Annotated in this window: 101 protein-coding genes and 1 tRNA gene; 34 read left to right on the forward strand and 68 right to left on the reverse strand. The window is 72.2% G+C overall.

The features are described from left to right. Positions 1-177: 177 nt before the first annotated feature. The 5 genes from FS641_RS14995 to FS641_RS15015 are packed head-to-tail and all read right to left on the reverse strand — an operon-like array spanning position 178 to position 3,425. Complete coding sequence (locus FS641_RS14995) at positions 178-1,140, reverse strand: bifunctional riboflavin kinase/FAD synthetase (protein ID WP_144765254.1); 963 nt, start codon at positions 1,138-1,140, stop codon at positions 178-180. A gap of 12 nt (positions 1,141-1,152) precedes the next feature. Beyond that, positions 1,153-1,593 (reverse strand): hypothetical protein, encoded by a 441-nt coding sequence (locus FS641_RS15000; RefSeq protein WP_144765256.1) that lies wholly within the window; start codon positions 1,591-1,593, stop codon positions 1,153-1,155. A gap of 59 nt (positions 1,594-1,652) precedes the next feature. Further along, complete coding sequence (locus FS641_RS15005; RefSeq protein WP_144765258.1) at positions 1,653-2,018, reverse strand: hypothetical protein; 366 nt, start codon at positions 2,016-2,018, stop codon at positions 1,653-1,655. Then, the gene (gene truB, locus FS641_RS15010) at positions 2,015-2,956 is read right to left on the reverse strand and encodes a tRNA pseudouridine(55) synthase TruB (RefSeq protein WP_144765261.1); all 942 of its coding nucleotides are present in this window, start codon (positions 2,954-2,956) and stop codon (positions 2,015-2,017) included. The genes FS641_RS15005 and truB overlap by 4 nt, the downstream gene beginning before the upstream one ends. 22 nt (positions 2,957-2,978) lie before the next feature. Next, on the reverse strand, positions 2,979-3,425 hold the full coding sequence (locus tag FS641_RS15015; RefSeq protein ID WP_186317789.1) for a hypothetical protein: 447 nt from the start codon (positions 3,423-3,425) through the stop codon (positions 2,979-2,981). A gap of 22 nt (positions 3,426-3,447) precedes the next feature. Here FS641_RS15015 and FS641_RS15020 point away from each other — a divergent pair, with 22 nt between their 5' ends. Further along, entirely contained in the window at positions 3,448-4,377 is a 930-nt protein-coding gene (locus FS641_RS15020; protein ID WP_395879650.1) for an A/G-specific adenine glycosylase, read from the forward strand. Here the strand turns inward: FS641_RS15020 and rbfA are convergent. The 12 genes from rbfA to FS641_RS15080 all read right to left on the reverse strand — a co-directional run bounded on the left by rbfA (position 4,374) and on the right by FS641_RS15080 (position 18,611). After that, entirely contained in the window at positions 4,374-4,829 is a 456-nt protein-coding gene (gene rbfA / locus FS641_RS15025) for a 30S ribosome-binding factor RbfA (protein ID WP_144765265.1), read from the reverse strand. The genes FS641_RS15020 and rbfA overlap by 4 nt on opposite strands. A gap of 93 nt (positions 4,830-4,922) precedes the next feature. Beyond that, a complete protein-coding gene (infB, locus tag FS641_RS15030; RefSeq protein WP_144765267.1) occupies positions 4,923-7,742 on the reverse strand; it encodes a translation initiation factor IF-2 in 2,820 nt (939 codons plus the stop codon). Positions 7,743-7,816: 74 nt separating this feature from the next. Next, positions 7,817-8,191: a YlxR family protein gene (locus tag FS641_RS15035; RefSeq protein WP_313957804.1), complete on the reverse strand. Its 375-nt coding sequence runs from the start codon at positions 8,189-8,191 to the stop codon at positions 7,817-7,819. Between the two features lie 60 nt (positions 8,192-8,251). Beyond that, the gene (gene nusA, locus FS641_RS15040) at positions 8,252-9,250 is read right to left on the reverse strand and encodes a transcription termination factor NusA (protein WP_144765269.1); all 999 of its coding nucleotides are present in this window, start codon (positions 9,248-9,250) and stop codon (positions 8,252-8,254) included. A gap of 173 nt (positions 9,251-9,423) precedes the next feature. Then, complete coding sequence (locus FS641_RS15045) at positions 9,424-11,178, reverse strand: proline--tRNA ligase (protein ID WP_144765271.1); 1,755 nt, start codon at positions 11,176-11,178, stop codon at positions 9,424-9,426. 101 nt (positions 11,179-11,279) lie between these two features. Further along, entirely contained in the window at positions 11,280-12,410 is a 1,131-nt protein-coding gene (gene ispG / locus FS641_RS15050; protein WP_144765623.1) for a flavodoxin-dependent (E)-4-hydroxy-3-methylbut-2-enyl-diphosphate synthase, read from the reverse strand. Between the two features lie 55 nt (positions 12,411-12,465). After that, entirely contained in the window at positions 12,466-13,026 is a 561-nt protein-coding gene (locus FS641_RS15055; protein ID WP_222122118.1) for an isochorismatase family protein, read from the reverse strand. Between the two features lie 44 nt (positions 13,027-13,070). Further along, on the reverse strand, positions 13,071-14,564 hold the full coding sequence (locus tag FS641_RS15060; RefSeq protein ID WP_144765274.1) for a cytosine permease: 1,494 nt from the start codon (positions 14,562-14,564) through the stop codon (positions 13,071-13,073). 24 nt (positions 14,565-14,588) lie between these two features. Next, on the reverse strand, positions 14,589-15,917 hold the full coding sequence (locus tag FS641_RS15065) for an RIP metalloprotease (RefSeq protein ID WP_144765275.1): 1,329 nt from the start codon (positions 15,915-15,917) through the stop codon (positions 14,589-14,591). Positions 15,918-15,993: 76 nt separating this feature from the next. Further along, on the reverse strand, positions 15,994-17,091 hold the full coding sequence (gene dxr / locus FS641_RS15070; protein WP_144765277.1) for a 1-deoxy-D-xylulose-5-phosphate reductoisomerase: 1,098 nt from the start codon (positions 17,089-17,091) through the stop codon (positions 15,994-15,996). Positions 17,092-17,096: 5 nt separating this feature from the next. Then, entirely contained in the window at positions 17,097-18,059 is a 963-nt protein-coding gene (locus FS641_RS15075; protein ID WP_186317790.1) for an FKBP-type peptidyl-prolyl cis-trans isomerase, read from the reverse strand. Positions 18,060-18,065: 6 nt separating this feature from the next. Continuing rightward, the gene (locus FS641_RS15080) at positions 18,066-18,611 is read right to left on the reverse strand and encodes an OsmC family protein (RefSeq protein WP_144765281.1); all 546 of its coding nucleotides are present in this window, start codon (positions 18,609-18,611) and stop codon (positions 18,066-18,068) included. 52 nt (positions 18,612-18,663) lie between these two features. Here FS641_RS15080 and FS641_RS15085 point away from each other — a divergent pair, with 52 nt between their 5' ends. Beyond that, positions 18,664-19,656 (forward strand): asparaginase, encoded by a 993-nt coding sequence (locus FS641_RS15085; protein WP_144765283.1) that lies wholly within the window; start codon positions 18,664-18,666, stop codon positions 19,654-19,656. A gap of 53 nt (positions 19,657-19,709) precedes the next feature. On the opposite strand, the gene FS641_RS15090 is transcribed toward FS641_RS15085, so the two are convergent. From FS641_RS15090 to FS641_RS15195, 22 genes are all read right to left on the reverse strand, one after another. Then, positions 19,710-20,819, reverse strand: a complete 1,110-nt coding sequence (locus tag FS641_RS15090; protein WP_144765285.1) for a hypothetical protein — start codon at positions 20,817-20,819, stop codon at positions 19,710-19,712. 92 nt (positions 20,820-20,911) lie between these two features. After that, complete coding sequence (locus FS641_RS15095) at positions 20,912-22,828, reverse strand: hypothetical protein (protein WP_144765287.1); 1,917 nt, start codon at positions 22,826-22,828, stop codon at positions 20,912-20,914. Between the two features lie 23 nt (positions 22,829-22,851). Next, on the reverse strand, positions 22,852-25,347 hold the full coding sequence (locus tag FS641_RS15100; protein WP_144765289.1) for a transglutaminase domain-containing protein: 2,496 nt from the start codon (positions 25,345-25,347) through the stop codon (positions 22,852-22,854). Then, on the reverse strand, positions 25,344-26,753 hold the full coding sequence (locus tag FS641_RS15105) for a DUF58 domain-containing protein (RefSeq protein WP_144765291.1): 1,410 nt from the start codon (positions 26,751-26,753) through the stop codon (positions 25,344-25,346). Before FS641_RS15105 ends, FS641_RS15100 begins: the two co-directional genes overlap by 4 nt. Further along, complete coding sequence (locus FS641_RS15110; RefSeq protein WP_144765293.1) at positions 26,750-27,721, reverse strand: MoxR family ATPase; 972 nt, start codon at positions 27,719-27,721, stop codon at positions 26,750-26,752. The genes FS641_RS15105 and FS641_RS15110 overlap by 4 nt, the downstream gene beginning before the upstream one ends. 52 nt (positions 27,722-27,773) lie before the next feature. Next, positions 27,774-33,644, reverse strand: a complete 5,871-nt coding sequence (locus tag FS641_RS15115; RefSeq protein ID WP_144765295.1) for an Ig-like domain-containing protein — start codon at positions 33,642-33,644, stop codon at positions 27,774-27,776. After that, entirely contained in the window at positions 33,641-35,053 is a 1,413-nt protein-coding gene (locus FS641_RS15120; RefSeq protein WP_144765297.1) for a serine/threonine-protein kinase, read from the reverse strand. Before FS641_RS15120 ends, FS641_RS15115 begins: the two co-directional genes overlap by 4 nt. Positions 35,054-35,181: 128 nt before the next feature. Continuing rightward, entirely contained in the window at positions 35,182-36,003 is an 822-nt protein-coding gene (locus tag FS641_RS15125; protein WP_260855860.1) for a PP2C family serine/threonine-protein phosphatase, read from the reverse strand. Positions 36,004-36,006: 3 nt separating this feature from the next. Then, the gene (locus tag FS641_RS15130) at positions 36,007-36,804 is read right to left on the reverse strand and encodes an FHA domain-containing protein (RefSeq protein ID WP_144765299.1); all 798 of its coding nucleotides are present in this window, start codon (positions 36,802-36,804) and stop codon (positions 36,007-36,009) included. A 64-nt stretch (positions 36,805-36,868) separates the two neighbouring features. Then, positions 36,869-37,423, reverse strand: coding sequence for a hypothetical protein (locus tag FS641_RS15135; RefSeq protein ID WP_144765301.1), 555 nt, complete (start codon positions 37,421-37,423; stop codon positions 36,869-36,871). Between the two features lie 97 nt (positions 37,424-37,520). After that, a complete protein-coding gene (locus tag FS641_RS15140; protein WP_313957806.1) occupies positions 37,521-38,291 on the reverse strand; it encodes a peroxide stress protein YaaA in 771 nt (256 codons plus the stop codon). Beyond that, on the reverse strand, positions 38,288-38,551 hold the full coding sequence (locus tag FS641_RS15145; RefSeq protein ID WP_110902146.1) for a F0F1 ATP synthase subunit epsilon: 264 nt from the start codon (positions 38,549-38,551) through the stop codon (positions 38,288-38,290). The genes FS641_RS15140 and FS641_RS15145 overlap by 4 nt, the downstream gene beginning before the upstream one ends. 1 nt (position 38,552) lies before the next feature. Continuing rightward, the gene (gene atpD / locus FS641_RS15150) at positions 38,553-40,007 is read right to left on the reverse strand and encodes a F0F1 ATP synthase subunit beta (protein ID WP_144765305.1); all 1,455 of its coding nucleotides are present in this window, start codon (positions 40,005-40,007) and stop codon (positions 38,553-38,555) included. Positions 40,008-40,054: 47 nt separating this feature from the next. Then, positions 40,055-40,957 (reverse strand): F0F1 ATP synthase subunit gamma, encoded by a 903-nt coding sequence (locus FS641_RS15155; protein ID WP_144765307.1) that lies wholly within the window; start codon positions 40,955-40,957, stop codon positions 40,055-40,057. Beyond that, positions 40,958-42,586, reverse strand: a complete 1,629-nt coding sequence (atpA, locus tag FS641_RS15160; RefSeq protein ID WP_144765309.1) for a F0F1 ATP synthase subunit alpha — start codon at positions 42,584-42,586, stop codon at positions 40,958-40,960. Between the two features lie 107 nt (positions 42,587-42,693). Continuing rightward, positions 42,694-43,488: a F0F1 ATP synthase subunit delta gene (locus FS641_RS15165; protein WP_144765311.1), complete on the reverse strand. Its 795-nt coding sequence runs from the start codon at positions 43,486-43,488 to the stop codon at positions 42,694-42,696. 2 nt (positions 43,489-43,490) lie between these two features. After that, the gene (locus FS641_RS15170) at positions 43,491-44,057 is read right to left on the reverse strand and encodes a F0F1 ATP synthase subunit B (RefSeq protein WP_144765313.1); all 567 of its coding nucleotides are present in this window, start codon (positions 44,055-44,057) and stop codon (positions 43,491-43,493) included. 9 nt (positions 44,058-44,066) lie between these two features. Beyond that, positions 44,067-44,300, reverse strand: a complete 234-nt coding sequence (gene atpE / locus FS641_RS15175; RefSeq protein ID WP_092096151.1) for an ATP synthase F0 subunit C — start codon at positions 44,298-44,300, stop codon at positions 44,067-44,069. A 61-nt stretch (positions 44,301-44,361) separates the two neighbouring features. Beyond that, positions 44,362-45,222 (reverse strand): F0F1 ATP synthase subunit A, encoded by an 861-nt coding sequence (gene atpB, locus FS641_RS15180; RefSeq protein WP_144765315.1) that lies wholly within the window; start codon positions 45,220-45,222, stop codon positions 44,362-44,364. A 108-nt stretch (positions 45,223-45,330) separates the two neighbouring features. Next, the gene (locus FS641_RS15185; RefSeq protein WP_186317791.1) at positions 45,331-45,807 is read right to left on the reverse strand and encodes a hypothetical protein; all 477 of its coding nucleotides are present in this window, start codon (positions 45,805-45,807) and stop codon (positions 45,331-45,333) included. Next, positions 45,804-47,090: an MraY family glycosyltransferase gene (locus FS641_RS15190; RefSeq protein ID WP_144765319.1), complete on the reverse strand. Its 1,287-nt coding sequence runs from the start codon at positions 47,088-47,090 to the stop codon at positions 45,804-45,806. Before FS641_RS15190 ends, FS641_RS15185 begins: the two co-directional genes overlap by 4 nt. Next, positions 47,087-47,761: an L-threonylcarbamoyladenylate synthase gene (locus tag FS641_RS15195; protein ID WP_144765321.1), complete on the reverse strand. Its 675-nt coding sequence runs from the start codon at positions 47,759-47,761 to the stop codon at positions 47,087-47,089. Before FS641_RS15195 ends, FS641_RS15190 begins: the two co-directional genes overlap by 4 nt. A 37-nt stretch (positions 47,762-47,798) precedes the next feature. Between FS641_RS15195 and FS641_RS15200 the strand changes: the two genes are divergently transcribed. After that, positions 47,799-48,491 (forward strand): HAD family phosphatase, encoded by a 693-nt coding sequence (locus FS641_RS15200; RefSeq protein WP_260855861.1) that lies wholly within the window; start codon positions 47,799-47,801, stop codon positions 48,489-48,491. 28 nt (positions 48,492-48,519) lie between these two features. Here FS641_RS15200 and prmC read toward each other — a convergent pair whose 3' ends face one another. The 9 genes from prmC to argS form a co-directional block, all read right to left on the reverse strand. Then, positions 48,520-49,398, reverse strand: coding sequence for a peptide chain release factor N(5)-glutamine methyltransferase (gene prmC / locus FS641_RS15205; protein WP_144765326.1), 879 nt, complete (start codon positions 49,396-49,398; stop codon positions 48,520-48,522). A gap of 19 nt (positions 49,399-49,417) precedes the next feature. Then, positions 49,418-50,503, reverse strand: coding sequence for a peptide chain release factor 1 (gene prfA, locus FS641_RS15210; RefSeq protein WP_144765328.1), 1,086 nt, complete (start codon positions 50,501-50,503; stop codon positions 49,418-49,420). Positions 50,504-50,506: 3 nt separating this feature from the next. After that, a complete protein-coding gene (gene rho / locus FS641_RS15215) occupies positions 50,507-52,735 on the reverse strand; it encodes a transcription termination factor Rho (protein ID WP_144765330.1) in 2,229 nt (742 codons plus the stop codon). A gap of 194 nt (positions 52,736-52,929) precedes the next feature. Beyond that, on the reverse strand, positions 52,930-53,874 hold the full coding sequence (gene thrB, locus FS641_RS15220) for a homoserine kinase (RefSeq protein ID WP_144765629.1): 945 nt from the start codon (positions 53,872-53,874) through the stop codon (positions 52,930-52,932). A gap of 44 nt (positions 53,875-53,918) precedes the next feature. Continuing rightward, complete coding sequence (gene thrC, locus FS641_RS15225; RefSeq protein WP_144765332.1) at positions 53,919-54,998, reverse strand: threonine synthase; 1,080 nt, start codon at positions 54,996-54,998, stop codon at positions 53,919-53,921. Positions 54,999-55,068: 70 nt separating this feature from the next. Continuing rightward, positions 55,069-56,376, reverse strand: coding sequence for a homoserine dehydrogenase (locus tag FS641_RS15230; protein ID WP_144765334.1), 1,308 nt, complete (start codon positions 56,374-56,376; stop codon positions 55,069-55,071). A gap of 29 nt (positions 56,377-56,405) precedes the next feature. Then, a complete protein-coding gene (gene lysA / locus FS641_RS15235; protein ID WP_144765336.1) occupies positions 56,406-57,824 on the reverse strand; it encodes a diaminopimelate decarboxylase in 1,419 nt (472 codons plus the stop codon). A gap of 49 nt (positions 57,825-57,873) precedes the next feature. Continuing rightward, complete coding sequence (locus FS641_RS15240; RefSeq protein WP_144765338.1) at positions 57,874-58,635, reverse strand: LmeA family phospholipid-binding protein; 762 nt, start codon at positions 58,633-58,635, stop codon at positions 57,874-57,876. 185 nt (positions 58,636-58,820) lie between these two features. Further along, positions 58,821-60,485 (reverse strand): arginine--tRNA ligase, encoded by a 1,665-nt coding sequence (gene argS, locus FS641_RS15245; RefSeq protein ID WP_144765340.1) that lies wholly within the window; start codon positions 60,483-60,485, stop codon positions 58,821-58,823. 68 nt (positions 60,486-60,553) lie between these two features. On the opposite strand from argS, the gene FS641_RS15250 reads away from it, so the two are divergent. The 5 genes from FS641_RS15250 to FS641_RS15270 all read left to right on the forward strand — a co-directional run bounded on the left by FS641_RS15250 (position 60,554) and on the right by FS641_RS15270 (position 67,927). After that, positions 60,554-61,174: a hypothetical protein gene (locus FS641_RS15250; RefSeq protein ID WP_144765342.1), complete on the forward strand. Its 621-nt coding sequence runs from the start codon at positions 60,554-60,556 to the stop codon at positions 61,172-61,174. Between the two features lie 254 nt (positions 61,175-61,428). Next, positions 61,429-61,500: transfer RNA gene (locus FS641_RS15255), tRNA-Arg, on the forward strand. Positions 61,501-61,618: 118 nt separating this feature from the next. After that, the gene (locus FS641_RS15260) at positions 61,619-62,674 is read left to right on the forward strand and encodes a Gfo/Idh/MocA family protein (protein ID WP_144765344.1); all 1,056 of its coding nucleotides are present in this window, start codon (positions 61,619-61,621) and stop codon (positions 62,672-62,674) included. A 44-nt stretch (positions 62,675-62,718) separates the two neighbouring features. Next, positions 62,719-66,606, forward strand: a complete 3,888-nt coding sequence (locus tag FS641_RS15265; protein WP_144765346.1) for a Pls/PosA family non-ribosomal peptide synthetase — start codon at positions 62,719-62,721, stop codon at positions 66,604-66,606. A gap of 7 nt (positions 66,607-66,613) precedes the next feature. After that, positions 66,614-67,927, forward strand: coding sequence for a M1 family metallopeptidase (locus FS641_RS15270; RefSeq protein ID WP_144765348.1), 1,314 nt, complete (start codon positions 66,614-66,616; stop codon positions 67,925-67,927). On the opposite strand, the gene FS641_RS15275 is transcribed toward FS641_RS15270, so the two are convergent. Both FS641_RS15275 and FS641_RS15280 read right to left on the reverse strand, forming a co-directional pair. Then, positions 67,924-68,544, reverse strand: a complete 621-nt coding sequence (locus FS641_RS15275) for a 4'-phosphopantetheinyl transferase superfamily protein (protein WP_144765350.1) — start codon at positions 68,542-68,544, stop codon at positions 67,924-67,926. The two genes, FS641_RS15270 and FS641_RS15275, sit on opposite strands and share 4 nt — an antisense overlap. A 43-nt stretch (positions 68,545-68,587) precedes the next feature. Beyond that, positions 68,588-68,791, reverse strand: a complete 204-nt coding sequence (locus tag FS641_RS15280) for a hypothetical protein (protein ID WP_144765352.1) — start codon at positions 68,789-68,791, stop codon at positions 68,588-68,590. Between the two features lie 240 nt (positions 68,792-69,031). Between FS641_RS15280 and FS641_RS18485 the strand changes: the two genes are divergently transcribed. Genes FS641_RS18485 through FS641_RS15305 form a run of 5 tightly spaced genes read left to right on the forward strand, consistent with a single transcriptional unit; the run spans position 69,032 to position 74,486 of the window. Further along, positions 69,032-71,011, forward strand: coding sequence for a YgcG family protein (locus tag FS641_RS18485; RefSeq protein ID WP_144765354.1), 1,980 nt, complete (start codon positions 69,032-69,034; stop codon positions 71,009-71,011). Positions 71,012-71,064: 53 nt separating this feature from the next. Next, a complete protein-coding gene (locus FS641_RS15290; RefSeq protein WP_144765356.1) occupies positions 71,065-71,790 on the forward strand; it encodes a PspA/IM30 family protein in 726 nt (241 codons plus the stop codon). 55 nt (positions 71,791-71,845) lie between these two features. After that, positions 71,846-72,667, forward strand: a complete 822-nt coding sequence (locus tag FS641_RS15295; RefSeq protein ID WP_144765358.1) for an arginase family protein — start codon at positions 71,846-71,848, stop codon at positions 72,665-72,667. 58 nt (positions 72,668-72,725) lie between these two features. Next, positions 72,726-74,126 carry an NAD(P)/FAD-dependent oxidoreductase gene (locus tag FS641_RS15300; protein ID WP_144765360.1) on the forward strand — a complete coding sequence of 467 codons (1,401 nt, stop codon included), beginning with the start codon at positions 72,726-72,728 and terminating at the stop codon, positions 74,124-74,126. A gap of 3 nt (positions 74,127-74,129) precedes the next feature. Further along, complete coding sequence (locus FS641_RS15305) at positions 74,130-74,486, forward strand: Fe-S oxidoreductase (RefSeq protein ID WP_144765362.1); 357 nt, start codon at positions 74,130-74,132, stop codon at positions 74,484-74,486. A gap of 327 nt (positions 74,487-74,813) precedes the next feature. On the opposite strand, the gene FS641_RS15310 is transcribed toward FS641_RS15305, so the two are convergent. Beyond that, on the reverse strand, positions 74,814-75,656 hold the full coding sequence (locus FS641_RS15310) for an ABC transporter ATP-binding protein (protein ID WP_186317802.1): 843 nt from the start codon (positions 75,654-75,656) through the stop codon (positions 74,814-74,816). Then, entirely contained in the window at positions 75,653-76,546 is an 894-nt protein-coding gene (locus FS641_RS15315) for a siderophore-interacting protein (protein WP_260855862.1), read from the reverse strand. The genes FS641_RS15310 and FS641_RS15315 overlap by 4 nt, the downstream gene beginning before the upstream one ends. 66 nt (positions 76,547-76,612) lie before the next feature. Between FS641_RS15315 and FS641_RS15320 the strand changes: the two genes are divergently transcribed. From FS641_RS15320 to FS641_RS15345, 6 genes are read left to right on the forward strand one after another with little or no spacing between them, the layout of a single operon-like run. After that, positions 76,613-77,554, forward strand: coding sequence for an alpha/beta hydrolase (locus tag FS641_RS15320; protein WP_186317792.1), 942 nt, complete (start codon positions 76,613-76,615; stop codon positions 77,552-77,554). A 57-nt stretch (positions 77,555-77,611) separates the two neighbouring features. Further along, positions 77,612-79,120: an ABC transporter substrate-binding protein gene (locus FS641_RS15325; RefSeq protein ID WP_144765370.1), complete on the forward strand. Its 1,509-nt coding sequence runs from the start codon at positions 77,612-77,614 to the stop codon at positions 79,118-79,120. A gap of 20 nt (positions 79,121-79,140) precedes the next feature. Continuing rightward, positions 79,141-80,091, forward strand: a complete 951-nt coding sequence (locus tag FS641_RS15330) for an ABC transporter permease (RefSeq protein ID WP_144765372.1) — start codon at positions 79,141-79,143, stop codon at positions 80,089-80,091. Continuing rightward, positions 80,088-81,008: an ABC transporter permease gene (locus tag FS641_RS15335; RefSeq protein ID WP_260855863.1), complete on the forward strand. Its 921-nt coding sequence runs from the start codon at positions 80,088-80,090 to the stop codon at positions 81,006-81,008. Before FS641_RS15330 ends, FS641_RS15335 begins: the two co-directional genes overlap by 4 nt. Next, on the forward strand, positions 81,005-81,802 hold the full coding sequence (locus tag FS641_RS15340) for an ABC transporter ATP-binding protein (protein ID WP_144765374.1): 798 nt from the start codon (positions 81,005-81,007) through the stop codon (positions 81,800-81,802). Before FS641_RS15335 ends, FS641_RS15340 begins: the two co-directional genes overlap by 4 nt. Further along, positions 81,799-82,578, forward strand: a complete 780-nt coding sequence (locus FS641_RS15345; protein ID WP_144765376.1) for an ABC transporter ATP-binding protein — start codon at positions 81,799-81,801, stop codon at positions 82,576-82,578. The genes FS641_RS15340 and FS641_RS15345 overlap by 4 nt, the downstream gene beginning before the upstream one ends. A gap of 392 nt (positions 82,579-82,970) precedes the next feature. Here the strand turns inward: FS641_RS15345 and FS641_RS15350 are convergent, their stop codons facing one another. Then, positions 82,971-84,410, reverse strand: coding sequence for an amidase (locus FS641_RS15350; protein ID WP_144765378.1), 1,440 nt, complete (start codon positions 84,408-84,410; stop codon positions 82,971-82,973). Between the two features lie 112 nt (positions 84,411-84,522). On the opposite strand from FS641_RS15350, the gene FS641_RS15355 reads away from it, so the two are divergent. After that, positions 84,523-85,173, forward strand: a complete 651-nt coding sequence (locus tag FS641_RS15355) for a YigZ family protein (RefSeq protein WP_260855864.1) — start codon at positions 84,523-84,525, stop codon at positions 85,171-85,173. Between the two features lie 12 nt (positions 85,174-85,185). Here FS641_RS15355 and FS641_RS15360 read toward each other — a convergent pair whose 3' ends face one another. Beyond that, entirely contained in the window at positions 85,186-85,923 is a 738-nt protein-coding gene (locus FS641_RS15360; protein WP_144765382.1) for a sulfite exporter TauE/SafE family protein, read from the reverse strand. A 76-nt stretch (positions 85,924-85,999) separates the two neighbouring features. Then, positions 86,000-86,887, reverse strand: coding sequence for an oxidoreductase (locus tag FS641_RS15365; RefSeq protein ID WP_260855865.1), 888 nt, complete (start codon positions 86,885-86,887; stop codon positions 86,000-86,002). 103 nt (positions 86,888-86,990) lie between these two features. Here FS641_RS15365 and FS641_RS15370 point away from each other — a divergent pair, with 103 nt between their 5' ends. Together FS641_RS15370 and FS641_RS15375 are read left to right on the forward strand one after the other, a co-directional pair. After that, positions 86,991-88,634 (forward strand): ABC-F family ATP-binding cassette domain-containing protein, encoded by a 1,644-nt coding sequence (locus FS641_RS15370; RefSeq protein ID WP_144765386.1) that lies wholly within the window; start codon positions 86,991-86,993, stop codon positions 88,632-88,634. 50 nt (positions 88,635-88,684) lie between these two features. Further along, positions 88,685-89,560, forward strand: coding sequence for a L,D-transpeptidase (locus FS641_RS15375; protein WP_144765389.1), 876 nt, complete (start codon positions 88,685-88,687; stop codon positions 89,558-89,560). On the opposite strand, the gene FS641_RS15380 is transcribed toward FS641_RS15375, so the two are convergent. Then, positions 89,553-90,098 (reverse strand): gluconokinase, encoded by a 546-nt coding sequence (locus FS641_RS15380; protein WP_144765391.1) that lies wholly within the window; start codon positions 90,096-90,098, stop codon positions 89,553-89,555. The genes FS641_RS15375 and FS641_RS15380 overlap by 8 nt on opposite strands. Continuing rightward, complete coding sequence (locus FS641_RS15385; RefSeq protein ID WP_144765393.1) at positions 90,095-91,597, reverse strand: GntP family permease; 1,503 nt, start codon at positions 91,595-91,597, stop codon at positions 90,095-90,097. The genes FS641_RS15380 and FS641_RS15385 overlap by 4 nt, the downstream gene beginning before the upstream one ends. A gap of 220 nt (positions 91,598-91,817) precedes the next feature. Here FS641_RS15385 and FS641_RS15390 point away from each other — a divergent pair, with 220 nt between their 5' ends. Next, positions 91,818-92,525, forward strand: coding sequence for a FadR/GntR family transcriptional regulator (locus FS641_RS15390; protein WP_186317793.1), 708 nt, complete (start codon positions 91,818-91,820; stop codon positions 92,523-92,525). Between the two features lie 61 nt (positions 92,526-92,586). Here the strand turns inward: FS641_RS15390 and FS641_RS15395 are convergent, their stop codons facing one another. The 5 genes from FS641_RS15395 to FS641_RS15415 form a co-directional block, all read right to left on the reverse strand. Next, complete coding sequence (locus FS641_RS15395) at positions 92,587-93,198, reverse strand: GNAT family N-acetyltransferase (RefSeq protein ID WP_144765397.1); 612 nt, start codon at positions 93,196-93,198, stop codon at positions 92,587-92,589. Positions 93,199-93,255: 57 nt separating this feature from the next. Next, positions 93,256-93,942 carry a uracil-DNA glycosylase gene (locus FS641_RS15400; RefSeq protein ID WP_144765399.1) on the reverse strand — a complete coding sequence of 229 codons (687 nt, stop codon included), beginning with the start codon at positions 93,940-93,942 and terminating at the stop codon, positions 93,256-93,258. An 8-nt stretch (positions 93,943-93,950) separates the two neighbouring features. Continuing rightward, entirely contained in the window at positions 93,951-94,670 is a 720-nt protein-coding gene (locus FS641_RS15405; RefSeq protein ID WP_144765403.1) for a Type 1 glutamine amidotransferase-like domain-containing protein, read from the reverse strand. Next, the gene (locus tag FS641_RS15410; protein WP_186317794.1) at positions 94,667-95,197 is read right to left on the reverse strand and encodes a phosphoribosyltransferase; all 531 of its coding nucleotides are present in this window, start codon (positions 95,195-95,197) and stop codon (positions 94,667-94,669) included. Before FS641_RS15410 ends, FS641_RS15405 begins: the two co-directional genes overlap by 4 nt. Before the next feature lie 82 nt (positions 95,198-95,279). After that, positions 95,280-96,074, reverse strand: coding sequence for an SDR family oxidoreductase (locus FS641_RS15415; protein WP_144765404.1), 795 nt, complete (start codon positions 96,072-96,074; stop codon positions 95,280-95,282). 105 nt (positions 96,075-96,179) lie between these two features. Between FS641_RS15415 and FS641_RS15420 the strand changes: the two genes are divergently transcribed. The 6 genes from FS641_RS15420 to FS641_RS15445 all read left to right on the forward strand — a co-directional run bounded on the left by FS641_RS15420 (position 96,180) and on the right by FS641_RS15445 (position 104,349). After that, positions 96,180-97,271 (forward strand): acyltransferase family protein, encoded by a 1,092-nt coding sequence (locus tag FS641_RS15420; RefSeq protein ID WP_144765406.1) that lies wholly within the window; start codon positions 96,180-96,182, stop codon positions 97,269-97,271. 720 nt (positions 97,272-97,991) lie between these two features. Continuing rightward, positions 97,992-99,323: a bifunctional o-acetylhomoserine/o-acetylserine sulfhydrylase gene (locus FS641_RS15425; RefSeq protein ID WP_144765408.1), complete on the forward strand. Its 1,332-nt coding sequence runs from the start codon at positions 97,992-97,994 to the stop codon at positions 99,321-99,323. A gap of 432 nt (positions 99,324-99,755) precedes the next feature. Beyond that, positions 99,756-100,955: a homoserine O-acetyltransferase gene (locus tag FS641_RS15430; protein ID WP_144765410.1), complete on the forward strand. Its 1,200-nt coding sequence runs from the start codon at positions 99,756-99,758 to the stop codon at positions 100,953-100,955. Positions 100,956-101,112: 157 nt separating this feature from the next. After that, positions 101,113-102,270, forward strand: a complete 1,158-nt coding sequence (locus FS641_RS15435; protein ID WP_144765412.1) for a sensor histidine kinase — start codon at positions 101,113-101,115, stop codon at positions 102,268-102,270. Further along, positions 102,267-103,589, forward strand: coding sequence for a hypothetical protein (locus tag FS641_RS15440; protein ID WP_144765414.1), 1,323 nt, complete (start codon positions 102,267-102,269; stop codon positions 103,587-103,589). The genes FS641_RS15435 and FS641_RS15440 overlap by 4 nt, the downstream gene beginning before the upstream one ends. An 88-nt stretch (positions 103,590-103,677) precedes the next feature. Continuing rightward, on the forward strand, positions 103,678-104,349 hold the full coding sequence (locus FS641_RS15445) for a response regulator transcription factor (protein ID WP_144765416.1): 672 nt from the start codon (positions 103,678-103,680) through the stop codon (positions 104,347-104,349). Positions 104,350-104,539: 190 nt separating this feature from the next. On the opposite strand, the gene FS641_RS15450 is transcribed toward FS641_RS15445, so the two are convergent. The 4 genes from FS641_RS15450 to FS641_RS15465 all read right to left on the reverse strand — a co-directional run bounded on the left by FS641_RS15450 (position 104,540) and on the right by FS641_RS15465 (position 108,132). Then, complete coding sequence (locus tag FS641_RS15450; RefSeq protein ID WP_144765418.1) at positions 104,540-105,805, reverse strand: MFS transporter; 1,266 nt, start codon at positions 105,803-105,805, stop codon at positions 104,540-104,542. Between the two features lie 384 nt (positions 105,806-106,189). Next, a complete protein-coding gene (locus FS641_RS15455; protein WP_144765420.1) occupies positions 106,190-106,417 on the reverse strand; it encodes a hypothetical protein in 228 nt (75 codons plus the stop codon). 51 nt (positions 106,418-106,468) lie between these two features. Then, on the reverse strand, positions 106,469-106,777 hold the full coding sequence (locus FS641_RS15460; RefSeq protein ID WP_144765422.1) for a thiamine-binding protein: 309 nt from the start codon (positions 106,775-106,777) through the stop codon (positions 106,469-106,471). Then, positions 106,774-108,132 carry a glycosyltransferase 87 family protein gene (locus tag FS641_RS15465; protein ID WP_144765424.1) on the reverse strand — a complete coding sequence of 453 codons (1,359 nt, stop codon included), beginning with the start codon at positions 108,130-108,132 and terminating at the stop codon, positions 106,774-106,776. Before FS641_RS15465 ends, FS641_RS15460 begins: the two co-directional genes overlap by 4 nt. A gap of 83 nt (positions 108,133-108,215) precedes the next feature. On the opposite strand from FS641_RS15465, the gene FS641_RS15470 reads away from it, so the two are divergent. Then, positions 108,216-108,917 carry a YceI family protein gene (locus FS641_RS15470; RefSeq protein ID WP_144765426.1) on the forward strand — a complete coding sequence of 234 codons (702 nt, stop codon included), beginning with the start codon at positions 108,216-108,218 and terminating at the stop codon, positions 108,915-108,917. 74 nt (positions 108,918-108,991) lie between these two features. On the opposite strand, the gene FS641_RS15475 is transcribed toward FS641_RS15470, so the two are convergent. Both FS641_RS15475 and FS641_RS15480 read right to left on the reverse strand, forming a co-directional pair. Further along, entirely contained in the window at positions 108,992-109,804 is an 813-nt protein-coding gene (locus FS641_RS15475) for a glycoside hydrolase family 16 protein (protein WP_144765428.1), read from the reverse strand. A 368-nt stretch (positions 109,805-110,172) separates the two neighbouring features. Continuing rightward, on the reverse strand, positions 110,173-111,018 hold the full coding sequence (locus FS641_RS15480; protein ID WP_144765430.1) for an ADP/ATP-dependent (S)-NAD(P)H-hydrate dehydratase: 846 nt from the start codon (positions 111,016-111,018) through the stop codon (positions 110,173-110,175). A 24-nt stretch (positions 111,019-111,042) separates the two neighbouring features. Here FS641_RS15480 and FS641_RS15485 point away from each other — a divergent pair, with 24 nt between their 5' ends. The 4 genes from FS641_RS15485 to FS641_RS15500 all read left to right on the forward strand — a co-directional run bounded on the left by FS641_RS15485 (position 111,043) and on the right by FS641_RS15500 (position 115,334). After that, positions 111,043-111,678, forward strand: a complete 636-nt coding sequence (locus tag FS641_RS15485; RefSeq protein ID WP_144765432.1) for an HAD family phosphatase — start codon at positions 111,043-111,045, stop codon at positions 111,676-111,678. Continuing rightward, positions 111,675-112,757 (forward strand): NADH:flavin oxidoreductase/NADH oxidase, encoded by a 1,083-nt coding sequence (locus FS641_RS15490; RefSeq protein ID WP_144765434.1) that lies wholly within the window; start codon positions 111,675-111,677, stop codon positions 112,755-112,757. Before FS641_RS15485 ends, FS641_RS15490 begins: the two co-directional genes overlap by 4 nt. A gap of 178 nt (positions 112,758-112,935) precedes the next feature. Continuing rightward, positions 112,936-114,297 (forward strand): hemolysin family protein, encoded by a 1,362-nt coding sequence (locus tag FS641_RS15495; protein ID WP_260855877.1) that lies wholly within the window; start codon positions 112,936-112,938, stop codon positions 114,295-114,297. Next, positions 114,294-115,334, forward strand: a complete 1,041-nt coding sequence (locus FS641_RS15500; RefSeq protein WP_144765436.1) for a hemolysin family protein — start codon at positions 114,294-114,296, stop codon at positions 115,332-115,334. Before FS641_RS15495 ends, FS641_RS15500 begins: the two co-directional genes overlap by 4 nt. Positions 115,335-115,343 lie beyond the last annotated feature (9 nt).

Here is a 115,343-nt window from a genome sequence, read left to right on the forward strand (position 1 = left end):
ACCTGCCCGCACCCCCCCGCCAGCCGACACCACCGCACGACGACGGGCCCCGGCAGCCGCCGGGGCCCGTCGTCGTGCTGGCCGGACGAGCGCATCACCACGACGAGTGCGCACGCGCCCGACCGAGCACGCGTCGTCAGCACGAGCACCGGCGTTCGACAGTGAGGAGGGGCTGCGTCAGACGGGTGCCGGCAGCCCGAGCAGCAGCCGGATGTCGAGGTCGTCCTGCCGCATCTGGGTCGCGAGTTCGTCCATCGACGAGAACTTCACCATCCCGCGGACGAACGACACGAAGAGCACCGAGATCGTCGCCCCGTAGAGATCGATGTCGACGTCGAGCAGGTGCGCCTCGATCTGCTTCGCGGGCACGCCCTCGAACGTCGGGTTGTTGCCGACCGAGACGGCCGCCGGGTACACCGTGCCCTCGTGGAGGACCCGCGCCGCGTACACCCCGTCGGCCGGGACGAACCCCTCGCACGCCGGGTGCAGGTTCGCCGTCGGGTACCCCATCGCGCGGCCGCGCTGGTTGCCGTGCACGACGACGCTCCGGACGGCGTGCTCCCGTCCGAGCAGTCGTGCCGCCTCGGCGACGCGTCCATCGGCGAGGAGCTCGCGGATCCACGTCGACGAGACGCGCCGCTCCCCCGCCGGACGGACGTCGTCGACGAGGTCCACGTCGTCGATGAGCTCCACCGTGAAGCCGTGCTGCTCCCCGAGCACGCGGAGCAGGGCGACGTCGCCGGCACCACGGGCGCCGAACCGGAAGTCGCTCCCGACGAAGACGAGTTTCGCGTGCAGGGTGTCGACGAGGATCCGGGACACGAACGCCTCGGGTGACCAGGACTGCAGCTCCTCGTCGAACCGCAGGAGCAGGGTCGCGTCGACCCCGACCTCGTCGAGGAGCTCCCGGCGCTGCGCGATGCTCGTGAGGGCTGGCGGGACCTTCACGGGGTCGATGACGCTGAGCGGGTGCCGGTCGAACGTGACGACGGTGGCGACGAGCCCCTGCCGTTCCGCGGCACGCTCCAGGTGGGCGATGACCGCGCGGTGTCCGACGTGCACCCCGTCGAACTTGCCGATCGTCACGGCGCTCGGGCCGAAGCCCTCGGCGACGTCCGCGGCGTCCTCGTAGTACTGCATGCTGCGCCCCGCCTACTCGCCGGCCGTCACGACGGGATCGGGCGTGGTGCGCCCGGCCGTGCGGTGGTGCTTGCGGAGCCACCAGAGTCCGGCGACGGGCAGGACGAGGGGTGCGAAGGCGTAGCCCATCCCGTAGTTCGACCAGATCGTGTCGTCGGGGAAGAGCTGGTGGTCGAACACCGACAGCGTGCCGATGACCAGCACGCCGGTCATCTCGAACACGATCGTGACGCAGGCCACGCGGTACCAGAACCGCCCGGGGACGATGAGCGCGATCATCGCGACGATGTACACGACCGCCGCGACGGCGCTCAGCGTGTACGAGAACGGGGCGAACGAGAACTTCTCGGCGATCTGGACCACGCTGCGTCCGGTCGCCGCGAGCGCGAGGATGCCGTACACGGCGATGAGGACGCGACCGATGCCGGTCGCGAGTGAGTTCTTGGTCGCCACACCGTCGATCCTACCGACGACCGAGGACGGCCCCGTGCAGGTGCCGGTCACCCGCAGCGTCAGTTCAGCGCGAACCAGATCTCGTACATCCGGTACAGCATCACCGCGACCGTGAACGCCCCGGCACCGAGGACGACCGTGCTCCACCGGGTGCGGTCGATGAGCGCCCAGACGATCGTCGCCGGTGGGACGAGCAGCACCGAGACGCCGTACACCCAGAACTCCAGGACGTTGCCCCGCGGCGGGTTGCCCACGGCGGGTGCGACGAGCGAGACGACGAGCTGGGCGATGAGCAGCAGCTCGACCAGGACGAGGGAACCCACGGTGTAGTCGTTCGGCTTCCACCCGACGAACCCGACCACGACGGCGAACAGCCCGATGACGACGGCGAGCACGAGCTGCACCCACATGAACCACTCGATCACGCGTTCGCTCCTGCCGCCGTCGGGAAGTTGGTGATGACCCGGAGCAGCCCCCGCCGAACCGAGACGAGTCCGACCAGGCGGTCGCCGCGCGCGGTGACGGCGGCGACCGGTCCGTCGGTGTCCGGGTGGTCGGCCGCGATCCGCTTGCCGTCCGCGAGGTCCTTCGCACGCGCCGCGTCGAGCGTCACCACGGGGAACAGCCGGCGGGCGACGTCAGCGGGGCGCTCGAGTGCCGCCCGGACGTCGACGTCTTCGTCCTCCAGGTCGACGGCGTCGTCGACCGAGAACGGTCCGACGTGCGTCCGGCGGAGCGCGGTCAGGTGCGCGCCGGTGCCGAGCGCCGCTCCGACGTCCCGTGCGAGCGCCCGGACGTAGGTGCCGGACGAACAGGCGACCACGACGTCGAGGTCGACGACGGGCACGGACTCGTCGAGTGCCGTGACGACCCGGTCGTTCCGACCCACCACGTCGAAGCGGGTGATCGTCACCGACCGCGCCTTCAGGACGACGTCCTCGCCCTTCCGGGCGAGGTCGTACGCGCGGCGCCCGTCGACCTTGATCGCGCTCACGGTCGAGGGGACCTGCGAGATCGGACCGCGCTGCGCGGCGACGGCCCGCTCCACCGCGGCGTCGGAGACGTCGGCCGTGCGCACCCCCACCGCGGCGACCGGCGTGCCGTCGGCGTCGTCGGAGTCGGTCGACACCCCGAGCCGGATCGTCGCCGTGTAGGTCTTGTCGAGGCCGACCAGGTGCGTCAGCAGCCGCGTCGACGGTCCGGCGCCGAGGAGCAGCAGCCCGGTGGCCATGGGGTCGAGCGTGCCGGCGTGACCGATCTTCTTGAGACCAAGGCGGCGACGGGCGATGGACACCGCCCGGTGACTGGAGATCCCCTGCGGCTTGTCGACGAGGAGGATGCCGTCCGGCGGGGTTTCGAGCACCAGAGGAGGGTACCAGCGCCGATCAGCAGGCGTCGTTCCACTCACGACGCGGGTGCTCCGGGTCGGTGACGTCGAGCACCGCGGAGGCGGCGATCTTGACGTCCGCGCGCCGTTCGAGCCGCCCGGACTCCTGCTCGACCCACATCGACCAGCGCCACAGGCCGCGCGCGCCGCTGGCGAGCACCCCGTGCCCGTGCACGACGAGGACACCGGGGCCGGCGCCGGTCGTGCGGAACGGCGTGACGAGTCCGGTGCGCAGCGCGTCGACGTCCGCCGACGGCGCCACCGCGGCCATCGCCGAGACGCCGTGTGCCGCGAAGCCGGTGACGAGTGCGGCGGCGACCCGCTCGAGGTCCACGCCGTCCTGCCCGTCGATGCCGACCACGGTGCGGTTCGTGCCGACCTGGGCGATCACCTCGCCGGCGATCGCGCTCATCGTGTCGGTTGCCTCGGGTGCCCAGCGTGCCATGCACCCACCGTAGGCTGTCCTGGTGAAGACGGGCCGAGCCTCCGATACGGGTCCCGAGCAGGACGCAACGCCCCCGGACCTCGCGACCCCGCTGATCGCCTGGTTCCGCGCCGAGGCTCGCGACCTGCCATGGCGGCGCCCCGGGTTCCCGGCATGGGGGACGCTGGTCAGCGAGATCATGCTGCAGCAGACGCAGGTCGCGCGCGTGGTCCCCCGCCTGGAGGCATGGCTCACCCGGTGGCCGACGCCCCGGGACCTCGCGGACGCGCCCCCGGCGGACGCGGTGCGTGCCTGGGACCGGCTCGGCTACCCGAGACGGGCGCTCGCGCTGCACGCCGCCGCGACGGTGATCGCCGATCAGCACGACAACGTGGTGCCGCGTGACGTCGAGGCGCTGCTGGCGCTCCCCGGGATCGGGGACTACACGGCGCGCGCCGTCGCGGTCTTCGCGTACGGGGACCGCCACCCGGTGGTGGACGTCAACGTTCGACGGGTGCTCGCGCGCGCACTCCTCGGGCAGGGACACCCGGGCCCCGCCAACGCCAAGCGAGACCTGCCGCTGATGGCGTCCGTCCTGCCCGAGGACCGTGCAGACGCCGCGGCGACGAACGCCGCCGTGATGGAGCTCGGCGCCCTCGTCTGCGTGGCGCGCACCCCCGCGTGCGACGCGTGCCCGATCGCCGACCGCTGCGCCTGGCGTGCGGCCGGGTACCCGGACCACGACGGACAGCGCGCGCCGAAGCAGGCGAAGTTCGCCGGCAGCGACCGACAGGTGCGGGGCCTCGTCATGGCGGAGCTCCGCGCCAGCGACGTCCCGGTCACGACCGCGGAGATCGCGATGGTGTGGCCGGACACCGCGCAGCGCGACCGGGCGCTCGCGTCACTGGTCAGGGACGGCCTGGCCGTCGGCGACGACGCGACCGGCTACCGGCTGCCGGACGGGTCGGACTAGGCGCGCTCCTCGGCGGCGTCGTCCTCGTCGTCCTCGTCGTCGTGCTTGTACGGGTCGGCGTCGCCGGCGTACGTTGCTCCGGCCGAGGCGCTGCGGACCTGCTCGTCGCGCATCTTGGCCTGCGCGAGCAGGTCCTCCAGGTGCGCGGAGGTGTCCGGCAGCGCGTCGGCGATGAACTCGAGCGACGGCGTGAGCCGGGCGGTGATGTTCTTGCCGACCTCGGAACGGAGCATCCCGGTCGCGGCCTTGAGGGCAGCGGCGGAGTCGGCGCGCTCCTCGTCCGTGCCGTACACCGTGTAGAAGACCGACGCGTGCTGCAGGTCGCCGGTGACCCGGACGTCCGTGATGGTCACGAAGCCGAGCCGCGGGTCACGCAGGCCCTTGTCGATGCGACGGGCAACGACTTCCTTGATCCGGTCCGCCATCTTGCGGGCGCGCTGCGGATCTGCCATGGGGTGCCTCCTTGAGGACGGGGTGGTTCCGGTGGAACGGGGTGGGCCCCGGCCTCCCACGCGGGGAGGCCGGGGCCCGAGGTGGTCACACGATCAGTCGCGCGGCTTCTCGACGAGCTCGGTGGTCTCGATCTCGTCACCGATCTGGATGTCGTTGAACTTGCCCAGACCGATACCCGCCTCGAAGTCCGTACGGACCTCGGTGACGTCGTCCTTGAAGCGGCGGAGCGACTCGATGGCCAGTCCGTCCGCGAGGACCACGCCGTCACGGATGACGCGCGCCTTGGCGTTGCGCGTGATCGTGCCGGAGCGGACGATGACACCCGCGATGTTGCCGAACTTCGAGGACCGGAAGACCTCGCGGATCTCGGCGACACCGGACTGCACCTCTTCGTACTCGGGCTTGAGCATGCCCTTGAGGGACTGCTCGATGTCCTCGAGTGCGTTGTAGATGACCGAGTAGAACCGGACGTCGATCCCCTCACGGGCAGCGCGCTCGCGGGCCTTGACGTCCGGACGGACGTTGAAGCCGACGACGATCGCGTTGTCGATCGTGGCGAGGTCGATGTCCGACTCGGTGATCGCACCCACACCGCGGTGCAGGATGCGCAGCTGGACGCTGTCGTCCACCTCGATGTCGAGGAGCGACTGCTCGAGTGCCTCGACGGCACCGGAGACGTCACCCTTGATGATGAGGTTGAGCGAGTCGACCTTGCCCTCTTCGAGCGCACGGGTGAAGTCCTCGAGCGAGATGCGCTTGCGGGCCTTGGCCAGCTGGGCGTTGCGCTCGGCGGCTTCACGCTTCTCGGCGATCTGACGGGCCGTGCGGTCCTCCTCGGTGACGAGGAACGTGTCACCGGCGCGGGGCACCGAGGACAGACCCTGCACCTGGACCGGGCGGCTCGGCGTCGCGGCAGCGACCGCGTTGCCGTCCTCGTCGGTCATCGCACGGACGCGGCCGTAGGCCGTGCCCGCCACGATGGCGTCACCGACGTGGAGCGTCCCGGACTGGATGAGCACGGTCGCGACGGCACCGCGGCCCTTGTCGAGGCGCGCTTCGATCGCGACACCGCGGGCGTCCTTGTCGGGGTTCGCACGCAGGTCGAGCCCGGCGTCAGCGGTGAGCAGCACGGCGTCCAGGAGGTCCTGGATGCCGATGTTCTGCCGCGCGGAGACGTCGACGAACATGACGTCGCCGCCGTACTCCTCGGCCACCAGGTTGTACTCGGTGAGCTGCTGTCGCACCTTGGCGGGGTTCGCACCCTCCTTGTCGATCTTGTTCACCGCGACCACGATCGGCACGTTCGCCGACTGCGCGTGGTTCAGTGCCTCGATCGTCTGGGGCATGATGCCGTCGTCCGCCGCGACCACGAGGATCGCGATGTCCGTCACCTGGGCACCACGGGCACGCATGGCGGTGAACGCCTCGTGACCCGGGGTGTCGATGAAGGTGATCGGGCGCTCGACGCCCTCGTGCTCGGTGGTGATCTGGTACGCACCGATGTGCTGGGTGATGCCGCCGGCCTCGCCCTCGACCACCTTGGAGTTGCGGATGGCGTCGAGCAGGCGGGTCTTGCCGTGGTCGACGTGACCCATGACGGTGACCACCGGGGGACGCTGCTGCAGGACGGAGTCGTCCTCGTCGGCGTACTCAGCGTCGATGTCGATGTCGAAGCCCTCGAGGAGCTCGCGGTCCTCGTCCTCGGGCGAGACGATCTGGATCTTGTACCCGAGCTCCTCGCCGAGGACCTCGAAGGTCGCCTCGTCGAGGGACTCCGTGGCTGTTGCCATCTCACCGAGGTGGAACAGCACCGTCACGAGGTTGCCGGGGCTCGCGTCGATCTTGTCCGCGAAGTCCGAGATGCTCGCACCACGGCGCAGTCGCACGACCGTGTTGCCGTCGCCGCGGGGAACCTGCACACCGCCGAGCGACGGCGCCTGCCGCATCTCGTACTCGGCGCGCTTCGTCCGCTTCGACTTGCGGGCACGGCTCTTGCCGCCGCCGCGACCGAACGCACCTGCGGTACCACCACCGGGGCCACGACCACGGCCGCCGCCACCGGCGGGACGCGGGCCGCTGAACGCCGGACGCGGGAAGCCGCCACCGGCGCCACCACCGGCACCCGGACGACCGCCGGGGCCGCCACGGCCGCCACCCTGGCCCGGGCGCTGCCCGAAGCCGTTCGGGCGGTTGCCCTGACCGGGACCACCCGGACGCGGAGCACCCGGACGGGGCGCGCCGGGACGCGGGGGCTGCGGGCGCGGGATGCCACTGCCGCCGGCACCGCCGGCTGCGGGGCGCTGACCCATGCCCTGGTTCGACGAGTAGGGGTTGTTGCCGGGGCGCGGCGGGCGCGAGCCCATGCCCTGGCTGGACGCGTAGGGGTTGTTGCCCGGACGCGCGCCGGGCTTCGGGCCACCGGGCTTCGGACCGGCTGCTGCCGGCTTCGGGCCACCGGGCTTGACCGCGTCGGTCTTCGGGGCGCCGTCAGCGGAGCCGGAGCTCTTCGACTCGGCCGCCGCCTTGCGCGCCGCCTCGGCCTCGGCCTGTCGCTGCGCGACCGACTTCGGGGCCGGCGTGGCGGGCACGTCGGGGTTCTCGGCCGCCGGGGCCGCGGCGGCGGGTGCCGCCTCGGGCTCGGGGGTCGGTGCCGGACGCTTGGGCCCGGGCTTGGGACCGCCGGGCTTCGGCGCTGCGGACGTCGCCGCCGGCGCGGGGGTCGCGGCTGCGGGCTTGGCGGACGCCGAGGCACCCTCTGCCTGCAGGGCGGCACGGAGCTTCCGTGCCACGGGGGGCTCGACACTCGAGCTCGGTCCCTTGACGAACTCGCCCAGCTCCTTGAGCTTCTCGAGTGCGGTCTTGCTGTCGACGCCGAGCTCGCTTGCGATCTCGTGTACGCGTGGTTTCGCCACTGTTCTCCTTCACGGGTCCCACCCCGTCAAGGGGCAGGACTCACTGGATGATGGGTCTCATTTCGAGCCGCTCATCAGTTGTCCATAAGCCGTTCAGCCTGTTCTGTCGTGTCCGGGTGCTCGTCCCGCGTCGATGTGTCCGTGTGGTGGGGTTCCACCTCGGGCAGACTCCGCAGGTACTCGAGCACCGCAGACGTGTCCGGTTCGCGATCCAGCCGCAGCGCCCGGCGGAAAGCCCTGCGCTTGACGGCCAGCTCGTAGGCCTCGACCGTCGGGGTGAGCCACGCTCCCCGGCCCGGCATGACTGCCTTCGGATCCGCCACCACACGGCCGTCACCGAGGGCGACGAGACGGAGGAGGGAGGATCGGGTTGCGCGACGACGACTGCCGATGCACGTTCTGACGGCGTCCACTCTACTCCCTGCCTGGCGTCGACCGCGATCCGGCACGCCCGGACGACGCTCGCTCAGCGCGAAACGCCGTCGGGACGCGGCCTGGTTCGGGGAGTTCTACGCCTCGTCGTCGTCCATGATGGAGTCCGGCTGGATGTCGATCCGCGCACCGGTGAGCTTGGCGGCGAGGCGGGCGTTCTGCCCCTCCTTGCCGATCGCGAGCGACAGCTGGTAGTCCGGCACGAGCGCCCGGACGGCCTTCGTCGACGCATCGAGCACGAACGCACTCGTCACCTTCGCCGGCGACAGCGCGCTCGCCACGAAGCTCGCGAGGTCGGGCGACCAGTCCACGATGTCGATCTTCTCGGCGCCGAGCTCGGTGGTCACGGCACGCACGCGGGCGCCGAGTTCGCCGATGCACGCGCCCTTGGCGTTGACGCCGGGCTCGTTCGCCTTGACGGCGATCTTCGTGCGGTGTCCGGCCTCGCGGGCGAGCGAGGTGATCTCGACGACGCCCGAGGCGATCTCCGGGACCTCGAGCGCGAAGAGCTTCCGGACGAGCCCGGGGTGGGTGCGCGAGACGGTGATCTGCGGGCCCTTGTTGCCGCGGCCGACGCTCGTCACGTAGACGCGGATGCGGGAGCCGTGCGCGTAGGTCTCCCCCGGCACCTGCTCCTCGGGCGGCAGGATCGCCTCGACCGTGCCGAGGTCGACGTGCACCATCTTCGGGTTCGGCCCCTGCTGCACGACGCCGGCGACGATGTCGCCCTCTTTCCCGCGGAACTCGCCGAGGATCTTGTCGTCGCCGATGTCGCGGAGCCGCTGGTTGATGACCTGCTTCGCCGCGAACGCGGCGATGCGGCCGAAGTCACTCGGCTGGTCGACGGCCTCGCCGATCACCGTGCCCTCGTCGTCACGCTCCGGCACGAAGACGCTGACCTCACCGCTCTTGCGGTCGAGCTCCACGCGCGACTGCGCGTCGGCCGGCTCGCCGTTCTCGGCGGTGTGCTTGTGGTAGGCGGTCAGGATGGCCGACTCGATGATCTGGACGAGTTCTTCGAACGGGATCTCCCGTTCACGCTCCATGAGTCGCAGGACTGCGAGATCGATCTTCACCGAGGGCCTCCGTATTCAGCTGAGTCGCTCCCGCGCACTGGAACCGCGCAGAAGTCGGCGTCCAGACTACCGCACCGCAGGTGGCGACCCGCGCCCGAGACGGACGGGAGGCCCGGTGCCAGCTGGCACCGGGCCTCCCGTCCAGTGGGTGGCCGCGTCGTCGACGCGAGCCGCTAGACCGCGCGGACCGCCTGCAGCAGCTCGGCGACCGGCACCTCGGCGCGCTCACCGCTCGCGCGGTTCCACAGCTCGACGACGCCGTCGGCCGCCCCGCGGCCGGCGACGACCACGATGGGCATGCCGAGCAGCTCGGCGTCGCGGAGCTTCACGCCGGGCGACACCTTCGGACGGTCGTCGTAGAGCACCTCGTAGCGCTCCGACTCGAGCGACTCGACGATCGCGGTCGCGAGGTCGTAGGCGGTGTCGTCCTTGCCGGTCGCGACGACGTGCACGTCGAACGGCGCGACGTGCTTCGGCCAGACCAGGCCCTTGTCGTCGTTGTGCGCCTCGGCGAGGATCGCGAGGATGCGCGTGACGCCGATGCCGTAGGAGCCCATGGTGACGGTCGCGAGCTTCCCGAACTCGTCCTGCACCTTGAGCCCGAGCGCCTCGGCGTACTTGCGGCCCAGCTGGAAGACGTGGCCGATCTCCATGCCGCGGGCGGTCTCGAGCGGGCCGGAGCCGTCGGGTGCCGGGTCGCCGGCACGGACGTCGGAGACCTCGGCGACACCGTCGGCGGTGAAGTCGCGCCCCATCACGAGACCGCTCACGTGCGCACCGCGCTCGTTGGCGCCGGTGATCCACGCGGTGCCGTCGACGACGCGCGGGTCGACGAAGTACCGCAGCCCGGTCGCACTGTCCGCGCCGAGCACCTGCGGGCCGATGTAGCCCTTCACCAGGCCCCGGTGCTTCCGGAAGTCGTCGTCGCCGGCGGCCGCGACCTCGGCCGGCGCGAAGGCCACCTCGGCACGCTTCATGTCGACGTCGCGGTCGCCGGGGAGGCCGACGACGACGACCTCGCGCGTGCCGTCGAGGTGCGTCAGCGCGAGCACGACGTTCTTCAGCGTGTCCGCGGCTGTCCACGGCGCACCCTCGCGCGGGGCGACGGCGTTCGCGTGGGCGACCAGCGTGTCGATCGTCGGGGTGTCCGACGGCGGCAGGAGCACCGGCTCGGGCTGCCCTGCGATCGGCAGCGCGTCGGGCACGGGCGTGACGTAGGCCTCGACGTTGGCGGCGTAGTCGCTGCCGGCGCTGCGGACGAAGGTGTCCTCGCCGACCGCGATCGGGTGCAGGAACTCCTCGGACTTCGAGCCGCCCATGGCGCCGGCGTCGGCCTTGACGATCACGTACTCGAGCCCGAGTCGGGCGAAGATCCGCTCGTAGGCGTCCCGCATCACCTGGTAGCTGCGCTCGAGGCCGGCGTCGTCGAGGTCGAAGGAGTAGGCGTCCTTCATCGTGAACTCGCGGCCGCGCAGCAGACCGGCGCGCGGGCGGGCCTCGTCGCGGTACTTGTCCTGGATCTGGAACAGCGTGACCGGCAGGTCCTTGTACGACGAGTAGAGGTCCTTCACCAGGAGCGCGAACATCTCCTCGTGCGTCGGGGCGAGCAGGTAGTCGGCGCCCTTGCGGTCCTGCAGGCGGAACATGCCCTCGCCGTACTCGGTCCAGCGGTTCGTCGCCTCGTACGGCTCGCGCGGGAGCAGCGCCGGCAGGAGGACCTCCTGTGCACCGGCCGCGACCATCTCCTCGCGGATGATGCCCTCGATCTTCGCGCGCACGCGCAGCCCGAGCGGCAGCCACGCGAAGATCCCCGGGGACTGGCGGCGGACGTAGCCGGCGCGGACGAGCAGCTTCGCGCTCGTCACCTCCGCGTCGGAGGGGTCGTCGCGGAGCGTACGGAGGAACAGATGCGAGAGCCGTGTGACCACGGACGCAAGCCTAGCGGCGGCCGGACGGTGCCGACGTGACCCGACCCGCCCGCTCGCTGCTGGGACCCGCCCACTCGCTGCTGGGACCCGCCCGCTCGCTGCTAGGAGGTGACGACGAGCGGCTTGCCGGTGCCGGCCGCCGGCCCCATCTCCTCGGCGATGCGGTTCGCCTCCGCGATCAGGGTGGCGACGATCTCGGACTCCGGCACGGTCTTGACGACCTCGCCCTTGACGAAGATCTGGCCCTTGCCGTTGCCGGACGCGACACCGAGGTCGGCCTCGCGGGCCTCGCCGGGGCCGTTCACGACGCAGCCCATGACGGCGACGCGCAGGGGCACGGTCATGCCCTCGAGCCCCGAGGTCACGTCGTTGGCGAGCTGGTAGACGTCCACCTGGGCGCGACCGCAGCTCGGGCAGGAGACGATCTCGAGCTTGCGCTCGCGGAGGTTCAGCGACTGCAGGATCTGCAGACCGACCTTCACCTCCTGCGCGGGGGGCGCGGAGAGCGACACGCGGATGGTGTCGCCGATGCCCTCGCCGAGCAGGATGCCGAACGCGGTGGCGCTCTTGATGGTGCCCTGGAACTCCGGGCCGGCCTCGGTCACACCGAGGTGCAGCGGCCAGTCGCCGCGCTCGGCGAGCTGCCGGTAGGCCTTCACCATGACGATCGGGTCGTTGTGCTTGACCGAGATCTTGAAGTCGTGGAAGTCGTGCTCCTCGAACAGGCTCGCCTCCCACACGGCGGACTCCACCAGGGCCTCCGGCGTGGCCTTGCCGTACTTCTGCAGCAGGCTCGGCTCGAGGGAGCCCGCGTTCACCCCGATGCGCAGGCTGACGCCGGCGTCCTTCGCCGCCTTGGCGATGGCTCCGACCTGGTCGTCGAACTTCCGGATGTTGCCCGGGTTCACGCGGACCGCTGCGCACCCGGCGTCGATCGCCTGGAACACGTACTTCGGCTGGAAGTGGATGTCGGCGATGACCGGGATCTGCGACTTCTTCGCGATGATCGGCAGCGCGTCGGCGTCGTCCTGGCTCGGCACGGCCACGCGGACGATGTCGCACCCGGACGCGGTGAGCTCCGCGATCTGCTGCAGCGTCGCGTTGATGTTCGTCGTCGGCGTCGTGGTCATCGACTGCACGGACACCGGGGCGTCACCGCCCACGAGGACCTTGCCGACCCGGATCTGCCGGGACTTGCGACGGGGGGCGAGGGTTTCCGGGGCCTTGGGCATACCGAGATTCACTGCGGGCACACCCGAATGCTACGCGCTCCGGCAGCGCCGGACCTCAGAGCGCGTCGACCACCGTGACGAGCGGGCCGTACAGCCGCATCGCGTCGAGCGCACGCGCGTGGTCGGCGTCGCTGGCGCCGGCGCAGGCCGACGCGACGACCGTCACGCGGGCGCCGGCGTCCGCCGCCGCGAGGGCCGTGGAGAGCACACAGCAGTCCGTCGAGACGCCCGTCAGGACCAGGTGCGGCTGGTCACCGACCACCGCTGGGCCCCGCGCGCCGGTTCCGGCGCGCCGCGGAGCTTGCGGAGCGGCGTGACGGCCGAGCGCGTGGGAGAGGCTCGTCCCCCACTTGCCGAAGGTCGGTGCGGTCACGACGGGGGCGGAGAGGGCCGCGAACGGTTCCGTCAGGTCGTAGAGCGGGTCGGCGTCGGGCACGAGCGCGAACGGCCAGTCGCGGTAGTAGTCGACCCAGGCGCCCTGCGGGTGCTCCGGCGCGACGAAGCGGGTGAGCACCGTGCGCCCGGCGAAGCGTGGGAGCAGCCGTGCCGTCGCCTCGGCTGCTTCGGCGTACCGCGGTGCCGCCCAGGGGCTGTCGCCCGTGAAGATCCGCTGCATGTCGACGACCACGAGCCAGGCGTCGTCGTCGATCGGCAGGGCCGTCACGCGCGCAGCTCCGCGTCCGGGACGCTGCCGATGGGTTCCGTGACCGGCAGCGACTCCTGCCGGCGGACCGAGCGTCGCGCGGACAGGAGCGTGCCGAGGAACCCGACGACGAGGGCGACGAGCACGCCGAGGTTCGCGTACGCCCACGCCCCGGTCCGTCCGCCGAGCCCGAGCGGTCCGAGCAGGTACCCCTGCCAGTTGAGCCAGGACGGTACGCCGTACGTGTTCGTGACGAGCCCCCAGCCGAGTGCGGTCCCGACGACGACGAGCACGATCGCTCCCCACCGGACGTCCCCGTACCGCCCACGCCGGTCGTGCAGCTCCCCCTCGGCGTACGCCCGCCGGCGCAGCAGCACGTCGGCGACGAACACCCCCGCCCAGGCGGCGACCGGGACCCCGAGGGTGACGAGGAACGCCTGGAACGGCGAGATGAAGTCGGTCGCGAAGAAGACGACGTAGATCGCGCCGGCGACCATGAACACGCCGTCCACGCCGGCTGCGAGGGGGCGCGGGATGCGGACACCGGCGCTCAGCAGCGCCAGGCCGGACGAGTAGATGTCGAGCACGGCACCGCCGACCAGGCCGAGGATCGCGACGATCGCGAACGGCACGAGGAACCAGACCGGCAGCAGGGTGGTGAGCGCGCCGATCGGGTCGGCGGCGATGTCGGTGTTCAGCTGCTTCGACGACCCGGCGAGCAGGACCCCGATGACGACCAGGATCGCCGGGGCGAGCGCGCCACCGAAGGTCGTCCAGCCGACGACCCCGCGGGTGGAGGCCGTTCGCGGAAGGTAGCGGGAGTAGTCGGCCGCCGCGTTGACCCACCCGAGGCCGAAACCCGTCATGACGAGCACGAGCGCGCCGATGACGTTCTGCGCGCTGCCGGACGGCAGCGCGGCCAGGGCGCCGAGGTCGATCGACGGGGCGACGAGCACGATGTAGACCACCGTCAAGACGGCCGTCACCACGGTGATCCAGGTCTGGAGCCGCATGATCACGTCGAACCCGGCGACTCCGGCCCCGATGACGAGCGCAGCGACGACGACGAGCGCCACGAGCTTCGTGACGACACCGTCGTCCCAGCCGAGCTCACGGAACACCGTGCTCGTGGCGAGCACCGCCAGGGCGGCCAACGCCGTCTCCCACCCCACGGTGAGGATCCAGCTCAGGAACGACGGGAGCCGGTTGCCCCGCACGCCGAACGCCGCGCGGCTCAGCACCATCGTCGGTGCCGATCCGCGCTTGCCGGCGATCGCGACGACGCCGCACAGCAGGAACGAGAACACCACGCCGACGACCGTGACGATCGTCGCCTGCAGCAGCGAGATGCCGAACCCGAGCACGAACGAGCCGTAGCTCAGCCCGAGGACGGAGATGTTCGCGGCGAACCACGGCCAGAACAGGCCACGGGGGCGCCCCTTGCGTTCGGACTCGGCGATGACGTCGATGCCCTGGCGCTCGACGGCGCGGACTTCGGGCGCTGTGCTCATGCGCCGAGCGTAGTGCCGGGGCGGCTACCCGAACAGGTTGACCGGGCGGACGATGTCGGCGTAGATCAGCAGCGCGCTCATGCCGGCGAGGAGCACCACGACGACCATCGTCAGCGGCATCGTCTTCGCGAGGTCGATCGGACCGGGATCGGCCTTCCCGACGAGCCGGAACGCACGACGCTTGATCGCCTCCCACAGCGCACCGGCGATGTGTCCGCCGTCGAGCGGCAGCAGCGGGACCATGTTCAGCACGAACAGCCCGATGTTGAGCGAGGCGAGCAGCCCGAGGATCGTGTAGGCCTTGTCGACCACCGGCACACCGCTCATCGACGAGACCGTCCCGATCGCCCGTCCGACGCCCACCACCGAGACGGGGCTGTCCGCGGACCGCTGCTGGGTGCCGAACGCCGCGTTCCACACGGCGACGAGGCGCTGCGGCAGGTCGATGATCAGGTGCGCCGACGCCGCGATCTGCGCGCCCGTCGCCGGGAGCACGGCCGCCGGGGACTGGCGCACCAGGGTCTGGCCGATCGACACGCCGACGACGCCGACCTGCTGGGTCTTCGGCGTGCCGTCGGCGCGCTCCACGACCTTGCCCTGGGCGTCGTACACGTCGCGGGTGGCCAGGGCCGGCGTGACCTCGAGCGTCTTCCTCGCGCCGTCCCGCTCCACCACGACGGTCACCGACTTGCCCGCCGACCGCTGGAAGGTGTCGGAGACCTCGGTGATCGTGGGGTCCTGCTTCCCGCCGACGGCCACGACGACGTCACCGGAGCGGAGACCGGCCTCCTTCGCCGGGGAGACGGCGTCACCGGGAGCACAGGTCGTCGTGGCCGTCGTGGGGAGCACGCAGTCGACACTCGAGGTGAACGTCGTCGTCGGGGCGCCGAACCCGACGAGCAGCACCCCGAAGAGCACGATGCCGATGACCAGGTTCATCGCGGGGCCGGCGACCATGACGATGATGCGCTTCCAGGGCGTCAGGCGGTAGAACGCCCGGGAGTCGTCGCCGCCGGACTCGGCGATCTGCTCGGCACTGGCGTGGCGGGCGTCCTGGACGAACGCGCTGTACATCCCGGTGTTCGTGATCGCCCGCTTGGAAGCGCGCGGCTTCAGCATGCCGACCATCGAGATGTACCCGCCGAGCAGGATCGGTCGGATGCCGTACTCGGTCTCCCCGCGGCGGAAGGACCAGATCGCCTTGCCGAAGCCGAGCGAGTACTGCGTCACCTTCACACCGAACAGCTTCGCGAACGCGAGGTGACCGAGCTCGTGGAGCCCGATCGAGACCAGCAGGCCGACGATGAAGACGACGACGCCGAGGACGAAGAGCAGGACGGTTCCGACGGTCACCGGACGAGCGTACGGGACGGATCCGAAGAACCAGCCGAGCGTGCCCTGCCAGCCGACCTGGGCCTCCTGTCCGGACTCAGCGCGACAGGGCGCGGTCCGCGGCGTCGCGTGCCCACCGCTCCGCGGCGAGGACGCCGTCCAGGGACGGCTCCCCCGGTTCGTGGGCGTCGACGACGCGCTCGACCGTGTCCACGATGTCGAGGAACCCGATCGCGCCGGCGTGGAAGGCGGCGACGGCCTGCTCGTTCGCCGCGTTGAAGACCGCCGGGTACGTCCCTCCGAGCGTGCCGACACGCTTGGCCAGGGCGACGGCACCGAAGGCGTCCTCGTCGAGCGGCTCGAACGTCCAGGTGCTGGCCGTCGTCCAGTCGAGCGGGACGCCGACGCCGGGGACACGGTCCGGCCACGCCAACCCGAGCGCGATCGGCAGCCGCATGTCCGGCGGCGAGGCCTGTGCGATGGTCGAGCCGTCGGTGAACTCGACCATCGAGTGCACGATCGACTGCGCGTGCACCGTGACGTCGATGCGGTCGTAGGGGACGCCGAAGAGCAGGTGCGCCTCGATGACCTCGAGTCCCTTGTTGACCAGGGTGGCCGAGTTCGTCGTGACGACGAGGCCCATGTCCCACGTGGGGTGGGCCAGCGCCTCGCGCGGCGTCACGTCCCGCAGGCTCGCACGGGACCGACCGCGGAACGGGCCGCCGCTGGCGGTGAGGACGAGGCGGCGGACCTCGGAGTCCGCTCCTGCCCGGAGTGCCTGTGCGATGGCGGAGTGCTCGCTGTCGACGGGGACGATCTGCCCGGGTGCCGCGGCGGCCTGCACGAGGGGGCCGCCGACGATCAGGCTCTCCTTGTTCGCGAGGGCCAGCGTCGCCGACGTCTCGAGCGCCGCGAGGGTGGGCCCGAGGCCGACGGAGCCGGTGATCCCGTTGAGGACGACGTCGGCCTCGACCGCGCGCACGAGCCGTTCCGCGTCGGCCGCCCCGAGCGCGGTGTCCCGCACGTCGAACGCGGCGGCCTGGGCGGCGACGACGTCGGCGTTCGTCCCCGCGGTGAGGCCGACGACCTCGAACCGGTCGGGGTTCCGCGCGACGACGTCGAGCGCCTGGGTGCCGATCGAACCGGTGCTGCCGAGGACGATGATGCGGCGACGTCCGCCCGCCGACGCCGACACGTCGGTCAGCCCTTCGCGAGGACGTCGACGACGAACACCAGGGTCGCGTTCGCGGGGATGTTCGAGCCCTCCGGCGGGGTCGCGCCGTAGCCGTCTCCCGGGGTGACGACGATCATCACCTGCGAGCCGACCTTCTGGCCGACGAGTCCGGTCACGAACCCCTTGATGAGCGACCCCTCGGCGATGGTGAAGGTCGTCGGCTGGCCCTTCGACCACGAGGAGTCGAACTCCTTGCCGCCGTCGTAGAGGACACCCTTGTACTGCACGAGCGCGGTGTCGCCCTCGGCGATGGTGTCACCGTCGCCCTGCTTGATGACCTCGGCGGTGGTCGTCGTCGGTGCCGGCTTGTCCGGGATCGTGATCTCCGGCTCGCCGTTCGCCTTGTCCTTGACCGTCGGCAGGTCCGGGTTCTGCGACTGCGGCGTGCCCTCGGACTTCACCGGAGTCTGCGCGAGGAGGTCGGCGACGACGACGATGTCGCCACCGGTGTTGAAGCCGAGGGCCGAGGAGGCCCCGACGGCGGCGACCCGGTCGCCCACGTGCGAGCAGGCGAGGAGCGCGCCGAAGCCGCTGCCGCCGACCGACAGCACCTGCGCGTTGCCCTGGTCGAAGCCGACCGTGCCGAGCTTCTTCGCCGACGAGGCCTTGTACACGCTGTAGGCGACCTGCGCGTAGTCGCCCTTCTTCAGCGCCGCACCGGAGCCCTTCGTGACGACGGTCGCCTGGGGCGGCGATGCCTTCAGCCCCTTGTCGAACTGCACCGTCGGCGCGGTCTTCCCGCCGAAGTCGCCCGAGACGTCGATCGCCGCCGAGGCCTTGCCGGGCTTCGGGCAGCTGGTGATCGCCGATGCGGTGGACGACGCTGACGCGGACGCCGACGGATCACCCGCGCCGGAACCGGCGCAGGCGGCGAGTCCGAGGACGACGGCGGGGACGAGGGCGATCGGGAGCAGGCGGAGACGCTTCACGGGCACCTATCCTGCCGCACTCGCCGATGAGTCTGCTCCGAGTCCGGTGGCGGGGGCGCTCCGCTCGCCGGTGACCGTCGTCGGCTCGCCGATGACGGTCGTCGGCTCGTGGTGCACCGGGAAGGCGACGGAGCGGGCGATGAAGCAGAGGGCGTTCGCCGTGGTGTGGGCTGCCTCGGCGTCGTCGACGCGGTCGGCCTCGGCGATCGTCACGACCGGGTGCAGCGTGACCTCGGTCACCTCCCCCGAGCCGTCGCGGTTGAGGTTCAGTGAGGCGGTCGCGCGGTCCTCGTAGGCCAGCACCGTGAACCCCTGCGTCACCGCCACGTGCAGGTAGCTCAGCATGTGACACTGCGCGAGGGCCGCCGTGAGCATCTCCTCCGGGTTCCAGCGGTCGTGGTCGCCGCGGAACGTCGGGTCGGCGGAACCGTGGACATCGTGCTTCCCAGCAGCGGTGACGACGTGGTCACGGCCGTACGCGCGGTACCCGCTCGTGCCGGTCCCGCGGTCGCCCGTCCAGCGGACCCGGACCTCGTAGGTGTGGTCGTGCATGCCGTGCCTCCTGTCGGACGTGCGGTGCCGGACCGCTCGGTACGATCTCGGTATGACGGCAACCACCGGAGTCCGCACCGATCGCCATCCTCTCACCGCGGCGGGGTCCGTCGAACTGGCGGTGCTCGACCGGTCCGGTTTCGACGAGAGCCGGCACCTCGGCGCCGGGGTCGTGGTCGACGCGTCCGGAGCGGTCGTCGATGCGGTCGGCGACGTCGATGCGAGCATCTACCCGCGCTCCACCATGAAGCCGTTCCAGGCACTGGCGGTGCGCCGCGCCGGTGCGGTGTTCTCCGACGCCGAGCTCGTGATGACGACCGCGAGCCACGCCGGCACGCCGTCGCACCAGGCACTCGCAGAGCACATGCTCGCGGCGTTCGACCACGTCGAGGCCGATCTCGGCTGCCCGCCGGACATGCCCTACGACCGGGCGACCGCGCGCACGATGACCGCACCACGACGGCTCGCGATGAACTGCTCCGGCAAGCACGCCGGGATGCTCGCGGCCTGCCGGGTCAACGGGTGGGACGCCGCGACGTACCTGGACATCGACCACCCGATGCAGCGTGCCGTCCGGTCGACCGTCGAGGAGGCCACTGGTGAGGTCGTCGACGTGGTCGGCATCGACGGGTGCGGTGCACCGGTGTTCCCGTTGACGTTCACCGGCATGGCCAGGGGCATCGCCGGCGTGGTGCAGCGGGACGACGCGGACACCGCCGCGCTCACCGATGCGATCCTGGCGAACCCGTGGGCGATCGACGGTGTCGGGCGCGCGAACACCGTGACGATCGAGCGGCTCGGCCTGGTCGCGAAGCTCGGTGCCGAGGGCGTCATGGTGATGGCGGTCCCCGGCGGCGCGGCGGTCGTCGTGAAGGTGCTGGACGGGGCGCTGCGCGCCGGGACCCTCGCGGCGCTGACGCTCCTCGAACGCAACGGCATCGTGTCCGCGGACGGGGTGGCCGACGTGCTCGAGGCCACGGGTGAGCGGGTGCTCGGCGGGGGCGTGCCCGTCGGGTCGATCCGCGTCGGTGCCGGACTGCGCTGACCGACTCCGCCGCGGTGCCACCGCGTCCGGCGTGCCCGGCGCGCTCGGCTCGGTCACGGTCGCGCCGATCCTGACCGACCGGTCGTCGGTCGCCGTGTCGACCGTGCTCCGGTTCCGCCGGGTCCGGCGCGGCGGGCGGACCCGCCGGATGACGCAGACATGCCCACCCGCGTGGCGTGGCCGAGCGTGGCCCGGTCGAGCGGGGCGTGGCCGAGCGTGGCCTGATCGAGCTGGGGCGGGTCGAGATCGGGCGGGTCGAGAGCGGGCAGCGCCGGGACGAGTTCGACGCTCTCCCACCAGCCCGGGTCTCGGTCGTTGCCCCGGTCCGGGTCTCGGTGGAAACGACAGCCGTACCGCGTGACCGTGATCGTCGGACACCGGGCACGGGGGCTCCAGCGTAGGTCGGGCACGAGGACGACGGACCCCACGCGATCGCCCCGGCCGTCCACGAGCACCGCGACCGCGACGCCGCCGGCCTCGATCCGGGCCGGACCCGCACGCGGCGCAGGTCGTCGTGGCGGATCCCCGTCGGGATCGACAGTGCGATCGCCGCCGGGATCGGCTCCGTCGTCGTTCCCGTTCGTTCCGGCGGCCCGGAGTCCGCGCGGCAGCTCGACGTCGTCCGCGGCGGCGAGGCGGAGCTCGTGCGGTGCGCCCCCGCCGGTGTCCACGCGCCCGTCACCGCTCGTCCCGAGAGCGGCGGCGACCCCGGCGAAGACCCCGGTCGCCAGCGCACCCCGACCCACCACGAGGACGCCGTCGCCCCGGTCGACGGTCACCGACAGCCCGTCGAGTGTCTGACCGACCCGCAACGCCCCTGCATCCGCCCCGGGTCCGCCCTGACCGTCGCGCGGCCCCGGTACGTCGACCCCGTCGCGCGGCCCCGGTACGTCGACCCCGTCGCGCGGCCCCGGTACGTCGGGCCCGGCGCCGGTGCGGTCGAGGCTGTCGGAACCCTGCGGTTCCCGGACCTCGAGCCCGAGGCGTCGGACGTCGTCCGTGCCACCGCCGCCGTCGGGACGGACGAGCATGCCGACCGCGCCCAGCGCGACAGCGGCGCAGATCCCGACCAGCCGCCACAGGGGCGCGCTCGAGGTGGCCGCGGCGCCGAACACGAGCACCGCGACCGCGACGATGCCCCACCGGACGGTCCACGCTGTCATGGTCCCCACTCCAGCATCGCCGGCACGCAGCACGCCCGCGGGCGCCGGGACCTGTGGACGGTCCCGGCGCCCGCGGCGTCTGTGCAGGAGCGCTACTGCACGAGGAAGAACTGCTCGCCGATGTCGACCCGCGCACCGCGTTCGACGCGGTACCGCCGACCGGGCTCACACCGTCGGACGGACCCGTCGATGTGTCGGATGACCGAGCCGTTCCCGGAGAAGCGGTCCGAGACCCAGAGGTCCTGCCCCTCGCGCCCGAACTCCAGGTGCGTCTTCGACACCGACTTGCCCGGGTCGGTGATCGTCAGCAGCTCGTCGAAGCGCTCCCCCGGCTCGGGGCGCGGGAAGCGGCCGAGGAGCCCCGTCCCGTGCACCCCCACACGCTCGCCCGTGCTGAAGTGCAACACGAACGAGACCGACGTCGGCGTCTTCGTCACGATGCGGGTCTCGTCGACGTCCTCGTCCAGCTGAGCGGCCTCGTCGGCGTCCGCGCTCGACGGGACGACCTCGGCGGGAGCGGGGGGCCGGACCTCGTCCGCAACGGGGATCGGCGGCAACGGTGCCGCGGTCGGGACCGCGACGTCGAGGTCGTCCTCCGGCAGCGGAGCCGAGGAGGGCGCGTCCGTCCCGGACGGGACGACGGCGACGTGCATCGTGTCGAGGTCGTCGCTCTCGTCCGGCGCAGGACCCCCGAGGGCGTCCTGGCTCAGTGGCCCGTCGACGACGGGTGCGTCCGCTCCGCCGGAGGGAGCATGCGCGTAGTCGTCGTCGTCCTCCGACGTGGCGGGGAGCTCGTCGTCCGGCGCCGGGGACGCGTCGGTCGCTGCCCAGTCCGGACGGGCGATGGGCAGCGGCATGACCGGCCCGGTGAAGGCAGCGGTCACGGCGGGGCGGACCGCGCCGCATTCGCCGCAGAAGATGTCGTCCGGCTCGAGCTGGTGCCCGCAGACGTGACAGGTCGTGGGCTGGACCCCGGGTTGGACGAGCGGGGTCGGACGGACCGAACGGCGGTCGACCAGGGGCTCCACCACCGCGGTGTCACCGGGTCTGGCGACGTCGTCGAGCTGCGGTCGAGGCGGGGTCGACCGCGCCTCGGAGGCGGCGTCGTCGATCGCCGTGTGCTCGGGAGCCGGCCCGCTCCCGTGCGTCGGCGCGCCCTCGGCAGCCGTCGACGACGAGGCAGCTGTCGACGACGAGGCATCCGTCGACGACAAGGCATCCGTCGACGACGAGGCGGCCGTCGACGGGGAGGCAGCCGACGAGGTCGACGGCGCGTCGGCGGTCGACGACGTCCCAGGCGACGAGGCCTCGGTCGACGACGACGTCTCGGCCGGCTCGACGACCGGAGCAGCGGCAGCGGACTGGTCGTCGACGGCACGACCCACCCACCAGGACGGCGCGCTCGGGGCCGGCGCCGGCTCCTGCTGCGGCGCCCAGAACGGCGTCCCGGACGTGGCCGGACCGGCGGTCGCCGACGACGGACCCCACCGTGGTGACGGCGCGTCGGGGACGGCGGGCTCGTCCGGGGTCTGCGACCGCGGAGCGAGCCGGGTCACCTCGGGGTCGTCCTCCGTCGACGTCGTCCCGTCCGGGAACGCATCCGGGTCGAGCGTCGGCTCGGGCGGCACCGCACGGGGCGGCTCCCCCGGCCGGACCGCACCGCGTTCGTCACCCGTCCAGGCTCCGAGGCCGCTGCCGGCCCCGTGCACGTGGGTGGGCGCGGTGCGCGGGGCGTACGCGTCGGGTGTCTGCACCGGCACCGGAGCGGTCGGTTCCGGTGCACGTCGGCGGTCGGCTCCGGTGAGCCACGCCCTCGTCGCGGGGTCGAGCGTCGATTCGGGCAGCCAGGCCTCTGCGGCCGGGTCCGGGCGTCGTCCGTGCGGGTCGGGCTGGTGGAGCGGCGGCGGCGTCGCCCGGTCGACGGGCTCCGGCGCGGCGGTCCGGCGGCCGGAGGCCACGTTCACCGCGCGTCCGCACTCACCGCAGAAGATCGCTCCGTCCGGGAGCACCGATCCGCAGTGTTCGCATCTGATCACAGGTTGCCTCTGTCCTCGTCCGGCCCGCCGTGTCGCTCGTCGGGCCTCCGGACATCGTAGTCACCGGCGGCTCCGCGTCCTCGGCGGCCCACGCCGCCGTGACGACCGGCGGTGCCGGCGAAGCGCACCGCTGCTGCCGTCGACCCGGGTCTGGAGGTCCGCCGCACGCCGGCTCGGAGCGAGCGTGTCGACACGGCGGTGCGGATCCGTTGTCGGCGGGTGCGACCGGTGCGGAGCGTCCCGAGCGCTGTCTCGGTCGCCTCCCACATGCGGTCCGCCGTCCGGTCGTCGGCCTCGCTCGGCCCGAAGACGGCACGGTCGGCGAGGGCGGCGATGCCGGTGGCCCCGTCACCCGGGGCGTGCGCGGCGACCTCGCGACGGGTCGACGCCGCTGACACGTCGTGCCCACGGTCGAGCAGGGCGTCGCGGTACTCGTCCCAGGCACCGACGATGCGGCCCCTCGCCGTCGAGGCACGGCGACGCCGACGCCGTCGGACCCGCTTGGCCACGACGATCACCGCGAACGGGAGCAGCACGAGTGCGATGCAGGCGAGGGTGCCGATGATCCACGGCAGTGCGGCGAGCAGGATCTGCAGCCACAGCGGCGGCTGGTCGGGGGTGTCGCGGTCGCTCTGCGGCGGTGTCTGCTGGTCCTGGTCCTGCTGGGCGACCGGGGGCGGCGGCACCACGGTCTCCGGGCGCGTGACCGGCTTGGGGGTCTGCTCCTGCTCCTCCGGGATCTGCCGCACGACCGGGTTGGGGTTCAGCGTGACCCACCCCCACTGGGCGGTGTCCACCTCGATGCGCGCCGTCACGTCCGAACCACGGAACGTCGTCGTGCCCGAAGCCGATGCAGTCGACGCCGTCGCCCCGGAGTCCCCGCCGGGGGCGAACCCGAGGACGACCCGCGTCGGGAAGCCGATCTGGTCGGCCATCAGGGCCGCCGCCACCGCGTACTGTTCCTGGTCGCCGAGCATGAGCGGCGCCGTGAGCAGTTCCTGGATGCGGTCGGCCCCGTGCCCGGAGCGACTGACCCGGTCGTCGCCGACGCCGTGGCTGACGTAGCCCTCCTGACGCAGGGCCCGCAGGATCGCGGTGAGCTTGGCACCGTCGGTCTGCTGATCCGACGTCGTCGCCTGGACGGTGTCGCGGACGGCGTCGGGGACGTCGCGCGGCGCGGGGACGCGAGCGTTCCCGGGCCGGGCCGATGCGAGCTGCTCCTCCGTCGGCTCTGCCGGCACCACGGCGGTCAGGTCGTACGTCGTCCCGTTCCGGACCCCGCCGAGGACGGCGCCGGTCCCGGTGGCGGCGTTGTAGAAGAACGCACCGCGCTCGCGCTCCGCGGCGGCACCGCGGAAGTCGACGCGTTCGAGGTCGCCGACGGTCGGCAGCCAGACCCCGGAGTAGCCCTCGACCGTCACACCGACCTGCACGGTCGAGCCGCGGACGCCCCGGACGTCGACGGAGGTCGGGACGCGCTGGAAGGTCCCGGACGAGGACGCCCCGTCCGTCCCGCCGACACGGTAGGCGACACCGTCGTACGTGTCGAGCGTCGCGATGCGGACGAACCCGTCCGCCGGGAGCCCGGTGACCCGGAGCTGCGGCGCGTCGGCCGCGTCCGACTCCTCGTACGCCCGGAAACCACTGAGCGGACTGACGTAGTCGCGCGGGTCGAACGGCTTGACGACGTCGGTCCTCGCCACGGTGCGCGCCGTCGACGGTGGCGCGACGAGACCGAGCCCGGTCGCCACGACCGCAGCCGCCAAGATGGTCCCGGTCCCGACCAGCGCCGGACGGACCACCGACCGCCCCACCGTCACACGGGCGCCGATCGTGTCCGCGACCGCGACCGCGCGCCGCGCGTGTCGCACGGTCACCGCCCACACGAGGGCGATGCCGGTGAGCAGCACGGCGGTCCAGACGGCCGTGTCGAGCCGGGTGGGGCCGAACACGACACCGGCGGCGAACAGGACCAGTGCCGGGATGCTCGCCAGTTCCTGCCGGGAGGCTCGGGTCGCCGTGCTCACGGCCGTCACCGTGGCGACGAGGAGCGTCACGAAGAACGGCACGAGCAGTGCCTCGTACGTCCCGACCGGCAGGCTGATCGTCACGAGCCGCTTCCAGCCGAGGGCGACACCGGAGAAGAGGTCGAGCAGGCCCTGGCCGGTCGGGAGGACGCCGTTCGCCTCCCCCGGGACCGCTGCCGGCACACCCGTGAGGGCGAACCCGACGATCGTCGCCACCGCGACGACCGCGGCCGGCAGGCGGAGGGCGGCGCCGAGGAGCGCGACGATGCTGCCGACGACCACGGCGGTGACGGCGGCGACGACCATGCCGTCGTCGCGGTACACCGGCCACCACGCCGTGCAGGCGACCGCGAGGAGCAACCACACCACGAGGGACCCACCCACGAGCCGGACCGCGGGGGTCCGGCGTGCGCGGCGTCGTGTGTCGCGTCGGGCGGGCGCCGAGGGTGCGACCGGGGCGCTCATGCCGCGGCCGATCGGTGCAGGGCGTGCCGGAGGTCGTCGAGGTAGCCGATCGTCATCACGGTCAGGCCGGCGACCCGCACGAAGCGCGGGACGGACTCGGGCTCGCAGATCACGGCGACGACCTCGACGCCGATCGGGAACCGCGTGGCGGCGAGACGGAGTGCGGGCAACTCGACGGCCGAGCCGACCACCAGGAAGGCCACGGAGATGCCGGCCGTGTCGGTCCCCACGATGCGCGCGACCTCGGCGACCGGCAGGCACGCGTCGGCGAGGCCGACCGTGGCGAAGTCGTCGAGCAGCCGGGTGGGCGTGACCGTCGGCAGCCGGTGCACCGCGTACACGGGGCGCTTCGCGAACTCCGGGGTGCGCTCCGAGACGACGACGGTCACCTCGCGGCCGTCACGGATCGCGCGGCTCCCGAGCGAGGCCGCGGCGCTCACGGCGAGCTCGAACTCGTCCTCGTCGGCGAACTCGGCGCGGGAGAGTCCGAGCGCGACCACCAGGTGCGACCGCCGGGTGTCCTCGAACTGTCGCACCATGAGCGCGCCGGTCTTCGCCGTGGACTTCCAGTGGACGTTCCTGGGGTCGTCACCGGGCATGTACTCGCGGATCGCGTGGAAGGAGATGTCGGCCGGCGACAGGTCCGTCGTCGCCTGCCCCTCGAGGTCCCGCACCAGCCCGGTGCTCGTCGAGGGGATCGCCACGGTCCGCGGGTGCACGATGACCTGCTCGCGCGTCGTCCAGACGATCTCGCGACGCACCAGGCCGACGGGGTCCGCCCGGACGCCGGTCACCGGGCCGACGTCGAGGACGCCTCGACGGAGGGTCGGCACCGGGACCTCACGGGTGAACGTCCCGCGAGGACCGATCGACGGGATCGCGATGTCGACGAGTCCGGCTCCGACCGGCACCTCCACCGTCGTCGGCACCGAGGGCAGCCGCGCCGGGTTCTCCGCCGTGACCGTGACCCCGGCGGCGTCGCCGACCGCGACCCGTCGGGCCGGAGGAGTCATCCGGATGCGCAGCCGCGAGCCGCCGATCAGTGCGAACGCCGCGACGACGACGAGCAGGGCACCGGCGAAACCGACGACGACGACCTCGCGGAGACCGAAGCCGTAGCCCACGACGAAGGCGACCAGCGTGACGGCGGCGACCGTCCAGCCCAGGCCGGTGACGACGGAGGCGACCTCGGCCCAGCCGCGTGCCACGAGCCTCCCGGCCGTCCGCCACAGCCGCACGATGCCGACCACCGCGTCGGCGGCGACGCCCTCGCGGTCACCGACCAGCTGGGTGCGGACGTTGGTCAGGCCGGCGACCGTCCCGGTGCGCTCGTACGCCGCGCCGCGACGCGACCGCGTCGACGAGGGGCGACGCGAGCGCGTGGCGACGGGCCGGCGGTCGGTCACGACGCGACCCGGTCCGCGGGCGGCGGCGTCTCGACGAGGAGCTGGGAGACGACGCTCGAGGCGCTGACCCCGTCGAACTCGGCCTCGGCGTCGAGCACCAGGCGGTGCGCGAGCACCGGCTCCGCGAGGGCCTTCACGTCGTCCGGGGTGACGTAGTGGCGGCCGCTCAGCGCCGCGAACACGCGAGCCGACCGCATCAGACCCATCGCACCGCGGACACTCACGCCGAGGCGCACCTCGCTCGCCGAACGGGTCGCGTCCACGAGCCGTGCGACGTAGTCCGCGATCGTGGCATCGACGTGCACGGTGCGGGCGAGCGCGGCCATCTCGGTGATCGTCGCGGCCGGGACGACGCTCGCGAGCGGGACCGACGACGCCGGCGCCGACGACGTCTCGAGGATCTTCACCGTCGCGGCGTGGTCCGGGTACCCGATCGAGGTCTTCATGAGGAAGCGGTCGAGCTGCGCCTCGGGCAGACGGTACGTGCCGGCCTGCTCGATCGGGTTCTGCGTCGCGATCACCATGAACGGTGCGGCGAGGCGGTGGTTGACCCCGTCGACGGTGATGGCCGACTCCTCCATCGCCTCGAGGAGGGCGGACTGGGTCTTCGGGCTCGCGCGGTTGATCTCGTCCGCGAGCACGATGTTCGCGAACACGGGACCGCGGTGGAACTCGAACTCCTGCGCACGCTGGTCGTAGACGCTGATGCCGGTGATGTCACCGGGGAGTAGGTCGGGGGTGAACTGGATGCGGTTGGTCGACCCCTGCACGCTCTGCGCGAGCGCCCGCGCCATGCTGGTCTTGCCCGTGCCGGGGACGTCCTCCAACAGGAGGTGCCCCTCGCTGAGCATCGCGGTGACTGCCAGTCGGATGACGAACGTCTTCCCGAGGAGCACCTGCTCGACGTTGGTCACGATGCGGCCGGCGACGTCGGCGAACCAGGTGGCCTGCTCGGGGGTCATGCTCATGTGACGGGGTTCCTCGCTGGGTGTCGATGGGGATCGGTCGGTTGTCGGTCGGTCAGTTGCCCGTGGACGGCGGGGTCGAGACGGGCGCGCCGGGGGCGACCTGCTGCTCCTGCGGGTTCGAGTCGACCTTCCGGTCGACCGTCGCGACGACCGTGATCGTCTTCGCGTTGGCCGGGATGGTCGACCCCGCTGCGTACTTCGCCCCGTCCGACCCGCGGTCCGAGCAGCCGAGCAGTCCTTCGGTCACGGCGCCCGTGCAGATCTTGATGTCGTAGTCGACGTCGTGGTTGCCCGCGTTCTGCGGCGCGTCGACTGCGATGGTCCCGCCGGCCTTCGGCGCAACGGCAGCGGCGCGGGTGTTCAGCGGCGTCGCCGACCCGACGGACTCGGGGTCGGTGCAGTACTGCCCGCCGTTGTTGTCCAGCCGACAGGCGGAGACCGTGACGGCGAGCTGCCTGCCGTAGTCGGAGCCGCTCGGGTAGAGCGTCACCGGGTCACCCGCGGTCGTCGTGCTGTCGCCGTTCGCGAGCGACACCCGGTAGAGCGTCGCACGCCCGGAGTCGACGCCGAAGCCGGACACGACGACCGGGTACCGACCGCTGTCGTCGGAGCTGTTCGGCAGTCCGACGGTCGCTCGCGGACCGGACGGGGTCTCGTACGTCTGGACCGGACCGGCCACACTCGAGGCGCAGAACCCGAGGGAGTTCACCGCGACCACGGCGTAGTAGTAGTTCTGGTCGCCACCGGGGGTGTCGGTGAAGCTCGTCGTCCCGGGGCCGCCGACCTGCGTCGCGTCGCTCCGCTGCACGGCCGAGCAGGAGAAGGACGGACTGGTCAGTCGGAAGAGCCAGTACTCGCGGATGTCGGTGCCGCCGCCGTCGGAGGGACTGAACCCGATCGTCACCCGGGTCCGGCCGCCGTCGGACTGGCCGGTCGCGCTGAGGCCGGACGGCGGAGCGGGGTTGCCGACCGCGGTCGCCGAGGTGCTCCCGCTGTTCCACTGCACCGGACTGCCGTCGCGGTCCGCTCCGTTGTGCGCGGACACCGTGAACGTGTACTTCCCGCCGCTGGTCAGACCGTCGAAGGACGTCGTCGTCGCGGTCCCGACGCTCCGGGTGCTGGTGGAGCCAGGACCGTCGATCGTGACGACGTACTCGTCGACCGGAGTGCCCTGTCCCGGTCGTGGGACGGCGTTCCAGGAGAGGACGAGACGGTTCGGCGTCGTCGAGTCCGGCACCGCCTGCAGGCCGCCGGGGGCAGCCGGCACGAAGTCCGCGCTCATCGGCGCCGACTGCGGCGAGGGCTGCGACGTCCCGACGGCGTTCGAGGCCGCGACGGAGAAGCGGTACGACGCGCTCGGGTCGAGACCGGTCAACGTGCACACGGTCGACGCGCCGCAGTCCTTCGCCACGCCGTTGGTACCCGTCACGCGGTACCCGGTGATCGCCGAGTTGTTCGCCTGTGGAGCCGACCACGACAGGGTCACCTGGCCGCCCTCGTACGAACCGGTGCGTGTCGGGGCGCCCGGTGCGTCCGGGACGTCCTGCACCGAGATCGTGACGTTCCCCCAGACGTAGCGGTCCGGGTCGTTCGTGGCGTCGGCGACCTGGTACTGCAGGTTCGTGTTCACGGGGCTGGCGGCGTCGGACACGGACACCTGCAGGCGGGACCGGTCCGCACTCGGGGTGATCGTCACGCCGGACGGCAGTCCCCCGGACAGCCCGCGGATGTCGACGACGCGGAGCCGCTCGTTCGGGAACGGGTTCGTCGGCTGGTCGTTCGCCAGAACGTCGATCGTCGTCGACTCGCCACGTTTGGCGACCGCGCTGTCGGCGCCCGGCTGCACGAGCGGGCGGGTGGAGGCCACGATGCCGACGTTCACCAGTCCGGACCGCCCGGCGTTCGTCGAGTCAGCCACGCCGATGCCGATCGACGCGGTCGTGTTCTTCTGGGCGGAGTCGGCGACCGAGATCGTCAGGCTCTGGCCGGAGATCGTGGCCTTCGTGCCGGAGCCCGGCTGACTCACGATCGAGTACGCGAGCTCGGGGAGGTCCTTCGGGTACGGGTAGTCGGTGAGCCGCGAGAGGTCGAGCGTGCGCGAGTCGCCCGGCTGCATCTCGATGGACGAACCGGTGAAGGCCGGCGGTTGGTTCGACCGCGGCGTCACCTTGACCGGCAGCACGAGGGTCGCCACGCGGCCCTTGCCCCCGTTGGCGCTCGACCCGTCCGTGACCTCGAACGAGATCGAGGCGTTCCCGTAGTAGAGCTTCGCCGAGGTGAACTGCAGCGTCGAGGCGTCCACGGTGAGGGAGTCGCCGTTGGCGTGCGTCGCCTTGACGGTGCCCGGGTCGGTGATCCTGGCCGTCTGCCCGTTCGCGGTCACCACGTACTTCGACAGTGGGATGCGCACGGTGGACTCGCTCTTGACGGTGATCGCCCCGGCCGTGCGGTTGACCTGCGGCAGGGCGTCGTCGAACCCGGGGACGTTGATGAACCCGTAGGAGACGATGTCCGGGTGGTCCTTCCGCGCGACCGAGAACGGGATGACCTGCGAGTCGTCGGTCAGGCGAACCACGATCCGTCCGTCGTTCGTCGTCCGCGCGGTGTCGCCGTAGCCGTCGACGACCCCGACGGTGAGGTCGGCGGTGGACCCCTCGGCGAAGAAGACGTTCTTCAGGACGTCCACCGTGACGCTCTGCCGGTGCAGGATGTCCTGCAGGTCGAGGGTGGTGTCGTCCACCTCGGGACGGAGCGGCTGGGCGTCCTTGTCGACCGTGACCGTGAGGAACGCCGTGCTGGCACCGCCGCTGGAGTTCGACGCGGTGTACAGCACCGCGAAGTCACCGCTCTCGGCGTTCTTCGGCGGGGTGACACGGATCTCCTGCTTCCGGAGGACCTTCACCTTCACGTCCGTGGCGGTGGGCTCGACCTTCGACACGGTGAGGTCGCCGCCCTCCGGGTCCGAGTCGTTCTGGAGCACACGGACCGTCACCGTCCCCCCGGGGCGGATCGTCACGTGGTCCGCCTCGGCGACCGGGTTCGACGCCTGCTCGGCCCGCGGCGCGATCCCCACCCGGACGGTGCCGGTCGCCCGGGCACCGAGCGCGTCGACGACCGTGTAGGTGAACTCGTCGGTACCGGCCGAGTAATCGCCGGCCTCGTAGGTCAGTGAATCCGCCCCGATGTCGCTGACGGAGCCCTTGTCGGGGTTCGACGCCACGCCGACGAGCTGCACCGAGTCACCGTCCGGGTCGATGCCGCTCAGCGGGACCGTGATGCGGACCGCCTGCCCGGCGACGACCCGTGCGGTCACCGTCTGGGGCACCGGCGGATTGTTGGTGGCGGTGTCCTTCTCCCGCACCGAGATCGACACCGTGGCGTCGGCGGACTGTCCGTCGGGTCCGGAGACGCGGTAGACCGCCGTGTAGTTGCCCGGCGTCTTCGGAGCGAGGTACCGCAGGTGGTCGCCGGAGGCGAAGAGCAGGCCGCCGTCACCGGGGACGTTCTGGACGAGGTCGGGCTGCAGGGTGAGGGGCTCGCCCTCGGGCTGGGTGTCGTTGGCCAGCACGTCGATGTCCGCGACGTCCCCGACGCGGACCGTGGCCGAGTCCGCCTGTGCGACGGGGGGCTGGATGCGGTCGGGCTTCGGGATCTCCACGACCGTGATCGTGCCCGTGGCGGAGGCCAGCCCGTTCGACTCCGTGTACGTGAAGGTCACCGGTCCGTCGAGCGGGGCGGTGAGGGTCGTCCGCACGGTGTGCTGGTCGAGGACGCTCGCCTGGACACCCGAGCCCCGGTCCGGACCGTCGAGGGCGGTCACGAGCAGGACGCCGCCGGCGGGGTCGATGTCCGTGGCGGTGACGTCGGTGTCCTTCGTCGACAGCGTGGTCACGAAGACGGTCTTCGGCGTCGTGATCGGCGCGGTCGAGGCGTCCGGCGGCGCGAGGACCGTCAGGCGGACGATGCCCGTCGCGGTCTTCGTGCCGTCGGTGACGGTGTACTCCACCTGGTGGTCCCCGACCGCGTCGCCCTGGACCCGGAAGGTGCCGGCGTCGTAGCTCGGTGTGATCGTGACACCGCTCGCGGAGGACACGCTCGTCAGCGTCACGGTGCCGTTGCCACCGCGGACGTGCTCCAGCGGGGAGACGGTGAAGGCCTTCCCGGCGTAGCCCTGCACCGGGAACGCGTCGGCCCGGAGTGGCACGTTGCCCTGCGCGGCGACGTGCACGGTCACCGATCCCCGTCCGTCTGCTCGGCCGTCGCTCACGACGATCTGCACCGTGCGGTCCCCGGTCCGTGTGCTCTGGTTGCGGAAGTCGAGGAGGCCGTCGGGCGTCGTGGAGACCGCGTCGCCGTCGGACGCCGTCGCGGACTTCAGGTAGACGGGGTCGCCGTCCGGGTCGACCCAGTCCCCCAGCACGTCGGTCGAGACGTGCCCGCCCTGCACGACGTCGGCGGAGGTGTCGCGGACCTGCCGTGGTGCCTCGTTCTCGGACTCGGGTCGCACGGCGACGCGGACGGTCGCGGTGGCGGACCCGCCGTTGCCGTCGGTGATGGTGTACGGGAACGTCACCGTCCCCGTGGCGGTGTCCGCCAGGGAGATCTGCAGCCGCTGGCCCGCGTCGACGATCGCCACGGAACCGGCGGCCTGGTCGACCGAGCCGACCTCGCTGATGACGATCGGGTCGCCGTTGGGGTCGTAGTCGTTGAGCAGGACCGGGAGGCTCGTGGTGCGTCCGGGACGCGCGCCGAGGTCGTCGTCGACCGCCACCGGCGGCTTCTGGTCCTTGTCGACCTGCGGGTCGTCGTCGGAGACCTGCTCACGCTGCTGGTCGTCGTCGCGCTTGATGAGGTCGGTCCAGTTGTCGATCAACTGGCCGCTGCGGTCGATGGCCCACGACCGTCCGGTCGCCGGGTCGTTCGCCACGACGGTGTCGCCGTTGTGCACGATCTGCAGCGCGGCACCGCCGGGGACGCTGTCGAGCTGCTGCAGTGCGCGCCCACGGCAGGTGTCGACCGCCTGACCACCGCTCCAGGCCCCGAAGGTGCAGTCGCCGCTGACGTAGGGGCGCGCAGCCCGCCCGGAGACCGACAGCGCCGTGGACGACGCCGACCCGGACGGGGTGACGCGGACCAGTCCCCTCGCGCCGGCCACGACCACCGCGTCGCCGTCGTCGGACGAGCGCTGCAGCGCCGGGGCGTCGCCGACCCGGTCGCCGAGGTCGACCGTGTCGCCGTCGACGGAGAGCGCGCCGGTGCTCTGGTCGAGCACCGCGACGTGCGACCCGAAGGCCGCGACCTGGAAGTCGTCCCGGCGGTCCATCCGGACCGGCCAGCGCTTCGCCACCGTCAGGGTGGTGCCGACGTCGACGAGCGATGCGGTACCGGTGCGCGGCGAGTAGACCGCGACGTGGTCGTCGGAGGCGTCGAACACCGCGTCGGCGCCCAGGGTGAGGTCGGCCTTGGTCGAGGCGTCGAAGTCCGCGAGGTCCTTCGCCGGCGTGGACCAGACCTCGCCGGTCTCCTGGTTGCCGATCACAGCGGTCGTGCCCGCGAAGAACACCTGCGGGGCCCCGGAGGGCAGCGTGACGGCGTCGCCGACGGTGGCGTGCGCGACGTCCACCTTCGCGACGGTCCCCTTCGTCTCGTCGACGCTGTAGACCATCGATCCCCGCTGCAGCACCGAGAGGGCATCGCTGGCGGACTCGACGGCGGTGTTCAGCTGCAGCACGGCGGTGTTCGCCCGGCCGACGGCACCGTACTGGGTCGACGGCACCCACACGGTGCCGTCGCCGAGGGCGACCCGCTGGGTGTGGTACCCGCTCGAGACGACCGCGGCACCCGCGACGAGTGCGGCCACGAGGACGGAGACGCCGACGGTGACCGCCGCCGACCGGTTGCGAGCGAGGAGCCGGCGGATCACGAGCCGCCGCCGATCGTCGCGCACCGCTCGGCGCTCGCGACGCCGGTCTTGCCGTCGCGGTTGACCGCGACGGTGACGCACTCCTCTTCCCCGTCGCTGCCGGAGACGACGAACGTGGTCCCCGACTGCTGGCTCGAGGCCCCGTTCGAGGTGATGACGTACGTGTCACCGTTCCGGAGACCCGGATCGGACCAGCGGAAGGTGACGGAGTCGCGGGACGAGGACGCCTGGACGTCGGACACCGTGGGGATCGCGCCCGATCCGACGCGGGTGACGAGGACGAACGTCGTCACCGCCAGGGCGACGACGACGACCGCCGCGAGGGCGGAGACGAGGGCGAGCGTCCGGCGCGATCCCCGCCGTGCTCGGGTGACCGAGCCCGTCCGGTGCACGGTGCCGACGCTCCGGGAACCCGTCGCGGCGACGCCGCCCTGCACCGGGCGCCGGGTCCGGCGGCGACGACCGACACGGCTCGGGGGCTGGAGCTCGCGGACCACCGTGCGGTCGCCTTCGGACGTCGGCGTCGCGACGGCCCAGGCCTCGACCGCGACGTCGGCGGCGGTCTGCGGGATCCCGAGTTCGGCTTCGACCTGCTGGAAGCCACGGACCAGCTCCATGACGGTCGCGGGCCGGAGCTGCACCTTGCGGGACATCGCCCGCGCCAGGAGACGTTCGAGCGACGGCGGCACGTCGGTCCGGCCGGAGGGCTTGACGCCGCCCTTGTCGATCCGCGCCATCAGCTCGGCGGCACCGTTCTTGCCGCCGGGGACCTCGAAGGGACTCCGACCGGCGAGCAGCGAGAACACGGTGGCCGCGAGCGAGTAGACCTCGGACTGGACGGTGCCGCGGGACTCGTCGATGAGGACCTCGGGTGCGGACCACGGGATCGACATGCCGATCGGCTCGTCGGGGTCGGACTCCCCGATGCTCGCAGCGATGCCGAAGTCGGACAGCACCGGGTTGCCGTACGCGGTGAGGAGGATGTTCGAGGGCTTGACGTCCCGGTGCAGGACCCCTTCGCGGTGCGCCGTCTCGAGCGCGGATCCGATGCGGATCCCGATCGACAGGACCTCGGACACCGGGATCGGTTCACGCCGGTAGCGCTGGCTGAGCGACGACGAGCAGAGCTCCATCACGAGGTACGGCCGGCCGTCCGACGCCACGCTGGCCTGGAACACCGTGAGGATCGACGGGTGCGTGCTGAGCCGGGCCATCAGGTTCGCCTCGGACTGGAACATCTGCCGGACACGGTCGTCGACGACCTCGTCCAGGAGCACCTTCACGGCGACCTGTCGCCGTGGCATGTCCTGCTCGTAGAGGAAGACGTCGGCGAACCCGCCGGAGCCGAGGACGTGGACCGGGCTGAACCCGCCGATGACGGGAGGGGTGGACGGCAGCCGTCGCGCCATGTCGTCATCTCCTCCCGGCCGGTCACGGCCCGTTGCTCGTCGCGGGCTCTCAGTCTACGGAATCGGCCTCTGCGAAATTCCGTACACCAGTGGTCGGGTCCGGTCGCAGGGCCCCAGTTCGGGGGTGCTCAGTGGCGCGGCAGGGTGTCCTCGAGGTCGCCGTCCGACGGGGCGTCCTCCACCTGGAGGACCACGACGGTCACGTTGTCCCGACCGCCGGCGACGAGGGCGTCGCCCACCAGCCGCTCGGCGAGCTCCTGCGGGTCGGTGACCTTCGCGGCGATGCGTCCGATGACGGCGTCACCGATCTCCTTGGTCAGGCCGTCCGAGCAGATCACGTACCGGTCACCGGTCCGGAGCGGCAGCGTCCACCAGTCCGGCTCCGGCGGCTCGCCGAACCCGACGGCGCGCGTGATGACGTTGCTGTCGGGGTGGGCCTCGGCGTCCTCGGCACGCAGGACACCCGCGTCGACCATCTCCTGGACGACCGAGTGGTCCACCGTGATCCGGCGGAGGACGCCGTCCTCGATCCGGTAGGTGCGGGAGTCTCCGACGTTGAAGACCAGCGCTGCCGGCTGCCCGTGGGACGCCACGAGGGCGAGCCCGGTCACGGTCGTCCCGGCGCCGATCGCGTTGCCACCAGCGGCGCGCTCGATGTCGGCCGTCGCGAGCAACAGCGCCCGCTGGATCGACTGCCGGGTGCCGAAGGGCCCGTCGACGGAGTCGCCGAGCCGACGGACGACGGCGTCGCTGGCACGGTCACCGGCGAGGTGGCCGCCCATGCCGTCGGCGACGACGAAGAACGGCGCCTCGACGATGTAGCTGTCCTCGTTGTGGTCACGCCGCCGACCGACGTCGGTCGCGGCCCCCCACGAGAGCGTCAGGGTGGCGCCGTCCGTTCCGGGGACGTCGATGGCGTGGGCTGCGGCTGCTCGGCCGAGTTCGGTCACGTGTCAGGATCGCTCTCTGGGGGTTCGGGGCGTGCCGGTCGTGGTGCGGATCGGGAGGTCGTCCGGCGACGGCGGGTCGCCGTCGACCGTGGGAACGAGCCGGAGGTGTGGAGAGAGGACCTCCACCGTCACGCCGTCCCCGATCTCGACAACCGTACCGGTCAGCGCGACGATCGAACCACCCGAGGACATCCGGTACGGCGCCGACCCGGCGGGACGGACGACCGTGCCGTTGGTCGAACGGAGGTCCTCGACCACCGCGGCTTCGCCCTCGGCGTGGACGAGCACGTGGGTCGACGAGACCTGGCCGCGCGGGGACGCGACGGTGACGAGCTCCGGCACCTCACCGCGGACCACGCGCGGCAGCGCCGGGCGCCGCCCGATCACGACCGGCCGGTCGAGACGGATGACGCGGCTGCCGACGCGGATCGCCGGGACGCGGGTCCGCGGAGTCTCCGGGACGGGCGGCAGGCTCGGGGGCGCCGCGGGGAGGACTCCCCCAACGACGGGTGGCAGCGCGTCCGAGGCCCTGAGCACCGTGTCGTCGTCGAGGTCGGACCGACGGGGCGACGCACCCGCTGTCCCACCGCCGTGCCGCTCCGGCCGCAGCTCCCGCACGATCGTGTCGTCGTCCGGAGCAGAACGGGCCGACGCCCCTGCCACTCCTGGCATCGCAGCCCCACCGTGGTTCGGAACCCGGACGACGGTGTCGTCGAGGGCGACCTCCGCACGCTCGGACGCGACCGGACGCGACCGAGGACGGATGACCGTGTCCTCGACGTCGTCGGTGTCGTCCTGCACGTGGAGCCTCCCTGCGTCGTGCCGCGTGGTCCCCACAACCGTAGACGATCCAGTGCACCCGCCGTCACCCCCACCACGTCGGCTGGCGCCCGGCACGACAGGACCGCTGCACGAGCCCGGCCAACGCGTCGGTCGCCACGGTGTCGATGGCGTACTGCGCCCGGACCTCCGCCTGGGCGAGCGACCCGAGTGCCCATGAACACCAGGCTCCGAGCGCGACCGCTCCAGCGACCCCGACACGGTCGTCGGGCAGGGAGCCATGCTGCCGCCACCAGTGCCAGACGTCCACGCACCGGGCACCGGCGACCCGGAGGCGCTGCCGGTCGGGGGCCGCTCCGATGCCGTGCAGCGCCGTTGGTGTGGCGTCGTGGAAGGGGTCGAACGGCTCGATCTCGGCCGGCTCCGCCCCGGCAGCCGAGGCGATGAACCGGATCAGGGCCATCCGGGTGACGAGGGCCGCACACGCGGTGGCGACGGCGGCCCGACCGGCCTGCTGGGGCATCGCCGGGCCGGGCGCGACGGCGGCGGCGGCGGCGACCGGGAGGGTGACCGCCGCCGCGATCTCGCGCGGATGACGGACGTACGGGGAAGCGGTGGATCGTGCGCTGGCTGGGTTCATGCGGCCATCGAAGCGGAGGCCCGGCCTCCAGACCGGCTCGGAGTGCCGGACGGTGGACGACAGGACCACCTCGCCCACCTGTGGAGGAGTGGGCGGATCAGTCCGGCAGCGGCACCAGGCTCTCGGCGACGAGGTCCCAGCCCCCGTCGACGGCCTCGAGCACGACACCGTTCTCCGCGGCCCAGACCGCGAGGTCGTCCATCGACGTCACGGTCGGCGCGGTCCGACCGAGGAGCGACACGAGCCGACCCTTGGCGGTCTTGTTCCAGTGGTTGAGTGCCTTCCGCCGCCCGGCACCGTCAACGCTCACGACGCGGGGCGCGACCGCCCCGGCCACGGGGCCGAGCGCACGGTAGCCCTCGGACCGGAGGTCGAGCACCAGTCCGGCTGATCGGTTCGCGAGTGCCGTCGCCGACGCGGTCGGCCAGTGCGACGCGAGCCGGAGCGGACCGAGGCGCGCGTCGTGCGACAGGCGGTAGGCCGGGATGAGGTCCCCGGCACCGATCGGTCCGAACATCGCCGACTGGACGACGACGTGCCGCGACCACCAGGCACGCGTCCGGTCCCCCGCAGCCGTCGCGTCGAGCGGGTCGTAGAGCACCCCGGTGTAGCGCTCGATCGCCGGCATGGTCGGCGACGTGTCGAGCACGAGGTTGCGGAACCGCTCGGCGATCGACCTCGGCCCGAGCCTGAGTGCCGTCCTGGCGGTGGACTCCTCGGAACTGACGGAGCGGGCCGCGGCGATCACCGCGGCCCGCTCTCGGGTCAGTTCCGGGAACGTGAGCGCACCCAGGTTGAGGGTGCTGCCCGTGTCCCCACCCTCCCGCTTCGTCTCCGACGGCGGGAGGAGGACGGTCAGTCCGGTCAGGAGGCCAGCGCGGCCTGCCGCGCCACGATCGTGACCGTGTCGTGCTCGACGGAGAGGAACCCGTCCTCAGCGTCGACCGCGACGGTCGAACCGTCGGCCCGCGTGATGCGGACCTGGCCCTGGGCGAGGATCGCGAGCATCGGCTCGTGTCCTGCCAGGATGCCGATCTGGCCCTCCGTCGTGCGCGCGACGACCATGGTGGTGTCGCCCGACCAGACCTCGCGGTCGGCCGAGACGACGCTCACGGTGAGACCCGCCATGTCAGCGGTTCTCCTTCTGGATCTGCGCCCACTTCTCTTCGACGTCGTTGATGCCACCGACGTTGAAGAAGGCCTGCGTGGCCACGTGGTCGAACTCGCCGTCGGCGATCGCGCGGAAGGACTCGATCGTGTCCTTCAGCGGGACCGTGGAGCCCTCGACGCCGGTGAACTTCTTCGCCATGTACGTGTTCTGCGAGAGGAACTGCTGGATGCGACGGGCGCGCTCCACCGTGATCTTGTCCTCTTCGGAGAGCTCGTCGACACCGAGGATGGCGATGATCTCCTGCAGCTCCTTGTTCTTCTGGAGGATCTGCTTGACGCGCGTCGCCGTCTGGTAGTGGTCGGCGCCCAGGTACCGGGGGTCCATGATCCGCGACGTGGAGGTCAGCGGGTCGATGGCCGGGTAGAGGCCCTGCGACGCGATCTCGCGGGAGAGCTCCGTCGTCGCGTCGAGGTGCGCGAACGTCGTCGCCGGCGCCGGGTCGGTGTAGTCGTCGGCCGGCACGTAGATCGCCTGCAGCGAGGTGATCGAGTGACCACGCGTCGAGGTGATGCGCTCCTGGAGCACACCCATCTCGTCGGCGAGGTTCGGCTGGTAGCCCACCGCGGACGGCATGCGGCCGAGCAGCGTGGAGACCTCGGACCCGGCCTGCGTGAAGCGGAAGATGTTGTCGATGAAGAGCAGCACGTCCTGCTTCTGGACGTCGCGGAAGTACTCCGCCATCGTCAGCGCCGACAGGGCCACGCGCAGACGCGTTCCCGGCGGCTCGTCCATCTGGCCGAACACCAGGGCCGTCTTGTCGAAGACCCCGGCCTCCTCCATCTCACCGATGAGGTCGTTGCCCTCACGGGTGCGCTCGCCGACACCGGCGAACACCGAGACACCACCGTGGTCCTGCGCGACGCGCTGGATCATCTCCTGGATGAGGACCGTCTTGCCGACGCCCGCACCACCGAAGAGGCCGATCTTGCCACCCTGCACGTACGGCGTGAGGAGGTCGATCGACTTGATGCCGGTCTCGAACATCGAGGTCTTCGACTCGAGCTGGTCGAAGGCCGGGGCCTTGCGGTGGATGGGCCACCGCTCGGTGATCTCGAGCTTCTCGTCGGTGTTGAGCACGTTGCCCAGCACGTCGAAGACCTTGCCCTTGGTGACGTCGCCGACGGGGACCGAGATCGGGGCGCCCGAGTCACGGACCTCCTGACCACGGACGAGGCCGTCGGTCGGCTTCAGGGAGATGGCACGGACGAGGTCGTCGCCGAGGTGCTGCGCGACCTCGAGGCCGATCTCCTGCGACGAGTCACCGATGGTGATCGTCGTGAACAGGAGGTTGTACATCTCCGGGATTGCGTCGTGCGGGAACTCGATGTCGACGACGGGACCCGTGACACGGGCGATCCGGCCGACACCGGGCGCCGACGACGTCTCGACCGCGGTGGTTGCGGTGTCGGTCATGGCTGGTGCCTTCCTGAGGGTGGATGTCTGTCCGCGAACGACGCGGACTACTTCTTCTTCGACGAGAGGGCGTCGGCGCCGCCGACGATCTCGGAGATCTGCTGGGTGATCTCGGCCTGACGGGCGTTGTTCGCGAGACGGGTGAAGTCGCGGATCAGCGAGTCGGCGTTGTCGCTCGCCGCCTTCATCGCCTTCTGGCGGGCGGCGTGCTCGGAGGCAGCCGACTGCAGCATGGCGTTGAAGATGCGGCTCTCGATGTAGACCGGGAGCAGGGAGTCGAGCACCGCGTCGGCGTCCGGCTCGAACTCGTAGAGCGGGAGCGGCTCGTCGTTGGTGGGCTCGTCCATGCCGTCGACGACCTCGAGCGGGAGCAGGCGGACGACCTGCGGCTCCTGGGTCGCGAGGCTGAGGAACCGGTTGAAGACGATGTGGATCTCGTCCACGCCGCCCTCCGCCGTGTCCTGGAGGAACTTCGACACGACCGCGTCGCCGATCTCCTTCGCCGTGGCGAACTCGGGCTGGTCGGTGTTGCCGACCCACTGCTGCTCGGACGGGCGCTCCCGGAACGCGAAGTACCCGACGGACTTGCGGCCGACGAGGTAGAAGACGACGTCCTTGCCCTCGCTGCGGAGCAGGGAGGCGAGCTCCTCGCCCTGCTTGAGGACGTTCGTGCTGAACGCGCCGTTCAGGCCACGGTCGGAGGTGAACAGCACCACGGCGGCGCGGGTCGAGGACTCCGGCTCGGTGGTCAGCACGTGGTCGACGTTGGAGAACGTCGCCACGGCGGACACCGCCCGCGTCACGGCCCGCGAGTACGGGCCGGACGCGGCCATGCGGGCCTGCGCCTTCTGGATCCGCGACGCCGAGATCAGCTCCATGGCGCGCGTCACCTTCTTCGTGGTCTTCGCCGACTTGATCCGCTGGCGGTAGACCCGGACCTGCGCTGCCATCTAGCGACGACCCTTGACGATCTGCTCCTGGTCGACGTCGTCGGCGTCAGCGGCCTGGACGTCCTCGGACCCGAGCGTCTTGCCGTCGCTCGTCTGGAAGCTCTTCGTGAACTCGTCGATCTGCTTGTCCATCTCGGCGACGGTGTCGTCGCTGAGCTGGTTCGTCTCGCGGAGCGTCGTGAGGACGTCGGAGTTGCGACGCAGGTGGTCGAGCAGCTCGGACTCGAAGCGGAGCACGTCCGACACGGGGACCGTGTCGAGCTTGCCGTTCGTGCCGGCCCAGATGGACACGACCTGCTCCTCGACCGGGTACGGCGAGTACTGCGGCTGCTTGAGGAGCTCGGTCAGGCGGGCGCCACGGTCGAGCTGACGACGCGAGGCCTGGTCGAGGTCGGACGCGAACATCGCGAACGCCTCGAGCGAGCGGTACTGCGCCAGCTCCAGCTTCAGCGTGCCGGAGACCTTCTTGATCGACTTGACCTGGGCGTCACCACCGACGCGGGACACCGAGATGCCCACGTCGACGGCCGGACGCTGGTTGGCGTTGAAGAGGTCCGACTGCAGGAAGATCTGGCCGTCGGTGATCGAGATGACGTTGGTCGGGATGTACGCCGAGACGTCGTTCGCCTTGGTCTCGATGATCGGGAGGCCCGTCATCGAACCGGCGCCGAGCTCGTCGGACAGCTTCGCGCAACGCTCCAGCAGACGGGAGTGCAGGTAGAAGACGTCACCCGGGTAGGCCTCGCGTCCCGGCGGACGACGGAGGAGGAGGGACACGGCACGGTAGGCCTCAGCCTGCTTCGACAGGTCGTCGAAGATGATGAGGACGTGCTTGCCCTGGTACATCCAGTGCTGGCCGATGGCCGAGCCGGTGTACGGAGCGAGGTACTTGAAGCCGGCCGGGTCGGAGGCGGGGGCCGCGACGATGGTGGTGTACTCCATCGCGCCGGCGTCCTCGAGCGCACCCTTGACGGAGGCGATCGTCGAGCCCTTCTGACCGATCGCGACGTAGATGCAGCGGACCTGCTTGTCCTCGTCGCCGGACTCCCAGTTGGCCTTCTGGTTGATGATCGTGTCGATCGCGATCGCCGTCTTGCCGGTCTGACGGTCACCGATGATGAGCTGGCGCTGGCCGCGGCCGACGGGGATCATCGCGTCGATGGCCTTGATGCCGGTCTGCAGCGGCTCGTGGACCGACTTGCGGGACATGACGCCCGGTGCCTGGAGCTCGAGCGCGCGCCGACCCTCGGCGACGATCTCACCGAGACCGTCGATCGGGGCACCGAGCGGGTCGACCACGCGGCCGAGGAAGCCGTCGCCGACCGGGGCCGAGAGGACCTCGCCGGTGCGGGTGACCTCCTGGCCCTCCTCGACGCCGGCGAACTCGCCGAGCACGATGGCGCCGATCTCGTCCTCGTCCAGGTTCTGGGCCAGGCCGAGCGTGCCGTCCTCGAAGCGGATGAGCTCGTTGGCCATGACGCCGGGGAGGCCTTCGACGTGGGCGATGCCGTCACCGGCGTCGGTGACGTGCCCGACCTCGGCCGTGGAGGCCTTCGTCGGCTCGTAGTTCGAGACGAAGTCCTTCAGGGCATCACGGATCTCATCGGGGCTGATGGTGATGTCTGCCATGGGATTTTCCTTGTTGGTTTCCGGGGCCTTCGGCTCCGAGAGGGTGATGCTGCCCGGTGGGGACAGTTCCCGTTGTGGACTTGGAGTGGCTGGTGCCGAGCGTACGCTCAGCCGGCGAGCTGCAGGCGGAGATCGGCGAGGCGCGTGGAGACGGTGCCGTCGATGACGTCGCCGCCGACCTGCACCCGGACGCCACCGACCACAGCGGGGTCGACGACGTGGTTCACGATGATGTCCCGGCCGTAGCGCTCCGAGAGGCCGCGAGCGACACGGGCCGCCTGCGCCTCCGACAGTGCCGACGCGGTGATGACCGTGGCGACGAGCTTGTCCGACTGGTCGGCCACGATGCGCGAGGCATCGCGGACGAGCTCGCCGATCCGGCGACCGCGCGGCTGCTGGACCAGGTTCGACAGGATCGTCACCGTCTGCGGTGACGACTTGCCGCCGATGAGGCGCTCGACGAGCGACCCCTTCTGGTCCGGGCTGCCGAGCTTGGTGCCGAGCGCGAGCTCGAGACCGGCATCGGAGCGGACGGCGGTCTCGAAGGCGAACAGCTCCGCCTCGATCGACGTGCCCGAGTCGGCCGTGGCGGCGACGGCGCGGACGCCGGCGTCCTCGATGCCCGCGAGCAGGTCCTCGTGCGAGGACCAGCGCGAACCCGCGACGGCGGTCAGGACGGCGCGCGTGGCGTCGGCCTGGCCGGCGAAGACGCGGTCGACGACGGCCTTCTTGCCGACGACGTCGGCGGTCGGGTCAGCCAGGAGACCGAGCAGCTGCGACGCACCGGCGACCACTCGCCCTGCGGCGAGGATCTCGGCACCGACGGCCAGGTCGACGTTGCTGCCGAGGTCGGCGAGCACCGCCCTGGTGGACGTCAGTGCTTCTCGGGTGGCGCTGCGCATGCTCAGTGCTCCGTCTCTGCCTGGGACGCCTGTGCGCTCTTCGACGACTCGAGGTCGGCGAGGAAGCGGTCGACGACCGCGGTGGCCTTGGCGTCGTCCTTGAGGGACTCGCCGATCACACCGGACGCGAGGTCCAGCGCGAGCGTCCCGACCTCGGACCGGAGCGACTGGAGCGCGCTCTGGCGCTCGGCCTCGATCTGCGCCTGGGCGTTGGCCGAGATACGTGCAGCGTCGGCCGCGGCCTGCTCGCGCAGCTCGTTGCCGATGGCGGTGGCGTCCGCGCGGGCCTGCTCACGGATGCGCGAGGCCTCGGCACGGGCGTCGGCGAGCTGCTTGTTGTACTCGTCGAGCGCCGCGGCGGCCTGCTCCTGGGCAGCTTCCGCCTTCTTGATGCCACCTTCGATGGCCTCGGTGCGCTCATCGAGCATCTTCGTGATGCGCGGCGTGACGACACGCCAGAACACCAGGAAGATGATGACGAAGGCCACCGCCGACCAGATGATGTCGTACCACTCGGGGATCAGCGGGTTGTGCGCCTCTTCCGCCGCGAGGATGAGTGCAGTCTGCATCGAGGAGCCTTACGCGAAGATGTAGTACGTCGCGATACCGATGAAGGCCAGGGCCTCGGTGAAGGCGATACCGATGTACATGAGGGTCGTCAGGCGGCCCTGGAGCTCGGGCTGGCGGGCGACGGACTCGATCGTCTTGCCGACGACGATGCCGACGCCGATGGCCGGGCCGATCGCAGCGAGGCCGTAGCCAACCGTCGCGATGTTGCCGTTGATTGCCGCGAGAACGGTCGTTGCGTCCACGTGTTTTCCTTTCGAGGTGCGGGTCCGACGGTTGCCGGCCCCGTAGGGGGTCAGTGAGGAATCAGTGCTCGTCGGCCAGCGCCAGCTGGATGTAGACGGCGGTGAGGAGCATGAAGACGTAGGCCTGCAGCAGCGCGACGAGGATCTCGAAGAAGCTGAAGGCGATGCCGAAGGCCAGCGTGCCGACCCCGAAGACCGCGAACAGGCTGTGGGACTCGACGAAGAAGAACCAGGTCGCCGAGAAGAACAGCACGAGCAGCAGGTGGCCGACGACCATGTTCATCAGGAGTCGCAGCGTCAGGGTGACCGGTCGCAGGATGAAGGTCGAGACGAACTCGATCGGCGTCACGATGATGTAGAGGTACCACGGGACCCCGGGCGGGAAGAGCGCGTTGCGGAGGAACGTGCCCGGGTGCTTGCGCAGACCCGCGTAGATGAAGGCCACGTACGCGATGATCGCGAGCAGCATCGGCATCGCGATGCGGCTGGTGCCCTGCAGGTTCAGGAACGGGATCAGACCCGTCAGGTTCATGAACAGCACACCGAAGAAGATGGTCGACAGGAGCGGCAGGAACCGCTTGCCGTCCTTCTCACCGAGGTTGTCGAAGGCGTTGCGGCGGACGACGTCGAAGCCGTACTCGATGAACGCCTGTCCTCGGTTCGGGACGAGCTTGAGCGCCCGGGTCCCCGCGAAGGCGAAGACGAGCAGCACTGCGACCGCGATGAAGCGGATGATGACGAGTCGGTCGATCTCGAACGGCGTCCCGGCGAAGAAGATCGCATCCGGGAAGAACTCGTTGATCGACGGACCATGGAACTCGGCGGCCTTGCTGCTCCCCGCCGCAACGGTGTTGGCCGCAGCGGTGAGGGACAGGGGAAGAGCGTGGGATAGCAGCGCTGTCTCCTGTGTCGGCGCGCGCACGTCATGGCACGCGATGGTGGACTGTGTGGAGGCTCGTCCGCTCCGAGCGCTTCGGCTCCGGGCGCGGACTCCTCAAACCCTATCAGGTGTGAGAGCCTTCCCGGGCTCTCAGGGAAGCCGGTCGCGCTTCTCAGCGTCCGCCGATCCCGGCAGGGGCACGTCGATCGGCACGCGGCCCTTGGCGATGACCGACACGTCGATCACCAGCGACCCGATGACGCCCGCGATGATCGCGATGGCGAGCACCGGCGTGTTCACCCAGTCGCGGTCCTTCAGCAGGACGAGCACCACGATGAACACGACGAACTTCACGAGGAACATCCCCATGATCGTCCCGAAGAAGGCGCCGGAGATCATCTGCCCGCGGGAGAAGCGGATCGCGAGCAGCACGCTCACGGCGGTGAGACCGCAGAACACGACGCTCATCACGGCCCCGACGAGGCCACCGACGAGTCCGGGTGTGCCGGCGACGAGGAGCCCGACGACTCCCCCGACGACGGCGAGGCCGACGGCGAGCACGGCCCCCTGCACGAGGATGCGGCGGAAGAGCGGGCTGACGTGGTCGAGGCCGTTCGGCGTGGTCACGAGGGGTCTCCAGGGGTCGAGTGGTGCGTCGGGGGCGGGCCTGCCGGCCGGGTCCGGGTCGGACGGGTCACCGGACGCCCGTCGCGTTCTGCCGCCGCCCGGTCGAGCGGGTCGAGACTCGGGTCCACGACTCCGGCGCGGGACGTGGTCTGGACGGCGATCTCGGTGCGCTTCCGGCCGAGCGGCGCGAACGTCGCGATCGCGCACACCGTGAAGCCGACGGCGACGAACGCGACGACCCACCACCAGTTGAAGAACAGGAACAGCAGACAGCCGACCGCCACGGTCGCCGTCCAGGCGTAGAAGATCAGCACCGCGTGGAAGTGCGAGTGCCCCATGTCGAGCAGGCGGTGGTGCAGGTGCTTCCGGTCCGCGGAGAACGGGGACTTGCCCGCGCTCAACCGCCGGACGACCGCGAGCCCGAAGTCGAGGATCGGCACGATGAGGATCGCGAACGGGAGCAGGATCGGGATGAACGCGGGCAGCAGGTCGGTCCGGGTCCGCACGGCGGCCGGGTCGATGTTGCCGGTGATGGACACCGCACTCGTGGCCATGAGGAACCCCACGAGCAGCGCGCCGGCGTCCCCCATGAAGAGCTTGGCCGGGTGCCAGTTGAGGATGAGGAAGCCGAAGCACGCCCCGACGAGGACGGCGGTGAGCAGCGACGGCAGGTTGAAGAAGAACTCGGTCTGCACGACCACGCGGTTGATGAAGAACGTGTAGAGGAAGAACACCCCGCCGGCGATGATCGCGACGCCGGCGACCAGGCCGTCGAGCCCGTCGATGAAGTTCACGGCGTTCATCACCAGCACGACGGCGAGCACGGTGAAGATCAGGCTCATGTACGAGGAGCCGACACCGAGGGTGTTGCCGATCGGCAGCGAGACGATGGCGACGCCCTGCCAGGCGAGGATGCCCGCGGCGATGATCTGCCCGGCGAGCTTCGTCATCCAGTCGAGGTCCCAGATGTCGTCGGCGACGCCGAGCACCACGATGATCGTCGCACCGGCCAGGACCGCCAGCACCCGACCGGGTTCGGCGAAGACCAGCCGGAAGTAGTCGACACCGGCGATCTCCGGGAAGAGGAACCACGCACACAGCAGCGAGACCATGACGCCGATGAACATCGCGATCCCGCCGAGCCGAGGCGTCGGGGTGCGGTGCACGTCGCGTTCGCGGACCTTCGGGTACCACTTGTACTTCAGACCGAGCTTCCAGACCAGCAGGCTGACCAGGAAGCTCACGACCGCGGAGATCAGCCCCGCGAGCAGGTAGTACTTCACGTGACGAGGTCGGCCCCCACGACCCGTTCGATCTCGGAGTCGGGGATGACGCCGTGGCGCACGATGCGCAGCCCGTCGCCCGTCGCGAGGCCGGTCGCGTCGACGATCGTCGAGCCGGTCGACGCCGCGAAGCCGTCGTGCGGCGCGAGGTCGCCGCCGTCGAGGTACACCGCGACGCTGTCGCCGAGCATGCGCTCCGCGGCGTCGATCGTCATCGCCGCCGGGTCTCCGGTGGAGTTCGCCGACGACACCGCGAGCGGGCCGACCTCCTGCAGGAGTTCGAGGGCGATCCGGGAGTCCGGCATCCGGAGCGCGACGGTCCCCCGGGTCTCACCCAGGTCCCAGTCGAGCGACGGCTGTGCACGGAGGATCACGGTGAGGCCACCCGGCCAGAACTCGTCGACGAGGTCACGCACGGGCTGGGGCACGTCGCTCGCGAGCGCCTCGAGCGTCGGCGGCCCGGGGATGAGCACGGGCGGCGGCGACTGCCGGGTCCGCCCCTTCGCGTCGAGGAGCCGCTGGACCGCGGCCGCGTCGAATGCGTCCGCGGCGAGACCGTAGACGGTGTCGGTGGGGACGACGACGAGCTCTCCCCGTCCGAGAGCGGCGCGTGCGAGCCGCATCCCGGTCAGGAGCCCGTCGGGATCGGTGCAGTCGTATCGGGATGCCATGACTCGACGATGATAGTGCGCCACAATGGAGGACATCGTGAACGAGACGCCCGCGCCCCGACTCCTGTTCCTCTTCGACATGGACGACGTGCTCGTCCGCTACGACTGGCAGACCCGGATGGCCGGCCTCACCGCCATCACCGGCCACGACCTCGGCGAGCTCCGTCGACGCTGGTGGCGGTCCGGCAACGAGCAGCGCGCCGAGGCCGGGCACTTCGCCGACGCGGACGCCTACCTGGCCGCCTTCCAGCAGGCGATGGGCTGCGACGTCCCGGAGTCCGAGTGGGCCAGGGTCCGCGGTGCGGCGATGACCGAGCTCCCGGAGCGGATCGAGGCGGTGCGCATCGCGAGCGAGCACGGCCGCGTCGCACTGCTGACGAACAACGGTCCGCTCGCGGGGCGCTGGATCGCCACGTGGGCGCCGTCGCTGCCGCCGCTCTTCGGCGACCACCTCGACACCTCGAGCGACTTCGGTGCGCGCAAGCCCGAGCCGGAGGTCTTCCTCCGCGCGCTCGAGCACCACGGGGCACGCCCCGAGGACACCTTCTTCGCCGACGACATGCCGGAGAACGTCGCGGGTGCGCGGAGCGTCGGCATCCACGCGGTGCTCGTCGAGCAGGACACCGACCTGCGCGAGGCGGTCCGTGCGTTCGTCGCCACCAAGGACGACCGGGAGGCCCGGCTCACGTCTTCGACGCCGACCTCCTCCGCAGGCTCCGTCGGCGCGTAGACGCAACGCTTCGCGTCGCGCGTGATGTCTACGCGCGCGTCGCGGTGGTCGTGCGATCGCGCCCGGTCAGGTCGACGTGCGTCTCCGGGGACCGGAACCCACGGCGCGCCAGGACCGCGCGCACGGCGGCGCCCTGCGGCTCCGCGTGCTCCACGACGAGCAGGCCGCCCGGGACGAGCAGCCGCCACGCCGTCTCGGTGAGCGCGCGGACCGCGTCGAGCCCGTCCGGACCACCGTAGAGGGCCAGCGCCGGGTCGTGGTCCCGCACCTCGGGGTCGACCGGCACGGCGTCGTCCGGCACGTACGGCGGGTTCGAGACGACGACCGACACCCGGCCGTCGAGCTCCGGGAACGCATCGGCGAGGTCACCCTCGACGAGCCGGACGGTCCCGCCGTGGGCCGCGACGTTCCGCCGGGTCCAGGGCAGCGCGTCCGCCGACCGCTCGACCGCGTAGACCACGGCGTTCGGCACCTCGGTGTCCATGGCGATCGCGATGGCACCGCTCCCCGACCCGAGGTCGACCGCGATCGGCTCCGGGACCGCGGTGGCCCGCAGCGCGTCGATGCCGAACTGTACGACACCCTCGGTCTCCGGCCGCGGGACGAACACCCCGGGTCCGACGGCCAGGGTCAGCGCGCGGAAGTGCGCCTCGCCGGTGATGTGCTGCAGCGGGATCCGGGTGACGCGCCGGGCGACCGCCTGCCGGAAGCGGTCGACGTGCTCCCCCGCGATCGCCCCGCCGGTGAGGGCGCGCGCCTGCACGGCGCCGCGCGACGTGTCCGTCGCCCAGGCGAGCAGGAGCTCTGCGTCGACGCGCGGAGTCGGGACGCCGGTGGCGACGAGCGCGGCGGTCGCCTCGTCGAGGAGGCGATCCGCCGCGTACGGGAGGGGCGTGTCGGGGGTGATCCGGGCCTCCAGGCTGGTGCTACTGGTCGTTCTGGTCGCCGACGGCGGCCAGGCGGGCCTCTTCGTCGGCGCGGATGGCCGACTCGATGACGGGCTCGAGCGCGCCGTTCATGACGCGGTCCAGGTCGTACGCCTTGTACCCGGTGCGGTGGTCCGCGATGCGGTTCTCCGGGAAGTTGTACGTGCGGATGCGCTCGGAACGGTCCATCCCGCGGATCTGTGACCGACGGGCGTCGGAGGCGATCGCGTCGAGCTCCTCCTGCTGCTTCGCGAGGATGCGGGCGCGCAGGACGCGCATCCCCGCCTCGCGGTTCTGCAGCTGCGACTTCTCGTTCTGCATCGCGACCGTGATGCCCGTGGGCAGGTGGGTGATGCGCACCGCGGAGTCCGTCGTGTTCACGGACTGGCCACCGGGACCCGACGAGCGGTAGACGTCGATCTTGAGGTCGTTCTGGTTGATCTCGACCTCCTCCGGCTCGTCCACCTCGGGGAAGACGAGCACGCCCGTGGTCGACGTGTGGATGCGCCCCTGCGACTCGGTTGCCGGCACACGCTGCACGCGGTGCACGCCACCCTCGTACTTCAGGTGCGCCCAGACGCCCTGCGCGGGGTCGGACGAGTTGGACTTGATGGCGACCTGGACGTCCTTGTAGCCGCCGAGGTCGCTCTCGGTGCGCTCGAGGAGCTCGACCTTCCAGCCCTTGGACTCGGCGTAGTGCGAGTACATGCGGAGCAGGTCCGCCGCGAACAGCGCCGACTCCTCGCCGCCCTCGCCGCCCTTGATCTCCATGATGACGTCGCGGCCGTCGTCGGGGTCACGCGGGACGAGCAGCCGACGGAGCCGCTCCTGGCGCTCTGCGAGCTGCTCCTCGAGCCCGGGGACCTCGTCCGCGAACGCCGGGTCCTCGCGGGCGAGTTCCCGGGCGGCGGCGAGGTCGTCCCCCGCCGCCGTCCAGGCCTCGTACGCGGACTTGATCTGGTTGAGCTCGGCGAAGCGCCGGTTGACCTTCTTCGCGCGGGCCGCGTCGGCGTGGAGCGCGGGATCGGACAGCTGCTGTGTCAGGTCCTCGTGTTCCGCCAGCAGCCCTGCCACCGACTCGAACACCGGCTACTCCTGGTGGCCGTGGTGACCGTTCCCGGTCGCCGGGACGGACTTCTGCACCTGGACCAGGAACTCGACGTTCGACTGCGTCTCCTTGAGGTTCCGCAGCACGATCTCGAGCGCCTGCTGCGGGTCGAGCCCGGCGAGGGCACGGCGCAGGCGCCACGTGATCTTGACCTCGTCGGCGGAGAGCAGCTGCTCCTCGCGACGGGTCCCGGAGGCGTTGACGTCGACGGCCGGGAAGATCCGCTTGTCCGCCAGGTGCCGGTTCAGGCGGAGCTCCATGTTGCCGGTGCCCTTGAACTCCTCGAAGATCACCTCGTCCATCTTCGACCCGGTCTCGACGAGCGCCGTGGCGAGGATGGTCAGCGAGCCGCCGTTCTCGATGTTGCGCGCGGCACCGAAGAAGCGCTTCGGCGGGTACAGCGCGGACGAGTCGACGCCGCCGGACAGCACGCGTCCGGAGGCCGGGGTCGACAGGTTGTAGGCGCGGCCCAGGCGGGTGATCGAGTCGAGCAGCACGACGACGTCGTGGCCCAGCTCGACGAGGCGCTTCGCACGCTCGATGGCGAGCTCGGCGACCGTGGTGTGGTCCTCGGCGGGACGGTCGAAGGTCGAGGCGATGACCTCGCCCTTCACCGTGCGCTGCATGTCGGTGACCTCTTCGGGCCGCTCGTCCACGAGCACGACCATGAGGTGCGCCTCGGGGTTGTTCTTCGAGATCGCGTTCGCGATGGCCTGCAGCACGACCGTCTTGCCGGCCTTGGGCGGCGAGACGATCAGGCCGCGCTGGCCCTTGCCGATCGGGGAGACCAGGTCGATGATCCGCGTCGACAGCTTCGCCGGCTCGGTCTCGAGGCGCAGGCGCTCGTTCGGGTACAGCGGCGTGAGGTCCTGGAAGTCGACGCGGTTCGCGGCGTCCTCGGCGGACTGGCCGTTGATCGTGTCGATCTTCACCAGGGCGTTGTACTTCTGGCGGCTCTGCTGCTCGTTGTCCCGCGGCTGCTTGATCGCACCGACGACGGCGTCGCCCTTGCGCAGGTGGTACTTCTTCACCTGGCCGAGGGAGACGTAGACGTCGCTCGGTCCCGGCAGGTACCCGGTCGTGCGGACGAACGCGTAGTTGTCGAGCACGTCGAGGATGCCGGCGACCGGGATCAGGACGTCGTCCTCGGTGATCTCCGGCTCGAAGTCGTCGTTCTGACCGCCGCGACCGCGCTTGCGGTCGCGCTGGCGACGGGTGCGGCCGTTCTCGGCCTCCTGGTCGCTGTGCCGCTGCTGCTCGTCGCGCTGGCTCTGGCTGCTCTGCGCCTGGCCGCCCTGGTTCTGGTTCTGCTGCTTCTGCTGGCCCTGCTGGTTCTGGCCCTGCTTCTGCTGCTGCTTCTGCTGGTCGCCCTGCTGCTTCTGCTGGTCGGCCTGCTTCGGCTCCGCCGGGGTCTGACCCTGCTTCTGCTGGTCGTTCCGCTCGGCGTCCTGGCCCTCGGCGGCGTCGCCGTTCTGGCCACGACCACGCCCACGCCCACGGCTGCGGCGGCCGCGACGGGGGCCGCCCTCCTGCTCGCCGTTCTGGTCCTGCTGGTCGTTCTGACCCTGCTGGTCGTCCTGTGCGTCGGACTCCGACGCCGGCTCGACGACCGGTGCCTCCTGCGCGCTCGTCGGGGCCGGCTCGGTGGCCTTCTGCCCACGGCGACGGCGCTGTCCGCCGTTCTGGCCGGCCTCGGCGGCGTCCTTCTCGGCACGCACCTGGTCGAGACCCGCGAGGAGGTCCTCGGTCCCGGTCTGGCCGTGGTTCGTGTGCTCGGCCGCCGTCGTCGGTGCCGTGGTGACGGTGCCGCCGGAGCTGGCGCGACGCGAGCGTCGGCCACGCGACGGCGCCTCGGTCGTCGGGGCGTCCGCGGTGGTCTCGACAGCGGCGTCCGGCTCGGGCAGCGTCAGCTGCGCGGCGGTCGTCGCTGCGGCCGGCTCGGCAGCCGTCGTCGGCTCGGAGGCCGGGGTCGGCTCGGAGGCCGGGGTCGCCTCGGCAGCGGACGGCGCCTCGGCAGCAGCCGGCGCCGCGGCAGCAGCCGGCGCCGCAGGGCGTCGGTCCTCGATGGAGGCGATCAGGTCGCCCTTGCGGAGCTTCGAGAGCCCGGTGATGCCGAGCGCGGAGGCGATCCGCTGGAGCTCGGGGAGGCGCAGAGCGCGCAGGTCGCTGGGGATCTCCGCGGCTTGCGCAGAGTTGTTCACGTCGGTCAAGTTCCTGTGTTCCTTCCGAACCGCAGAGCGCGGAGATGCACCACCGACCCCCGCACGGCTCGTGCCTGCGCGGGTCGGCAGGCAGCGGTGTGCGACGGCCGCCGTTCAGACGACGGCCGGGGATCAGTGATCTGAGGGAGATCGCACCCGCGGTCCGAGACTCCGAGCTGGCCCGAGCCGGTGGCTCTGGCCGCTCACGGGAGGTCTCCGTCGATCGCCGGGTGCGCCACCACTGTAGCACCACCGAGATCGACGGCCAGCATGAGCGGACGCCAGGTCGATTCGGCGTGTCGCTCCACCAGTCCGGCCGCCGTGAGGCGCTGTGCCGGGTCGCTGCCGAGGACCAGGAGGCTCGGGCCGGCGCCGGAGACCACTGCGGCGAGACCGTGCTGCCGGAGCAGGCGGATCAGGGCGTCGGTCTCCGGCATCGCGCTCGCACGGTAGGTCTGGTGCAGTCGGTCCTCGGTCGCCGCGAGGAGCAGCTCCGGGCTCTGGATGAGCGCTGCGACGAGGAGCGCGGACCGGGACACGTTGAAGGCCGCGTCCGCGTGCGGGACGCTCGCCGGCTGCAGGGAGCGCGCGAGCTTCGTGGACAGCGTCGAGGTGGGCACGAAGACCACCGGCGCGACGCCGCGGTGCACCAGGAGCCGCTTGTACGCGGGTCCCTCGGCCGTCATCCACGCGATGGTCAGACCGCCGAACAGCGCCGGGGCGACGTTGTCCGGGTGCCCCTCCATCTCGGTGGCGAGCGTGAGGAGCGTCGAGGCGTCGAGGTCGACGACCCCCTCGAGGAGGCCGCGGGCCGCCATCAGCCCGGCGACGATCGCGGCGGCCGACGAGCCCATGCCGCGTCCGTGCGGGATCGCGTTCACGGCCTGGACGTCGAGCCCGGGCTGGTCGGCGCCGGCGTGCTCGAGGCCCCGGCGGATCGCCCGGACCACGAGGTTCCTGTCGTCGGTCGCGACCTCGCCGGCCCCGACGCCCTCGACGGCGACCGTGGCACCCGGCTCGGGTCGGACCCGCACGAGGACCTCGTCGTACAGCGACAGCGCGAGGCCGAGCGAGTCGAACCCGGGTCCGAGGTTCGCGGAGGTCGCCGGCACCCGCACGCGGACCGCCCGTCCGGCCGGTACAGCGATGCGGGCGGTGACGCCCCCGTCCGGCCCGGACGAGCGGTCGCGGCTCACTGCGCGCCGACCAGTCCGAGGACGTCCGCGATCGCGGCGGTGTCGACCGGGACGCTCGTCGGGGCGACCTCACCGCCGTCCTCGGTGCGGAGCGCCCACTGCGGGTCCTTCAGGCCGTGGCCCGTGACCGTGATGACGACGCGTGCGCCGGCCGGGACCTGTCCCGCGTCCGAGCGCTCGAGGAGTCCGGCGACACCGATCGCGGACGCGGGCTCGACGAACACGCCGACCTCGGCGGAGAGGATGCGGTGCGCCGCGAGGATCCCGGCGTCGGAGATGGCGCCGAAGTAGCCGTCGGTCTCCTCGCGCGCGGCGAGGGCGAAGTCCCACGAGGCCGGGTTGCCGATGCGGATCGCGGACGCGACCGTCTCCGGGTGGGTGACGACGGCGCCGTGCACGATGGGCGCAGCACCCTCCGCCTGGAACCCGAACATGCGCGGCAGCTTCGTCGAGCGTCCAGCCGCGACGTCCTCGCGGTAGCCGCGGGCGTACGCGGTGTAGTTGCCCGCGTTGCCGACCGGCAGGAAGTGGAAGTCCGGCGCGTCGCCGAGCACGTCGACCACCTCGAAGGCCGCGGTCTTCTGCCCCTCGATGCGGTCGTTGTTCACCGAGTTGACCAGGTGCACCGGGTAGTTCGCGGCGAGGTCACGGGCGATGTCGAGGCAGTCGTCGAAGTTGCCCTGCACCTGCAGCAGCTGCGCGTCGTGGGCGACGGCCTGGCTGAGCTTGCCCATCGCGATCTTGCCCTCGGGGACGAGGACGGCGGCGGTGATGCCGGCGTGCGTGGCGTACGCCGCGGCCGAGGCGCTGGTGTTGCCCGTCGACGCGCAGATGACCGCCTTCGCACCGTGCTCGACGGCCTTCGAGATCGCCATCGTCATGCCGCGGTCCTTGAAGGAACCGGTCGGGTTCATGCCCTCGAACTTGACGTAGACCTCGGCGCCGGTGCGCTCGGACAGTCGTCGGGCCGGGATGAGCGGCGTGCCGCCCTCCCCCAGCGTGACGACGGGCGTCGCCTCGGTCACGTCGAGACGGTCGGCGTACTCGCGCAGGACTCCCTGCCACTGGTGGGCCATCAGGGTTCTCTCTCTGTCTGGTGCTTCGGGGCTGGGGGCTTCGGGGCTTGGGGCTGCGGGGTGGGGTGGGTCAGACGCCGACCATGCGGAGCACGCTCGCCACCTCGGTGACGACCGTCTCGCCGCGGAGTGCGACGACCGTGTCGGCGAGGTCGGCCTCGCGGGCCTCGTGCGTGCCGATCACCAGGGTCGCGGTCCCGTCGTCGCCGTGCGCGCTCGACTGCTCGACGGTCTCGACGCTGACCCCGTGCGCGGCGAGGACGCCGGCGACGGTCGACAGCACGCCGGGGGCGTCCGTGACGTGCAACGTGATCTGGTACCGCGTCCGGACGGTGCCGATCGGGAAGACCGGGAGCGCCGACCGCGTCGACTCCGCGACACCGGGACCGCCGATGACGTGCCGGCGTGCGGCGGACACCAGGTCGCCGAGCACGGCCGACGCCGTCTCGACGCCACCGGCACCGGCGCCGTAGAACATCAGGTCGCCCGCGGCCTCGGCCTCGACGAACACGGCGTTCTTCGCACCGTGCACGCTCGCGAGCGGGTGCGACTCGGGGACGAGTGCCGGGTACACGCGGGCGCTGACGCCCTCGCGGCCGTCCTCGTCGGTGAGGCGTTCGCACGTCGCGAGGATCTTCACGACGTAGCCGGCCTTGCGTGCGGCACGGACCTGCTCGATCGTGACCGCGGTGATCCCCTCGCGGTGCACGGCCACGAGCGGGACGGAGGTGTGGAAGGCGAGCGAGGCCAGGATGGCGGCCTTCTGCGCGGCGTCGTAGCCCTCGACGTCCGCCGTGGGGTCGGCCTCGGCGTACCCGAGCTCGGTCGCGGTCGCGAGGGCGTCCTGGAACGTCGCGCCCTGGCGGTCCATCAGGTCGAGGATGAAGTTCGTGGTGCCGTTGACGATGCCCATGATCCGCACGATGCGGTCCCCCGCGAGCGAGTCGTGCAGCGGACGGATGATCGGGATCGCCCCGGCGACGGCGGCCTCGTAGTAGAGCTGGGCGCCGACCTGCTCGGCCGCGGCGAAGAGCTCCGGACCGTGCGTGGCGAGCAGCGCCTTGTTCCCCGTCACGACGTCCGCGCCGGACTGCAGCGCCTGCAGCACGAGCGTGCGTGCCGGCTCGATGCCGCCGATGAGCTCGACGACGATGTCGGCGCCGAGGATCAGCGACTCCGCGTCCGTGGTGAAGAGTTCCCGCGGCAGGTCGACGTCGCGCTGGGCGTCGAGGTCACGGACGGCGATGCCGACGAGCTCCAGGCCGGCGCCGGCGCGCGAGGCCAGCTCGTCGCCGTGCTCGAGGAGGAGTCGTGCGACCTGCGAGCCGACCGATCCGGCCCCGAGCAGCGCGACGCGGACGTTGCGGTATTCGATCATGTGGTGCGTGTCTTCCGGGTTGCTGGGGTTCACCGCGCGGCACCTGCAGCCGCTCCGGACACCCCGGTGTCGCGGGCGAGGAGGTCGTCGATCGTCTCGCCCCGCACGAGGATACGGGCTCGTCCGTCGGCCACCGCGACGACCGGCGGGCGACCGACGTGGTTGTAGTTGCTCGCGAGGCTCCAGCAGTAGGCACCGGTGGCCGCGACGGCGAGCAGGTCGCCGCGGTGCACGTCGCCCGGGAGGTACTCGTCGAGGACCACGACGTCGCCGCTCTCGCAATGCTTACCGACGACGCGGGAGAGCACGGGCTCGGCGTCGGACGTCCTGGCCAGGCGCGCGGTGTACTCGGCGCCGTACAGCGCGGGGCGGGCGTTGTCGCTCATGCCCCCGTCGACGGACACGTACGTGCGGGTGGCCGGGTCGGCGTCGGCGACCTCGAGCGTCACCGGCTTGATCGTGCCGACGCGGTAGAGCGTCAGCCCCGCCGGCCCGACGATGTACCGACCGGGCTCGACCGCGATCTCCGGCACCGGGATGTCCCGTTCCGCGCAGGCCTCCGCCACGATCGCCGCGAGGGCGTCGGCGACGTCCTCCGGCTCGAACGCGGAGTCGGCCTCGGTGTAGTCGATGCCCCAGCCGCCACCGAGGTTGAGCTCCGGGACGGGACCGGATGCGACGAGCGTCGCGTGCACGTCCATGAGCCGGCGTGCCGCTTCGCGGAAGCCGGACTCGTCGAAGATCTGCGAGCCGATGTGCGAGTGCAGGCCGACGAAGGCCAGCGACGGGAGGGACCGGATCGTCTCGGCCGCCGCGACCGCCTCGGTCAGCGGGATGCCGAACTTCTGGTCCTCGCGGGCGGTCGCCAGGTACTCGTGGGTCGAGGCGTGCACGCCGCTGTTGATCCGGATGCGCACGCGCTGCACGACCCCGGCTGCAGCCGCGGCGTCGGCCACGCGGTGCACCTCCTCGTGGCTGTCGAGCACGATCGTCCCGACGCCGACCTCGACCGCGCGGGCGATCTCGGCGTCGGACTTGTCGTTGCCGTGGAACCCGAGCCGTCCGGGGTCCACTCCGCCGGCGAGGGCGACCGCGAGCTCGCCGCCCGTGCAGACGTCGACGCGGAGGTCGGCCTCCGCCATCCACGCGGCCACCTGGGTCGTGAGGAAGGCCTTGCCTGCGTAGTAGACGTGGGCGTGCGTGCCGATGCGTCCGAAGGCCTCGGCGAAGGCGTTCCGGACGCGCACCGCGCGGGACTGCACATCGCGCTCGTCGAGCACGTAGAGCGGCGTGCCGTACTGCGCGACCAGCTCGTCGGCGCGCATCCCGCCGATCGCGAGGGCGCCGTCGTCGGTCCGCGTCGCGGAGGCGGGCCAGATCCGCGCGGTCAGCGCGGAGGCGTCCGTCGGGAACCGCAGCCGCGGCGGGGCAAGTGGGTTCTCGCTCACGGGACCCGATCCTACCGAGCCGGGACGGGCCTCCCGGTCTTCCGTTACGTCAGCAGGAGCCGGTGGTCTGCAGACCGGACTCGCTGAGGGGCAGCTCGTCGGCGGTGACGCGCACCGTCGCGTGCGCGGCGGTGACGTCGAGCGCGCGGACGCGGAGGGCCTGCGGCAGGAACTGCGCGGTGCAGACCGGCACCGGCGTGTCCGTGACGCCGGGGATCTGGTCGACGCGGAGGTCGAGCGCCGAGTTCGTGATCTGCACGGTCTTCGGCGTGACCGTGATGCCCTTGCCGTCGGACTGCGCGGTGACGGTGCCCCGGGCGAGGTAGGAGATGTCGTAGCCGAGCACCGCGGTCTTGCCGGACAGCGCGACGCCCCCGTCGACGAGGGACAACCGGTCGAACAGCGGGCTGTACTTCGCCAGGTCCTTGACGCTCGAGGCCGCGAGCGTCACGGTGCCGTCGACGTCGTGCACCGAACCGGCACCGTCGATCGGCACGTCGTGGGCGGTGACGTCAGCGGCGAGCGGGACCCCGTCGACCGTGATCTTCCGCGAGGAGATCTCGACCTCGTCCAGCGAGCCGCCGATGAGCTGCGGGATGATCACGCCCTCCGCGTGTGCGTCGACGGTGCCCTCGGTCCCGGCGGGGAGCGAGCGCTCCACCTGCTCGGCGATCTGCCGGTCCACGACACCGCGGAGGACGAACTCCGCGACGACCACCAGCACGGCGAGCACGAGGACGATGCCGATCAGGACGATCGTCAGGGTGCGGCCGCGGCGGCGCCGCTTCGGGGATGCGGTTGCGGTGGACATGCGTCCCACTCTGCCAGCGGCCCCCGGCAGCCGGCCTGGAGGCGCGGGTGCGGCCCGGCGCGCGGGTGCGGCCTGGCACGGGGGCGCGGAGCGGCGTTCCGGCGCGCGGGCGCGGGGAACCGCGTTCCGGACACAGCACCGCGGACGTCCGCGGTGCTGTGTCCGGAACGCGGTGCAGCGCCGCGCTACATGCGCTCGGGGGCGCTCACACCGAGGAGGCCGAGGCCGTTCCGCACGACCTGGCCGGTCGCGTCGTTCAGCCAGAGGCGCGTGCGGTGCAGGTCCGTCACCGGCTCGTCGCCGAGCGGCGTCACGCGGCAGGCGTCGTACCAGCGGTGGTACAGCCCGGCCAGCTGCTCGATGTAGCGCGCGACACGGTGCGGCTCGCGCAGCTCCGCGGCCTGTCGGACCACGCGGGGGTACTCCGCCAGGGCACCGAGCAGCGCGCCCTCGGTGTCGTGCGTCAGGAGCGAGGCGTCGAAGGCCGAGCGGTCGACACCGGACGCGGCGGCGTTCCGCGCGACCGACTGCGTGCGGGCGTGGGCGTACTGCACGTAGAAGACCGGGTTGTCGTTCGTGCGCTTCGTGAGCAGGTCGAGGTCGATGTCGATCGCGGTGTCGCTCGCGAACCGGACCAGGGCGTAGCGGCCGGCGTCGACACCGACGGCCTCGACGAGGTCCTCCATCGACACGATCGTGCCGTTGCGCTTCGACATCCGGAACGGCTGCCCGTCCTTCAGCAGGTTCACCATCTGCCCGATGAGGATCTCGAGGTTCTTGCCCGGCTCGTCGCCGAAGGCCGCGCACATCGCCATCATCCGGCCGACGTAGCCGTGGTGGTCGGCGCCGAGCATGATGAGGTTCCGCTCGAAGCCGCGCTCGCGCTTGTCGAGGTAGTACGCCAGGTCACCGGCGATGTAGGCGGGCTCGCCGTCGCTCTTGATGACGACGCGGTCGCGGTCGTCGCCGAAGTCGGTCGTGCGGAGCCAGAGCGCGCCGTCGGCCTCGTACATCTTGCCGAGCGAACGGAGCCGCTCGATGGCGCGCTCGACGGCCTTCGACTCGTGCAGCGAGTTCTCGTGGAAGTACACGTCGAAGTCGACGCCGAAGTCGTGCAACGACTTCTTGATGTCGGCGAACATGAAGTCGACGCCCTCGCGGCGGAACATCTCCTGCGCCTCGTCGCGGGGCAGGTCACGGACGTCCCCGTCGAACGTGGCGAGCACCCGCGCGGCGATCTCGGCGATGTAGGCGCCGCCGTAGCCGTCCTCCGGCGCCGGCTCCCCCAGCGCCGACGCGACGAGGGACCGGGCGAACCGGTCGATCTGTGCGCCGTGGTCGTTGAAGTAGTACTCCCGCGTGACGAGGCCACCCTGCGCCTGGAACACCCGGGCCAGGCTGTCGCCGACGGCCGCCCACCGCACGCCGCCCATGTGGATGGGGCCGGTCGGGTTCGCGGAGACGAACTCCAGGTCGATGCGGACGCCGTCGTAGAGGTCACCGCGACCGAACGCGTCGCCGGCATCGACGACGGTGCGGGCGATCTCGCCGGCAGCGGCGGCCTCGAGCGTGATGTTGATGAAGCCGGGACCGGCGACGTCCACCGACGCCACACCGTCGAGCTCGGTCAGCTCGCCGGCGATCTCGGTCGCGAGCTCCCGCGGGTTCGTCCCGAGGCGCTTCGCGAGCTGCATCGCGGCGTTCGACGCCCAGTCACCGTGCGCGCGGTTCTTCGGGCGCTCGAGGGCGACGTGCGACTCCTCGACGGTCACGGTGTCGGACGCACCTCGTCGCTCGACGATCCCGGTCAGGATCGACAGGTACGCGGCGGAGAGTTCGGCAGGAGTCACGGCGGACGAGTCTACCGGGCGGGCCGCACCCACCGGTCGCACCCACCGGCATGCACCATCATGGCCGCATGACCACCCGACGATCAGCCCGGGCGATCAGCGTCGCCGCGCTCGCCGTCCCGACCGCACTCGTCCTCGCCGCATGCACCGGCGGCGGAGCGGGCGGCTCCCCCACGAGGACGGCGTCGGCGGTGCCGAGCGCGTCCGCCACCGCCGCTCCGATCGGCAAGCACGTGCGCCAGACCTGTGCCGAGCTGCTGCCGGACGACACGTTCGCCGTCTACGGCCAGGCGTTCGAACTCGACCCGTCGGCGAAGCCCGCCAAGGGCTCGGCACCCGCACGCATCGCGCAGCAGAACGGCCGCGTGTGCGTGTTCCACGAGGTGTCGGACACGTCGACGACGATCACGGTTGCGGTCGCCGACCTGCCTGAGAAGTCGCTCACGACGCTCAAGGACGCGCTGTACGAACGCGGCGGCTCGGTCCCCACCTACCGGGTCGAGGGCTACTTCTCGCTCACGGACGACGTCGGTCGCGCCGACGCCTTCGCCGACCCGTACTGGATCACGACGTCGTCCACGCTCTTCACCGAGCCCGGCTCGGCGCAGCCCGTGGTCGACGCCGTCCGCGAGGCCCTCGGGGGCGGAGACGCGTCGAGCGCGACGCCGAGCGCGACGCCCGCCGGCTGAGGAGCGCTTCCGGGCGCACCGCGTGGCCGCCGGGTGTGGTTGCGCGTGCACGAAGCGACATGATCGATGTCGTACGACGACGACACTGTCGCCGCGCGGCGCTCGCAACGATTGCGCGCGCAGGGAGCGACACGATCGACGTCGTACGACGACGACACTGTCGTTCCGAGTCGGGCTTGCGGGCCGTCTGGTCCTTCGGGGGCCAGGTGGTCCCGGAGGGGTCTCGGGACCTGCTACGGTTGTTGACACCCCGGGCCCCCATAGCTCAGGGGATAGAGCACTGCCCTCCGGAGGCAGGGGCGGAGGTTCGAATCCTCCTGGGGGCACAGTCACTTCCCCGCCGACCGGCAACGCCGTCGCCACGTCCACGCCGTCGCGACGCGCCGCTCGATCGCCTGCTGCGCAGCCCGACCCAGGCCGCCCGGGCGCGGTAGCGTCGCGGTCATGTTCGTCTTCCCGGAACCGACCGCCGAACCGCTCCGTGGCGGACCCACCCTCCGCTGGGGCGTCGTCGGTCCGGGGCAGATCGCGAACGACTTCACCGCCACCCTGCACGCGAACACCGACCAGCGCGTCGTCGCCGTCGGGTCCCGGTCGCCGGAACGCGCTGCGGTGTTCGCGGCACGGCACGGCGTCGACCACGCCCACGGGAGCGCCGAGGCTCTCGCGGCCGACCCGACCGTCGACGTCGTCTACGTGGCGTCCCCGCACCCGCAGCACCTCGAGCACGCGCTCCTGGCCGTCGCCGCGGGCAAGCACGTCCTCGTCGAGAAGCCGATGACGACCTCGGCCGCCGACACCCGACGCATCGCCGACGCCGCCCGCACCGCCGGCGTGCTCGCGATGGAGGCGATGTGGACCAGGTACCTGCCGGGCACGACCGTGATCGCCCGGCTCCTCGCCGACGGCGTCCTCGGTGACGTCCGGCTGGCGACCGTCGACGTCGGGTGGCCGCGTGCCGAGGACCCCGCCGACCGCATGTGGGACCCGGCGGCGGGCGGGGGTGCACTGCTCGACGCCGGTGTCTACGGACACTGGTTCGCACGGTTCGCCACCGGCGCCCCGGTGACCAGTCGGACGACGGGAGCGGTCTCGGCGAGCGGGGTGGACCTCCAGTCCGTCACCGTGTCGACCACCGCCGGTGGCGCGCAGGCCGTGGTGACCACCTCGATGGCGGCGTGGACACCCGGCCTCGCCGTGGTCGCGGGGAGCGCCGCGAGCATCCGGTACACCGACCACTTCGTCTTCCCCGCGTCCTTCGAACTGCACCACGCCGGTGGGGAGGACCCGTGGACGGATCCCACCGGGCTCACCGGTCGACAGGGGCTCGCGTGGCAGGCGACGGCCCTCGCCCGGTACGTCGCCGAGGGTCGGACCGACTCGCCGCTGCACGGGCTGGAGGACGCGATCGGCGTCGCGACCGCGCTCGACGCGGCGCGGGCCGCGGTCGGTGTCGGCGGCGCACCCGGTGTTCTCGAACAGGACACCTCGGCCCCCTAGGATCACGGGCCGGTCGACCAGCACGCGGCCGGGAAGAGGACTCGATGACCACCGCCACCGGGAACCCGCAGCACGAACTCGCCCGCGGCGCCCTCGCCGCCACCCCGCGTACTCTGCTCGACGTCCTCGTCGCGACCGCCGACATGCATCCCGACGCCCTGGCGATCGAGGACCCGGCCGGCGCCGTCGACTACCGGAGCCTCGTGACCCTCGTGCGCGAGCGCGCCGACGACCTCGCGCGCCGTGGCGTCCGTCGCGGCGACCGCGTCGGCATCCGCGTGCCGTCCGGGGGCCGCGACCTCTACGTGTCCGTCCTCGCGGTCCTCGCCGCGGGCGCCGCCTACGTCCCGGTCGACGCGGACGACCCCGAGGAGCGGGCGGCCCTGGTGTTCGGTGAGGCGGACGTCGTCGGCGTGATCGGCGCCGGCGGTGTCCTCTCCACCCGGGAGGGCGACCCGGTCGACGTCGTCGACCCCGCGGCGAGCGCCGCCACCCCGACGGTCGAGGACGACGCCTGGGTGATCTTCACGTCCGGGTCCACCGGTGTCCCGAAGGGCGTCGCGGTCACGCACCGGTCGGCTGCGGCGTTCGTCGACGCCGAGGCGCGGATGTTCCTGCAGGCCGCACCGATCGGGCCGGGCGACCGGGTGCTGGCCGGGTTGAGCGTGGCGTTCGACGCGTCGTGCGAGGAGATGTGGCTCGCCTGGGGGCACGGTGCCTGCCTGGTGCCCGCGCCGCGGTCGCTGGTGCGGACGGGCGTGGACCTGGGGCCGTGGCTCGTGGCGCACGGCGTGACGGTGGTGTCGACGGTGCCCACCCTGGCGGCGCTCTGGCCGGACGACGCGCTCGAGCAGGTGCGGCTGGTGGTCTTCGGTGGGGAGGCGTGTCCGCCGGAGCTCGCTGCGCGGATCGCGAGCCGGGACCGTGAGGTGTGGAACACGTACGGGCCGACCGAGGCGACGGTCGTCGCGTGCGGGGCGCTGCTCGACGGGTCGACCCCGGTGCGGATCGGGCTGCCGCTGGACGGGTGGGACCTGGCGGTCGTGGACGCCGAGGGCGCCCGGGTCGCGCCGGGTGCGGTGGGTGAGCTCGTCATCGGTGGCGTCGGCCTCGGCCGGTACCTCGATCCGGCGAAGGACGCGGAGAAGTACGCGCCGTTCCCCTCGCTCGGGTGGGAGCGGGCGTACCGGAGCGGTGACCTGGTGCGGTACGACCCCGAGGGGTTGGTGTTCCAGGGGCGCGCGGACGACCAGGTGAAGCTCGGCGGTCGGCGCATCGAGCTCGGCGAGATCGACGCGGCGCTCCAGGCGCTCGACGACGTCGCCGGCGGTGCCGCGGTCGTGCAGCGAACCCCGGCGGGCAACCAGGTGCTCGTCGGGTACGTGGCGCCGGTCGCGGGGGCGACGATCGACACGGCGGCCGCGAACGCCCGGTTGCGTGCGGAGCTGCCGGCGGCGCTCGTGCCGTTCCTCGCCGTGGTGGACGGTCTGCCGACGCGGACCTCGGGGAAGGTCGACCGGGCGGCACTCCCCTGGCCGCTCACCGGTCCCGACGGTGCGGAGGCGGCGCTGCCGCCGACGGTCGCGTGGGTGGCGGAGCGCTGGGGTGCGATCCTCGGGGTCCCGGTGACGAGCGTGGACGACGACTTCTTCGCGCACGGTGGTGGGTCGCTGACCGCGGCGCAGCTGGTGTCGGCGATCCGGGAGCGCTACCCGACCACGACCGTCGCCGACGTGTACGACCACCCGCGGATCGGCGCGCTCGCCGATGCTCTGGACGCGTCGGGTCCGGTCGCTGCGGCCGAGCGGGACGTCCGTCCCACGCCGCCGGTCACCGGGGTGGTGATGACGCTGCTCGGGCTGCCGGTGCAGGTGCTCCGCGGGGTGCGGGTGCTGACGTGGACGGCGCTCGTCGCGGGCGTGCTGCACGCCACGACACTGCCGTTCCTGCCGGTGCTGCCCGTTCCGGTGCTCGTCGCGGCGCTGCTGGTGTTCGTGACCCCGATCGGCAAGATGGCGGTGACCGTCGTCCTGGTCCGGCTGGTGCTCATCGGTGTCCGACCCGGCGCGCACCCGCGTGGTGGGTCGATGCACGTGCGGGTGTGGCTCGCGGAGCGCATCGCGGAGGCCGTGGACGGTCCGTCGACGGCGGGTGCGCCGTGGATCAGCTACTACGCCAGGGCGCTCGGGGCGAGGATCGGCCGGGACGTCGACCTGCACACGCTGCCGCCGGTCACCGGGATGCTCACGATCGGCAAGCGCGCCTCGGTCGAGCCGGAGGTCGACCTCGCGGGGCACTGGCTGGACGGGGACGTGTTCCACCTCGGTCGGGTGTCGGTGGGTGCTGATGCGGTCGTGCACAGTCGGTCGACGCTGATGCCCGGTGCGTCGGTCGGTGCGGGTGCGGAGATCGAGGCGGGGTCCGCGGTCGCGGGTCCGGTCCCCGACGGGGAACGCTGGGCGGGTTCGCCGGCGGAACGCGTCGGCTCGGCCCGGCACGACCGGGAGGCTCGTCCCCCGGCCCGACGCCGCTGGCTCGTCGCGTACGGGGCCGGTTCGGTCGCCGTGGCCGGACTGCCCGTCGTCGGTGTCGCGACGGGCGTGCTCGTCGTCGCGGCGCTGGTCGGCCGTGCGTCGTCCCTCGGGGCCGCGGTCCTGCACGCGCTCGCGTTCGTCCCGCTCGCGACCGTCGTCGCCGGGGTGGTGTACGCCGGCCTCGTCGTGGCGGCGGTCCGCCTGCTCGGGATCCGGCTGCACGCGGGTCGGCACCCGGTGCGCTCCCGCATCGGCTGGCAGGCGTGGTGCACGGAACGGGTGCTGGACGCCGCCCGGACGCTGCTGTTCCCGCTGTACGCGAGCCTGGTGACGCCGCTGTGGCTCCGGCTCCTCGGGGCACGCGTCGGGCGGAACACCGAGATCTCCACGGTGCTCCTGCTGCCGTCGTTGACGCAGATCGCCTCGGGGGCGTTCCTCGCCGACGACACCATGGTCGCCACGTACGAGCTCGGGGGCGGGCGGGTGACGATCGGTCGGTCGAAGGTCGGGCGTCGGGCGTTCCTCGGCAACAGCGGCATGACCGGTGCCGGGAGGAGCGTGCCTCGCGAGGCGCTCGTCGCGGTGCTGTCGGCGGTGCCGAAGAAGGCCAAGCGCGGGTCGAGCTGGCTGGGCTCGCCGCCCGTCCGGCTCCGTCGTGCCGCGACGACCTTCGACGAGGAGCGCACGTTCCGCCCGTCACGCCGACTCCGGGTGGCGCGGGGCTGCTGGGAGGTGCTGCGCGTGGTCGCGCCGATGGTGTCCGCCGCGATCGCCCTCGGGGTCGTCTGGGCGCTCCTGACGCTGTGGACCGCCGTCGGCATCGGGTGGACGGTGCTCCTCGCGGCGCCGGTCCTCGTCGTCGCCGGCGCGGTCGCCGCTGTCGTGTCGACGGTCGCGAAGTGGGTGTTCGTCGGCCGGATCCGCGCGACGGAGCACCCGCTGTGGTCGTCGTTCGTGTGGCGGAACGAGGTGCAGGACACGTTCGTGGAGACCGTGGCGCGGCCGTGGTTCGCCGAACAGGCACCGGGGACGCCGGCGCTCGCGGCGTGGCTGCGCAGCCTGGGTGCGACGATCGGCCGCGGCGCGTGGCTGGAGACGTACTGGTTGCCGGAGGCCGACCTCGTCACGATCGGCGACGGTGCGACCGTGTCGCGCGGGACCGTCGTGCAGACGCACCTGTTCCACGACCGGGTGATGCAGCTCGACGAGGTCCGCATCGACGCCGGTGGCACCCTCGGTCCGCACAGCGTCGTCCTGCCCGCGGCGGGCATCGGACCTGGTGCGACCGTCGCCCCGGCGTCGCTCGTCATGCGCGGGGAGCAGGTCCCCGGCGGGACGCGCTGGGCCGGCAACCCCATCGCACCGTGGGAGTCGACGGTGGACCGCGTGACAGACTGACCGGACCGTGAAGCCGACGAACGCAGCCGACCCGTACACCCCGCACAGTGGGGACCGTCGCTGGCGTGCCACCCACTACGACCTCCGCCTCGACTACCGGGTGGCGACGAACCGGCTCGACGGCACCGCGACCATCAGCGCCACCGCGGTGGCCGACCTCGACCGGGTCGTCGTGGACCTGCACGGGCTGAGCGTGGACCGCGTCGACGTCGACGGTCGACGCGCGAAGAAGTCGACCGTCGCCGCGCACAAGCTCACCGTCACACCTCCGACGACGATCGCCGCCGGCAGCGACTTCACCCTGCACGTCCGCTACCGGGGCACGCCGCGTCCGCTCCGCAGCCCGTGGGGTCAGATCGGCTGGGAGGAACTCACCGACGGTGTCATCGTCGCCGCGCAGCCGACGGGTGCGCCGTCGTGGTTCCCCTGCAACGACCGGCCGGACGACAAGGCCACCTACCGCATCGAGATCGCCTGCGAGTCGGCGTACGACGTCGTCGCGAACGGCGAGCTGCTCGGCCGGGAACGCATCGGCCACGGCACCCGCTGGACGTACGCGACCACGGAGCCGATGGCGACGTACCTGGCGACGGTGCAGATCGGTCGGTACCGCACGCACGCCCTCCGCGGCGCCGAGGTCCCGGTCACCCTGCACCACCCGGCGGACCTCGCAGCGGCTGCGAAGACCGACTTCGGCCGGGTCCCGGAGATGCTCACGCTCTTCGCGGAGCGGTTCGGGCCGTACCCGTTCGGCGCGTACGGCGTCGTCGTGACGGACGACGAGCTCGAGATCCCGCTCGAGGCGCACGGCCTGGCGGTCTTCGGGCGGAACCACGTCGACGGCGAGCACGGCACGGACCGGCTCATCGCCCACGAGCTCGCGCACCAGTGGTTCGGCAACTCCGTGACCCTCGGCCGCTGGCGCGACATCTGGCTGCACGAGGGGTTCGCCTGCTACGCGGAGTGGCTCTGGTCGGAGCACCGCGGCGGCGACACCGCGGACGCCCTGGCAGCCGCGTACCGGCGGAGGCTCGCCGACCAGCCCGAGGACATCGTGGTGGCGGACCCCGGCGCGGCCGACATGTTCGACGACCGGGTCTACAAGCGCGGCGCGCTCGCCCTGCACGCGCTGCGACGGACCGTCGGTGACGCCGCGTTCTTCGACGGACTCCGTCTCGTCACCGGACGACACCGCCACGGTACGGTCACCCCGAGCGACGTCCTCGATGCGTTCGCGACCGCGGCGGGCCGGAGCATCGCGGCGGTCGGTGCGGTCGTGTCACCGTGGATCGACGACACGGGGATCCCCGAACTGCCCTAGCTCGGACCGCCCTGGCCCGGACCGCGCGCGGCCCCGGCGTCGTCCGGTCGGCGGTCGTCGAGGGTGACCGGCAGTCCGCCGGCGGCGACGGCGAGCACCAGGTCGTCGTCCAGGCGCACCACCGTCACGAGCTGTGCGGCCGACTCGAACGTCGCTGTCCCCGCCGCGAGGTCGACATCGACCGACACGGGGTCCACCCGGAGGCCGCGCCCGTCCCGTTTCAGGACGGCTTCCTTCGCCGCCCAGCACGCCGCCAGCAGGGCATCGTCGCCGCACGCACGAGCCAGCTCCCCCGGCGTGAAGGCGTCGAGGGGCGCCGCCGCCACCCGGGAGACCCGTTCGACGTCGACACCGAGGTGCACGGCGCCGACCGCGAACGCGACGACGCCGGAGGTCCGAGCCAGGCTCACGCCGACGGCGGTGCCGTGGACCGTCGCCCACGGCCGACCGTGGTCGGTCCTGCCGCAGTGCCTGCACCGGTGGCCACCGAGGACAGCGGCGGGATCCGCGGACGTGACGTCCGCGAGGAAGGCGAGGAGTGCCTCCCGGTCGGACCGTCGGGACGCGCCGGCCGCGCAGACGCGCACCCGTACGGACTGGAGGCCCGGATCACCCACACCGGCACCCTACGGGGTGCAGATGGCCGGGCGGATCGGACGCTCAGGCGTGGGTGAGGGCGATGAGCGCGACGTTCATCGTCGAGTAGAGCCCCTCGGACCGCGTCGCCTGTCGCACACGCCCGCGGAGGACCTCGTAGCGGCCGTCGTGCTCGCGGACGAACCCGATCACCCCGCTGGCCGGCGTCGACACCCGGTGGAACCCGTCCTCGAGCGGGACCACTTCCGTACTGGTCGTTCGTTCCATCATCGATCCCTTTCGTCGTCGAAACGGTTGTCACCCATCCTACGCCGACCGGGGGACAAACGCGGACGGCCCGTGTGACTTCTCCACAGGTGCTGCACGAGCCGGACGAAGCACTGCGGTCGCTGGATAGACTCCGGGCGACGGGGCACCCGATCCGTGTCGTCGCGGGCATCACGGCCGCGCGGACGGTCGGCACCACGGTCGTCGGGCCGCCGCCTCGTCGGAACGGACGGAGGACGGATGCCAGCGGTCCAGCGTGGATCGAGCACGAACGGGGCGACCATCGACGGGGGGACGCCGCGGCGTTGGATGCCGCGACTGGCCACGGCGCTGCTCGCCGCGCTGCTCGTGTTCGCACCGACCGCCGCCGCGCATGCCACGGCACCCGTCGACCTGCGCGGCGCCTACGTCCTCGACGACGCAGACGCCCTGACCGCGGCGCAACGGTCCGACGTCGAGAAGGCGGTCACGGACCTCTACACCGAGACGAAGACACAGCTGTACGTCGTGTTCGTCCCGGAGTTCACGGACCCGACCGACCACAGTGCGTGGGGCCAGGCGGTGCTGCAGCGGAACCAGATCCAGACCGACAGCATCGTGCTCTCCGTCGCGGTCGACGAACGCAACTACGACGTCCGACAGACCAACGAGACCGCGATCAGCGCCGGCGACGTCCAGACCGCCGTGGACGACGACCTCCTGCCGCGACTCAAGGCGAACGACTGGGCCGGCGCCGCCACCGCCTTCGCGGACGGCCTGGCGCAGTCGCAGCAGCCGCCGGACCTGACGTGGCTGTGGATCCTGCTGCTCCTCGTGGTGATCGCCGTCGTGGTCGCCGTGCTCGTGGTGCGGGCCAGGAACAAGCGCAGGACCGCTGCCGCCACCCGGGCGCAGCAGGAGTCGCTCGCCGGACTCGAACGCACGGCGGGCGCAGCGCTCGTCACGATCGACGACGAACTCCGCACCGCCGAGCAGGAGGTCGGGTTCGCGACGGCGCAGTTCGGCGCCGACGCGGCGAAGCCCTTCGCGGACGCGGTGACGGCGGCGAAGCGGGACGTCCGCACGGCGTTCACCTTCCAGCAGCAGCTCGACGACGCGGTCCCCGACTCCCCGCAGCAGCGCGCCGACTGGGCGAACCAGATCATCGCGATCTGCGAACGCACGCACGCGGCGATCGAGGAGCAGACCGACGCGTTCGACCACCTCCGCTCGCTCGAGGACGGCGTCGAGAGCGCCGCGACCGCCCTGCACGCCGCACTCGAGACCGCTCCCGCGACCGTCACCGACGCCGCCGCCGCGCTCGAACGCGTCCGTGCCACCTACCGCGGCCGGACCCTGGCGACCGTCGCGGACAGCGTCGACCAGGCGCGCCAGGTCCTCGACTTCGCGACCGAGCGGTCCCGCGCCGCCGACGCCGCGCTCGCAGCAGGCGACAAGGGGCAGGCCGTCGTCGCCGTGCGGGATGCCCAGCATGCGCTCGCCCAGGTGCAGCAGCTGACCGCGACCGCCACGGGCGCCGAGGCGGCCTTCCGCGAGGCCGCCGCGCGTGCCGATGCGATGCGTGCCGACATCGAGGGCGACGTCGCGGCGGCACGGGCGATGCGGACCTCGGGGCCCGACCTCGCCGCCGCCGTGGTCACCGCCGAGACGGTCCTCCGCGAGCAGCTGGACCCGGCGGACCCGATCGCCGCGGTCGACGCCCTGACCCGGGCGAACACCCAGATCGACGCCGCACTCGCCTCGGCCCGCAGCGCCGCGGAGCAGCACGAGCGGGCGGTGCGGGCGCTCGACGCGGCACTCCGCGACGCCCGGACCAGGATCAGCCAGGCGCGGGAGTTCATCGCGCTCCGCCGTGGTGGTGTCGGCCCGACCGCGAGGACGCGCCTCTCCGAGGCCGAACGCGCACTCGACGACGCCGTCGAGCTCGCCACGACCGACCCGCAGCGGGCACTGCAGGCAGCACGGGCCGCGGAGCAGTACGCCGCCGCCGCGATGGACGAAGCCGGCAACGACATGGGCGGCTGGCCCGGCGCCGGGGGTGGCGGGAACGGGGCGCAACTCGGCGGCCTCGTCACCGGCATCGTCCTCGGCGGGCTCCTCGGCGGACGGGGCGGCAGCTTCGGCGGCGGCTCCTTCGGCGGGGGTGGCTTCGGCGGGGGCGGCGGCGGGGGCGGCGGCGGGGGCGGCGGCGGCGGCTTCTCCGGCGGGGGCCGCTTCTGACGACGCCCACGACAACTCACCCGGCACGACCACACCCCAGGAAGGGAACAGCAATGGCCAAGCAGTCGATCTTCGGTCGCATCTCCACGCTCGTCCGAGCGAACATCAACCAGCTCATCGACAACGCGGAGGACCCGCAGTTGATGCTCGACCAGCTGGTGCGCGACTACACGAACAACATCGCCGACGCCAAGAGCGCCGTCGCCCAGACCATCGGCAACCTCCGACTCCTCGAGCAGGACAACGAGGAGGACGTCAGGGCCGCCCAGGAGTGGGGGCAGAAGGCCAGCACCGCCTCGGCAGCGGCGGACCGCTACCGCGCCGAGGGCAAGGCCGCCGACGCCGACAAGTTCGACAACCTCGCCAAGATCGCGATCGGCAAGCAGATCGCGGCCGAGCAGGAGGTCAAGGACAACGCCGCTCCCCTCGCCACGCAGAACGAGCAGGTCGAGAAGCTCAAGGCCGGCATCACGAACATGGAGCAGAAGCTCGAGGAGCTGAAGTCCAAGCGCGACAGCCTCGTCGCCCGCGCCAAGACCGCCGAGGCGCAGTCGAAGGTGAACGACGCGATCGGGAACATCGACATCACCGACCCGACGAGCGACCTCGCCCGCTTCGAGGAGAAGGTCCGCCGCGAAGAGGCGAAGGTGATCGGGCAGCAGGAGCTCCAGGCGTCGAGCCTCGACTCGCAGTTCGAGAGCCTCGAGGACGTCGGCAAGGACGCCGAGGTCGAGGCCCGTCTCGCGGCGCTGAAGTCCGGCGGCTCCTCGACGCTCTGAGCTGAACCGGCGACGCACTGCTGACGACGCCGGACCCGCCTGCCAGACTGGGACCATGCAGTTCCTCGTCGTCGGTCAGTGGCAGGGTTCGGCGTCGTCGCGCGCGATGCGCCTCGGCGACGGCGCAGCAGCCATCGCAGCCGACCTCCCCCGTGCCGCCACCACCGTCGTCGACGTCCCCGCAGGCGCGGGTGACCGCCTCGAGACCGCGATCGCCCGGTACACCTCGGTGCTCCACGTCGCCGAGCGTGTCGCCGAGGAGACCGCGATCGCATCCGAGCCGGTCCTGGTGATCGGCGGCGACGGAGCGAGCGCACTCGGCGGCAGCGTCGCCGTCGGCCCCGGGACGGCCTTCGTCCGCATCTCCGGGTCCAGCGGCTACCGTGCCCTGAACCGGGCGCAGCCGATCGCCGCCGAGACCGCCGCGCTCCGCGTCCTCGTTGATCGCCCGTCGGAGCTCTTCCCCGGGCTGCCCGTCGTCCCGGCGTCCTCGGTCGTCCTCGCCGGGATCCGTGGCATCGACGAGGCGGAGTCGAACGCGATCGTCCGGGCAGGGATCACGCACCTCGACGTCGACGCCGCGACACCCGACGCCGTCGCCGATGCCGTGGCCGCCACGGGAGCCGACGCCGTCTACGTGCACGTCGACCTCGACGTCCTCGACCCCTCCGAACTCGACGGGCTGCTGGAGCCCGTGCCGTTCGGGATCGACGGTGCCGCGCTCGTCGAGCGGATCCAGGCGGCGACGCGGGGTCGACGGCTCGTCGGCGCCGCACTCACCGGGTTCGCGCCGGTCGACCCCGAGCGCGCCGTCGACGACATGGGCGTCATCCTCCGGGCCGTCGGTGCCCTGAGCGCCGCCGCGCGCGTTTCCTGACCCCGGGGGACGCGCCGGACCCGGTTGGGCCCATGCCGCTCCGCGTACGCTCGGCGACATGACGGACTACGACCTCATCGTGATCGGTGCCGGCGCTGTCGGCGAGAACGTGGCGGACTACGCCCACAAGCGCGGCCTGTCGGTCGCGGTCGTCGAAGCGGAACTCGTCGGCGGAGAGTGCTCCTACTGGGCGTGCATGCCGTCGAAGGCGCTGCTCCGGAGCGGCCACGCGCTCCGAGCGGCCCGACGGCTCGCCGGAGCCGCGCAGGCCGTCACCGGCGACCTCGACGCCGCCGCGGTCCTGGCCAGGAGGACGTCGTTCACCAGTGACTGGAAGGACGAGAGCCAGGTGGCCTGGCTCGACTCCGCCGGCATCGACCTGATCCGCGGGCACGCGCGCATCACCGGGACGAAGTCGATCGAGGTCGACGGCACGACGTACACCGCCGGGGCGGTCGCCGTGGTCACCGGCTCGCTGCACGCCCTCCCGGACGTCCCCGGGCTCGCCGAGGCACGCCCGTGGGGCACTCGCGAGGGCACCAGCGCGCAGTCGGTGCCGGAGAGCCTCCTGGTCATCGGCGGCGGCGTCGCGGGCACCGAGCTCGCGACGGCGTGGGCGTCGCTCGGGGCGAAGGTCACCCTGGTCGCCCGGCACGGACTGCTCGGCGGGATGGAGCCCTTCGCCGGCGAGCTCGTCGCCGACGCCATGCGCGAGGCCGGGATCGACGTCCGGACCGGGGTGAACCCGACCCGGGTCGACCGCGACGAGCACGGCCTCGTGACGACGACGCTCGACGACGGCACCACCGTCGTCACGAGCGAGGTCCTCGCTGCGACCGGCCGGAGCCCGCACACCGCCGACCTCGGGCTGAGCTCGGTCGGACTCACCGACGGCGAGTGGCTGGACGTCGACGACACGATGCTCGTCACCGGCACCGACTGGCTCTACGCCGTCGGTGACGTGAACCACCGGGTGCTCCTCACCCACCAGGGCAAGTACCAGGCGCGCGCCGCCGGTGAGGCGATCGCCGCTCGTCTCCAGGGCACGCCGCTGCACACCGAGCCGTGGGGCGCCCACGTCGCGACGGCCGACCACGCCGCCGCACCGCAGGTCACCTTCACCGACCCGGAGGTCGCGAGCGTCGGCCTGACCGAGGCCAGGGCTCGCCAGCAGGGCCTGAACGTCCGCGCGGTCGAGTACGAGCTCGGCAACATCGCCGGCGCAGCGCTGCAGGCCGACGGGTACACCGGGCGCGCGAACATGGTCGTGGACGAGGACCGCGGCGTCGTCGTCGGGATGACGTTCGTCGGTCAGGACGTGGCGGAGATGCTCCAGGCCGCCACGATCGCCATCGTCGGCGAGGTCCCGCTGGACCGCCTCTGGCACGCGGTCCCCGCGTACCCCACCATGAACGAGATCTGGCTCCGCCTGCTCGAGACGTACGGCCGTCCGGAGTAGTCCGTGCGGAACCCCCTGCTCGACTCCCCCGTGTCGTGGGCGGGCTGGGCCTTCGCCACGCTCGTGGGGCTCGCCGTCGGGGTGCCGCTCTCCACGGGCCCGATCCGACGGGTCGACGGTCTCATCGTGTGCTCGGGACTCCCCCGGTGGGTCTTCCGCCGCGGTGGGACCTGCGTCGGCTCGGTCTACCTCACCCGTGACAACGACGGCGACCGCGTGCTCCGGCACGAGCGCGTCCACGTGACGCAGTGGCGGCGGTACGGCATGCTCATGCCCCTGCTGTACGCGGTCGCCGGCCGGGATCCACTTCGGAACCGCTTCGAGGTCGAGGCCGGCCTGGAGGACGGCGGCTACCGCTGACGTCGCCCCTCGAACGACGACGACGCTCCCTGCGGTTCCAGAACTCGCCGCTCAGCTCCGTCCAGCTGCCACGATTCACTCATCCGAACGGCCGGAGTTCCGTGATTCCGGCATCTCGACGGCGTCTCGTGGGCACGCTCGCGGGAGCGCAGCTTCTGCACGTGCACTGCAGCGGTTCCACGACTTGCCGCTCACGTCCGCCCAGGGTCCGCGACACTCCGTCGGGCGCGCTCGAGGTTCCGTGATTTCGGCATCTCGGTGGGCGGGCGGCGCGCGAGGCGCGCGAGGCGCGCGCCTCGCGGGCGCACGGGGCGCAGCGCGCTCGCGTCAGCGCCGGCGGGGCACCACGAGGGGGGTGCCGCTCTCGGGGTCGGGGACGACCACGCACGGGAGCCCGAACACGTCCTCCACCAGGTCGGCCGTCACGACCGCGGCCGGCGTCCCCGCGGCGACGATCGACCCGCCCCGCATGGCGATCACGTGCGTGGCGTACCGCGCGGCCTGGTTGAGGTCGTGCAGCACGGCGACGACCGTCCTCCCGGCACGGTGCAGCGCTGCGGCGAGCTCGAGCACGTCGTACTGGTGCGCGATGTCGAGGAACGTCGTCGGCTCGTCGAGCAGCACGATGTCCGTCTCCTGCGCGAGCACCATCGCGATCCACACGCGCTGCCGCTGCCCGCCGGAGAGCTCGTCGACGCCACGGTCCGCGAGCGACACCGTGTCGGTCTGCTCCAGGGCGCGCTGCACGGCGATCCGGTCGGTGCCGGAGGACGGGTGCAAGAGGTCCTGGTGCGGGAACCGGCCGCGGGAGACCAGGTCCCGCACGGTGATGCCGTCGGGTGCGATCGGCGTCTGCGGCAGCATCGCGACGCGGCGTGCGACGGCCTTCGGACGGTAGGACGCCAGGGGCGCGCCGTCGAGGTAGACCGTGCCCGCGGTCGGCTTCAGCGTCCGGGCGAGGGCCTTCAGCAGCGTCGACTTGCCGCACGCGTTCGGGCCGACGATCACCGTCAGCTCGCCGTCCGGGACGTCGACGTCGAGCCCGTCGACCACCACGCGGTCGTCGTAGGCGAGCGTCAGCCCTCGGGCACCCAGCGCCGTGGTCGGCGCGGAGACCGCACCGGGAGCAGCACCGGCGCCGGGTGCGGCACCGCGGGCAGCCGCGCTCAGTTCTCGGCCTTGCCGTGACGCCAGTACCCCATGAACGCGACCTGCTTCCGGTCGAGCCCGACCCCGCGCACGAGGTGTCGGCGGAGCTCCTTGACGCATCCGGCCTCGCCGGCGATCCAGGCGTAGAGCTGCGCGTCCGTCACGGGTGGGATGTCCCACAGCACCTGCTCGTCGACGTCCACGTCGGCCAGCTCGTCCGACGGCGTGCACGCGTCGGCGGCGACGGCGCTCGAGGCCCACGCGTGGACCTGGTCCGTCATCCGGACCCCGTGCGAGGCGCCGTTCCGGGCGATCCAGCGCACCTCGACCCCGGCGGGCGCGGTGACCGGCAGACGGTCGTCGTCCGTCGGGACCTCGATGAAGACGTGGCCGACGGTGGTGACGTCGAGCGCCTCGAGGATGGCGCAGATCGCGGGCGCGGCGGTTTCGTCGCCGGCGAGCAGGATCCGGTTCGCCGCGCCCGGGGCGAACTCGGCCGCCCCGCTCGGGAGCTCTGCGGGTGAGGACGGCACCGCCGGTCCGACGATCCGGAGCTCGTCGCCGACTCGGCATGCGGAGACCCAGCGCGAGGCGGGACCGGTGTCGCCGTGGGCGACGAAGTCGATGTCGAGCTCGCGGGCGTCCGGCCGGAAGGACCGCACGGTGTAGGTGCGGAGCGGGTTGCGCTCGGCATCGGGCAGGGCACGCCACGCGGTGTACCAGTCCTCGCCGTCCGGCAGGTCGGTGAAGCCACCACCGGGGAGCGGCAGGACCACCTTGATCCGCTGGTCGAGCCCGACCGCCGAGAAGGCGCCGAGCTCGTCGCCGCGGAGCGTCACCCGGACGAAGTGGGGGGTGAGGGCCGTGACGGCTGCCACGCGGACGGAGAAGACACGGTACCGGGCTGCCACTCCTCGAGTATGGCATGCCTCACCTAACTCCATCCAGAGGGGCCGAGCGGTGCGAGACTGGCGGACGTGCCCGACCTCGACGACGAATTCCGCGACCTGCCCGACCTCGCCCGCGCGAGCGGCGTGACGGAGCCGCTCCGAGCCTCCCGGCAGGCGATCCGGACGCCTGACGGCGGCGACGTGTCCGCGATCCGCTGGCAGGACCCCGCCGATCCCGGCCTGGAGGCACGGGTCACCTACCTGCACGGGCTCGGCATCGACGCCCACAGCTTCGACCAGACGGCGATCGCCGTCGGCCAGCCGGCGGTCGCCCTCGACCTACCAGGCCACGGCCGGTCGTCCTGGCGCGACGACGCCGACTACGCGGCGTCGGCGACCGCGCCGGCCGTCCTCGCCGCGCTCGACGCACTCGCGGTGCCGCCGGGCATCGTGGTCGGGCACTCCCTCGGTGCGATCCTGGCGGCCCGGCTCGCCGCGACGGCGCCGGAACGTGTCACCGGCCTCGTGCTCGTCGACATGTCCCCGGACTTCGCCCAGCGCGCCGTGGACCGGATCGCGCGGGCGCTCGAGACCGAGGCGCCGTTCACGTCCCTCGACGAGGTCGTGGAGCGGGCGATCGAGGCGCGTGTCGGAGACGACCGCGAGGTGCTCCTCCGCGAGGCACGGCACACCACCCGGCTCGGCGAGGACGGCCGGCTCGTCCGTCGACACCACTTCCCCCACCTGCCGGCCGGCCGGACCGCCTCGGTGGGGCGGTTCGCGGACGCCTGGCCCGACCTCGAGGCGCTCGACGTCCCGCTCCTGCTCGTCCGCGGCGACCGCGGCTACGTGTCGCCGAAGCTCGTGACCACGTTCGGTGAGCGGCTGCCGCGCGCCACGGTCGTCACGGTCGAGGCCCGCCACGCCGTGCAGACCCAGGCGCCCCTCGAGCTCGCCAGGGCCATCACGGAATGGGCGGCGGGTAACGGTTTGTTGCACGGGATCGAAGAAACCCCCGTGCGCCGGTAGCCTCTTCCGAGCGCGCGCGGCGACCGTCGCGCAGCCCGCGGAAGGAACCCACCACCCATGAGCCCCTCCCTCCCCCGTCAGCGCCGCATCGCGGTGATCGCGACCGCCGTGGCACTCGTCACCGGCCTCGCCTTGACGGGTTGCTCCGGATCGTCGAACCAGACCGGGGGCGACGACGCCACGGTCCGCGTCGGTCTGGTCCTCGAGCCGACGAGCCTCGACGTCCGCACCCAGTCGGGCGCAGCGCTCGACCAGGTCCTCATCGACAACGTGTACCAGGGCCTCGTCGGCCGCTCCCCGTCCGGGGACGTGCGTGACGTGCTGGCCGCGAAGCACGAGGTGTCGAGCGACGGCCTGACGTACACGTTCACGCTGCGCAAGGGCACCACCTTCCAGGACGGCAAGCCGGTCACCGCCGGGGACGTCGTCTGGTCGCTGCAGCAGGTCAAGGACAACGCCTCCTACGTCGACTCAGCGACGCTCGCGAACGTGTCCTCGATCACGTCGCCCGCGTCGGACACCGTCGTCCTGCAGCTGGCGAAGCCGGACTCCGACCTGCTCTGGAACCTCACCGGCCGCGCCGGGCTCGTGCTCGAGCAGGCCGCGACGAACGACCTGTCGGACACCGCCAACGGCACCGGCCCGTACCGCGTCGCGAACTGGAAGCAGGGCGACTCGCTCACCTTCACGCGGAACCCCGACTACTGGGGCACGAAGGCGAAGGTCGCGAAGATCGTCTTCCGGTACATCACGCAGCCGTCGACCGCCGTCAACGCGATGGCGAACGGCGACCTCGACGTCGAGACCGCCGTCGACGGCACGCTCAAGAGCCAGCTGCAGGGCAACTCCGACATCACCCTGCACACCGGCAAGACGACCGACAAGTACACGCTCGCGTTCAACAACCAGAAGGCGCCGTTCACCGACGTCCGCGTGCGGCAGGCCATCCGTCAGGCGATCGACTCGAAGGCGCTCATCAAGGCCATCGGCGGGACGGGCGTCGAGCAGGGTGGACCGATCCCGGCGCTCGACCCCGGGTACCAGGACCTGACCGACGTCGACGCGTACGACCCCGCGAACGCGAAGAAGCTCCTCGCCGAGGCCGGCAGCCCGAAGCTCGACCTGACGCTGACGTACGCGAACGTCTACCCGTCGACGATCGGCGACGTGCTGAAGTCGCAGCTCGCCGACGTCGGCATCACCCTGACGGTCGACCGCGTCGACTTCGCCACCTGGCTCTCGCAGGTCTTCGAGAAGAAGGACTACGAGCTGAGCATGGTCGACCACGTCGAGGCGCGCGACTTCGGCAACTGGGCGAACCCGGACTACTACTTCGGCTACGACAACGCCGAGGTCCAGCGCCTGTACGCCGACTCCGTCGCCACCACCGACACGGACGAGAAGGCGGCCGACCTGCGGAAGGCGGCGAAGATCGTCAGCGAGGACGCTGCGGCCGACTGGCTGTACACGTCGACGTCGATCACCGCCGTCCGCAAGGGCGTCACCGGGGTGCCCTTCGACGGCACGAACTCGCGCTTCGACCTGTCGAAGCTCGCGGTGCGGTAGTCGCTGACTAGCATCGTCTCGTGACCCGGTTCCTCGTCGGGCGAGTGGTCCTGCTCGTCGTCGGCCTGCTCGTGGCGAGCGTCATCGTCTTCGCCACGCTCCGCGTGCTGCCCGGCGACGTCGCGCAGATCGTCGCCGGGACCCAGGCGACGCCGGCGACGGTGGCCGCGCTCCGCCAGCAGCTGGGGCTCGACCGCCCGGTGGTGGTGCAGTACCTCGACTGGGTCCTCGGACTGCTCCGCGGCGACCTCGGCACCTCCCTCGTGACGAAGGGTCCGGTCGCGCCGGAGATCGCGCAGAAGCTCGGCGTGACGCTCCCCCTGGCGGGCATGTCCCTCGCCGCGGCGCTCGTGCTCGGCGTGCCGCTCGGCGTGGTCGCCGCGGTCCTCCGCCGTCGCACCGGCGGCGCGGTCATCGCGTTCGTCGCCCAGGCCGTCGCCGCGGTGCCGGTCGTCTGGGCCGGCATGCTGCTCGTCGCGCTCTTCGCGGTGACGCTGCACTGGCTGCCGACCCAGGGCTTCCCGCTCGACGGCTGGTCCGAGCCCGGCCGGGCGTTCGCGTCGCTGGTCCTCCCGGCGCTGACGATCGGTGCGGTCGAGGGCGCGGTCATCCTCCGCTTCACCCGGTCCGCCACGCTGAGCGTGCTCGACGCCGACCACCTCCGCACGGCGGCGGCGATCGGGCTCACCCGCACCGGGGCGCTCCTGCGGCACGGGCTCCCGAGCGTGGCGCTGACGGTGCTGTCGGTCCTCGGGGTGCAGATCGCGGGGCTGCTCGTCGGCGCGGTCGTCGTCGAGCAGCTGTTCTCGCTGCCGGGCGTCGGCCGGATGCTCGTGACCGACGTCGGCAGACGGGACATCACCAAGGTGCAGTCCGAGCTGCTCGTCCTCACCGGGCTGGTGCTCCTCGTCGGGTTCGCCGTGGACGTCGTCCACCGCGCGCTCGATCCCCGACAGCGGGAGCGCGCATGATCCGCCGCGTCCTGTCCCGGCCCACCGGGGTCTTCGCCGTCGTCGTGCTCGGGCTGCTCGTCGTCCTCGCCGTGGTCTCGCTGGTCTGGACACCGGAGAACCCGTTCCGCACGGACCCGTTCCACCAGTGGGAACGGCCGAGCGCCGCGCACTGGTTCGGCACGGACGGCGTCGGTCGGGACATCGCGAGCTACCTGCTCGCCGGGACCCGCACGACGGTGCTCGTCGCGGTCGGGTCCGGCATCATCGCGAGCGTCGTCGGGATCGTCCTCACTGCGGTCGGGTCGCTCACCACGCGCTGGGTCCGCGAGGGCATGGCCGTGCTGCTCGACATCCTCGTGGCCTTCCCGACGCTCCTGACGGCGATGCTGCTGACGGCGGTGTTCGGCGGCTCGCTCGGCGTCGTGGTCGTCTCGGTCGGCCTGGCGTTCGGCGTGACGATCGCCCGGGTCGCCCGCGGGGAGATCCGCCGCATCGCCAGGAGCGACTACGTCGTCGCCGCGAAGGCCTCCGGCGTCGGACCGTGCGGCGTGCTGGTCCGGCACCTCGTGCCGAACGCCGCGCCCCTGTTCACCGTGCAGCTCTCGCTCGCGATGGCGACGGCGGTCCTCGCCGAGGCCGGGCTCTCGTACCTCGGCTACGGCGCCGGCTCGGGGACGGCGTCCTGGGGCAGCCTGCTGTCCGACCTGCAGACCTACATCGGTGTGCACCCGTGGAGCGCGACGTGGCCCGGTGCCGCGATCGCGCTCGTCGTCGCCGCGCTGTCCCTGCTCGGCGACGCCGTGCGCGACGCCTCCGATCCGCGCCTGACCACGGGGGACGCCGCGCGGGACGCCGGGCACCCGGACGACGACGGGCGTCGGGCGGACGCCGGTCACGACCCGGCACGCGTCACCGGGACGGAGGGCATCGCATGACCGCGACCGACGGCGCGACCGCGACCGGCGGCCTCGAGGTGCGTGACCTGTCCGTCAGCATCGCGGGGCGGACGGTCCTGGACCGCGTGTCCTTCACCGTGCCTCCCGGCCGCCGCGTCGGCGTGATCGGCGCGTCCGGATCCGGCAAGTCGATGACCTCGCTCGCCCTGATGGGGCTGGAGCCGAGCGGCGCCGCCGTGCAGGGCAGCATCCGGCTCGACGGCGACGAGCTCGTCGGGCTCCCGGAGCGGCAGCGTGCCGCCGTCCGCGGCGCGCGGATCGGGATGGTGTTCCAGGAACCCGGCACCGCGCTCGACCCGCTCCGCCGCGTCGGCAGGCAGATCGCCGAACCGCTGCGCCTGCACCGCGGGCTCGGCCGCCGGGAGGCGGACCGAGCGGCACTCGAGCTGGCCGGGCAGGTCGGCCTGCCCGACCCCGAGTCCCTGCTCCGGCAGTACCCGCACCAGCTCTCCGGCGGGCAGCGGCAGCGCATCTGCATCGCGATGGCGATGGCCGGGGAGCCGACGCTCATCGTGGCGGACGAGCCGACGACGGCGCTCGACGTCACGACCGAGGCGCGGATCCTCGACCTCCTCGAGGGCCTCGACGTCTCGGTGCTGTTCGTCACGCACGACCTGGCCGTGCTCGCCCGGATCGCCGACACCGCGGTGGTCCTGGACGCCGGTCGCGTGGTCGAGACCGGCACCGTGCGCGACCTGCTCGCCGCCCCCCGTCACCCGGCCACCCGGGCGCTCGTCGACGCGGCCCGCGCCACCGCGAGGAGGACCCCGTGACCGCCCTCGAAGCCGCCGGTCTGCACCGCACCTACCGGCTCCCCCGCCGCGGGCCGTTCGAGCCCGGCCCGGTCCGGACCGCCGTCGACGGCATCGACCTCACCGTGGCCGACGGCGCGCGCCTCGGGATCGTCGGCGAGTCGGGCTCCGGCAAGTCCACGCTCGTCCGCCTGCTGGCCGGATTGGAGGCCCCCACCGCCGGCACCGTGTCGGCCGGCGGTCGCCCGGTGCTCGCGTCCGCCTCCGCCGCCGCGATGCGCTGGTTCCGTCGCGAGACCGGAGTGGTGTTCCAGGACCCGTACTCGTCGCTCGACCCGCGGATGCGCGTCGGCGCGATCGTCGAGGAACCGCTCCGGGCCCTGCGGATCCCGGGGTCGCACGCGTCCCTCGTCCAGGCGGCACTCGAGCGCGTGGACCTGCCAGCCGACGCCGCCGGGCGCTACCCGCACGAGTTCTCGGGCGGGCAGCGGCAGCGCATCGCGATCGCGCGGGCCGTGGTGCACGGGCCCCGGATCCTCTTCGGGGACGAGCCGATGAGCGCCCTCGACGTGGTGGTGCGCGCCCGGGTCATCGAGCTCTTCCGGTCCCTCGCCGACGAGCTCGGGTTGACGATCGTGCTCGTCTCGCACGACATCGGCGTGGTGCAGCGGCTGTGCGACACCGTCGCGGTGATGGCCGAGGGACGCATCGTCGAGCACGGGCCGGTGTCTCTGCTCGACGCGCCCGCGAGCCCCGTCACCCGCGCCCTGGTCGACGCGGCCCCGACGCTGCCGTAGGCGCGGCCCGGCCCGGCCCGCCGGGCCCGCCCGTCGAGGTTCCGCAATTGCGGAACCTCGACGGCGTGGACCGGTGCGTCGTGGAACCGCGGCAGACCTGAGCCGCGAGTTGCGGAACTTCGGGCGGGCGGCTGCCGGACGGGAGGCTCGTGGCGGCGTCGGCACGAGCCTCCCGTCCGGTGGTTGCCTGCGTCCGCAAGGAGCGACTCCGTCGCTGTCGTACGACGTCGACACTGTCGGTTCGCAGCGCGCGCGACCGTTGCGTCCGCAACGAGCGACAGGGTCGCTGTCGTACGACAGCGACCCTGTCGTTCCGAGTCGACCCGCGCCCACGCCCGCCCGCCCGCGCCCGCACCGCGCCTGCGCCCCCGCCCCGCCCGCGCGCGCGCACCTCACCACATGGGCGGGTGCCGCCGCTGCCACCGCAGGCGCCGCTCCAGCTGCGCGCCGAGCGCGAGCAGCACGCGCTCGCCACCGGGACGCCCGATGAGCTGCACCCCCATCGGCAGCCCGGCACCGTCCGGGTGCCCGTCGTCCGTGACACCGACGGGGAGCGTGATCGCCGGGAGGCCCGCCACGTTCGCCATCGACGTCCACGGCGAGTAGGCGCACTGGCGGCGGAAGTCCTCCTCGGGGTCGTCGCCGTACCAGCCGAGCGGTCGGGGCGTCAGCGCCAGCGTCGGCGTGAGGACGGCGTCGAAGCGGCCGAACGCACGGATGAGCGCCGCCGAGAAGGTGTCGAGCGCGGTCATCGCGTCGAGCACCTGCGTCCCGGTCAGGGCCCGCCCCCGCTCGACCAGCCACGACACCAGCGGCGTGAGTGCGTCGAGGTCGATCCCGGGCACGGACGGCAGGCGCGCCGCCGAGGTCTCCCACGCGGTGCGGAACGCGTCGGCGTAGGGCGTCCGCGGCATCCTGACGTCCTCGATCCCGTGCCCGAGCTCGCCGAGCACCCGCACCGCGGTGTCCACCACGGCCCGGGCTGCCGGATCGACCACGACGTCCACGGTGTCGTCCCACGGCGACCCGTCGAGCACCCCGAGGACGAACCGGCCCTCGCCGCGGACCGCCGCCGCGGTGAACGGCCCGTCGCCGACGTCCGGGGTCACGAGCGCGTACGGCGCCGGCTCGTCGAGCCCGGTCGGCGCGACGAGGGCGTCGAGGAGCATCCCGGCGTCCGCGACGTTCCGGGTGAGCGGCCCGGCGACCGACAGGCCGCCGACCCCGGAGCGTCCCGGCATGGAGGGCACCCGTCCACGGCTCGGCTTCAGTCCGACCAACCCCGTCGCGGCGGCCGGGATCCGCACCGATCCCCCGCCGTCCGACCCGACCGCGGCCGGCAGCAGCCCCGCGGCCACGGCGACGGCCGCGCCGCTCGAGGACCCACCCGGCGCCCTCGAGGTGTCATAGGGATTCCGCGTCACGCCCCGCCGCGTCTCCGAGGACGACGACAGCCCGAACTCCGGACTCGCCGTCTTCCCGAGGCTCACCGCGCCGGCGGCGTCGAGCGCCGCCACGAGCGGGTGGTCGGCCGACGCCGCGCGTTCCGGCAGCGCGACCGTCCCGGACCCGGTGGGCACGCCGGCTCGGTCGTACAGGTCCTTGTCACCGGACGGGAGGCCCCACAGCGGCCGCGACGTCGGCACCAGGTCGCCGAGACGGTCGGCTCGTGCCCGTGCCGCCTCCGCCGTGACCGTCACGAAGGCACCGAGTCCGGGGTCGAGCCGGTCGATGCGGGCGAGGAAGTGCTCGGTCGCTTCGCGGGCCGTGGTGTCGCCGCGGCGGATCCAGTCCCAGAGGTCCTGCGCCGACAGGTGGTGGAGTTCGAACACGGGTCACGAGCCTATCCGCGCAGGGCCGCCACCCGCCGGGCGAGACCGACGCTGTCGGCGTCGTGGTCGGCGGCAGCGTCGCCGTCAACGTCGGCGTCGGTACGCTCGTCGGGTGACCCGCCGGTACCCGTCCACCATCGCGGCGACGGTCGAGCACGAGATCGTCGTCACGAAGTCCCGCTTCGTCACCACGCTCGTCCCGGTGTCCGGCCCCGAGGACGCCGACCGCGCCGTCGCCGAGGTGCGGAAGCGGTCCTGGGACGCCCGACACCACTGTGTCGCCATGGTGACCGGCCTCCTCGGCGACCAGGCACGCTCGTCGGACGACGGCGAGCCGTCTGGCACCGCCGGCGTGCCGATGCTCGAGGTCCTGCGCCGGCGTGACCTCACCGACGTCGTGGCGGTCGTCACGCGGTGGTTCGGCGGTGTGAAGCTCGGCGCCGGTGGCCTCGTCCGCGCGTACTCGACGTCCGTGTCCGAGGCGCTCGACCATGCGGCCCTCGTCCGCCGCGAGGCCCTGACGTCGGTGACGGTCGACGTGCCGCACGCCGACGCCGGTCGGATCGACAACCTGCTGCGCGAGTGGGTCCGGCACCACGGGGCGACGTCCGCGGAACCGCAGTACGGCGCGGCGGCGACCTTCGAGGTCCTCGTGCCGGAGCCCGAGGTCCCCGCGCTCCGAGCCGAGCTCGCGGCGGTGTCCGGCGGGACCCTCGTGGCGGAGGTCGGCGATGAGCGCGTGGTGGACGTGCCGGTCGGCTGACCGCCGCGGGCATCAGGCCGCGACGAACAGGTACCCCGCCAGCACGAACCCGCACACGGCGATCCCGATCCGGAGCGGCGTCGGCGGCACCCGCCGCGCGACCGAGGGTCCGATGAGCCCGCCGACCACGGCCCCGACGCCGAGCGGCCACACCATCGCCCAGACGACGGTGCCGGACAGCGCGAAGAGCACCGCGGGCAGGACGTCGGCGGCGAGCAGCAGCACGTTCTTCAGGGCGTTCGCCCGGTGCAGCACCGGTTCGCCGTCGAGCAGCATCACCGCGATCATGAGCACGCCGGACCCGGCACCGAAGTACCCGTTGTAGAGCGAGACCGCCGACACACTCGTCGCCGCCGCGCCCGGGCCCATCCGCGCCGAGGCCCGCCGCCGGTCGATCCAGGGCTGCGCGAGGAGCAGGACGGAGCCGGCGGCGACGAGGAACGGCACGACACGATCGAACACGTGCGCCGGCGTCACCAGCAGCAGCCCGGCGCCGAGGGCGGAGACGACCACGGTGACGGGCAGCCACCGGCGGAGTGTCCGCCCGTGCCCGACGAGGTCCGCCCGCGCGCGGAGCGCCGAACTCGCACCGCTGCCGAGCAACGCGACCGAGTTCGTCACGTTGGCCGCGAGCGGCGGCACGCCGACGGCGAGGAGGGCCGGGTAGGCCACGAGTGAGGTGATCCCGCCAGCGGTGCCGATGACCCCGGCGAGGGTCCCGGCGACGAGCAGGAACACCGCGGTCAGCACGCGAGCGATCCTGCCACGGAGTCGGCACGTCCCGTCGGTACCGGCCCGTCAGCGCGTACCCGTCGGCGTGTCCCCGTCAGCCCGGTCCGTCGCTCGCCGCGGCGAGGAGGGGCACGACGACGTCGCTGATCGGGGTCGGGACGCCGTGCTCGTGCCCGACGCGCCGCACCACGCCGTTCCGCTCCTCCCACTCGAGCGGCCGCCCGGCGACCCGGTCGGCGAGGATCGAGGTCCCCGCGTCGGCCGGCGATCCGCGGAACCCCGACACGACGGTGTCGGGGACGTCGTCGTCGAGCCGGGCTCCGGCAGCCCGGGCGACCAGCACGCACTCCGCGGCGTAGTCGCGCGCGAGTTGCCCGAGGTCCTGCCTGGTGAAGACGCCCGCCCGACGACCGGTGAGCGCCATGAGCCCGGCGACGGCGTTCTGCACGAGCTTCCGCCAGGCGACGGTGGTGAAGTCCGCCGACAGGTCGACCTCGACCCGGGTGCCGGCGAACACGCCGGCCACGGTCGCACCGGCCGGACCGTCGGGCAGTGTCAGGCGCGGTGTGGCGCGGAGCAGCACCGAGCCGTCCGGCCGGGTCTCGGCCGGGAACCACACGACGGACGGCACGACCGCGGCACCGTGCGCGGACGGCGACACGGTGCGGACCTGCTCGACGCCGTTCTGCAGCACGGCGACGACCGTGTCCGGTCCGCACAGTGCCGCGAGCCAGGGTGCCGCCGCGGCGGTCTGGGTGCCCTTCACGGCGAGCAGCACGACGTCGACGGGCCCGGCGACGGCCTCCGGATCGGTACGCACGGGTCCCGGGACGACGACCCGCCCGGCCGCGTCGGCGAGCTCGAGGTGCTCGCGGGGCGTCCGTCCGGCCAGCAGCGGCGTGCGTCCGTCCTCGTGCAGGGCCGCGGCGACGGTGGTGCCGATCGCACCGGGGCCGACGACGGCGACGGTGGTGGTGTTCACCACCCCTGGCTACACCACCACGAGCGCGCGTGGACGTGTTCCCGCGCGCGCGGTGCGACCGACGTGGCCATCGGGGACGCGGAACCAGTGGGACGATTGGTCCATGACCGCCACGCTCGTCGCCAAGGGCCTCGCCGGTGGGTACGCCGCCCGCACGCTGTTCGAGGGGCTGGACCTGACCGTCGCGCCCGGGGACGTGGTCGGCGTCGTCGGCGTGAACGGCGCCGGCAAGTCGACGCTGCTGCGGCTGCTCGCCGGCGTCAGCGAGCCGCTCGCCGGGACGGTGTCGCTCGCCCCGACCGACGCCTTCGTCGGCTGGCTCCCCCAGGAGCACGAGCGCGTGCCCGGAGAGACCGTCGCGGCGTACATCGGCCGGCGCACCGGCTGTGCGGCGGCGACGACGGAGATGGACACGGCCGCTGCGGCGCTCGGCGACCCGGATGCGTCGGCCGACGCCGCCGACCGCTACTCGACGGCGCTCGACCGCTGGCTGGCGTCCGGTGCCGCCGACCTCGACGAGCGCATCCCGGTCGTGCTCGCCGACCTCGGTCTGACGCTCGACACCGAGACGGCGATGACCACGCTCTCCGGCGGGCAGGCAGCCCGGGTCGGCCTCGCCGCGCTGCTGCTCTCCCGCTTCGACGTCGTCCTGTTGGACGAGCCGACGAACGACCTCGACCTCGACGGCCTCGCCCGGTTGGAGGAGTTCGTGCGCGGGCTCCGCGGCGGTGTGGTCCTCGTCAGCCACGACCGGGAGTTCCTCGCCCGGAGCGTGACCAGCGTCCTCGAGCTCGACCTCGCACAGTCCTCGAACCGGCTGTTCGGCGGTGGCTACGACGCCTACCTCGAGGAACGCGAGATCGCCCGCCAGCACAAGCGCGACGCGTACGACGAGTTCGCGGCGACGAAGGCCGACCTGGTGTCCCGCGCCCGGACGCAGCGGGAGTGGTCGAGCCAGGGCGTGCGGAACGCGATGCGCAAGAACCCCGACAACGACAAGATCCGACGCCGCGCCGCCTCGGAGTCGAGCGAGAAGCAGGCGCAGAAGGTCCGGCAGATGGAGTCGCGCATCGCCCGGCTGGACGAGGTCGAGGAGCCGCGCAAGGAGTGGCAGCTCGCGTTCACGATCGGTCAGGCGCCGCGGAGCTCCGCCGTCGTCGCCACGCTCGCCGACGCCACCTTCACCCGGGGCGACTTCACGCTCGGTCCGGTGTCCCTGCAGGTGGACGGCGGCGACCGCATCGGCATCACCGGCCCGAACGGCGCGGGCAAGTCCACCCTGCTGGGCGCGCTGCTCGGCAAGCAGGAACCGACGACCGGCACCGCGAGCACCGGGTCGAGCATCGCGGTCGGCGAGATCGACCAGGCGCGCGGGCTGTTCACCGGTCGGGAACCGCTCGCCGCCGTGTTCGAGGGCCTGGTCCCCGAGATGGCGACCGCCGACGTGCGGACCCTGCTGGCGAAGTTCGGTCTCAAGGCCGACCACGTGGGCCGCGCAGCCGGCGAGCTCTCCCCCGGTGAGCGCACCCGCGCCGCGCTCGCGTTGCTGCAGGCTCGTGGTGTGAACGTGCTCGTGCTGGACGAACCGACGAACCACCTCGACCTGCCCGCGATCGAGCAGCTCGAACAGGCGCTGGACTCCTACGACGGAACCCTGCTGCTCGTCACACACGACCGGCGCATGCTGGAGACGGTGCGGTTGGACCGACAGTGGCGCGTCGACGCGGGTCGGGTCACGGAACACTGACGACGGACGGGAGGCCCGTGGTGCGACGACGGACATGGATCGTGGGCGGGGTGGCCGCCGTGGTGCTCGTCGGTGCCGTCGCCGGGGTCGGGCTCGCCCTGACACCCGCCGACCGGCAGATCGCCGTGTCGACACCCGGTGCGACCAGGACGACACCGACACCGACCCCGACACTCGCCGGCGTGCCGGCGGCACCGTCGGCGGCGGACCTCGCTGCGCTGCCGCTCGCGTTCCACGACGCGGTGGTCCCGGCGCTCCTCGACGGGGCCGCGGCACACCCGGAGAACGCCTGGCAGATCGCGACGCCGAAGGCACCCCTCGTCGCGCTCTGGGCGAGCCCGGCGGCGGACGCCGCACCCGTCGCCACGTTCGCCTCGACGGTGTCGACGATCGACACCCCGGCGGCCACGGCGGTCTGGGGGCGTTCTCCCGGTGTCGACGGCGGCATGCTGCTCGTGTCGACGCCGGCACGGAACCGCACCCCTGGTGACGGCGGCGTCCAGGACGCTCCGAGCGCGACGTTCGCGTGGGCCAGGGCCGCCGACTTCACCGTCGTGGACACCGATCGGATGATCCGCGTCGACGTCGCGGCGAGCACCGTCTCCGTCGTCGGCCGCGACGGGTCGGTGTCGGCGACCGAACCGGCACGGCTCGGCACACCGGACGACCCGACACCGACCGCGACGGCCACGTACGTCGAGGCGGCGTACGTCGACACCCGCGTGACCTACACGCAGGGGAACCCGATCATCCTCACCGGGGCGCACTCGTCGCGCATCCCGTCCTACGGGGGCAACGCGGCGCTGACCGCGCTGCACTACTACCCGGACCCGACCGGCAGCTCCCACGGGTGCGTCCGGATCTCCGCCGCGATGACGACGACCCTCGCCGCGCTCCCGGTCGGGACCGCGATCCAGTTCACCTGACCTCGGGGATCAGTCCCAGCCGCTCGACGATCTCGTCCGTCTCGTGCTCCGGGGTCCCGCCGGCGTCGACGGTGATGTGGGCCTCGTCGTCCTGCGGCGGCTCGAGCGTCGCGAGCTGCGAGGCGAGGAGCGAGGTCGGCATGAAGTGTCCGGAGCGGGCGGCCATGCGGTCCTCGATGAGGGCGGTGTCCCCGGCGACGTGCACGAAGACCACACCGGGTGCCCGCAGCACGTCACGGTAGGAGCGCTTCAGCGCCGAGCAGGTCACGACGCCGTTCGTGCCGGCGTCGAGGTGCTCCCGGATCCACCCCGCGACGACGTCGAGCCACGGCCAGCGGTCCTCGTCGTCGAGCGGGACGCCCGCGTGCATCTTCGCGACGTTCGCCGGCGGGTGCATCGCGTCACCCTCGGCGAAGTCCCAGCCGAGTCGGTCGGCCACCATCGCCGCGACGGTCGACTTGCCGGATCCGGAGACCCCCATCACGACGAGCACCCGCGCGTCGAGTGCGCGCTCGTCCTGTCCACGTTCCGAGCTCATGCGATGAACACTCCTGCGATCAGTACACCCAGCAGCCCGAACACCGAGATCAGGCACTCCAGCATGGTCCAGGTCTTGAAGGTCTGTCCGACCGTCGTGCCCAGGTAGCCCTTCACGAGCCAGAACCCGGCGTCGTTGACGTGCGACAGGAACACCGATCCCGCGCCGATCGCGAGCACGAGCAGCGAGACCGTCGGCGAGGACAGGTCGTGCGCGAGCGGGGCCATGATGCCGGCCGCCGTCACGGTCGCGACGGTCGCCGAACCGGTGGCGACACGGACCAGCGCCGAGACGACCCAGGCGACGAGGAGCACCGAGATCCCGGAGTCCTTGACCGCGTCGGCGATCACCCCGCCGATCCCGGTGTCGATGAGCACCTGCTTGAAGCCACCACCAGCGCCGACGATGAGCAGCACGCCGGCGACGGGCGGCAGCGCGCTCTCGAGCGACCGGGACACGGCCGACCGGTCCATGCCGCCCCCGATCGCGAAGAACACGATCGCGTAGATCGCCGCGATGCCGATCGCGACCATCGGCGTGCCGAGGAAGTCGAGCAGGCCGACCCAGGCTCCGGCAGCGTCGGGCATGCTCGCCTCGCGGATCGCCTGCGCGAGCATGAGCACGACCGGCAGCAGGATGCCGATGAGCGCGACGGTGAAGGACGGGCTGCGCGGTTCGCTGATGACGCGGGTGAAGTCGCTCTTGCCGCCGGGCAGGGAGGCCGTGTCCTGCGTGGCGGAGCCGCGCCGTGCCTCCCGTCCGGCGTGCGCCGGGTCGCTGTCCCGTGAGCCGAACAGGTCCGGCACCGGGATGTCGACCCACCGGGCCGCGAAGTGTGCGAACACCGGGCCCGCGAGGACGATCACCGGGATCGCGAGCACGATGCCGAAGGCGAGGGTCGTGCCGAGGTCCGCGCCGACCGTCGCGATCGCGACCAGCGGGCCGGGGTGCGGCGGGACGAACGCGTGCATCGTGGAGAGGCCGACCAGGGCCGGGACCGCGATCTTCATGATCGGCACCTGGCTGCGCTTGGCGACCAGGACGATGATCGGGATGAGCAGGACCAGGCCGACCTCGAAGAACATCGGCAGCCCGATCAGGGCGCCGATGAGCGCCATGGTCCACGGCAGCGCCGCCTTCGATGACCGGCGGACGAGCGTGTCCACCACGCGGTCGGCGGCGCCGGAGTCGACGAGCATCTTGCCGAACATCGACCCGAGGCCGACCAGGATGCCCACGCTCGTCATCGTCGCGCCGAACCCGTTGCCGAAGCTCGTCACCGCCTTCTCGGGGGCGAGTCCCGCGCCGATGCCGACGCCGACCGCGCCGACGGTCAGGGCGATGAACGGGTGGATCTTCAACCACGTGATCAGCACGATGATCACGACGACGCCGATGAGCGCCGCCACGACGAGCTGCGGGACCGGTCCTGACGGATCGACCTGTTCGGTGCCGGCGGCGAGCACGCTGCTCACGCCGGTCGGTGCGAGGTGCGCCATCTGCGCCCCCTTCCTGGAGGCGCATCTGCGCGGCTCCGTCGCCTGGGTTCCGGGTGGTCGGCGTCGTGGTCCGTGGAGCGGGACCGTCGACATCGAATAATCTGATTATTCAGACTACATGTCGACGAGCCGCGCGGCACGTCCGCGTCGCCGCCGTCGGCCGATGGGATGGAGTCTGCCGCTTCGACGTCGACGACGTCACGACCCGCCCGGAGGAACGATGGACACGTCCCGCGGACTGCACGCCCACGTGCTCGACGCGCTCGGGCACCGCATCGTGAGCGGGAGTGTCGGTGCCGGCACCGTCCTCCGACCGGAGGAGATCGCGGACGAGTTCGGTGTCTCGCGCTCGGTCGTCCGCGAGGCGCTGCGGGTCCTCCAGTCGCTCGGACTCGTCCGGCCACGACAGCGCGTCGGCACCCAGGTGCTCCCGATGACGTCGTGGGAGCTGCTCGCACCGGACGTCATCCGGTGGCGAGGCCGCTCCGACGGGTACTTCGCGCAGCAGCGGGAACTCCTCGAGGTCCGCCTCGGCATCGAGCCGGTCGCCGCGTCCCTCCTCGCCGGACGGGGGTCCGTCGCCGCGGCCCCCGTGCTCGAGGCGGCGCTCGCGATGGTGGCGGCGGCGTCCGACGGGGACGGTCAGGCGTACCTCGAGGCCGACGTCCGCTTCCACCGGGCCCTGCTCACGGGGTCCGGCAACGCGGTCTTCGGGCACTTCGCCGGTACCGTCGAGGCGCTCCTGCGGACGAGGACCTCGGAGTCGCGGGACACCATCACGCGGTGGACGGGTGCGGCGGCAGCGCGGCACGAGGCCGTCGGACGGGCGGTCGTCGCCGGGGACGCCGAGGCCGCGTCGTCGGCCGCGAGCGCGATGGTCGTCGTGACGCGGGACGAGTTCGCTGCCGAGGCCGAGCGCGCGGAGTGACGCGGGCGGGCGCGTCCGGTGTGGTGTCGGTGCGCGGGTGCGGTCGCTGGACGCGCGCTGCCTACGCCCGCCGCGCTCCGCGCCGCGTCCGCGGGCCCCGCAGGCGCAGCCGCATCGTGACCGTGCCGAGCCACCGGTCGTACTTGTAGCCGACCTTGCCCATCCGTCCGATCTCCTCGAAGCCGAGCCGTCGGTGCAGCCGGATCGAGGCGTCGGCGGAGCGGTCGGCGATCACCGCGACGACCTCGCGGACCCCGGCGGCACGGCACTCGTCGAGGAGCGCCTCCATGAGCGCACGTCCGAGGCCCTTGCCCCCGGACGCCGGCCCGAGGTAGATCGAGTTCTCGACGACGTGGTTCGACCGGTCACGCGGGTTCCACGGGTCGACGAGAGCGTACCCGAGCACCTGCCCGGAGGGGTTCACCGCGACCAGGAACGGCAGTGTCCGCCGCCGGATCTCGTCGTACCGTCGTTTCCAGGCCGCGAACGAGAGCACCGCCCCGTCGAACGTGACCGAGGAGTTCCGCACGTAGTGCGCGTGGATCTCGCGGATGTCCGGCAGGTCGGTCGGTTCGGCGGCACGGATCGACCACGCGAACGCCGTCTCCGTCGGTGCTGGCGCACGCAGGTGGCGCGGCAGCACCCGCCGCTGGCGGTATTCCTCCTCGAGCACGACGTCGAGCCTACGGCGCAGGCGGGTCCGTGGTCCGGTCGACGGCCTGGAAGCTCGTCACACCTGCGCGGGCAGCGTCCAGTCGACGGGGTCGGCACCCTGCTCGACGAGCAGGTCGTTCACCTGCGAGAACGGACGACTGCCGAAGAACCCGCGGGAGGCGCTCAGCGGGCTCGGGTGCGCCGACGCGACGACCGGCGTGTCCCCGAGGAACGGCCGCACGGACGCCGCCTGGGCCCCCCAGAGCACGGCGACCAGGGGACGCTGCCGTGCGACGAGTGCGCGGACGGCCTGCTCGGTGACCCGCTCCCAGCCCTTTCCGCGGTGGCTCCCGGCGTCGCCGGCCGCGACCGTGAGCACCCGGTTGAGCAGCAGCACGCCGCGCTCGGACCACGGTCGCAGGTCCCCGTGCGCCGGTGGGGTGACCCCGAGGTCGTCGTGGAGCTCGCGGTAGACGTTCGCCAGACTCCGGGGAACCGGCCGCACGCCGGGGTCGACGGCGAAGGACAGCCCGATCGGGTGCCCGGGCGTCGGGTACGGGTCCTGTCCGACGACGAGGACCTTCACCTGGTCGAACGGGTACGTGAACGCGCGGAGGACCGACGCGCCCGCCGGCAGGTACGGCCGGCCCGCTGCGGTCTCGGAGCGGAGCCAGGCGCCCATGCGGTGGACGTCGTCCTCGACGGGTGCGAGGGCCTCGGCCCACCCGGGGTCGACGAGCTCGGCGAGGGGCTGTGCCTGCATCGGGACCGCTACGCGCCCATGGTGGCGACGGAGACGGACTCGTCCCCGGCGACCACGCGCCAGACGCTGCCGGACCCGCGGACCTCGAGGGCCCCCTCGCCGACGACGAGCACGGTGTCCTCGTCGATCGCGAGCCCCGCCGAGACGAACTCGGCCTCGGCACTCGCGATGAGCCGGGCGACGGTGCCGGCCTGCACGCCGTGCACGTCGATGGTCAGGTCGACGAGCCCGAGGCCCGCGCGGAGCTCCACCTCGTCGAGTCCCTCGGACGCGCCCTCGGGGCAGACCTCGACACCGTCGATGCGCCACCCGCCGACGAGTGCCCGGTCGGAGGCGACCATCGCACCGGCGGAGTAGCCGAGGTACGGCAGGCCGTCGGAGACGAGCAGTCGGATCTGGTCGACGAGCGGTGCGATCGCGTCGAGGTAGTCGGGTGTGCGACCGCCACCGACGACGAGCGCGTCGATGTCGCTGAGGACCGCCGTCGTGAAGGGCTGGCCGGGGGCGACCTCGGTGACGAGGACCTCGGCGGCGCGCGCACCACCCAGGACCTCGGCGATGTCCGCGGTCGACGACGGGCTGGCGCCGGAGGCCGAGGCGACCGACAGCAGTGCGATCCGCGGGACGGTGCGCCCGACGGCCGCGGACCGCGCGGTGGCCTCGGCGAGGAAGGGCGCGGCGGCGTCCGAGGCGGCGAAGGGTCCACCGCCGACGAGGTGGATGCTCACGACTCGGCCGTCACCGGGGCCAGGGCGCTCCACGGGAAGGTGATCCAGCCGTCGACACGACGCCAGACGTGGTCGGGCTCGAGGACGGTGCCGGGCTTGGAGTAGAGGCAGGCGCTGCGCACGTCGGCGCCGGCCTTCGCGATGATGTCGACGACGAGCGCGAGCGTGCGGCCGGAGTCGGAGACGTCGTCGACCACGAGCACGCGCTTGCCGGCGAGGCTCGGCGCGTCGAGTGCGGGGGCGAGCACGACCGGCTCCTCGAGGCGCTGCTCGACGTCCGTGTAGAACTCGACGTTGATCGAGCCGCACTCCTTGGTGCCGAGGGCGTACGCGACCGCTCCGGCGATGATGAGTCCGCCGCGGGCAACGGCGACGACGACCTCGGGCTCGAAGCCGGAGGACAGGACGTCCTTCGCGAGGAGCCGTGCGGCGTCCCCGAACTCGAGCCAGCCGAGCACCTCGGGCCCGCTCGTCACGGTCACGACGGCCGGCGAGGAGGGCTCGGCGGGTTCGCTGCTGATCGGCATCCGTCCACGGTACCGGCACCGGGCCTGCCCTCGCGACCCGAGTTCGACGTCCGGGGCGCGCGGAGCCCGGGCCGACCCGCTGCTACGCCTCGGACGTCTGGACGCCGCGGGGCCGGAGGGGTCCGCGGGCCACCTTGTGCTGCGCCGCCTGCGCGACGGGTCGGATCGTGACCAGGTCGAGGTTCACGTGTGCCGGCAGCTCGACCGCGTGCACGATCGCCTCGGCCACGTCGTCGGCGGAGAGCGGGTCCTCGACGCCGTCGTACACGGCCGCGGCCTTGGTCGTGTCGCCACCGAACCGCACCAGGGCGAACTCGTCGGTCTTCACCATGCCAGGGGCGATCTCGACGACCCGGATCGGCTCACCGCTCAGCTCCAGCCGCAGCGCACCGACGAGGGCGTGCTCGGCCGACTTCGCGGCGTTGTAGCCACCGCCGTTCTCGTACGGCACGAACCCGGCGGTGCTCGTCACCGTGACGACGTCCGCTCCACCGGTGACCGCTGCGCGCCGCCGCAGGTGCGGGAGGAGGGCCGCGATGACCCGCTTGGTGCCGATGACGTTCACCTCGAACATCGCGCGCCAGTCCTCGACGTCGGACTCCTCGACGGTCGCCGAGCCGAACGCTCCCCCGGCGTTGTTGACGAGCACGTCGGCGCCGCCGAGCTCCTCGACCCGGGATGCCAGGCGGGCGACGTCTGCGGCGTCGGTGATGTCCGCGGTCAGCACGTCGACCCCGAGCTCCGCGGCGAGCGCCTCGAGCCGGTCGGCGCGACGGGCGACGGCGAGCACGTCCCAGCCGCGGGACCGGAACGTCCGCACGGTCGCTGCCCCGATGCCGGAGCTCGCTCCCGTGACGACCGCGCGTCGTGCTGCCATGGTGGTTCCTCCGTCGTGGTCCGTGGTGCCCGCACGCGGTTCCGGCGGGCTCCGTCCACGCTACCGGGGAACCGGTGAGGTCACGTTCCGGTAACGTCACGAGCCATGACCACGGACGCCGCACCTCCCGTGCCCGCCGCCCCGGCCACCGAGTTGGAGCCCGGTCGTGCGCGGCAGCGGATCCCGATGTGGGACACCGCGCGGTTCCTGGCGGTGACCCTCGTCGTCATCGGGCACGCCATCCAGCGGCAGACGACGGCGAGCGAGCACGCCCTGGCGCTGTACACGTTCATCTACGCGTTCCACATGCCGGCGTTCGGTGTCATCAGCGGGTACTTCTCGTCGGCGGACACCCCGACGGCGAAGCGCATGCGGCGGACGATCACGGACATCGTGGTGCCGTACATCATCATGCAGACGATCTGGACCGTGGTGCAAGGTCTCGTGGAGGGCGGGAAGCAGTTCAACCCGACGCAGCCGACGTGGACGCTGTGGTTCCTCCTCGCCCTGGGGATCTTCCGGCTGATCCTGCCGTATCTGGCGCAGCTGCGGTGGCCGCTGGTGTGGGCCGTCGTGTTCAGCATCGGGGTCGGCTACTTCGACAACGTGGACTCGACGCTCTCGCTGTCGCGGGCGATCAGCCTCCTGCCGTTCTTCCTCGTCGGGTGGCAGGTGAAGCAGTGGGGCCTGTTCGACCGCTGGTACGACGCGCGCCGTCGGGTCGTGGTCCGGGTGCGGATCGCTGCCGGCGCGGTGTTCGCCGCGTGGGCCCTGGCGTGCGCGCTGTGGATCCCGCAGTTCAAGGAGTTCGACCTGCACCACTGGTTCTTCTACGACGACTCGTACTCCGGTCTCGGCGAGGACGCGTGGTGGGCCGGGGCGGTGCGGTTCGGGCTGATGCTGCTCGCGGCGCTGCTCACGGCCTCCTTCCTGGTGCTCGTGCCGCGACGGACGGTGTGGATCACGAAGTTCGGCGCGGCGACGATGTACGTGTACCTGCTCCACACGTTCGTGCTCTACCCGGTGCGGGAGTCCGGCGTCCTCGCCGGGGCGCACTCGGCGTGGCCGTACGTGCTGCTCATGGTCGGGTTCGCCTGCGCGGTGAGCCTGTTCCTGGCGCAGCCGTTCGTCCGGAGGGGCATGCGCTGGCTCCTCGAGCCGAACGTGCGCTGGCTGTTCCGCCGCGACCCCGCCTGAGTCGCCCCGCTCCTGCGCGCTCCCGGCGCTCCCGTCCCCCACGCCCCCGTGCCCCGCAGCCCCGCAGCCCCGCAGCCCCGCACCGTGCGAGTTCCGCGCCCGCTTCCCTCGCACCGTGCTCGCAGCACCGTGCGAGGTCAGCCGCTGGTGCGCGGTAGATCGCCTCGTGCGTCGGACTAGCCCGGCACCATGCCACCATCGGCGCACCACACGCCAACCCCGCACCGTGCGCCACCGCGCACCGTGCGAGGTCAGCCGCTGGTGCGCGGTTGATCGCCTCGTGCGTCGGACTAGCCCGGCACCATGCCACCATCGGCGCACCACGCGCCAACTCCGCACCGTGCGCACCCCCCCACCCGCCGCCAACCCCGCACCGTGCGCACCCCCACCACCCCCAGCCGCCGCTAACCCCGCACCGTGCGCACCCACACCACTGGCAGCCCCGCAAACCCCGCACCGTGCGCACCCCCACCACCCCCAGCCACCGCTAACCCCGCACCGTGCGCACCCACACCACTGGCACCCCCGCAAACCCCGCACCGTGCGCACCCACACCACCCGCGCCCACGGACTGGAGGCACGGCTCAACCCCGCCACCCGCGTTACGTCACGAGACGGGTGCGCTGGTGCCGCCCGGGCCACGTCCGTAGCGTGAGCCGCGACGCGCACGTGATCCGAGCCTCCCGGCCGGGACGCCAGCAGACGGAACAGGAGCCCGACATGACCGACAACGACGCCGCCGAGTGGCGCTTCGAGACCACGCAGATCCACGCCGGCGCTCAGCCGGACCCGACGACCGGAGCCCGGGCGACGCCGATCTACAAGACGACCTCGTACGTCTTCGCGAACTCGGACGAGGCTCGTGACCTGTTCGCCCTCGCGAAGCCGGGCAACATCTACTCGCGGATCATGAACCCGACGAACGACGTCCTCGAACAGCGCATCGCGGCGCTCGAGGGCGGTTCCGGAGCACTCCTGGTCTCGAGCGGTCAGGCGGCGGAGACGTACGCGGTGCTGAACATCGCGCAGGCCGGCGACCACATCGTGTCCTCGTCGTCGATCTACGGCGGGACGTACAACCTCTTCAAATACACGCTCGCGCGCCTCGGCATCGAGACCACGTTCGTCGAGGACCAGGACGACCCCGAGGAGTGGCGCCGCGCCGTCCGCCCGAACACCAAGCTGTTCTTCGCGGAGACGATCGGCAACCCGAAGATCAACGTGCTCGACATCACGACCGTCGCCGACGTCGCGCACCAGGCGGGTGTACCGCTCATCGTCGACAACACCATCGCGACGCCGTACCTGATCCGCCCGTTCGAGCACGGTGCGGACATCGTGGTGCATTCCGCGACGAAGTTCCTCGGCGGACACGGCACGGTCATCGGCGGCGTCATCGTCGACGGCGGCACCTTCCCGTGGTCGGAGCACCCGGAGCGCTTCCCGGAGTTCAACTCCCCGGACCCCTCGTACCACGGTGCGGTGTTCGCCGAGGCGGTCGGCAACGCCCTCGCGTACATCGTCAAGGCGCGGGTGCAGCTCCTCCGAGACCTCGGCGCGTCGAGCTCGCCCGACACGGCGTTCGCGCTGCTGCAGGGCATCGAGACGCTCTCGCTCCGCATCGAACGGCACGTGCAGAACGCGCAGGAGATCGCCGAGTGGCTGGACCGACACCCGGACGTCGCGACCGTCGCGTACGCGGGGCTGCCGACCTCCCCCTGGTACGGCGCGGCCTCGCGCTACGCGCCGAAGGGCGTCGGCGCGGTGCTGTCCTTCGAGCTCAAGGGCGGGGTCGACGCGGGCCGCGCCCTCGTGGACAACCTGCAGCTGTTCTCGCACCTGGCCAACATCGGCGACGTGCGCTCACTGGTGATCCACCCGGCATCGACGACGCACTCGCAGCTCACCCCCGAGCAGCAGCTCACGACCGGTGTCACGCCGGGTCTGGTCCGACTGTCGGTGGGCATCGAGAACGTCGAGGACCTGAAGGCCGACCTGGAGGCCGGGCTCACCGCCGCGCGCGCCGTCACCCAGGCGGGTCTGCGGGCGTAGCGCCGCGCGCGCTCGTCCCGTCGGGACGGGCCGGCGCGGGCGCGCCCGCCGGCCGGCTCGGAACGCGCCGCCGTCGACGCGCAACACGCCGCCGCGTCGACTCGGAACGACGGGGTCGCTGTCGTACGACAGCGACCCCGTCGTTCCTTGCGCGCGCAACTGTTGCGCACGCCCGACAGCGACAGCGACAGTGTCGATGTCGTACGACATCGACACTGTCGCTCCTTGCAACAGCAAGCGCCCACGCGCCGCACGCAAGCGCCCGCCCGCCGCGCCGCGCCGCGCCCACCGGAGACGAGCCGAGCCTCCAGGTCGCGCCGCCCGCGCCGGCAGCACCCAGCACCCAGCACCCCACACCCGCGCACCCCGCGCACCCCGCTCCCGCGTAACACGGCGACGGCACGCGGCTCCGACCGGGACAATGGACCCACCATGGACTGGCAGACGACTCCCGAGGACTCCGTGCCGTCCACCCTGGTCCCCGGCACCGCACTCGGCGCGATCGGCAAGCCCCCGGTCACCGGCGCCTGGCGCCCGGGCGACCACCCCGGCTCCCGTCGGTTCGTGTCCCTCGGCGAGCAGTGGGTGCGCGGCGGACGGCTGCCGGCCGTGCGGATCGCGTACGAGAGCTGGGGCACCCTGAACGACGCACGGGACAACGCCGTCCTCGTGTTCCACGCCCTCACCGGCGACTCGCACGTGGCAGGCGATGCCGGACCCGGCCACACCACGGCCGGCTGGTGGGGCGACGTCGTCGGACCGGGTCGGGCGATCGACACCGACCGATGGTTCGTGGTCGCGCCGAACATGCTCGGCGGCTGCCAGGGGTCGACCGGGCCGTCGTCGGTCGCACCCGACGGGGTGGAGTGGGGCTCGCGCTTCCCGTTCCTCACGGTCCGCGACCAGGTGGCCGCGCAGGTGCGCCTGGCCGACGCCCTCGGCATCGAGCGGTTCGCGGCCGTCGTCGGTGGGTCGATGGGCGGGATGCACGCCCTGGAGTTCGCCGCGTCGGAGCCGTCGCGGGTCGCACGCCTGGCGGTCCTCGCCAGCACGGCGCAGACGACCGCCGACCAGATCGCCGCGAACTCGCTGCAGCGCGCGGCGATCCAGATGGACCCCGGGTTCGCCGGCGGCGACTACTACGAGGCCGAGCCGGGCGACGGCCCCTCCCGGGGGTTGTCCCTCGCGCGCCGGATGGCGATGCTCACCTACCGGGCCTCGGACGAACTCAACGGCCGGTTCGACCGCTCGTGGCAGTCCGACGTGTCACCACTCGGCGAGGACGGGCGGTTCTCGGTCGAGAGCTACCTCGACTTCCACGGCAACAAGTTCACCCGGCGGTTCGACGCCTCCACCTACGTGGCGCTGACGCACGCGATGGACTCGCACGACCTCGGAGCCGGGCGGGGCGGCGTCGCGGCGGCGCTCGGCAGGATCGCCGCCAGGACCCTCGTCGTCGGGATCTCCAGCGACCGGCTGTTCCCCGTCGAGGACCAGCACCGCATCGCCGCCGGCGTGCCGGACACGCTCGACGGCGACCGAGCGGCGGTCATCACGAGCGAGTTCGGACACGACGGATTCCTCATCGAACACGAGGCCGTCGGGGCGCACCTCCGCCGCCTGCTCGACTGACAACGCCTGACGTCGCGGTAACGACTTGGTTGCCAAACGCATCACCCTGGCGTGCCGAACCCTCCGCAACGAGTCGCTCTCATGGAATGATGTGCGAACCGACCAACCATCGGTGGCTCGACGATCCCTGCACGAACGAGAACGACACCTGGAACCGATGGAACCCCTGGCACAGGAACGCGACCGGCTGCTCCGGTCGACGACCCGCGTCGTGGGCATCGCGTGCACCCTGGTCAGCCTCGTGGGCGTGCTCTGCTCGTTCGCCGTCCCGGCCGGACCGCTCGCGGCCGGGATCGCCTGCATCGTGGTGATGACGGGTGCCCTCGTGGCGTTCGGCTGGAACGGCTCCACGTGGTGGACGGCGCTCACGCTCGTCGCCGGACTCGGCGCCCTGGTGCTCCTCACCACGAGCGTCACGGGCGAGGACCGCGCCGTCGTGACGAGCGCCCTCGTCCCCCTCGCCGCGGGTGGCCTGTCCTCCCTGCTGATGGCCCAGCGTGGCCACGTCGTCGGGCTCGGGCTGACGGTCCTCGGCGGCGCCTGCTCGATCGTCGTGATGGCGTTCGCCGCCGGGGCACTCGTCTCGAACGCCGTCGGCGGCACCGCCCTCGGCTGGGTCCTCACCGCCGTGGTCGCGTACTGGATCTCACGCAGCATCCCGCGCGTCGCGCGCCGCATCTACAGCATCGGAACCGCGCACCGTGCGGAACGCCAGGCCAGCGAGACCGAGGCACAGCGCCGGCAGGGTGCCCGACTCCTGCACGACACCGTCCTCGCGACGCTGACCCTGCTTGCGCACTCGGGCGTCGGGGTGTCCGAGCAGGCGATGCGCGAGCAGGCCGCCGAGGACGCCAGGCTCCTCCGCCACCTCCGCCTCGGGGCGACGCCGCAGCCGCAGCAGTCCGGCGACTACTCGTTGACCCGCACCGAGGAGTCCCCGCTCGGACAGACCCTCGAGTCCGTGAAGCAGCGCTTCGGCCGGATGGGCCTCGAGGTCAGCTGGCACGGCACCGGCCAGGTGCTCCTGCCCACGACCGTGCTCGACGCGTTCCTGCTCGCCCTCGCCGAGTGCCTCGAGAACGTCCGCCGGCACGCCGGCGTCGCCGAGGCGCACGTCACCATCGTCCACGACGAGGACATGGTCCGCGCGATGGTCACCGACTCCGGTGTCGGCTTCGAACTCGGCGCCGTCGACGAGGAACGGCTCGGCTTCAAGGAGAGCGTCGTCAACCGCCTCCGCGAGGTCGGCGGCGACGCCCGCCTCTTCTCCGCGCCGGGTTCCGGCACGACCGTCGTCCTGGAGGCGCCCCGATGAGCGGCGTCCCGGAGGACACCATCGGCCGTGGCCTGCCCGGCGAGACCCAGCAGCCCGCTCCGCGGACCCGACGGGAGGCGCGGGAGCGGTACCGGGGCACCGAACGTCGGCAGGCACGCGGCCTCCCCTCGACGTCCACCGGCGCGCGGTCGCTGCGGCAGGCCGCGAAGCCCGGGGCCTCGCTCGGTGCGGGGCACCTCGGGCTCGGCGCTGCGGTGCTCACCGCGCTCGAGGCCGTGGCGGGCGTGGCGTTCTTCCTCGCGCACTGGTCCGACTTCGCCGACCCCTGGCTCCCGGCGGCGGCGTGGCTGCTGTTCGCCATCGCGGCGATCGGCGTCGGCCTCAGCGTGATGACCTACGGCGAGCGGCTCACCGGAGTGTCGTTCGCGCTCATCTGCGTCGTCCTCGCCTGCATCGTCACCCTCGACTTCATCGGGATCTGGCCCGAGCACGACCTGGCACACACGGCGAGTGCGTCCGTCGCGGCCGGCTTCGCGCTCCTCCCGGTGGCGACGCTCCGTCCGGCGCGGGAGGTCGCCGCCGCGATCACGGTGCTCGGGCTCGCCTTCGTCGTCATGGCGATCGCGTCCACCCCGATCACCGCCGACACGATCCCCGGGCTGTTCTCGCTGCTCGCGCTCGTGATCGTGCCCCCGTCCGTGGCGATCTTCGTCATGCAGCGCTTCCGCCAGCTCGTGCAGCGCGAGCTCGACCGCGTGCTCGTTCAGTCGAACGTCTCCGCCCCGCAGTTCGCCGTGGGCATGCTCGCCTCCGACGAGCTCGCACGACTGGACCTGGCGGCCGAGAAGCTCCTCGACGCCGTGGCGAACGGCACCGACCCGCTCCCCCTGTCGGACGCGTCGTCCTCGGTCGCGGCGTCGCTCGCCACGGAGCTCCGGCTGCACCTCATCGAGGGACGTCGGGAGACATGGCTCTACCACGCCATCACCGAGTCCGACCACCTCGGCCGGGCGGTGAGCGTCGCCGACCCCGGATCGCTCGCCGGGCACCTGTCGCCCGCGCAACGGGACGGGCTGCTCCAGGCGCTCTGGCAGATGGTCGGCGACGGCCGGGGTCTCCAGCCAGGGGTCCCGATGGTCTCCGTCACGCTCGGTCCCGTCGGGTCCGACGGCCACCCGGTCTCCGACGAGACCATGGACGTCCCGATCGTCATCGAGTCCAGGGGCGTGCCCCGACGACGCCTCGGTCCGGCCGCGTGGAGCGGACTCGCACGCATCGGGAGCTACACCGACACCATGCGCGACGGCGCCTTGCACATCGTCGCCCACTGCGTCGTGAGTCGACACCCGTCGATGTGACGGGTTCCGGACATCCTGACGAGCCTCCGACGCCCGGATGTGCGTGCCACCTAGGCTCTCCACGCAGACCACGAGAAAGGACGCCAGCATGGCGACTCCAGAGGCCCCGATCCGACTCGCACTCGTCGACGACCACAGGATGCTGCTCGGTGCGCTGACGGAGTGGATCCGTGGCGCCGCCGACGACATCACGCTCGTCGCCGCCGTCACGACCTGGCCCGAGCTGCTCACCAGCCCGGCGTTCCCGGTCGACGTGGTGCTGCTCGACCTCGACCTCAAGGACTCCATCCCGGTGTCGCTGAAGATCTCGACGCTCAAGACCGCCGGCGTCAAGACCGTCGTCATGAGCACGTACTCGGAGCCGAACGTCGTGCGCGAGGCCCTCGGATCCGGTGCCCTCGGCTACCTGGTCAAGAGCGAGGACGCGGAGATGATCGTCGAGGCGATCCGCTCGGCGCAGCGCGGTGAGCAGTACGTCTCCGCCGAACTCGACCTGGCCATCAACAGCGGCGACGTGGGCGGTGTGCCGAAGCTCAGCGCGCAGGAGCGTCGTGTGATGGCGCTCTACGGCGGCGGCGAGCCCGTGAAGAGCGTGGCGTACCAGCTCGGGATCTCCGAGGAGACCGCCAAGAGCTACCTCAAGCGCATCCGTGAGAAGTACCGCGTGGCCGGCTTCGACGTCGGCACGAAGGTGGCGCTCCGCAAGCGGGCGATCACCGACGGCATCATCTTCGAGGACGGGTCGCCGCACGGGCTGTAGGGGCGACAGCGCCGCGCCCGGCATGGTCGGGCCCGGCGTGGCGTGGTCCGGCGTGGCCCTGCGCGAGGTTCCACAACTCGCCGCTCACGTCCGCCGAGGTTCCACGACTCGCCGAACGAGCCCCTCGAGGTTCCAGAATTCTGGCACCTCGGGGTGACGACGCCGGGCCCGCGGAGCCGAACCCTGCGGATCAGCCGAGCGGCACCGGGGCGGTGATCGGACCGGTGGACGGGTGGTGAGCCACCAGCGCAGCACGGTGCTTCGACCGCCGCTCGACCGTGTAGCTGATCGCGGTCATGACGACGCCGAGCAGGGCCAGTGCGATGCCGAGCCACCCCGGGGCGACGAAGCCGAACCCGGCAGCGATGACGGCTCCGCCGAGGGCAGCGCCGAGCGAGTTGCCGATGTTGAACGCGGAGTGGTTCAGCGCGGCCGCGATGGTCCTCGCGTCCCCCGCGACGTCCATCAACCGCGACTGCACCGCCGGCGGGATCGCGGACGAGGTCGCCCCGAGCAGGAACGCACCGACGAAGACCCCGACCGTCCACTGCGCCGTCAACACCACCACGAGCAGGGCCCCGATCAGGGCGAACATCCCGACGTAGATCGTTCGCTTGACACTGTGGTCGGCGAGGTGCCCGCCGAGGACCCCACCCACGACCATGCCGAGCCCGACGACGACGAGCACGAGGGGCACGACGGCCTGCGGGAGGCCGGTGACGTTCGTCACGAGCGGCGAGATGTACGAGTAGACCGCGAAGAACCCGCCGAACCCGACCGCGCCGAGGCCCATCACGAGCCAGACCTGCGGTACCCGGAAGGCGCGGAGCTCACGACCGATCGACGCCGTCTCGTCACGGGCCGAACGCGGCACGAAGGCCGACACCGCGAAGAACGTCGCGGCGAACAGGACGGCGACGACGCCGTACGCGACACGCCATCCGGCGTTCTGTCCGATGAACGTGATCGCGGGGACGCCGACCACGTTGGCGACGGACAGGCCGAGCAGCACCATCGCGATCCCCTTGCCGCGCTTCCCGGGGCCCATGATGTCGCCGGCGACGATCGAGGCGATCCCGAAGTACGCACCGTGCGGCAGCCCGGCGACGAACCGCGCGACGAGGACCAGGCCGAACGAGGGCAGCACCGCGCTGGCGACCGTCGCGACGACGAACCCGACGAGCAGCACCATGAGCAGGCCCTTGCGCGGGAACTTCGCCGACATCGCCGCGATGGTGGGTGCGCCGACGACCACGCCGAGCGCGTACGCGCTGACGAGCCACCCGGCGTGCGCGATCCCGGCGTCCGGGTCGGCGGCGTACTGGCTCGGCAGGAGGGCAGCCGCGATGTTCGGCAGCAACCCCATCGCGACGAACTCGGTGGACCCGATGGCGAACCCACCGAGGGCGAGGGCGATGATCGCGAGTGCGCGGCGCGCCGGCGTGAGCTGGGACATGCTGCCTGTTCTGGACGGGGCGGACGGAACGGTACGAGCCGCGGGCCCGCACGGACGGACCCCACGAGCGGACCCGACGGACGGATCCGAACGACCGGAACCACACGAGCGGACCCGGACGAGTGGCACGAGGCGACGGACGACGACGGGCCCGCGGTTCCGGACCACGAGGTCGCGACCGGCGATGCCGGTCCGTTCAGCGGTGAGCGGAGGAGACCGAGCCGACGAAGCGGCCCGGTCGGATCAGTGTAGACCGCTCCACACGCATGGCGGAAGCGACCTCCCGAATCGATTCGACACCAACAACGTCCACGAGCCGAGCCGCCGACGCAGCGGAGCACGGTGGCTCCGCGACGGACAGGGGCGACGCGAGGACAGCGCGCCTCAGGCCGCGCGGCGCTGCGGCTGCTGCTGGCGCGCGGGGGCCGCGGGGACCTCGTCGCGGTGGACCCAGCCTTCGCCGCACTCCGTGCACGTGGCCCAGGCGGCATCGCCGTCGGAGTCCACGTCGATGACGACCGTTCGCAGGTCGCAGTCGGGGCACCAGCCGTCGTGCATCATCACGATCTCCTCGTCACGTCCGCGGTCACCGTCGTGTGACCATCTGCCCACAGGACACACCCGACCACCGACATCCCCGGGAGGACGGCGGCGTGTCGCCGATCAGGAGTCGAGCGCCGCTTCGAGCCGCTCGAGCTTGCCGTCGATCTCGCCCGTGTGTCCAGGTCGGATGTCCGCCTTCAGCACGAGGGACACCCGGGTACCGAAGGGCAGGACGGCCTCGGTGGCGGCCTTCACGACGGCCATGCAGGCGTCCCAGTCGCCCTCGATCTCGGTGAACATCGACGACGTCCGGTTCGGCAGGCCGGACTCCCGGACGACTCGGACCGCAGCGGCGACGGCGTCGTGGACCGACCCGTCGGACGACGCTGCGGGACCACCGGACGGGGCGACGGAGAAGGCGACGATCATGCGTCCATCCTGCCCTCGACACCGCCCGCGGGACCAGGACGGAGCGCGGACTCCACGCCGGTGCCCGGATCGGCCCCGGCATCCGCGACGCCGATGCTGCGCGCGCCGGTCACGTCCCCGATGCCGGCGTCCGGCACCACCGCACCCCGTCGCGCCTGGAGCGCCATCCGGACCAGGAGCACGATGCCCCAGAGCAGCAGGACGACCTCGAGGACGTTCCGCACCGTGAGCACGACGAGGATCCACGGCTGCACGGAGAGCAGCTGGTCGTAGTAGCCCGGGTAGATCAGCTGTGTCAGGAAGGCCATGGGCAGTGCGGTCAGCGCGAGCGGCAGGAAGCGTCGGGCGCTCCCCCGCCCCGCCACGAGTCCCCACACGATCGGCACCGCGAACCAGCCGATGTACTGCGGGGAGCCGACCTTGTTCGTCGCGATGAGCGCGGCGACCAGCACGAGCGCGAGGACCGGCGCGACCTCGGTCCGACGGGCGCCCCGTGCCGCAGCCCAGGCGGCGAGTCCGACACCGCCGAACACCGCGATCGCCATCAGCGGCGTCGACACCGCCGCGGCGAGGTGCGTGCCGCTGCCCATCACCTCGAAGGTCAGGATCTCCCGGTCGTAGAACACCGCTGCGCCCAGCACGTGGGCGGCGGCGGCCCACATGAACGGCGTCGCCAGCGGGGCCTCGACCTGCAGGCCCCGACCGCTCTGCTGCCCGACGAAGGACAGCAGATGGGCAGCCCCGCCGTAGAGCACGTCCACGAGGACGACGAGCGCGGTGACGGTCGCGGCACCGGCGACGACACCACCGCGGTGCCCTCGCCGCAGGACCAGGAGCACCGCGACGAGCGCAGCCGGCCAGACCTTGACCCACGCGCCGATGGTGAACACGGCTGACGCGAGCGCCGGTCGGGCACCCACGAACGCCACCCCGACGAGCGCGACGGCCGTCGACACGGTGTCGATCCGGCCGAGGCCGATCGGCCCGAGCGCGAGCAGGAACACGAGCCACCACCAGACGACGCTGATGCCGAAGGCACGGAACCGCCAGAGGAACGCGCACGCCACCGCGTCGAGCAGGATCATCAGCACGAGCCACCCGGTGCCGATCGACGCGAGGCCACCGAGTGCGGCGGCAGCCATCGGCACGATCGCCAGGATCGGGTACACCCAGTCCGAGTCGAGGCCGACCCAGACGTGCGTGGTCCTCCCGTTCTCGATCCAGGTCCGGTAGATCCCGGTGACGTCGCCGAGCGGCAGGTTGGCGATGAACGTCGTGAGCCACCACAGCAACGCATGCACGGCGAGGAACGCGACGGCGAAGCCGGCGAGCTCGAGTCGTCTGGACTTCAGCACCGGACGAGCGTACCGGGCGACTCCGCGCGTTCGAGCTCCGGCATTGCCAGGAGTTCCCGAGGGTGACGTGTCAACGTCTCCCCGTGACCACCACTCGCAGACGCAGGGCCACCATCTGGATCTCGATCGCGGCCGCCGTCGTCGTGCTCGGTGTCGTCGGGACCGTCGTCGGGACGACGGTCTACTCGAACGCCGAGAACGCCAAGGCCGAGGCGACACCGAGCGTCGCGGCGTCGCGAGCGCCGTCCACGCTCGGCACGAAGGACCTCACCGGCGACTGGACCGTCGGCGGTGACTCCGAGGCCGGGTACCGCGTGCACGAGGTCCTGAACGGGTCCGACGTGACCGTGACCGGCCGCACGACGAAGGTCACCGGGAGCGCGACCGTCGACGGCTCCTCGATCACGGCGGCACGGATCGAGGTCGCCGTGGCCGACATCGCGACCGACTCGAAGCAGCGCGACTCCTACTTCCGGGACTCCGCGCTCGACACGTCGGCGTTCCCCACCGCGACCTTCGCGCTGACCGCCCCGGTCGCCGACGCGGTCCCCTCGGGCAGCGGGACGACGACGGTCGAGGCGCGGGGCGACCTGACCCTGCACGGCGTCACGAAGTCGGTCACCGCGACCCTCCAGGTCGGTCTGAACGGCGACGGTGTCGACGTGTCGGGCTCGATCCCGATCACCTTCGCGGACTTCGGCGTCCAGGCACCGAGCCTCGGCTTCGTGAAGGTCGACCCGGACGGCGCCGTCGAGTTCCTGGTCCATGCGACACCGAAGCGGTAGCCGCGCGAGCCCGCCACCAGAGCGAGACCGCGGCAGCGAGGCCTCAGGAGCGGTGAGGACACCGGACCGCCGCCTCACCGGTCCCAGATCCGCACCCAGTCGATCTCGAGGTGCCCTGGCGCACCGACGTCCCCGACCTGGAACATGTACCGGTGCGCGGTCGTCGGGACGTCCTTCGTCACCGTGAGCACGATCACGCCGTCCACCGAGTAGCGCACCGCCACCCCCGGGATCCACTCGGTCGTGTAGGTGTGCCACTGCCGCCAGGTGGCGTCGGTGTGCAGCCCCTCCGCCTGCCACTCCTGCCCGGGGACCATCTTGTGGCTGAACGCGCCGACCGTCCCGTCGAGGTCCCCCTCCGGGAAGTCGAGCTCCCCCTCGGACCACACGTTCGAGGTCGGCCACAGCATGAAGGCGGCACCGTTGCCGTCGCCCCCGGTGGCGCGGGCACGGACGCTGAAGGTCCCGCCGACGTGCGACCACGCGCCGTCCGGCGTCCCGAACGTGCCGGCCGCACCCCGCGACCCGTCGAGCGCCACGTCCATCACACCGTCGTGCGCACTGACGAGCGGTCCCGACCAGTACTTGTCCCCCATGCCGTCCGGGTACGGCTGCCACGCGTCGGCGTACGTCGCGGCGAACTGCCCGCCGGCTGCGGCGGGGGTGTCGAAGTCCTCCGAGAACGTCGGAGCGGTGCCCTCCCCGGGCGGGGTCGTCGCGACGACGGTCGGTGCGGGTGACGCCGGGTCGCCGACCCACGAGCGCGCGTCGGCCGTCGTGACGGTTCCGAGCACCACCGACGCGGCGACGACGGTGGCGAGGACGAGCAGTGCCCTGGCGACCTTCGTCGGTCGCGCAGGAGACTGGTGGTGCGGTTCGGACTGCATGGTGCTGGATCACTTCCCGGGGACCGACCGCCGCGTCTGATCGTCCGGGCGTCGTCCCTCGACACCGTGTCTACGTGGGTCCCGCCCGTCTCCACGAGGGTCCGCCCCGCCGCTGGCGGGATCGGTGCGGACTCCCACACGCGGTGCGTGATCCCGCTGCGGTTGCGGGTTCCCGCGCCGCACCGGACTGGAGGCGGTGCTCGCCACCGGCACCGAGCCTCCAGTCCGCGCCGGACGGGAGGCGGAGCTCGCCACCGGCACCGAGCCTCCGGTCCGCGCGTGGCTGCCCCTGGCACGCCGCTCCGGAACGACGTCGCCGTCGTCGTCCGACAGCCGCGCTGTCGTACCGGGTCCGCCGCAGCCGCGGGTCAGGCGCCCGCGTCGCCCGTGACGACGAGGTCCCCGACCACGGCCGGGAGCGCCTCGATGAGCGTCGTCATCGTGAAGGGGCCGCCGCCGGACGCGCGCCGTGCCGCGGTGCCGTGCACGACGGCTGCCGCGGCGGCGAGGTGTGCGAGGTCGTCCGGTCCGATCTCGCCCTGGCCGGCCCGGGTCGCGACGAGGGCACCGAGCACACCACCGAGGACGTCCCCGGCGCCGGCGGCCGCGAGCCACGGCGTGGCCGATGACGCGACGAGCCGGACGGACCCGTCCGGCGTGACCACGTGCGTGTCCGACCCCTTGAGGAGCACGACGCTGCCGGTCTGCTCCGCGGCGCGGAGGGCCGAGCCGCGCGGGTCGCCCTCGACCACGTCACGCTCGACGCCGAGGAGCTTCGCGAGCTCCCCCGCGTGCGGGGTCAGCACCGCGAGCGGGCCCAGGTCGACGAGCGGGATGGCGCCGGCGTCCACCACGACCGGGACACCGTCGTCGGAGGCGTGGCGGAACGCGGCAGCCGTGGTGTCGTCGAGGTCCTCGAGCGAGTCGGCGGAGATGCCCGAGCCGACGAGCCACGCCTGCACCCGTCCGACCCCGGAGACGACCTCCGGCCGGCGCGCGAGCACGAAGTCCGTCGCCCGCTCGGGTCCGACGTACCGGACCATGCCGACCCCCGTGTGCACCGCGGCGTCCACGCCCATGATCGCGGCACCCGGGTACGCGGCGGACCCGGTCGCGACGCCGAGGACCCCGCGCCGGTACTTGGTCGTGTCCCCGGTCGGCGGCGTCGTCCATGCTGCGGCGTCGGACGGGGAGACGGGCACGAAGTCGTTCACGACCGCCACGTTACGGTGGAGCGCATGAGTCTGTTCCTCCCCGGTCGTGTCGTCGTGTTCGACTACGGGGAGGTGATCAGCCGAACGCCGCACGCCGCCAGGGATGCGCTGCTCGCGGCGACGGGGTGCTCCGCCGAGGAGCTGTTCCCGGTGTACCAGGAGCTCCGGCACGACCTCGACCGTGGTGACCTCTCGACGCTCGCGTACTGGCGGGCGATCGGCGAGCACATCGGTCGGTCCTGGTCGGTCAGCGAGGTCCACCGGTTCTGGGCGATCGACTTCACGGGCTGGTTCGCGGTCGACCCGGAAGTGCTCGACCTCGTCGAGGAGCTCCACGACGCGGGTACCCGGGTCGCGCTGCTCTCGAACGCCGGGTTCGACTTCGGCGACCCGTACCGGCACTCGCCGATGGCGTCGATGTTCGAGACCGTCGTGGTGAGCGCCGAGGAGCACGTGCTGAAGCCCGACTCGTCCATCTACCGCACCACCTGCGACCGGCTGGGAATCGCCCCGGCACAGATGGTGTTCGTGGACAACAGGGCCGAGAACGCCTCCGGTGCGGAAGCAGTCGGGGCGGTCGGCCACCACTACACGTCGCCGGCCGGACTCCGCACCTTCCTGCAGGAGCTCGCCGACGCAGCCGAAGGAGTCCCCGCGTGACGCACGCCCTGTTCGAACCCATCACCGTCCGCGACCTCACGGTCCGCAACCGCATCTGGGTGTCCCCGATGTGCCAGTACTCGGTGGAGGACCAGGACGGCGTCCCGACGACGTGGCACCTCGTGCACCTCGGCGGGTTCGCGAAGGGCGGTGCCGGCGCCGTCGTCGTCGAGGCGACGGCCGTCGTTCCGGAGGGGCGGATCAGCCCGCAGGACCTCGGGCTCTGGAACGACGAGCAGCGGGACGCGTTCCGCCCGATCGTCGACTTCATCCACACGCAGGGCGCCGCCGCCGGCGTGCAGCTCGCCCACGCCGGTCGCAAGGCCTCCACCTACCGCAGCTGGTCGGCGACGACGGGCACCGTCCCGGCATCGGAGGGCGGCTGGAACACCGTCGCGCCGTCGGCCGAGGCGTTCCCCGGCTACGACGTCCCGCGGGAGCTCACCACCGAGGACATCCGGCTCGTGGCGCTCGGGTTCGCCGCGGCCGCCCGGCGCGCGGTGTCGGCCGGCTTCGACCTCGTCGAGATCCACGCCGCGCACGGCTACCTGCTGCACCAGTTCCTCTCGCCGCTCAGCAACCACCGGACCGACGACTTCGGCGGGTCGCTCGAGAACCGTGCGCGCGCGCTGCTGGACGTCGTCGACGCCGTCCGTGCCGAGGTCGGCGAGGGTTTCCCCGTCGTCGTGCGCTTCTCGGCGACCGACTGGACCGAGGGCGGTCTGACGCTCGACGAGGTCGTGCAGGTGGCCGCGTGGGCCGCCGAGCACGGTGCCGACCTGGCCGACGTCTCCACCGGCGGCAACGTCGCGAGCGCGCCGATCCCGGTCGGCCCCGGGTACCAGGTCCCGTTCGCCGCCGCGGTCAAGGAGCGCGCGGGCATCGGGACGATCGCGGTCGGGATGATCTCGGACGCGTTCCAGGCGGAGCAGATCGTGGCGACCGGCCAGGCCGACGTGGTGATGGTCGGCCGCGAGTTCCTCCGCGACCCGTCCTTCGCGCTCCGTGCCGCTCGGGAGCTCGGCGTGCAGGTCGACTACGAGCCGCAGCAGTACCACCGAGCAACCGTCACGAAGTAGGGCGGATTCTCGGGAACGCGCGGGAGCGCGGCACTAGCATGACTGTCACTGTGGACGATCCTCCGAACAGCTCTTCGCCCCATCACTCATCCGGCGCTCACTCAGTGAGCCGCCCTGCATCACCGTGTGCTCCGACCTCCCACCGGGGGTGGACCAGGTGAGCGTCGTCGACGTCGTCATGCTCGTCGGCGGCATCCTGCTGACGCTCGGCACCGGCGTGTTCGTCGCGAGCGAGTTCTCACTCGTGAACCTCGACCGCGCCGACGTCGAGGCACGGCGGGACCGCGGCGAGAGCGGCCTGACGCCGGTGATCGGCGCGCTCAAGGTCACCTCGACGCACCTCTCGAGTGCACAGCTCGGCATCACGCTGACCACGCTGCTCACCGGGTACCTGCTCGAACCCTCCATCGCGCACCTGCTCGAGGCGCCGTTCCTGGCGCTGGCCCTGCCGGAGGGGGTCGTCGAGACCGTCGGCTCGATCGTCGCGCTCGTGATCGCGACCCTGCTGTCGATGATCCTCGGTGAGCTCGTGCCGAAGAACTTCGCCCTCGCGCTGCCCCTGCAGACCGCCAAGCTCGTGGTCCCGTTGCAGATCGGCTTCACGACCGTGTTCAAGCCCGCCGTGGCGCTGCTCAACGGCACCGCGAACGGCGTGCTCCGCGCCATGGGCATCGAGCCGCAGGAAGAGCTCTCCGGCGCCCGGAGCGCCGAGGAACTCACCTCGCTGCTCCGGCGCTCCGCCTCCGAGGGGTCGCTCGAGCAGGACACCGCGACGCTCCTGCAGCGCACGCTGTCCTTCTCCGAGCTCGACGCGAGCGACGTGATGACCCCGCGTCCCCGGCTGTCGACGATCCGCGTGTCGGAGTCGGCCGAGGACGTCATCGCCCTGGCCCGCCGGACCGGGTTCAGCCGTTTCCCCGTCATCGAGGAGGACGCGGACGACGTCGTCGGCATCGTGCACGTCAAGCAGGCCGTCGCGGTCCCCCGCGAGAAGCGTGCCGAGGTGCCCGTCGGCGCGCTCATGACCGACGCCGAGCGCGTCCCCGAGACCATGCCGGGCGACACGCTGCTGACCGAGGTCCGTGGTCGTGGCTACCAGATGGTGATCGTCGTCGACGAGTACGGCGGGACCGCCGGGGTCGTCACACTCGAGGACCTCATCGAGGAGATCGTCGGCGAGGTGTCCGACGAGCACGACCGCGCCCGCATCGACGTGGTCCGCTCCCGCAACTGGCTGACGTTCCCCGGGCTCCTCCGCCCGGACGAGCTCGAGGACCGTGCCGGCGTGAAGGTCCCCGAGGACGGCCCGTACGAGACCGTCGGCGGGTTCATCATGGCCACGCTCGGCCGGTTGCCGGTCGTCGGGGACGAGGTCCCGCTCGAGGACGGCGTGTTCCGCGTCGAGCGGCTGGACGGGCGGCGCGTCGACCGCATCCGGTGGACGCCGACCCCGGCGGACACGCCGGCCGCGGGCGTGACCGTCCCCGGGTCCGACCGGACGACCACGACCACGACCACGAAGCAGGAGGCCGTCCGATGAGCTCCGACTGGTGGGGCATCTTCTGGCTCGTCGTGCTGCTCGCCGGCAACGCGTTCTTCGTCGCGGCCGAGTTCGCCGTCATCTCCGCACGTCGCTCCCAGATCGAGCCGCGCGCCGAGCAGGGCTCCCGTTCCGCGCAGATGACGCTGTGGGCGATGGAGCACGCGACGCGGATGCTCGCGACGACGCAGCTCGGCATCACGGTGTGCTCGCTGCTCATCCTCAACGTGTCCGAACCGGCCATCCACCACCTCCTCGAGGTCCCGCTGCACCTGACCGGGTGGAGCGTCGACGTCATCGGGATCATCGCGTTCGTGTTCACGCTGCTGCTGGTGTCGTTCCTGCATGTCGTGTTCGGCGAGATGGTGCCGAAGAACATCTCGTTCTCGATGCCCGACCGTGCCGCCCTGCTCCTCGTGCCGACGCTCTGGTACATCGGGCACGGCCTGCACTGGGTCGTCGTCGGACTGAACGAGGTCGCGAACGCCGTGCTCCGCCTGTTCAAGGTGGAGCCGAAGGACGAGGCCGTCAGCGCCTACACGGTCGAGGAGGTGCAGACGATCGTCGAGCAGTCCCGCCGCGAGGGCACCCTGTCCGACGACGGCGGCACCCTCCGGATGGCGTTCGAGTTCACGGAGAAGAAGGTCAAGGACGTCGCGGTGCCGATGTCCGAACTCGTCACGCTGCCCGAGGACGCCACCCCCGGGGACGTCGAGCGGGCGGTGGCCCAGCGCGGGTTCTCCCGCTACGTGCTCGTCGGCGACGAGGGCGAGCCGACCGGGTACGTGCACGTCAAGGACGTCATCGACCTGCGCCCCGACGAGTTCGACGACCCGGTGCCGCCGAAGCGCATCCGTCAGCTCATCTCGCTGTACACGGAGATGGACCTCGAGGACGCCCTCGCCACCATGCGTGCGGCCGGCCGTCACGTCGCCCGGGCGTTCGACGCAGACGGTCGCACCACGGGCGTGCTGTTCCTCGAGGACATCCTCGAGGAACTCGTCGGCACCGTCGAGGACGCCACCCGCCGCCGGTAGACGAACGCA

Source organism: Curtobacterium sp. 9128 (assembly GCF_007673775.1).
In the GTDB taxonomy this organism is placed as follows: domain Bacteria; phylum Actinomycetota; class Actinomycetes; order Actinomycetales; family Microbacteriaceae; genus Curtobacterium.

Bases quoted from the DNA above. Each gene is read 5' to 3' on its own strand.
- FS641_RS14995 (WP_144765254.1), bottom strand. From the start codon at position 1,140: ATGCAGTACTACGAGGACGCCGCGGACGTCGCCGAGGGCTTCGGCCCG.
- FS641_RS15015 (WP_186317789.1), bottom strand. From the start codon at position 3,425: ATGGCACGCTGGGCACCCGAGGCAACCGACACGATGAGCGCGATCGCC.
- rbfA (WP_144765265.1), bottom strand. From the start codon at position 4,829: ATGGCAGATCCGCAGCGCGCCCGCAAGATGGCGGACCGGATCAAGGAA.
- ispG (WP_144765623.1), bottom strand. From the start codon at position 12,410: ATGCCCAAGGCCCCGGAAACCCTCGCCCCCCGTCGCAAGTCCCGGCAG.
- FS641_RS15055 (WP_222122118.1), bottom strand. From the start codon at position 13,026: ATGCAGCGGATCTTCACGGGCGACAGCCCCTGGGCGGCACCGCGGTAC.
- FS641_RS15060 (WP_144765274.1), bottom strand. From the start codon at position 14,564: ATGAGCACAGCGCCCGAAGTCCGCGCCGTCGAGCGCCAGGGCATCGAC.
- FS641_RS15080 (WP_144765281.1), bottom strand. From the start codon at position 18,611: ATGCACGACCACACCTACGAGGTCCGGGTCCGCTGGACGGGCGACCGC.
- FS641_RS15085 (WP_144765283.1), top strand. From the start codon at position 18,664: ATGACGGCAACCACCGGAGTCCGCACCGATCGCCATCCTCTCACCGCG.
- FS641_RS15090 (WP_144765285.1), bottom strand. From the start codon at position 20,819: ATGACAGCGTGGACCGTCCGGTGGGGCATCGTCGCGGTCGCGGTGCTC.
- FS641_RS15100 (WP_144765289.1), bottom strand. From the start codon at position 25,347: ATGAGCGCCCCGGTCGCACCCTCGGCGCCCGCCCGACGCGACACACGA.
- FS641_RS15110 (WP_144765293.1), bottom strand. From the start codon at position 27,721: ATGAGCATGACCCCCGAGCAGGCCACCTGGTTCGCCGACGTCGCCGGC.
- FS641_RS15120 (WP_144765297.1), bottom strand. From the start codon at position 35,053: ATGGCGCGACGGCTGCCGTCCACCCCTCCCGTCATCGGCGGGTTCAGC.
- FS641_RS15135 (WP_144765301.1), bottom strand. From the start codon at position 37,423: ATGAACCCAGCCAGCGCACGATCCACCGCTTCCCCGTACGTCCGTCAT.
- FS641_RS15145 (WP_110902146.1), bottom strand. From the start codon at position 38,551: ATGGCGGGTCTCACCGTGAGCGTCGTCTCGGCCGACCGCGAGGTCTGG.
- atpD (WP_144765305.1), bottom strand. From the start codon at position 40,007: ATGACCGACACCGCAACCACCGCGGTCGAGACGTCGTCGGCGCCCGGT.
- FS641_RS15155 (WP_144765307.1), bottom strand. From the start codon at position 40,957: ATGGCAGCGCAGGTCCGGGTCTACCGCCAGCGGATCAAGTCGGCGAAG.
- atpA (WP_144765309.1), bottom strand. From the start codon at position 42,586: ATGGCAGACATCACCATCAGCCCCGATGAGATCCGTGATGCCCTGAAG.
- FS641_RS15165 (WP_144765311.1), bottom strand. From the start codon at position 43,488: ATGCGCAGCGCCACCCGAGAAGCACTGACGTCCACCAGGGCGGTGCTC.
- FS641_RS15170 (WP_144765313.1), bottom strand. From the start codon at position 44,057: ATGCAGACTGCACTCATCCTCGCGGCGGAAGAGGCGCACAACCCGCTG.
- FS641_RS15195 (WP_144765321.1), bottom strand. From the start codon at position 47,761: ATGGCATCCCGATACGACTGCACCGATCCCGACGGGCTCCTGACCGGG.
- thrC (WP_144765332.1), bottom strand. From the start codon at position 54,998: ATGGCCCACCAGTGGCAGGGAGTCCTGCGCGAGTACGCCGACCGTCTC.
- FS641_RS15230 (WP_144765334.1), bottom strand. From the start codon at position 56,376: ATGATCGAATACCGCAACGTCCGCGTCGCGCTGCTCGGGGCCGGATCG.
- FS641_RS15240 (WP_144765338.1), bottom strand. From the start codon at position 58,635: ATGTCCACCGCAACCGCATCCCCGAAGCGGCGCCGCCGCGGCCGCACC.
- FS641_RS15250 (WP_144765342.1), top strand. From the start codon at position 60,554: ATGACCACCCGACGATCAGCCCGGGCGATCAGCGTCGCCGCGCTCGCC.
- FS641_RS15260 (WP_144765344.1), top strand. From the start codon at position 61,619: ATGTTCGTCTTCCCGGAACCGACCGCCGAACCGCTCCGTGGCGGACCC.
- FS641_RS15265 (WP_144765346.1), top strand. From the start codon at position 62,719: ATGACCACCGCCACCGGGAACCCGCAGCACGAACTCGCCCGCGGCGCC.
- FS641_RS15280 (WP_144765352.1), bottom strand. From the start codon at position 68,791: ATGGAACGAACGACCAGTACGGAAGTGGTCCCGCTCGAGGACGGGTTC.
- FS641_RS18485 (WP_144765354.1), top strand. From the start codon at position 69,032: ATGCCAGCGGTCCAGCGTGGATCGAGCACGAACGGGGCGACCATCGAC.
- FS641_RS15290 (WP_144765356.1), top strand. From the start codon at position 71,065: ATGGCCAAGCAGTCGATCTTCGGTCGCATCTCCACGCTCGTCCGAGCG.
- FS641_RS15295 (WP_144765358.1), top strand. From the start codon at position 71,846: ATGCAGTTCCTCGTCGTCGGTCAGTGGCAGGGTTCGGCGTCGTCGCGC.
- FS641_RS15300 (WP_144765360.1), top strand. From the start codon at position 72,726: ATGACGGACTACGACCTCATCGTGATCGGTGCCGGCGCTGTCGGCGAG.
- FS641_RS15325 (WP_144765370.1), top strand. From the start codon at position 77,612: ATGAGCCCCTCCCTCCCCCGTCAGCGCCGCATCGCGGTGATCGCGACC.
- FS641_RS15335 (WP_260855863.1), top strand. From the start codon at position 80,088: ATGATCCGCCGCGTCCTGTCCCGGCCCACCGGGGTCTTCGCCGTCGTC.
- FS641_RS15340 (WP_144765374.1), top strand. From the start codon at position 81,005: ATGACCGCGACCGACGGCGCGACCGCGACCGGCGGCCTCGAGGTGCGT.
- FS641_RS15370 (WP_144765386.1), top strand. From the start codon at position 86,991: ATGACCGCCACGCTCGTCGCCAAGGGCCTCGCCGGTGGGTACGCCGCC.
- FS641_RS15380 (WP_144765391.1), bottom strand. From the start codon at position 90,098: ATGAGCTCGGAACGTGGACAGGACGAGCGCGCACTCGACGCGCGGGTG.
- FS641_RS15385 (WP_144765393.1), bottom strand. From the start codon at position 91,597: ATGGCGCACCTCGCACCGACCGGCGTGAGCAGCGTGCTCGCCGCCGGC.
- FS641_RS15390 (WP_186317793.1), top strand. From the start codon at position 91,818: ATGGACACGTCCCGCGGACTGCACGCCCACGTGCTCGACGCGCTCGGG.
- FS641_RS15400 (WP_144765399.1), bottom strand. From the start codon at position 93,942: ATGCAGGCACAGCCCCTCGCCGAGCTCGTCGACCCCGGGTGGGCCGAG.
- FS641_RS15410 (WP_186317794.1), bottom strand. From the start codon at position 95,197: ATGCCGATCAGCAGCGAACCCGCCGAGCCCTCCTCGCCGGCCGTCGTG.
- FS641_RS15415 (WP_144765404.1), bottom strand. From the start codon at position 96,074: ATGGCAGCACGACGCGCGGTCGTCACGGGAGCGAGCTCCGGCATCGGG.
- FS641_RS15420 (WP_144765406.1), top strand. From the start codon at position 96,180: ATGACCACGGACGCCGCACCTCCCGTGCCCGCCGCCCCGGCCACCGAG.
- FS641_RS15425 (WP_144765408.1), top strand. From the start codon at position 97,992: ATGACCGACAACGACGCCGCCGAGTGGCGCTTCGAGACCACGCAGATC.
- FS641_RS15430 (WP_144765410.1), top strand. From the start codon at position 99,756: ATGGACTGGCAGACGACTCCCGAGGACTCCGTGCCGTCCACCCTGGTC.
- FS641_RS15435 (WP_144765412.1), top strand. From the start codon at position 101,113: ATGGAACCCCTGGCACAGGAACGCGACCGGCTGCTCCGGTCGACGACC.
- FS641_RS15440 (WP_144765414.1), top strand. From the start codon at position 102,267: ATGAGCGGCGTCCCGGAGGACACCATCGGCCGTGGCCTGCCCGGCGAG.
- FS641_RS15445 (WP_144765416.1), top strand. From the start codon at position 103,678: ATGGCGACTCCAGAGGCCCCGATCCGACTCGCACTCGTCGACGACCAC.
- FS641_RS15450 (WP_144765418.1), bottom strand. From the start codon at position 105,805: ATGTCCCAGCTCACGCCGGCGCGCCGCGCACTCGCGATCATCGCCCTC.
- FS641_RS15460 (WP_144765422.1), bottom strand. From the start codon at position 106,777: ATGATCGTCGCCTTCTCCGTCGCCCCGTCCGGTGGTCCCGCAGCGTCG.
- FS641_RS15475 (WP_144765428.1), bottom strand. From the start codon at position 109,804: ATGCAGTCCGAACCGCACCACCAGTCTCCTGCGCGACCGACGAAGGTC.
- FS641_RS15485 (WP_144765432.1), top strand. From the start codon at position 111,043: ATGAGTCTGTTCCTCCCCGGTCGTGTCGTCGTGTTCGACTACGGGGAG.
- FS641_RS15495 (WP_260855877.1), top strand. From the start codon at position 112,936: ATGCTCGTCGGCGGCATCCTGCTGACGCTCGGCACCGGCGTGTTCGTC.
- FS641_RS15500 (WP_144765436.1), top strand. From the start codon at position 114,294: ATGAGCTCCGACTGGTGGGGCATCTTCTGGCTCGTCGTGCTGCTCGCC.